General features: G+C 50.4%; 105 protein-coding genes, 2 tRNA genes, 1 other RNA gene and 5 pseudogenes (1 of these 113 running past the window's edge). 57 read left to right on the forward strand and 56 right to left on the reverse strand.

Annotation, left to right across the window (positions count from 1 at the left end; genetic code table 11):
* A partial coding sequence (locus FC814_RS23415; RefSeq protein WP_071528444.1) for an IS1 family transposase occupies positions 1–62 on the forward strand: 62 nt, incomplete at its 5' end.
* A 299-nt stretch (positions 63–361) separates the two neighbouring features.
* Here FC814_RS23415 and FC814_RS01075 read toward each other — a convergent pair.
* The 5 genes and pseudogenes from FC814_RS01075 to FC814_RS01095 form a co-directional block, all read right to left on the reverse strand.
* Positions 362–536: pseudogene (locus tag FC814_RS01075) on the reverse strand (transposase domain-containing protein); the annotation flags it as partial.
* 113 nt (positions 537–649) lie between these two features.
* Positions 650–1,216 carry an inovirus-type Gp2 protein gene (locus tag FC814_RS01080; protein WP_096170019.1) on the reverse strand — a complete coding sequence of 189 codons (567 nt, stop codon included), beginning with the start codon at positions 1,214–1,216 and terminating at the stop codon, positions 650–652.
* 27 nt (positions 1,217–1,243) lie between these two features.
* On the reverse strand, positions 1,244–1,858 hold the full coding sequence (locus FC814_RS01085; protein WP_137325392.1) for an inovirus Gp2 family protein: 615 nt from the start codon (positions 1,856–1,858) through the stop codon (positions 1,244–1,246).
* Positions 1,859–2,235: 377 nt separating this feature from the next.
* Entirely contained in the window at positions 2,236–3,642 is a 1,407-nt protein-coding gene (locus FC814_RS01090; protein ID WP_137325393.1) for a YfjI family protein, read from the reverse strand.
* A gap of 106 nt (positions 3,643–3,748) precedes the next feature.
* Complete coding sequence (locus FC814_RS01095) at positions 3,749–3,976, reverse strand: AlpA family transcriptional regulator (protein ID WP_000270114.1); 228 nt, start codon at positions 3,974–3,976, stop codon at positions 3,749–3,751.
* Positions 3,977–4,705: 729 nt separating this feature from the next.
* Here FC814_RS01095 and FC814_RS01100 point away from each other — a divergent pair.
* Positions 4,706–6,319, forward strand: coding sequence for a hypothetical protein (locus FC814_RS01100; protein ID WP_000248066.1), 1,614 nt, complete (start codon positions 4,706–4,708; stop codon positions 6,317–6,319).
* Between the two features lie 92 nt (positions 6,320–6,411).
* Here the strand turns inward: FC814_RS01100 and FC814_RS01110 are convergent, their stop codons facing one another.
* The 3 genes from FC814_RS01110 to nfeF form a co-directional block, all read right to left on the reverse strand.
* Entirely contained in the window at positions 6,412–7,008 is a 597-nt protein-coding gene (locus FC814_RS01110; RefSeq protein WP_000268406.1) for a hypothetical protein, read from the reverse strand.
* Positions 7,009–7,137: 129 nt separating this feature from the next.
* On the reverse strand, positions 7,138–8,454 hold the full coding sequence (locus tag FC814_RS01115; RefSeq protein ID WP_000290296.1) for a site-specific integrase: 1,317 nt from the start codon (positions 8,452–8,454) through the stop codon (positions 7,138–7,140).
* Positions 8,455–8,746: 292 nt separating this feature from the next.
* Positions 8,747–9,511 carry an NADPH-dependent ferric chelate reductase NfeF gene (gene nfeF, locus FC814_RS01120; protein WP_137325394.1) on the reverse strand — a complete coding sequence of 255 codons (765 nt, stop codon included), beginning with the start codon at positions 9,509–9,511 and terminating at the stop codon, positions 8,747–8,749.
* Positions 9,512–9,787: 276 nt separating this feature from the next.
* On the opposite strand from nfeF, the gene nfeR reads away from it, so the two are divergent.
* Complete coding sequence (gene nfeR, locus FC814_RS01130; protein WP_000018005.1) at positions 9,788–10,411, forward strand: DNA-binding transcriptional regulator NfeR; 624 nt, start codon at positions 9,788–9,790, stop codon at positions 10,409–10,411.
* A 292-nt stretch (positions 10,412–10,703) separates the two neighbouring features.
* Here nfeR and aer read toward each other — a convergent pair whose 3' ends face one another.
* Positions 10,704–12,224, reverse strand: coding sequence for an aerotaxis sensor receptor Aer (gene aer, locus FC814_RS01135; RefSeq protein WP_137325395.1), 1,521 nt, complete (start codon positions 12,222–12,224; stop codon positions 10,704–10,706).
* 418 nt (positions 12,225–12,642) lie between these two features.
* Here aer and ygjG point away from each other — a divergent pair, with 418 nt between their 5' ends.
* Positions 12,643–14,022, forward strand: coding sequence for a putrescine aminotransferase (gene ygjG, locus FC814_RS01140; protein WP_001309772.1), 1,380 nt, complete (start codon positions 12,643–12,645; stop codon positions 14,020–14,022).
* A 41-nt stretch (positions 14,023–14,063) separates the two neighbouring features.
* On the opposite strand, the gene FC814_RS01145 is transcribed toward ygjG, so the two are convergent.
* Positions 14,064–14,396: a tRNA-binding protein gene (locus FC814_RS01145; RefSeq protein WP_097314613.1), complete on the reverse strand. Its 333-nt coding sequence runs from the start codon at positions 14,394–14,396 to the stop codon at positions 14,064–14,066.
* 217 nt (positions 14,397–14,613) lie between these two features.
* On the opposite strand from FC814_RS01145, the gene ebgR reads away from it, so the two are divergent.
* From ebgR to fadH, 7 genes are all read left to right on the forward strand, one after another.
* Entirely contained in the window at positions 14,614–15,597 is a 984-nt protein-coding gene (gene ebgR, locus FC814_RS01150) for a transcriptional regulator EbgR (RefSeq protein WP_137325396.1), read from the forward strand.
* A gap of 183 nt (positions 15,598–15,780) precedes the next feature.
* A complete protein-coding gene (ebgA, locus tag FC814_RS01155; RefSeq protein WP_137325397.1) occupies positions 15,781–18,873 on the forward strand; it encodes a beta-galactosidase subunit alpha in 3,093 nt (1,030 codons plus the stop codon).
* Positions 18,870–19,319, forward strand: coding sequence for a beta-galactosidase subunit beta (locus FC814_RS01160; RefSeq protein ID WP_001219943.1), 450 nt, complete (start codon positions 18,870–18,872; stop codon positions 19,317–19,319). The genes ebgA and FC814_RS01160 overlap by 4 nt, the downstream gene beginning before the upstream one ends.
* Positions 19,320–19,381: 62 nt before the next feature.
* Complete coding sequence (locus tag FC814_RS01165; RefSeq protein ID WP_001285446.1) at positions 19,382–20,815, forward strand: amino acid permease; 1,434 nt, start codon at positions 19,382–19,384, stop codon at positions 20,813–20,815.
* Between the two features lie 133 nt (positions 20,816–20,948).
* The gene (gene ygjJ / locus FC814_RS01170; RefSeq protein WP_137325398.1) at positions 20,949–22,019 is read left to right on the forward strand and encodes a protein YgjJ; all 1,071 of its coding nucleotides are present in this window, start codon (positions 20,949–20,951) and stop codon (positions 22,017–22,019) included.
* A gap of 16 nt (positions 22,020–22,035) precedes the next feature.
* A complete protein-coding gene (gene ygjK / locus FC814_RS01175) occupies positions 22,036–24,384 on the forward strand; it encodes an alpha-glucosidase (RefSeq protein WP_137325399.1) in 2,349 nt (782 codons plus the stop codon).
* A gap of 228 nt (positions 24,385–24,612) precedes the next feature.
* A complete protein-coding gene (gene fadH, locus FC814_RS01180; RefSeq protein WP_137325400.1) occupies positions 24,613–26,631 on the forward strand; it encodes an NADPH-dependent 2,4-dienoyl-CoA reductase in 2,019 nt (672 codons plus the stop codon).
* 52 nt (positions 26,632–26,683) lie between these two features.
* On the opposite strand, the gene higA is transcribed toward fadH, so the two are convergent.
* From higA to rlmG, 3 genes are all read right to left on the reverse strand, one after another.
* Entirely contained in the window at positions 26,684–27,100 is a 417-nt protein-coding gene (gene higA / locus FC814_RS01185) for a type II toxin-antitoxin system antitoxin HigA (RefSeq protein WP_000560254.1), read from the reverse strand.
* Positions 27,097–27,411: a type II toxin-antitoxin system toxin HigB gene (gene higB / locus FC814_RS01190; protein WP_000550188.1), complete on the reverse strand. Its 315-nt coding sequence runs from the start codon at positions 27,409–27,411 to the stop codon at positions 27,097–27,099. Before higB ends, higA begins: the two co-directional genes overlap by 4 nt.
* 217 nt (positions 27,412–27,628) lie before the next feature.
* The gene (gene rlmG, locus FC814_RS01195) at positions 27,629–28,765 is read right to left on the reverse strand and encodes a 23S rRNA (guanine(1835)-N(2))-methyltransferase RlmG (RefSeq protein WP_137325401.1); all 1,137 of its coding nucleotides are present in this window, start codon (positions 28,763–28,765) and stop codon (positions 27,629–27,631) included.
* An 84-nt stretch (positions 28,766–28,849) separates the two neighbouring features.
* Between rlmG and FC814_RS01200 the strand changes: the two genes are divergently transcribed.
* The 5 genes and pseudogenes from FC814_RS01200 (at position 28,850) to sstT (ending at position 34,087) form a co-directional block, all read left to right on the forward strand.
* Positions 28,850–29,353, forward strand: coding sequence for a M48 family metallopeptidase (locus FC814_RS01200; RefSeq protein ID WP_065227709.1), 504 nt, complete (start codon positions 28,850–28,852; stop codon positions 29,351–29,353).
* 77 nt (positions 29,354–29,430) lie between these two features.
* Positions 29,431–30,123, forward strand: a pseudogene (locus FC814_RS01205) (vancomycin high temperature exclusion protein).
* Between the two features lie 78 nt (positions 30,124–30,201).
* Complete coding sequence (locus FC814_RS01210; protein ID WP_137325402.1) at positions 30,202–31,188, forward strand: Gfo/Idh/MocA family protein; 987 nt, start codon at positions 30,202–30,204, stop codon at positions 31,186–31,188.
* A 283-nt stretch (positions 31,189–31,471) separates the two neighbouring features.
* Entirely contained in the window at positions 31,472–32,437 is a 966-nt protein-coding gene (gene alx, locus FC814_RS01215) for a TerC family membrane protein Alx (RefSeq protein ID WP_001098822.1), read from the forward strand.
* Positions 32,438–32,842: 405 nt separating this feature from the next.
* Complete coding sequence (gene sstT / locus FC814_RS01220; RefSeq protein ID WP_000211391.1) at positions 32,843–34,087, forward strand: serine/threonine transporter SstT; 1,245 nt, start codon at positions 32,843–32,845, stop codon at positions 34,085–34,087.
* Between the two features lie 3 nt (positions 34,088–34,090).
* On the opposite strand, the gene FC814_RS01225 is transcribed toward sstT, so the two are convergent.
* From FC814_RS01225 to uxaC, 3 genes are all read right to left on the reverse strand, one after another.
* The gene (locus tag FC814_RS01225) at positions 34,091–34,642 is read right to left on the reverse strand and encodes a YgjV family protein (RefSeq protein ID WP_000128138.1); all 552 of its coding nucleotides are present in this window, start codon (positions 34,640–34,642) and stop codon (positions 34,091–34,093) included.
* Between the two features lie 82 nt (positions 34,643–34,724).
* Positions 34,725–36,212: an altronate dehydratase gene (gene uxaA, locus FC814_RS01230; RefSeq protein WP_001199359.1), complete on the reverse strand. Its 1,488-nt coding sequence runs from the start codon at positions 36,210–36,212 to the stop codon at positions 34,725–34,727.
* Between the two features lie 14 nt (positions 36,213–36,226).
* A complete protein-coding gene (gene uxaC, locus FC814_RS01235; protein ID WP_000187442.1) occupies positions 36,227–37,639 on the reverse strand; it encodes a glucuronate isomerase in 1,413 nt (470 codons plus the stop codon).
* Positions 37,640–38,117: 478 nt separating this feature from the next.
* Here uxaC and exuT point away from each other — a divergent pair, with 478 nt between their 5' ends.
* Positions 38,118–39,416 carry a hexuronate transporter ExuT gene (exuT, locus tag FC814_RS01240; RefSeq protein ID WP_024165155.1) on the forward strand — a complete coding sequence of 433 codons (1,299 nt, stop codon included), beginning with the start codon at positions 38,118–38,120 and terminating at the stop codon, positions 39,414–39,416.
* An 82-nt stretch (positions 39,417–39,498) separates the two neighbouring features.
* Here the strand turns inward: exuT and FC814_RS01245 are convergent, their stop codons facing one another.
* From FC814_RS01245 to FC814_RS01260, 4 genes are all read right to left on the reverse strand, one after another.
* On the reverse strand, positions 39,499–40,584 hold the full coding sequence (locus FC814_RS01245; protein WP_085461217.1) for a CfaE/CblD family pilus tip adhesin: 1,086 nt from the start codon (positions 40,582–40,584) through the stop codon (positions 39,499–39,501).
* Positions 40,581–43,265 (reverse strand): TcfC E-set like domain-containing protein, encoded by a 2,685-nt coding sequence (locus FC814_RS01250; protein WP_137325403.1) that lies wholly within the window; start codon positions 43,263–43,265, stop codon positions 40,581–40,583. The genes FC814_RS01245 and FC814_RS01250 overlap by 4 nt, the downstream gene beginning before the upstream one ends.
* A gap of 90 nt (positions 43,266–43,355) precedes the next feature.
* Complete coding sequence (locus FC814_RS01255) at positions 43,356–43,856, reverse strand: CS1 type fimbrial major subunit (RefSeq protein WP_000708860.1); 501 nt, start codon at positions 43,854–43,856, stop codon at positions 43,356–43,358.
* Positions 43,857–43,885: 29 nt separating this feature from the next.
* Complete coding sequence (locus FC814_RS01260; RefSeq protein ID WP_000225830.1) at positions 43,886–44,602, reverse strand: fimbria/pilus periplasmic chaperone; 717 nt, start codon at positions 44,600–44,602, stop codon at positions 43,886–43,888.
* A 295-nt stretch (positions 44,603–44,897) separates the two neighbouring features.
* On the opposite strand from FC814_RS01260, the gene exuR reads away from it, so the two are divergent.
* The 10 genes from exuR to FC814_RS01310 all read left to right on the forward strand — a co-directional run bounded on the left by exuR (position 44,898) and on the right by FC814_RS01310 (position 50,985).
* Positions 44,898–45,674 (forward strand): transcriptional regulator ExuR, encoded by a 777-nt coding sequence (gene exuR, locus FC814_RS01265; protein ID WP_000406033.1) that lies wholly within the window; start codon positions 44,898–44,900, stop codon positions 45,672–45,674.
* Between the two features lie 343 nt (positions 45,675–46,017).
* A complete protein-coding gene (gene yqjA, locus FC814_RS01270; protein WP_000422149.1) occupies positions 46,018–46,680 on the forward strand; it encodes a DedA family general envelope maintenance protein YqjA in 663 nt (220 codons plus the stop codon).
* Positions 46,681–46,683: 3 nt separating this feature from the next.
* Positions 46,684–47,067, forward strand: coding sequence for an EnvZ/OmpR regulon moderator MzrA (mzrA, locus tag FC814_RS01275; protein ID WP_001166774.1), 384 nt, complete (start codon positions 46,684–46,686; stop codon positions 47,065–47,067).
* Positions 47,068–47,213: 146 nt separating this feature from the next.
* The gene (gene yqjC, locus FC814_RS01280) at positions 47,214–47,582 is read left to right on the forward strand and encodes a DUF1090 family protein YqjC (RefSeq protein ID WP_010346332.1); all 369 of its coding nucleotides are present in this window, start codon (positions 47,214–47,216) and stop codon (positions 47,580–47,582) included.
* 37 nt (positions 47,583–47,619) lie between these two features.
* Positions 47,620–47,925: a YqjD family protein gene (locus FC814_RS01285; protein ID WP_000031409.1), complete on the forward strand. Its 306-nt coding sequence runs from the start codon at positions 47,620–47,622 to the stop codon at positions 47,923–47,925.
* A 2-nt stretch (positions 47,926–47,927) separates the two neighbouring features.
* Positions 47,928–48,332, forward strand: a complete 405-nt coding sequence (locus tag FC814_RS01290; RefSeq protein ID WP_000785727.1) for a phage holin family protein — start codon at positions 47,928–47,930, stop codon at positions 48,330–48,332.
* On the forward strand, positions 48,322–48,621 hold the full coding sequence (locus FC814_RS01295; protein WP_000015589.1) for a YqjK-like family protein: 300 nt from the start codon (positions 48,322–48,324) through the stop codon (positions 48,619–48,621). Before FC814_RS01290 ends, FC814_RS01295 begins: the two co-directional genes overlap by 11 nt.
* Before the next feature lie 185 nt (positions 48,622–48,806).
* Positions 48,807–49,199 (forward strand): DoxX family protein, encoded by a 393-nt coding sequence (locus FC814_RS01300; protein ID WP_000732221.1) that lies wholly within the window; start codon positions 48,807–48,809, stop codon positions 49,197–49,199.
* A gap of 138 nt (positions 49,200–49,337) precedes the next feature.
* Positions 49,338–50,324 (forward strand): glutathionyl-hydroquinone reductase YqjG, encoded by a 987-nt coding sequence (gene yqjG / locus FC814_RS01305; protein WP_000531183.1) that lies wholly within the window; start codon positions 49,338–49,340, stop codon positions 50,322–50,324.
* A 292-nt stretch (positions 50,325–50,616) separates the two neighbouring features.
* Positions 50,617–50,985, forward strand: a complete 369-nt coding sequence (locus tag FC814_RS01310; protein WP_000384146.1) for a DUF805 domain-containing protein — start codon at positions 50,617–50,619, stop codon at positions 50,983–50,985.
* A 33-nt stretch (positions 50,986–51,018) separates the two neighbouring features.
* On the opposite strand, the gene yhaJ is transcribed toward FC814_RS01310, so the two are convergent.
* Entirely contained in the window at positions 51,019–51,915 is an 897-nt protein-coding gene (gene yhaJ / locus FC814_RS01315) for a DNA-binding transcriptional regulator YhaJ (RefSeq protein ID WP_001041002.1), read from the reverse strand.
* Between the two features lie 104 nt (positions 51,916–52,019).
* Between yhaJ and FC814_RS01320 the strand changes: the two genes are divergently transcribed.
* Positions 52,020–52,721 carry a pirin family protein gene (locus FC814_RS01320; RefSeq protein WP_000633570.1) on the forward strand — a complete coding sequence of 234 codons (702 nt, stop codon included), beginning with the start codon at positions 52,020–52,022 and terminating at the stop codon, positions 52,719–52,721.
* Between the two features lie 22 nt (positions 52,722–52,743).
* Positions 52,744–52,908, forward strand: a complete 165-nt coding sequence (gene yhaL / locus FC814_RS01325) for a protein YhaL (RefSeq protein ID WP_010346326.1) — start codon at positions 52,744–52,746, stop codon at positions 52,906–52,908.
* Positions 52,909–53,048: 140 nt separating this feature from the next.
* Here yhaL and cyuA read toward each other — a convergent pair whose 3' ends face one another.
* From cyuA to tdcA, 9 genes are all read right to left on the reverse strand, one after another.
* On the reverse strand, positions 53,049–54,359 hold the full coding sequence (gene cyuA, locus FC814_RS01330) for a cysteine desulfidase (RefSeq protein ID WP_000460496.1): 1,311 nt from the start codon (positions 54,357–54,359) through the stop codon (positions 53,049–53,051).
* A 27-nt stretch (positions 54,360–54,386) separates the two neighbouring features.
* Positions 54,387–55,718: an amino acid permease gene (locus FC814_RS01335; RefSeq protein ID WP_000401618.1), complete on the reverse strand. Its 1,332-nt coding sequence runs from the start codon at positions 55,716–55,718 to the stop codon at positions 54,387–54,389.
* A gap of 277 nt (positions 55,719–55,995) precedes the next feature.
* Positions 55,996–57,360, reverse strand: a complete 1,365-nt coding sequence (gene tdcG / locus FC814_RS01340; RefSeq protein WP_000622149.1) for an L-serine ammonia-lyase — start codon at positions 57,358–57,360, stop codon at positions 55,996–55,998.
* A gap of 68 nt (positions 57,361–57,428) precedes the next feature.
* Positions 57,429–57,818, reverse strand: a complete 390-nt coding sequence (locus FC814_RS01345) for an enamine/imine deaminase (RefSeq protein ID WP_000719986.1) — start codon at positions 57,816–57,818, stop codon at positions 57,429–57,431.
* A gap of 13 nt (positions 57,819–57,831) precedes the next feature.
* Positions 57,832–60,126, reverse strand: a complete 2,295-nt coding sequence (gene tdcE / locus FC814_RS01350) for a 2-ketobutyrate formate-lyase/pyruvate formate-lyase (protein WP_137325404.1) — start codon at positions 60,124–60,126, stop codon at positions 57,832–57,834.
* A 33-nt stretch (positions 60,127–60,159) separates the two neighbouring features.
* On the reverse strand, positions 60,160–61,368 hold the full coding sequence (gene tdcD / locus FC814_RS01355) for a propionate kinase (protein ID WP_024212441.1): 1,209 nt from the start codon (positions 61,366–61,368) through the stop codon (positions 60,160–60,162).
* A 25-nt stretch (positions 61,369–61,393) separates the two neighbouring features.
* A complete protein-coding gene (gene tdcC, locus FC814_RS01360; protein ID WP_000107715.1) occupies positions 61,394–62,725 on the reverse strand; it encodes a threonine/serine transporter TdcC in 1,332 nt (443 codons plus the stop codon).
* Positions 62,726–62,746: 21 nt separating this feature from the next.
* Entirely contained in the window at positions 62,747–63,736 is a 990-nt protein-coding gene (gene tdcB / locus FC814_RS01365) for a bifunctional threonine ammonia-lyase/L-serine ammonia-lyase TdcB (RefSeq protein WP_032226359.1), read from the reverse strand.
* A gap of 99 nt (positions 63,737–63,835) precedes the next feature.
* Positions 63,836–64,774: a transcriptional regulator TdcA gene (tdcA, locus tag FC814_RS01370; protein ID WP_000104199.1), complete on the reverse strand. Its 939-nt coding sequence runs from the start codon at positions 64,772–64,774 to the stop codon at positions 63,836–63,838.
* 313 nt (positions 64,775–65,087) lie between these two features.
* On the opposite strand from tdcA, the gene tdcR reads away from it, so the two are divergent.
* Entirely contained in the window at positions 65,088–65,306 is a 219-nt protein-coding gene (gene tdcR / locus FC814_RS01375) for a transcriptional activator TdcR (protein ID WP_038808901.1), read from the forward strand.
* Positions 65,307–65,528: 222 nt separating this feature from the next.
* Here tdcR and rnpB read toward each other — a convergent pair.
* From rnpB to garL, 4 genes are all read right to left on the reverse strand, one after another.
* Positions 65,529–65,905, reverse strand: an RNA gene (rnpB, locus tag FC814_RS01380) — RNase P RNA component class A.
* Between the two features lie 32 nt (positions 65,906–65,937).
* Complete coding sequence (gene garK / locus FC814_RS01385) at positions 65,938–67,083, reverse strand: glycerate 2-kinase (protein ID WP_137325405.1); 1,146 nt, start codon at positions 67,081–67,083, stop codon at positions 65,938–65,940.
* A gap of 96 nt (positions 67,084–67,179) precedes the next feature.
* On the reverse strand, positions 67,180–68,070 hold the full coding sequence (garR, locus tag FC814_RS01390; protein WP_024165151.1) for a 2-hydroxy-3-oxopropionate reductase: 891 nt from the start codon (positions 68,068–68,070) through the stop codon (positions 67,180–67,182).
* A 29-nt stretch (positions 68,071–68,099) separates the two neighbouring features.
* Entirely contained in the window at positions 68,100–68,870 is a 771-nt protein-coding gene (gene garL / locus FC814_RS01395; RefSeq protein ID WP_032226361.1) for a 2-dehydro-3-deoxyglucarate aldolase, read from the reverse strand.
* 544 nt (positions 68,871–69,414) lie between these two features.
* Between garL and garD the strand changes: the two genes are divergently transcribed.
* From garD to yhaV, 3 genes are all read left to right on the forward strand, one after another.
* Positions 69,415–70,986, forward strand: coding sequence for a galactarate dehydratase (gene garD, locus FC814_RS01400; RefSeq protein WP_137325406.1), 1,572 nt, complete (start codon positions 69,415–69,417; stop codon positions 70,984–70,986).
* A gap of 148 nt (positions 70,987–71,134) precedes the next feature.
* Entirely contained in the window at positions 71,135–71,470 is a 336-nt protein-coding gene (gene prlF / locus FC814_RS01405) for a type II toxin-antitoxin system antitoxin PrlF (protein WP_016159726.1), read from the forward strand.
* The gene (gene yhaV / locus FC814_RS01410) at positions 71,470–71,934 is read left to right on the forward strand and encodes a type II toxin-antitoxin system ribonuclease toxin YhaV (protein ID WP_032221941.1); all 465 of its coding nucleotides are present in this window, start codon (positions 71,470–71,472) and stop codon (positions 71,932–71,934) included. Before prlF ends, yhaV begins: the two co-directional genes overlap by 1 nt.
* A gap of 54 nt (positions 71,935–71,988) precedes the next feature.
* Here the strand turns inward: yhaV and agaR are convergent, their stop codons facing one another.
* The gene (agaR, locus tag FC814_RS01415) at positions 71,989–72,798 is read right to left on the reverse strand and encodes an aga operon transcriptional regulator AgaR (RefSeq protein WP_105280836.1); all 810 of its coding nucleotides are present in this window, start codon (positions 72,796–72,798) and stop codon (positions 71,989–71,991) included.
* 249 nt (positions 72,799–73,047) lie between these two features.
* On the opposite strand from agaR, the gene kbaZ reads away from it, so the two are divergent.
* The 12 genes and pseudogenes from kbaZ (at position 73,048) to FC814_RS01475 (ending at position 82,585) form a co-directional block, all read left to right on the forward strand.
* Positions 73,048–74,328, forward strand: coding sequence for a tagatose-bisphosphate aldolase subunit KbaZ (gene kbaZ, locus FC814_RS01420; protein WP_000876164.1), 1,281 nt, complete (start codon positions 73,048–73,050; stop codon positions 74,326–74,328).
* Positions 74,329–74,349: 21 nt separating this feature from the next.
* On the forward strand, positions 74,350–74,823 hold the full coding sequence (gene agaV / locus FC814_RS01425; protein WP_001132990.1) for a PTS N-acetylgalactosamine transporter subunit IIB: 474 nt from the start codon (positions 74,350–74,352) through the stop codon (positions 74,821–74,823).
* 10 nt (positions 74,824–74,833) lie between these two features.
* Positions 74,834–75,613, forward strand: coding sequence for a PTS N-acetylgalactosamine transporter subunit IIC (gene agaW / locus FC814_RS01430; protein ID WP_085461224.1), 780 nt, complete (start codon positions 74,834–74,836; stop codon positions 75,611–75,613).
* On the forward strand, positions 75,603–76,481 hold the full coding sequence (gene agaE / locus FC814_RS01435) for a PTS N-acetylgalactosamine transporter subunit IID (RefSeq protein ID WP_024212648.1): 879 nt from the start codon (positions 75,603–75,605) through the stop codon (positions 76,479–76,481). Before agaW ends, agaE begins: the two co-directional genes overlap by 11 nt.
* A 17-nt stretch (positions 76,482–76,498) precedes the next feature.
* The gene (gene agaF / locus FC814_RS01440; protein WP_105280839.1) at positions 76,499–76,933 is read left to right on the forward strand and encodes a PTS galactosamine/N-acetylgalactosamine transporter subunit IIA; all 435 of its coding nucleotides are present in this window, start codon (positions 76,499–76,501) and stop codon (positions 76,931–76,933) included.
* Positions 76,934–77,355: 422 nt separating this feature from the next.
* Positions 77,356–78,504: an AgaS family sugar isomerase gene (locus FC814_RS01445; RefSeq protein WP_001114846.1), complete on the forward strand. Its 1,149-nt coding sequence runs from the start codon at positions 77,356–77,358 to the stop codon at positions 78,502–78,504.
* A 12-nt stretch (positions 78,505–78,516) separates the two neighbouring features.
* On the forward strand, positions 78,517–79,377 hold the full coding sequence (gene kbaY / locus FC814_RS01450) for a tagatose-bisphosphate aldolase subunit KbaY (RefSeq protein WP_000022777.1): 861 nt from the start codon (positions 78,517–78,519) through the stop codon (positions 79,375–79,377).
* Between the two features lie 166 nt (positions 79,378–79,543).
* Positions 79,544–80,020 carry a PTS galactosamine transporter subunit IIB gene (gene agaB, locus FC814_RS01455; protein ID WP_000098035.1) on the forward strand — a complete coding sequence of 159 codons (477 nt, stop codon included), beginning with the start codon at positions 79,544–79,546 and terminating at the stop codon, positions 80,018–80,020.
* Positions 80,021–80,058: 38 nt separating this feature from the next.
* Positions 80,059–80,862 carry a PTS galactosamine transporter subunit IIC gene (agaC, locus tag FC814_RS01460; protein WP_000544483.1) on the forward strand — a complete coding sequence of 268 codons (804 nt, stop codon included), beginning with the start codon at positions 80,059–80,061 and terminating at the stop codon, positions 80,860–80,862.
* Complete coding sequence (agaD, locus tag FC814_RS01465) at positions 80,852–81,643, forward strand: PTS galactosamine transporter subunit IID (RefSeq protein ID WP_137325407.1); 792 nt, start codon at positions 80,852–80,854, stop codon at positions 81,641–81,643. The genes agaC and agaD overlap by 11 nt, the downstream gene beginning before the upstream one ends.
* Before the next feature lie 61 nt (positions 81,644–81,704).
* Positions 81,705–81,803, forward strand: a pseudogene (locus FC814_RS23020) (hypothetical protein); the annotation flags it as partial.
* A gap of 68 nt (positions 81,804–81,871) precedes the next feature.
* The gene (locus FC814_RS01475; protein ID WP_001194195.1) at positions 81,872–82,585 is read left to right on the forward strand and encodes a galactosamine-6-phosphate isomerase; all 714 of its coding nucleotides are present in this window, start codon (positions 81,872–81,874) and stop codon (positions 82,583–82,585) included.
* Positions 82,586–82,634: 49 nt separating this feature from the next.
* Here FC814_RS01475 and rsmI read toward each other — a convergent pair whose 3' ends face one another.
* Positions 82,635–83,498 (reverse strand): 16S rRNA (cytidine(1402)-2'-O)-methyltransferase, encoded by an 864-nt coding sequence (gene rsmI, locus FC814_RS01480; RefSeq protein ID WP_137325408.1) that lies wholly within the window; start codon positions 83,496–83,498, stop codon positions 82,635–82,637.
* Positions 83,499–83,562: 64 nt separating this feature from the next.
* Here rsmI and lpoA point away from each other — a divergent pair, with 64 nt between their 5' ends.
* Genes lpoA through dolP form a run of 4 tightly spaced genes read left to right on the forward strand, consistent with a single transcriptional unit; the run spans position 83,563 to position 87,147 of the window.
* Entirely contained in the window at positions 83,563–85,599 is a 2,037-nt protein-coding gene (gene lpoA / locus FC814_RS01485) for a penicillin-binding protein activator LpoA (RefSeq protein ID WP_137325409.1), read from the forward strand.
* Complete coding sequence (locus FC814_RS01490; protein ID WP_000246839.1) at positions 85,557–85,952, forward strand: YraN family protein; 396 nt, start codon at positions 85,557–85,559, stop codon at positions 85,950–85,952. Before lpoA ends, FC814_RS01490 begins: the two co-directional genes overlap by 43 nt.
* A 19-nt stretch (positions 85,953–85,971) precedes the next feature.
* Positions 85,972–86,562: a DnaA initiator-associating protein DiaA gene (diaA, locus tag FC814_RS01495; protein ID WP_001158034.1), complete on the forward strand. Its 591-nt coding sequence runs from the start codon at positions 85,972–85,974 to the stop codon at positions 86,560–86,562.
* Between the two features lie 9 nt (positions 86,563–86,571).
* Positions 86,572–87,147: a division/outer membrane stress-associated lipid-binding lipoprotein gene (gene dolP / locus FC814_RS01500; RefSeq protein ID WP_000646033.1), complete on the forward strand. Its 576-nt coding sequence runs from the start codon at positions 86,572–86,574 to the stop codon at positions 87,145–87,147.
* Between the two features lie 194 nt (positions 87,148–87,341).
* On the opposite strand, the gene FC814_RS01505 is transcribed toward dolP, so the two are convergent.
* Positions 87,342–88,382 carry a permease gene (locus FC814_RS01505; RefSeq protein WP_137325410.1) on the reverse strand — a complete coding sequence of 347 codons (1,041 nt, stop codon included), beginning with the start codon at positions 88,380–88,382 and terminating at the stop codon, positions 87,342–87,344.
* Positions 88,383–88,454: 72 nt separating this feature from the next.
* Positions 88,455–89,090, reverse strand: coding sequence for an NAD(P)H-binding protein (locus FC814_RS01510; protein WP_032226377.1), 636 nt, complete (start codon positions 89,088–89,090; stop codon positions 88,455–88,457).
* 127 nt (positions 89,091–89,217) lie between these two features.
* Here FC814_RS01510 and yhbO point away from each other — a divergent pair, with 127 nt between their 5' ends.
* Positions 89,218–89,736 (forward strand): protein/nucleic acid deglycase, encoded by a 519-nt coding sequence (yhbO, locus tag FC814_RS01515; protein ID WP_137325411.1) that lies wholly within the window; start codon positions 89,218–89,220, stop codon positions 89,734–89,736.
* Here the strand turns inward: yhbO and FC814_RS01520 are convergent.
* Positions 89,716–90,159 (reverse strand): YhbP family protein, encoded by a 444-nt coding sequence (locus FC814_RS01520; protein ID WP_137325412.1) that lies wholly within the window; start codon positions 90,157–90,159, stop codon positions 89,716–89,718. The two genes, yhbO and FC814_RS01520, sit on opposite strands and share 21 nt — an antisense overlap.
* A gap of 50 nt (positions 90,160–90,209) precedes the next feature.
* On the opposite strand from FC814_RS01520, the gene yhbQ reads away from it, so the two are divergent.
* Positions 90,210–90,512, forward strand: coding sequence for a DNA damage response exodeoxyribonuclease YhbQ (yhbQ, locus tag FC814_RS01525; RefSeq protein ID WP_000189371.1), 303 nt, complete (start codon positions 90,210–90,212; stop codon positions 90,510–90,512).
* Here yhbQ and FC814_RS01530 read toward each other — a convergent pair.
* Both FC814_RS01530 and FC814_RS01535 read right to left on the reverse strand, forming a co-directional pair.
* Positions 90,499–91,002 carry a GNAT family N-acetyltransferase gene (locus FC814_RS01530; protein ID WP_000908553.1) on the reverse strand — a complete coding sequence of 168 codons (504 nt, stop codon included), beginning with the start codon at positions 91,000–91,002 and terminating at the stop codon, positions 90,499–90,501. The genes yhbQ and FC814_RS01530 overlap by 14 nt on opposite strands.
* Positions 90,996–91,520: an SCP2 domain-containing protein gene (locus tag FC814_RS01535; protein ID WP_001517154.1), complete on the reverse strand. Its 525-nt coding sequence runs from the start codon at positions 91,518–91,520 to the stop codon at positions 90,996–90,998. The genes FC814_RS01530 and FC814_RS01535 overlap by 7 nt, the downstream gene beginning before the upstream one ends.
* A gap of 208 nt (positions 91,521–91,728) precedes the next feature.
* Between FC814_RS01535 and FC814_RS01540 the strand changes: the two genes are divergently transcribed.
* The 3 genes from FC814_RS01540 (at position 91,729) to FC814_RS01550 (ending at position 94,699) form a co-directional block, all read left to right on the forward strand.
* On the forward strand, positions 91,729–92,724 hold the full coding sequence (locus tag FC814_RS01540; RefSeq protein WP_000421305.1) for a peptidase U32 family protein: 996 nt from the start codon (positions 91,729–91,731) through the stop codon (positions 92,722–92,724).
* A gap of 8 nt (positions 92,725–92,732) precedes the next feature.
* Positions 92,733–93,611 (forward strand): U32 family peptidase, encoded by an 879-nt coding sequence (locus FC814_RS01545; protein ID WP_137325413.1) that lies wholly within the window; start codon positions 92,733–92,735, stop codon positions 93,609–93,611.
* Positions 93,612–93,691: 80 nt separating this feature from the next.
* Positions 93,692–94,699 carry an LLM class flavin-dependent oxidoreductase gene (locus FC814_RS01550; protein ID WP_000130415.1) on the forward strand — a complete coding sequence of 336 codons (1,008 nt, stop codon included), beginning with the start codon at positions 93,692–93,694 and terminating at the stop codon, positions 94,697–94,699.
* Positions 94,700–94,771: 72 nt separating this feature from the next.
* On the opposite strand, the gene mtr is transcribed toward FC814_RS01550, so the two are convergent.
* The 12 genes from mtr to FC814_RS01610 all read right to left on the reverse strand — a co-directional run bounded on the left by mtr (position 94,772) and on the right by FC814_RS01610 (position 108,487).
* Entirely contained in the window at positions 94,772–96,016 is a 1,245-nt protein-coding gene (gene mtr / locus FC814_RS01555; RefSeq protein ID WP_137325414.1) for a tryptophan permease, read from the reverse strand.
* Between the two features lie 153 nt (positions 96,017–96,169).
* Complete coding sequence (gene deaD, locus FC814_RS01560) at positions 96,170–98,059, reverse strand: ATP-dependent RNA helicase DeaD (protein ID WP_001301504.1); 1,890 nt, start codon at positions 98,057–98,059, stop codon at positions 96,170–96,172.
* Positions 98,052–98,132: a protein YrbN gene (yrbN, locus tag FC814_RS01565; protein WP_010723222.1), complete on the reverse strand. Its 81-nt coding sequence runs from the start codon at positions 98,130–98,132 to the stop codon at positions 98,052–98,054. Before yrbN ends, deaD begins: the two co-directional genes overlap by 8 nt.
* A gap of 106 nt (positions 98,133–98,238) precedes the next feature.
* Positions 98,239–99,123, reverse strand: a complete 885-nt coding sequence (gene nlpI / locus FC814_RS01570) for a lipoprotein NlpI (RefSeq protein ID WP_000802080.1) — start codon at positions 99,121–99,123, stop codon at positions 98,239–98,241.
* A gap of 108 nt (positions 99,124–99,231) precedes the next feature.
* Entirely contained in the window at positions 99,232–101,367 is a 2,136-nt protein-coding gene (pnp, locus tag FC814_RS01575; protein ID WP_000933927.1) for a polyribonucleotide nucleotidyltransferase, read from the reverse strand.
* A 246-nt stretch (positions 101,368–101,613) separates the two neighbouring features.
* Positions 101,614–101,883 carry a 30S ribosomal protein S15 gene (gene rpsO, locus FC814_RS01580; protein WP_000059470.1) on the reverse strand — a complete coding sequence of 90 codons (270 nt, stop codon included), beginning with the start codon at positions 101,881–101,883 and terminating at the stop codon, positions 101,614–101,616.
* A 148-nt stretch (positions 101,884–102,031) separates the two neighbouring features.
* Positions 102,032–102,976, reverse strand: coding sequence for a tRNA pseudouridine(55) synthase TruB (gene truB, locus FC814_RS01585; RefSeq protein WP_000089704.1), 945 nt, complete (start codon positions 102,974–102,976; stop codon positions 102,032–102,034).
* Positions 102,976–103,377: a 30S ribosome-binding factor RbfA gene (gene rbfA, locus FC814_RS01590; protein WP_001040205.1), complete on the reverse strand. Its 402-nt coding sequence runs from the start codon at positions 103,375–103,377 to the stop codon at positions 102,976–102,978. The genes truB and rbfA overlap by 1 nt, the downstream gene beginning before the upstream one ends.
* Positions 103,378–103,539: 162 nt before the next feature.
* Positions 103,540–106,212 (reverse strand): translation initiation factor IF-2, encoded by a 2,673-nt coding sequence (infB, locus tag FC814_RS01595; protein WP_000133059.1) that lies wholly within the window; start codon positions 106,210–106,212, stop codon positions 103,540–103,542.
* A 24-nt stretch (positions 106,213–106,236) separates the two neighbouring features.
* Positions 106,237–107,724 carry a transcription termination factor NusA gene (gene nusA, locus FC814_RS01600; protein WP_001031044.1) on the reverse strand — a complete coding sequence of 496 codons (1,488 nt, stop codon included), beginning with the start codon at positions 107,722–107,724 and terminating at the stop codon, positions 106,237–106,239.
* A gap of 27 nt (positions 107,725–107,751) precedes the next feature.
* Positions 107,752–108,204, reverse strand: coding sequence for a ribosome maturation factor RimP (gene rimP / locus FC814_RS01605; RefSeq protein WP_001300397.1), 453 nt, complete (start codon positions 108,202–108,204; stop codon positions 107,752–107,754).
* Positions 108,205–108,410: 206 nt separating this feature from the next.
* A tRNA-Met gene (locus FC814_RS01610) sits at positions 108,411–108,487 on the reverse strand.
* 347 nt (positions 108,488–108,834) lie between these two features.
* On the opposite strand from FC814_RS01610, the gene argG reads away from it, so the two are divergent.
* Complete coding sequence (gene argG / locus FC814_RS01615) at positions 108,835–110,178, forward strand: argininosuccinate synthase (RefSeq protein WP_000207675.1); 1,344 nt, start codon at positions 108,835–108,837, stop codon at positions 110,176–110,178.
* 1,351 nt (positions 110,179–111,529) lie between these two features.
* On the opposite strand, the pseudogene FC814_RS01625 reads toward argG, so the two are convergent.
* Both FC814_RS01625 and FC814_RS01630 read right to left on the reverse strand, forming a co-directional pair.
* Positions 111,530–112,785 (reverse strand): annotated as a pseudogene (locus FC814_RS01625) (IS3 family transposase).
* Between the two features lie 99 nt (positions 112,786–112,884).
* Positions 112,885–112,969 (reverse strand) — tRNA-Leu (locus tag FC814_RS01630).
* A gap of 153 nt (positions 112,970–113,122) precedes the next feature.
* Here FC814_RS01630 and FC814_RS01640 point away from each other — a divergent pair.
* Both FC814_RS01640 and FC814_RS01645 read left to right on the forward strand, forming a co-directional pair.
* Positions 113,123–113,254: pseudogene (locus FC814_RS01640) on the forward strand (alcohol dehydrogenase); the annotation flags it as partial.
* A 116-nt stretch (positions 113,255–113,370) separates the two neighbouring features.
* Positions 113,371–114,873 carry a helicase HerA-like C-terminal domain-containing protein gene (locus FC814_RS01645; RefSeq protein WP_137325416.1) on the forward strand — a complete coding sequence of 501 codons (1,503 nt, stop codon included), beginning with the start codon at positions 113,371–113,373 and terminating at the stop codon, positions 114,871–114,873.
* A gap of 188 nt (positions 114,874–115,061) precedes the next feature.
* Here the strand turns inward: FC814_RS01645 and lptG are convergent, their stop codons facing one another.
* On the reverse strand, positions 115,062–115,343 hold the 3' end of the coding sequence (gene lptG / locus FC814_RS01650) for an LPS export ABC transporter permease LptG (RefSeq protein WP_010346283.1). 801 nt of this gene lie beyond the right edge of the window; the window shows 282 of its 1,083 coding nt (coding positions 802–1,083); its start codon lies off the right edge, out of view; it ends in the stop codon at positions 115,062–115,064.

Raw genomic sequence — 115,343 nt, forward strand, 5'->3', positions numbered from 1 at the left:
AATCGGTGGAGCTGCATGACAAAGTCATCGGGCATTATCTGAACATAAAACACTATCAATAAGTTGGAGTCATTACCGAAATCACAACATTTGAAGAAACTCTGGATAACCTCCTACAACGCCGACGAGCATTGGCCAGAGATATGCTCTGCGCTACTCCCGATTTGAACTGTGCGGATTTTGAGACCATTTTGAAGGGAGCCTAACCGATATGAGCGGCAATACTACCAGTCGCCAAACCTGAAATAACACTTAGCTGTGATGATTCGTTATTACCTATCGATAGCTTCGGAAAACATAAATTAAAAATGCCCAGAGGAGTACTATTATCGTTAGCATTACCCGAACGCCGTATTAACGGTTATTTATTGGTAAGTGCTACGTTCCATGGCAAGAGTTCATCAACACGGTTAGCCGACAGTATATTGAGTATATGGCGTAGATATGCTTGCGGATTGATACCATTCAGACAGCAGGTCCCGCTCAGCCCGTACAGTAGAGCGCCGTTCACTACCGTAATCGCTGCCGAAGAACACATTGATTGCCCCTCAATAATCCTGCCGTCAACGTCAAAATTGCTGGTCGGGCTCGACTTATTTAATTGTGTAAACAGGGCCTCTCAGCGAAGGCCCTTATGCATCACCTGATGTTAAAAGTCACTACATCCAAGATGACGTTCAATGGCACCATGCGATTCAATGTAAGCCTGGGCCGTCTGTTCCAGTACACCAAGCTCAGCGTTGTATGTGTTAGCTGCATCAAATACCAACGACAACACTTCGGGATACACAACCAGATGTGTAACGGAGTTATCTTCATCCAATACTTTTCCCCACGCCTGCTCAATTAGATTTCTGAGAACCACCACCTCACGACTCTTACACCAGACATAGTTATTAAGTAGCAGCACCATAAGATAAGGAGTGGCATCGTTAGCCACAGCTTCCCTACTCCAGAGGTAATATAAAGGGGTGGGCTCGACTGATTTATCTTTACGTCGCTTACACTGCAAATGTTCAGAAATTAGTCTATGCAGTTCACCAGTAAAATCAGCCATCAGAGAAGGAATTGCCTTATTCATACCAGGGCAAGGTATTAATTTAAATTGTAATAATTTAATTTTAGGATGTGTAGCTGCAGCCCGATACAGAGTTGCAAGGACACACTTTTGCCAGAGGGCGTTACAGGAAAGCTTAATGTTTGATTCTGTATACATAATAAATCACCTTACAGTTACAATAGGTCAAAAACCGCTGTAGCCAAAGTTACGCTGGCCTGATGCTTTAGTATCGAGCTTCGTCAAATAATCCAGACGTGCCAATAAGCGCTGGTGCTGCTCAGGGAAATCAGGATCGTTAATATCCAGGATGTAACGTCCATTAGTAGGGAAATGAACTAATCCCTGGTGATCTTCCAGTTCCAACCCTAAGGCACTGTACCAGGCTCCGGTAATTAACCGTCTCAGGGTGTCAGAGCGCTCATAGTCTCCCAAGTGGTAATAGGCGTCTTTGTTAAACAACAGGCAGACGTGATAATGACATTTAAAGGACTGCGTATATTCTTTCGCCCAGATAATACAAACCGACGTTGCGTAGGTGCGTTTGCCTTGTTGTTTTTTACGGTGTTGATCTGCATTAATTTTCGCATTCAGCGAGTTACGGAAACGAGATATCTCTCCGGGACTCAGGTTAGGAAAACAGGTAATGGTATCTCCATTGTCAATCACAGGAGGGTAATGAAGATCCACCCGTATTGCCGTTATTCTGGAATGTTTCTGGAGGAGATTATCCAACAAGTTTCTTATTTTTAACCAATGAGCCTCATGACATTCACCGTAAGGAGTTTCGATAGTGAACATGTTAATATTCCTTTTGGTTTTAGAGATAAATGGAAACTTAAACAGAATACTGAAAGTATTTTTAATATTCGTTTTAATAGTTTACGGAGATATATCACTCTACAGATATTTTATCGATATCCGCATCTCTGATACAATCATTGCTCTGTTATATGTCGCTAATGCAATACAAAACACATGCCATAAATCACACATCAAGTGATATTTATGGTGGCGGTATATAACAGTACACTATATACCCATTACATTATATATCATTACATATATCACATATATTACATATCACATATATTACATATATTACCTATCCAACACAGTTATATTCAGAAAGCTCCCGTTAATAGCGGGAGCTTGTACAAAAATAGCTCTGCAATTATTTATAAACTGAATGCATCAACAGGTTTAATATATAATGTCTTTCCTCTTTTATCGACTAGGATTCTGTTCTGTGAATAAAGTATCTCAAGTATCTCATTCACTCTGGCGTTGTTCCGCAGTCGATTAGGCCCATACTGCAATATAGTGTTCTTTCTGATATAGGGAGCTCCTATACGAGAGCACTGGTTTCTGATCCACCAGTCAAGTTCCTCCACATCTTTGTTAATCTGTGCTGACTCCTCGGGTTTTGCAAACAATCTCAGGTACTCATTAACATGCCATGCTGTTATTTCTATCGCTGCTTCAGTGATATGCAATGAAATATCACCTTCGTCACCATTGAAGTAGTGGAGGATAGCGGCAATCCTTGCCATGTTATCTGCGATTTTGGATGCATAATCTTTATAATTATATAAACACCCGAAAACACTCATTTGCGATTCAGTATGATTATAAAACTCAATCCAGCGCCTTTGAGCTTCAGAAGAAAAATGCAAACACATACGTTCTTTTACACCGATTCTGTCAATACTTTCATTAACAATCTCCATGAGTCGTTGATGAAATACAGGTAAATGTTCAGTAGAAAAGACAGGATTAGTGATTTGTCTGCTCCCTTGTGTGGAATAAGGTTTACAAAACAAACAACGAGCAAAAAAACCGACTCCCTTAGCAAAATCGCCTTTTCGTGCTTTGTAACTTTCAAAGACCGATGGCTGAACCATCAATGAAATTGTCATTCTGGCATCTGTAATTAATTTTTCTGGTTCTGACTTTCTCACTATAGAAAAGTTGGAGCCATCCCAAATTTTGTTCAGAAAAGGTAATTCCTTCAGGGCATAACCATTAAAGACAGTCCCCGCCTCATCAGACATAAGGCCAACGGATCGCCAGGTACTACAAAGCACATCTTTTATCGCAGATGAGGTGACATCATTTAATATCATCTTTATTCTTTCGGGCTTTTCCGGATACATTTCAAGCAGTCGTTTTAACTTTTCATTAGTTTCTGCATGGTCCAGACCACGACAAATTTCTGCACTTATTTTCTTTTCCAGTGCTTTTTTTTCAATATTGAGGAGCTCAACTTCATTATTCCATTTGACAAGAGAGTATTCATACTCATTCAATAATTGCTCATCCAGTTGATATAATGGTGCCATCAGCATCTTATCAACTGTGCTTTTTCGCTCTCCAGATTCAGCCTCTGTTATCAGATAAAGTGATGGTGGTCCCTGCAGGCCATCAAATCTGCAAACATCAATCCTGTTTTGAACAGCATAGGACATAGCGCCAAGACATGAAACACTGATTAATGACAGTGGCGCCTGTGTACGCTGTTGTACTTCATATATTGCGTTTTTGATGAAATCAGGGAAATAATCTACCGGATAATTATCGTTCATATGCATGCATCCCATTTTTAGTTAAAAATTCTCTCTGAGCTGCTATTTCCGCTATTAATAGCGGAAATAGCGACAGAAAGAACCATCGTTTAAAATTAGTATTTAATTAACGTTTAGTAATCCACCACAGAAGGTCACTTAACAACCACCCGCAAGATTTCTTCCCAATGGTTTTACGCGGTGGGTAGTTTCCCTCTCGTTCAAGTTTCCAGGCTTGTGAACGGGAAATTGAGGTGATCTCTTTTCGTTCCTTTTCACGTACCAGTCTGTCACCCTCAGTCCCATAGGCTTTCAAAATTACTGAACGTTGCTCATCTGTTAATGGAACCCACATGACGGCCCTCCTGATATATCAATGATTCTTATCTCAGTTGTGAGCATGAAATGACTGAATTTCCTGGACAATACATAGTGGAGATTCCGTTGTCATATTGCTCACTGAACACCCATGGACAGCAAGGTACATACGAAAACAAATCAAGTCAAGTTAATACAAATAAATCAATTCCTGACTCACAAACCAACTAATAGGTCAACATGTGTTGATTTGGAACAAAACAACCAATAATGCACATTACAAACAATGATTTTAAACCAAGAAGTGCTTTTCATTGTTGACAATGACACAAAATGAATCTAGTATCGACTTCATGTTATGCTCAGATAGACTTCTGACAGTGATAGTAAAGAAGAGAAGGAGGTGGTTAAATTTGTGACCAAGATCACAAAAATAAATTAGTTTTTACTATTCACAATAGGAGGGAAAGAGAGCCAGGCATTTTACCTGTCATTGAAATGACAACAACAGCTTCAACAGATCGGAATATTCAGGAGGAGGAAGAAGAAGGAGATCTGACGGGTGTTATAATTGTTACAACACGCTGGAGGAAAATTATCGTAATAATAGATGCATTCTCAGGTATACCCTGTATCACCCCGAAAACACGGCATGCATCCGTTTTATTAGTAGATGCAGACTCAGTATCAACGTATCCTTTCAGGAGATAACATCGATTTTAACTGCCAGTATCCGGTATGCGGCAAAAGGAAACCTTCTTACATAATGGTAAATCAGACTATGCAACAAAATCAGTACTATCGTATTTTATCCGGAGAATCCCGCCCATTCCCTGGCATATATGAGGCTGTTTCCGAACAACTCCTTTTGCTCATTTTTAAGGCACGTCAGCTATATCAGGATCCAGAATATCGCCCCTGGTTTGAAGAACAGCACAAAGTTCTCTTGGCATTGCGTGATAATACAGAGCTCCAGAAAATTTTTAACAAACAAAGAAAAGAAAATTTTGCTCTTGGCGCATCTACATCGTCTCAACCCACTGCTCTTACTAATGCGCTTAATGTTATGTGCCATTTATACAATGGCTTTGATGAAGGAAATATCAGCCTGAAAAGCTGGGGAGCGATGCAAGAGGTACAGACAACACCAGACTTTTTCAGCCTGGGACCAAGAACCTGGAAAACACCTGAACTGGCAAAGTTTGTAGGAGATGATTTATTTAATATTCTGACTGAATGTAAAGCCTGGAGTTCACCAATTCCAGCAGAAGCCCGGCAGGGGTATTGCCATCAGGATCTGTCTGTTGCGCACTCCTGCACCTCAGAGTTGCTGGCACATCTGAAGCAGTATCATGAAATAGATGAATCAACAATACTTGCCATAACCATTGGTCTGGCGGTCAACGAATTCTACCAGTATAAGCAAAATATTCCAGAATGGCTTTCCTGTTTTGAGAATAAGAACAAATGGCCCTGGGACTGCAGGAAGTCAGATACTGAAGATGTGCACAGACTGAGAGAACGACTATCGATAATCGGATGTACAGAATTCGTAAAAAATATGTTCTCAGTCGCCAGTCAGCATGAAATACAGACAATGTACAATATTTATGTCCATATTTATGCAGCTGAAATCTGCGGTTGGGTAAAAACAAGCATGGCGTATTTTAAACCAACAGATTTCATCCAGTACACATGGAAATTCGCAACAGTTACTCCGGATAAAGATGAAAAAACCGAGAATACGACCGCATGGGAAAGGGATTATTGTCAGATAACCATACAACGAGATGAACTCCTTAGATTGATTCGCACTAATACTCTGCAGGATGCAGCAATTCATCTTTCAGGCTGCCTGCAATATGCATATCTGGAGTCAGTAAAGCATGATATTGACTATCCTGGAATAGCCCCTAATGCTGAAGAAAAGAAAATGAAATACACAGATTCTATTGAATTTTCTGGAATTCGGAATAACATCATAAATGCAGTAAAACGGCTGGAATCATTTGAAAAATGGTATGAAACTAATAAAGTTTTGTTGGTAAGTAATAAAAAAATACGAACAGAGAAGATTGACGTTGTTGTACGACTTGCGGGACTGAAAGCCTATGATTTGCAGGAAGGGGTTCCGGATGGTCTGAAATGGAAAGTTAAAGATGGCATAAATGAACGCATCAAAACCGATACCAGTTTATGCCTGCCTCAGGATATCAGTGATACATCGCTAAACCGTTATCGTCACGCTGTGACGCGCATTGTCAACGACGAAATCGACACATTACTGATGGAACAGAAGAAAAAAAATAAAAGATTCCCCTACAGCAAAGATCGACATGCGATCCAACCTTTATGGAGCAAATGCTTGATAGAGCAGTAGAGTACTGGGGGGATAACCGCGCTGTTATCCCCTGTTTATTCTGCCAACTCTCAGGTCTGTCAGAGTTCCAAAAACACGATGCGGCTGGCAAATTATGCGGCTTTTCCATTAACAGATTCGGCCACAAGAACAACACCGTGTTTATTTCGATCAGGATGTTCACTCCAGATTTCTGATTCAGGAATACTTTCCCCGTCATAGCAGATCCGATCGCCATCAAACGGATAATACCGTGCGGAATCAGTATCTAAAATAAACACTTTCAGATTCGTTGAACGACGCGCTATATGCTGCCAGAGGGCTTTACCTCCTTCATATTGCTCGTTATCACTTAATAGTATAACGCCCGCTTTTGTGGCTACCGTTTCATATACAAACGTCGCAAGGCCAACATCACGTACAGCCCCATCAACAACAATCCCTTCAATCTGAGCGACGTCCTGCTCTTCCCAGAATTTCCGGACAAACACCCCTTCAAGCTGTGAGCGACGCTGAAGCTCCAGAGTGGCAACAACCTTATGGCGAACATCACCATCAATAACAGAAGGTGCAGCTTCGATTACCGCAGCAAACGGAGTCTTTGGATCCCAGATGATCTGGTAAAGCACGCCCTGAATAGTTACTCCATCCAGTATCGAAAAACGACGAGCTACAGTAGCAGGGGAGTAAGACATTGGAATTACAGCCATTTTTGAATCCCCTCTGAGTAATACAGGCACGAAAATTTACCTCAATAATTATAGTAAACAATACAAGAACCAGGTGCATCAACAATACCCATCAATTGTACATAATTCATACAGCGACCAGGAACTCCCTCACCTTCTGCCAAACAGATTGACAACATTATTGCCTGTTTGCTGTTGATAGTTATTAACCCGGTCTTCCCAGATCTCAAGTGCTCTGCGTTTTTCTGGCAAATAATCGTATCGATCATAATGTTTTGAACTGACATCGTTCAACGCATGATTTTGAATACGATCGCGGATTTCCTTACTGATTCCAGCTTCTCCCATTAACGTTTTACAGGTCCGACGTAAGTCACGTGCTGTAAAAATTTTAAAGTCAGGATTACAAGCCCGGAAATACATGATAGCGCGAGCCAGACTGTCCGTACGAACCGGACGCTTACCATTAGTCGAAAGCGGGAAAATGTAAGGGCTCGATTTTTCTTTTGTTAACTCCTGCACACAGGATAATTCCTGTAATGCTGATTCAGTCAACGGTATCAAATGTTCTCGCTTATTTTTAGAGACATCCGCAGTCACCAGCAGCGTTTTTTGCTGAAAATCAACATCACACCACTGACTGGCGATCATTTCGAAGGGACGTTGCCCTCCGGTATAGATACAGAATCGAATCAAATGTTGCATTAATAATCCAACGTTGGTTGCTTCAGCAAAATGTTCCATTAGAAAACGCAACTCTTCGAGTGTCAGCCAGGTGTCACCGACTTTTTCTGCAGATGACTGTTTCGGTATCACTGATACAGGATTGGCCTCCAGCCCAAAACTAATCCCTACACTTGTGTTCATCGGATCGTTATCAGCTTTCAGACCATAGTTAAATGCAGCCATCAGGTAAGAACGGATCCGGTTAGAGTGAACCACAGCACCGCGCTGAATGATCCCGGCCAGGATATGTTTAATCTGTCCGGAAGTCACATCTTTAGCTTTAGTCTCACGGGGGATCACTGTATAGCATTCATTTTCAAGGCGTTTCAGAACATCCTGCCATGTTCTCTTATTATCAATTTTCATTTTGTTAACATAACCATGAATCAATGCTTCAAATGAACCCTGTGATTGATGGAGTTGTATCCGTTGCTGTTCTGCAAGCTGTTGTCGCTCCAGTTCTGTCTGGGGATCCTTTCCTTCAATGAGCCAGGCACCATACTTTTTTGCCAGTTCGTTCGCTGTGGCCAGTTTCATCTCAGGCCATATACCCAATTGAATGAATCTTTCTTTTGTCCCTTTTTCCACGTAATAGCGGAAATAGAAAATTTTGCTGCCAGAAGACTGAACTTTGACGCCAAGTCGTCCAGTGCCACGTTGAGAGCTGTTGCTCCAGACATAGAACGATGTCTTTTTTGCTTTTAATGCTCGGATAGCTGTTTCAGTTAGATTGACGGCCATAGAACCTCTTTTCTAAATCAGTAACAATCAAAATAACTCGTAAATTTGGGTCAGGTAATGGGTCAGGTAACGATCGTACAATGGAGAAAAAACGGAACCAAGCGGAAACAGAAGAAATTACATAATTACTTGATTATAAACAATTAATAAAACAATTACGAACAAACCAAAACAATACAGAATGGACTTGCCTCATGACTCATAATCGCTTGGTCGCTGGTTCAAGTCCAGCAGGGGCCACCAGATACCGCAAAGGCTGACGAGAAATCGTCAGCCTTTTTTCATATATCAATTACTTTGCGTGCCAGTAAGCTGCTGCACGTACCCGCTGTGGGTCATATTGTTCTGCTTCAAAGCGGCGGCTTAAATTCTTAACCACCTTGCCTTCGCCGGTTATCCAGATGAAATAATCATCGGCAGGAATTTCCAGCTGCGCCAGACGCGCGTCCACCGCCTGCTCATCATGCGCCAGCCACTCGATGTTAAAACCGTCAAGGTGCGCGAGATAATCCTGACAGGCGTTATCCCGCACGCTGACCAGTGCGGTAACTTGCGGTTTAACGGCAAGTTTGCTTAACGTTTCCAGGCGTCGGCGCAGTGCGGGCATTCCGGATTCATCACATACATACACCTGATACGCGTAATCTTCCGGCACCACCAGCGAACCACGCGGTCCGGCTACTGTGAGTTTATCGCCCGGTTGCGCCTGCATCGCCCAGCCGCTGGCGACACCGCCGTCATGAATAAAAAAATCGATCGCCAGTTCATGGCGCTGCTCATCATACAGTGGCGTATAGTCGCGCGACGGCGGGCGTGGCCCTTCCGGCCAGACGATACCCTCTTCTGTTACCGTTGGCGGTACAAAGTGAGCGTCAGGTTGAGGAAAGAAGAGTTTGCTGTGATCGTCAAAGCCGCGCGACGTAAAACCGTCCAACGCCTCGCCGCCGAGGACAATACGCTGAAAACCGGCGCTGATGCGCTCAACGCGTAACACGGTCAGTTCACGGAAGCGCAGATCATTGCGAACGCGCTGTGGGTAGCGGGGAGAGTTATTCATTGTTATCGCCTTCGTGATGGTAATCAGATATATCTAAATAAAATTCGCAAATGATAATGATTGTTAATCATGATAAATGCAAGCAATTTGTAGTACTGATATATCTGAAGTATGTGAAGTCATTCAGCACCGTAGCAAGGCTGCCGGATGCGGCGTGAACGCCTTATCCGGCCTACATGTTGAGTACATCTGAGTTTAAAAATCATTTTTGTACTTGCAGCAATGCTCATGTCAGATATAAATTAGATATATCTAATTAAGCAAAAGGAGGCTGATATGAGCCATCATCACGAAGGGTGTTGTAAACATGAAGGCCAGCCACGCCATGAAGGCTGCTGTAAAGGTGAGAAGTCAGAACACGAGCACTGCGGGCACGGTCACCAGCATGAACACGGTCAATGCTGCGGTGGTCGCCACGGTCGCGGCGGCGGTCGTCGGCAGCGTTTCTTTGGTCACGGTGAATTGCGCCTGGTGATTCTGGATATTCTCTCGCGCGATGACAGCCACGGTTATGAGTTGATTAAAGCGATTGAGAATCTGACCCAGGGGAATTACACCCCAAGCCCGGGCGTCATCTACCCGACGCTGGATTTTCTCCAGGAGCAGTCGCTAATTACCATCCGCGAAGAGGAAGGCGGCAAAAAACAGATTGCGCTGACCGAACAGGGCGCGCAGTGGCTGGAAGAAAACCGCGAACAAGTGGAGATGATTGAGGAACGCATCAAAGCGCGTTGCGTTGGTGCGGCGCTGCGCCAGAACCCGCAAATGAAGCGGGCGCTGGATAATTTTAAAGCGGTGCTGGACCTACGTGTCAACCAGAGCGATATCACCGACGCGCAGATAAAAAAGATCATTGCGGTGATCGACCGCGCCGCTTTTGATATTACGCAACTGGATTAATCACTGATTGCCGGATGCGGCGTAAACACCTTATCCGCTTACCCACCCGTAGGCCTGATAAGATGTGCCAGCATCGCATCAGGCATTGTGTACCAACCGCCGGATGCGGCGTGAACGCCTTATCCGCCTACCCCCCGTAGGCCTGATAAGATGCGCCAGCATCGCATCAGGCATTGTGCTCCAACTGCCGGATACAGCGTAAATACCTTATCCGCCTCCCCCTGTAGGCCTGATAAGATGCGCCAGCATCGCATCAGGCATTGTGCTCCAACTGCCGGATGCGGCGTACCGATTAATGCAGCACCGTCACCGCGTCTTCCAGTCGGCTGGCGCGGTGTTTTACCATCGCCGACACCTGCGCGCTCTCCTCCACTAGCTCGGCGTTTTTCTGGGTGATCAGGTTAAGCTCATCTACCGCACGGGTCAGGCTGGAAAGCCCATCAGCCTGTTTCAGCGTTGAATGGCTAATCTGAGCAATTAACTGGGTGACGTTTTTTACCTGCACCACAATATCGTCCATCGTCCGCCCGGCGGCGTGTACCTGTTGCGAACCGGATTGCACCTTATCTGCACTGGCATCAATTAGCTTGCGAATATCGTTGGCAGCATTGGCGCTACGGCTGGCTAAATGACGTACCTCCCCAGCCACCACCGCGAAACCTTTGCCTTGTTCTCCGGCGCGCGCCGCTTCCACCGCCGCATTCAGGGCGAGGATATTGGTCTGAAACGCAATATCGTTAATCAGCGAAGTTATGGTGCCAATGCGCTGGGTACTGTCGGCGATATCGTCCATCGTTTTGATCACCGTGGTCATCGCTTCCCCGCCCTGCACTGCTGCATTACTGGCAGTGATAGAAAGTTTATCGGCAGCCGACGCCGTAGCAGAGTTCTGTTTCACCGACGCCGCCATCTGGTTCATGGTCGCCACCGTTTGCTGAACGTTATCAACTGTCTGCTGGGTATGTTCGTTCAGTTCATCAGTGCCTTTCGCCAGCGTCTCGCTGCCGTTTCTGACACTGGACACCTGGCTTGAGACATCATTAATTAGCCAACGGCACATCAGGCCAAGTTGCCCTACCGCGCGTAATGTCAGCCCCAGCTCATCGCTGCGATTCAAATGCTCAACACTATTACGTTCTCCGGTCGCCACCTTCAGTGCCTGACGGGCAACATTTTCTATCGGGCGTACAATCTGCCATTCAAAACAGGCACTTGCCAACAACATCACTAGCGCACAGAGGAAATACGTCACCACCGGGGCAGCAACAAACCAGAGCATTGCCGCCAGCACGATAAACATCAGCGCCATCACTCCACGCGCCCGCCAGCGAAGCGGCAATGAAGGCTGTTTTCCCAGCCAGCCTTTACGCACCACCAGACCTTTATGAATACGCTTATTTGTACGTCCGGCATTCAGCGCCTTGTACAGCGGCTCTACCGCTGCGATCTCGTCATCCGTCGCCCGTGTACGAATCGACATATAACCACTGATTTTGCCCTCACGCACCATCGGCACCACATTCGCCCGCACCCAATAATGATCGCCATTTTTGTGCCGATTTTTCACAATACCACTCCAGGGTTCCCCCTGCTTCAGGGTGTACCACATATCAGCAAAGGCCGCTTTCGGCATATCCGGATGGCGCACCATGTTATGCGGCTGTCCCTGTAACTCTTGCAAGGTATAGCCGCTAACCTGCACAAAAGTGTCATTAGCATGTGTGATATAGCTTTGTAGATTGGTAGTAGACATCAGAGTGGTATCGTCAGCCAGCGGGATATTTTGCTGGGTGACATACGAATGAGAAGACATAATCGCGTCCTGTGCAAGTTATATTGTTGTTAACTTCTTGTCAGAAGTTATGTCGGCTCCGGTGAGGTTATCTTTAGTGGTTTAATTTGATTTAGATCGCAATTTTCGATTAAAGCACAAAACCTAATTCCTTGATTTAAAATACTTTCACTTGGGTACTATCCCGGCACGTTTATTATATTGCCCAATAATCAGGCAATTATTGCCCTGACATAGTGCATTTCCTCCTGGATAGCAGGAGGTGCGCCCGATAAAAATCGTGCAAAATAACGGCAAGTGTTAACAAATAGCATTAAATATTGCATGAATGATAACCGCATTTATGTTTATCCCGATTTTCGCGATCGCAGCCGGAGTGGCGCAATCCCTGCAATACTTAAATCGGTATCATGTGATACGCGAGCCTCCGGAGCATATTTTGAACAGGTTACCTTCGAGCGCATCGGCTTTAGCGTGCAGCGCCCACGCCCTGAATCTCATTGAAAAGCGAACGCTGGATCATGAGGAGATGAAAGCACTTAACCGCGAGGTGATTGAATACTTCAAAGAGCATGTCAATCCGGGGTTTTTAGAGTATCGCAAATCTGTTACCGCCGGCGGGGATTACGGAGCCGTAGAGTGGCAAGCGGGAGGTTTAAATACGCTTGTCGACACCCAAGGACAGGAGTTTATCGACTGCCTGGGAGGTTTTGGCATTTTCAACGTGGGGCACCGTAATCCAGTTGTGGTTTCCGCCGTACAGAATCAACTTGCGAAACAGCCGCTGCACAGCCAGGAGTTGCTAGACCCATTACGGGCGATGCTGGCGAAAACCCTTGCCGCGCTAACGCCCGGTAAACTGAAATACAGCTTCTTCTGTAATAGCGGCACTGAGTCCGTTGAAGCGGCGCTGAAGCTGGCGAAGGCTTATCAGTCACCGCGCGGCAAGTTTACTTTTATTGCCACCAGCGGCGCGTTCCACGGTAAATCGCTTGGCGCGCTGTCAGCCACGGCAAAATCGACCTTCCGCAAACCGTTTATGCCGCTGCTACCGGGCTTCCGTCATGTGCCGTTTGGCAATATCGAAGCCATGCGCACGGCTCTTAGCGAGTGCAAAAAAACCGGTGATGATGTGGCTGCGGTGATCCTTGAGCCGATTCAGGGCGAAGGTGGCGTCATTCTGCCGCCGCCGGGCTACCTCACCGCCGTGCGTAAGCTGTGCGATGAGTTCGGCGCACTGATGATCCTCGATGAAGTACAAACGGGCATGGGGCGCACGGGCAAGATGTTCGCCTGTGAGCATGAGAACGTTCAGCCGGATATTCTGTGTCTGGCAAAAGCCCTCGGCGGCGGCGTGATGCCGATTGGCGCAACCATCGCCACTGAAGAGGTGTTCTCAGTCCTGTTCGACAACCCATTCCTGCATACCACCACCTTTGGCGGCAACCCGCTGGCCTGTGCGGCGGCGCTGGCGACCATCAATGTGTTGCTGGAGCAGAACTTACCGGCTCAGGCTGAACAAAAAGGCGATATGTTGCTGGACGGTTTTCGCCAACTGGCGCGGGAATATCCCGATCTGGTGCAGGAAGCGCGAGGTAAAGGGATGTTGATGGCGATTGAGTTTGTTGATAACGAAATCGGCTACAACTTTGCCAGCGAGATGTTCCGCCAGCGTGTGCTGGTCGCCGGCACGCTCAACAACGCCAAAACGATCCGCATTGAACCGCCACTGACGCTGACCATTGAACAGTGTGAACTGGTGATCAAAGCGGCGCGTAAGGCACTGGCGGCCATGCGAGTAAGTGTCGAAGAAGCGTAATATCAAATCGGATGGCGATGCAACGTCGCCATCCGATCTCTTTATACGATTCGCACGCCCGCAGGCATCATCCGTTCCGGCGTTAACAGTACGCTTTCACTGCCGTCATCGGTTTCCGCACACAACAGCATGCATTCCGACGTTTCACCGCGCATTTTCGCTTTTTGCAGATTGCACAACACCACCACCGTTTTCCCCATCAGCTCTTCTTCGCTGTAGTACGGCACCAGGCTGGTCACGGTTTGCAGCGTTTTTTCCCCCACATCAACCTGTACAATGTACAGCTTGTCGGCGTTTTCATGGCGTTTCACTTCCACAATTTTCCCGACGCGCATTTCCAGTCGCGCAAAATCAACGTAAGCAACGGTTTCCATTGTTTCCCCCCTCAAGTAAAATTTTACTAAACTATAGCAAAAGTTTTTCTCAATCCTGTAGGCTAAAAATGGAGAATGCAGGCGTGATCACATTCGTAAGCCGCTGTGTTACCGTTACAGCGTCAAAGAAACGCGCTTTATTTACTGAAAACAGGTGACCCGATAAGCACTTCCTCTACAATGGAGACGCACATCAGGGAAAGTAAAAAAGGTAAACATGGCAACACTAAAAGACATCGCAATCGAAGCTGGCGTATCCCTGGCGACAGTATCCAGGGTCTTAAATGACGATCCGACGTTGAATGTGAAAGAAGAGACGAAACATCGCATTCTCGAGATCGCCGAAAAGCTGGAGTACAAGACCAGTAGCGCCCGTAAACTACAGACAGGCGCAGTCAACCAACACCATATTCTGGCTATCTACAGCTACCAACAGGAGCTGGAGATCAACGATCCTTATTATCTGGCGATCCGCCACGGCATTGAAACCCAGTGCGAAAAGCTGGCGATCGAACTGACCAACTGTTATGAGCACAACGGCTTACCGGACATTAAAAACGTCACCGGCATTTTGATTGTCGGCAAACCCACGCCCGCACTGCGCGCCGCCGCCAGCGCATTGACCGACAATATCTGTTTTATCGACTTTCACGAACCCGGCAGCGGTTACGATGCTGTGGATATCGATCTGGCACGCATCAGTAAAGAAATCATCGACTTCTATATCGATCAGGGCGTTAATCGTATTGGTTTTATTGGCGGTGAAGACTTGCCTGGCAAGGCGGATATTCGTGAAGTCGCCTTTGTGGAATATGGCCGACTGAAACAAGTGGTACGCGAAGAGGATATCTGGCGCGGCGGTTTTTCCAGTTCGTCGGGCTATGAACTGGCAAAACAGATGCTGGCGCGGGAAGACTATCCGAAGGCACTGTTTGTCGCTTCTGATTCCATTGCTATCGGCGTACTGCGGGCAATTCATGAACGAGGCCTGAACATCCCACAGGATATTTCGCTTATCAGCGTGAACGACATCCCCACCGCGCGATTTACCTTTCCGCCGCTCTCCACCGTGCGCATCCATTCCGAGATGATGGGAGGTCAGGGCGTTAACCTGTTGTATGAAAAGGCTCGCGATGGTCGCGCGCTGCCGCTGTTAGTCTTCGTTCCCAGCAAATTAAAACTGCGCGGCACGACCCGCTAAATCTCCTTACACACTGTCCGGCAATCGTTTTTGCCGGGCAGTGCTGCCGTTTATTTTCGTGATCCAGTTAAAGTAAATGCATTTACCTGCTACTTTTTAGTAAAAATTTTACTAAACTCCCCAGCAATTACACAAACTACCATCACCATGAATGGTTCCGATTTCTCTCTACCGGGAGGCCCTATGAATCGCTGGGAAAACATTCAACTCACCCACGAAAACCGACTTGCGCCGCGTGCGTACTTTTTTTCATATGATTCTGTTGCGCAGGCACGCACCTTTGCCCGCGAAACCAGCAGCCTGTTTCTGCCCTTAAGCGGTCAGTGGAATTTCCATTTCTTTGATCATCCGCTGCAAGTGCCAGAAGCCTTCACTTCCGAGTTAATGGCTGACTGGGGAGACATTACCGTCCCCGCCATGTGGCAAATGGAAGGCCACGGCAAACTGCAATATACCGACGAAGGTTTTCCGTTCCCCATCGATGTGCCTTTTGTCCCCAGCGATAACCCAACCGGTGCCTATCAACGTATTTTCACCCTCAGCGACGGCTGGCAGGGCAAGCAGACGCTGATTAAATTTGACGGCGTCGAAACCTATTTTGAAGTCTACGTTAACGGTCAGTATGTGGGTTTCAGCAAGGGCAGTCGCCTGACCGCAGAGTTTGACATCAGCGCGATGGTTAAAACCGGCGATAACCTGTTGTGTGTGCGCGTCATGCAGTGGGCGGACTCCACCTACGTGGAAGACCAGGATATGTGGTGGTCGGCGGGGATCTTCCGCGATGTTTATCTGATCGGTAAACAACTAACGCATATTAACGATTTCACCGTGCGCACCGACTTTGACGAAGCCTATTGCGATGCCACGCTCTCCTGCGAAGTGGTGCTGGAAAACCTCGCCGCCTCCCCTGTCGTAACGACGCTGGAATATACCCTGTTCGACGGCGAACGCGTGGTGCACAGCAGCGCCATTCCTCATCTGGCAATTGAAAAACTGACCAGCGCCAGCTTTGCTTTTACTGTCGAACAGCCGCAGCAATGGTCGGCAGAATCTCCTTATCTTTACCATCTGGTCATGACGCTGAAAGACGCCGACGGCAATATTCTGGAAGTGGTGCCGCAACGCGTCGGCTTCCGTGATATCAAAGTGCGCGACGGTCTGTTCTGGATCAATAACCGTTATGTGATGCTGCACGGCGTCAACCGTCACGATAACGATCATCGCAAAGGCCGCGCCGTTGGGATGGATCGCGTCGAGAAAGATCTCCAGTTGATGAAGCAGCACAACATCAACTCCGTGCGTACCGCTCACTACCCGAACGATCCGCGTTTCTACGAACTGTGTGATATCTATGGCCTGTTTGTGATGGCGGAAACCGACGTCGAATCGCACGGCTTTGCTAACGTCGGCGATATCAGCCGCATTACTGACGATCCGCAGTGGGAAAAGGTCTACGTCGAGCGCATCGTTCGCCATATTCACGCGCAGAAAAACCATCCATCGATCATCATCTGGTCGCTGGGCAACGAGTCCGGCTATGGCTGTAATATCCGCGCGATGTACCACGCGGCGAAGGCGCTCGATGACACGCGTCTGGTGCACTACGAAGAAGACCGCGATGCTGAAGTGGTCGATATTATTTCCACCATGTACACCCGCGTGCCGCTGATGAATGAGTTTGGTGAATATCCGCATCCGAAGCCGCGTATCATCTGCGAATACGCTCATGCGATGGGGAACGGACCGGGCGGGCTGACGGAGTACCAGAACGTCTTCTATAAGCACGATTGCATTCAGGGACATTATGTCTGGGAATGGTGCGACCACGGGATCCAGGCGCAGGATGACAACGGCAATGTCTGGTATAAATTCGGCGGCGACTACGGCGACTATCCCAACAACTATAACTTCTGTCTTGATGGTTTGATCTACTCCGATCAGACGCCGGGACCAGGTCTGAAAGAGTACAAACAGGTTATTGCGCCGGTAAAAATCCACGCGCTGGATCTGACTCGCGGCGAGCTAAAAGTCGAAAATAAACTGTGGTTTACCACGCTTGATGACTACATCCTGCACGCAGAGGTGCGCGCCGAAGGTGAAACTCTCGCAACGCAGCAGATTAAGCTGCGCGACGTTGCACCAAACAGCGAAGCGCCATTGCACATTACGCTGCCACAACTGGACGCCCGCGAAGCGTTCCTCAACATTACGGTGACCAAGGATTCCCGCACCCGCTACAGCGAAGCCGGACACACTATCGCCACTTATCAGTTCCCGCTGAAGGAAAACACCGCGCAGCCGGTGCCTTTCGCGCCGAATAATGCTCGTCCGCTGACGCTGGAAGACGATCGTTTGAGTTGCACAGTTCGCGGCTACAACTTCGCGATCACCTTCTCAAAAATGAGTGGCAAACCGACATCCTGGCAGGTGAATGGCGAGTCGCTGCTGACCCGCGAGCCAAAGATCAACTTCTTCAAGCCGATGATCGACAACCACAAGCAGGAGTACGAAGGGCTGTGGCAGCCGAATCATTTGCAGATCATGCAGGAACATCTGCGCGACTTTGCCGTTGAGCAAAGTGATGGCGAAGTGTTGATCATCAGCCGAACGGTTATTGCCCCGCCGGTGTTTGACTTCGGGATGCGCTGCACCTACATCTGGCGTATCGCTGCCGATGGACAGGTTAACGTGGCGCTTTCCGGCGAGCGTTACGGTGACTATCCGCACATCATTCCGTGCATCGGTTTCACCATGGGGATTAACGGCGAATACGACCAGGTGGCGTATTACGGTCGTGGACCGGGCGAAAACTACGCCGACAGCCAGCAGGCTAACATCATTGATATCTGGCGCAGTAACGTCGATGCCATGTTCGAGAACTATCCCTTCCCGCAGAACAACGGCAACCGTCAGCATGTCCGCTGGGCGGCACTGACTAACCGCCACGGCAACGGTCTGCTGGTGGTTCCGCAGCGCCCAATTAACTTCAGCGCCTGGCACTACACCCAGGAAAACATCCACGCAGCCCAACACTGCAACGAACTTCAGCGCAGTGATGATATCACCCTGAATCTTGACCACCAGCTGCTCGGTCTCGGCTCCAACTCCTGGGGCAGCGAGGTGCTGGACTCCTGGCGCGTCTGGTTCCGTGACTTCAGCTACGGCTTTACGTTGCTGCCGGTTTCTGGCGGAGAAGCTACCGCGCAAAGCCTGGCGTCGTATGAGTTCGGCGCAGGGTTCTTTTCCACGAATTTGCACAGCGAGAATAAGCAATGAGGATCATCGATAACTTAGAACAGTTCCGCCAGATTTACGCCTCTGGCAAGAAGTGGCAACGCTGCGTTGAAGCGATTGAAAATATCGACAACATTCAGCCCGGCGTCGCCCACTCCATCGGTGACTCATTGACCTACCGTGTGGAAAATGACTCCGCGACCGATGCGTTATTTACCGGGCATCGTCGTTATTTTGAAGTGCATTACTACCTGCAAGGGCAGCAAAAGATTGAATATGCGCCGAAAGAGACATTACAGGTAGTGGAATATTATCGCGATGAAACTGACCGTGAATATTTAAAAGGCTGCGGAGAAACCGTCGAGGTTCACGAAGGGCAAATCGTTATTTGCGATATCCATGAAGCGTATCGGTTTATCTGCAATAACGCGGTCAAAAAAGTGGTTCTCAAAGTCACCATCGAAGATGGTTATTTCCATAACAAATAACAACTACGGCGGCAAAAGGAGTTTGCCGCCACCGCTACCCTACTCATTTTCGGAGATGTGTTATGTCTGATACCAAACGTAATACAATCGGCAAATTCGGCTTGCTCTCGCTGACTTTTGCCGCCGTTTACAGCTTTAACAACGTTATCAATAATAATATTGAGCTTGGACTGGCCTCGGCACCGATGTTTTTCCTCGCAACGATTTTTTATTTTATTCCCTTCTGTCTGATCATCGCAGAATTTGTCTCGTTAAATAAAAACTCGGAAGCCGGTGTCTACGCGTGGGTAAAAAGCTCGCTGGGCGGACGTTGGGCATTTATTACTGCCTATACCTACTGGTTCGTAAACCTGTTCTTTTTCACCTCGCTGTTGCCGCGCGTTATTGCTTACGCTTCATATGCCTTCCTCGGCTACGAATATATTATGACGCCAGTTGCCACCACCATTATCAGTATGGTGCTGTTCGCCTTCTCCACCTGGGTTTCTACCAACGGGGCGAAAATGCTGGGGCCAATCACCTCCGTCACTTCAACGCTGATGCTGCTGTTAACGCTCTCCTACATTTTACTGGCAGGTACGGCACTGGTTGGCGGCGTACAGCCTGCCGATCCGATCACCGTTGACGCGATGATCCCGAACTTCAACTGGGCGTTCCTCGGCGTTACCACCTGGATCTTTATGGCCGCAGGCGGCGCGGAGTCCGTCGCGGTGTACGTTAACGACGTCAAAGGCGGTTCGAAATCGTTCGTTAAAGTGATCATCCTCGCCGGGATTTTCATTGGCGTACTGTATTCCGTCTCCTCGGTGCTGATTAACGTCTTCGTCAGCAGCAAAGAGTTGAAATTTACCGGCGGATCGGTGCAGGTATTCCACGGCATGGCGGCGTATTTTGGTCTGCCGGAAGCGTTGATGAATCGCTTTGTTGGCCTTGTTTCCTTTACTGCGATGTTCGGTTCCCTGCTGATGTGGACCGCAACGCCGGTGAAAATTTTCTTCTCCGAAATCCCGGAAGGCATCTTTGGTAAGAAAACCGTTGAACTGAACGAAAACGGCGTTCCGGCGCGTGCAGCGTGGATCCAGTTCCTGATCGTCATCCCGCTGATGATTATCCCGATGCTCGGTTCCAATACCGTGCAGGATCTGATGAATACCATTATTAATATGACTGCCGCAGCATCCATGCTTCCGCCGTTATTCATCATGCTGGCTTACCTGAATTTACGCGCCAAATTAGATCACCTGCCACGCGATTTCCGTATGGGTTCCCGCCGCACCGGTATTATCGTTGTTTCAATGCTGATTGCGATATTTGCCGTAGGGTTTGTCGCTTCGACATTCCCGACTGGCGCGAATATTCTGACCATCATTTTTTATAACGTCGGCGGTATTGTTATCTTCCTCGGCTTTGCGTGGTGGAAATACAGTAAATATATAAAGGGATTAACGGCTGAAGAGCGCCATATTGAAGCGACGCCAGCCAGCAATGTTGATTAAGCAGAATAATAAAAAATGAGCAGGCATTTTCCCTCTTTCTGGATGGGGAGAGGGAAAATAGTTTCTGCCTTTATATTTTTATAATTACAACGATAAAAGGCTGTACTTTTTCTTTAGCTCATGGATTAACACAATGAAATTAATTACTGCACCATGCAGAGCATTACTTGTTCTGCCGTTTTGCTACGCCTTTTCTGCGGCCGCTGATGAAGCACGTCCGGCAGAACATGACGACACAAAAACACCCGCCATTACCTCGACGTCTTCTCCTTCATTTCGTTTTTATGGTGAATTAGGGGTTGGTGGATATATGGATTTAGAGGGTGAGAATAAACATAAATATAGTGACGGCACCTATATTGAAGGTGGCCTGGAGATGAAGTACGGCTCCTGGTTCGGCCTGATTTACGGCGAAGGTTGGACCGTGCAGGCCGACCACGACGGCAATGCCTGGGTGCCTGACCATAGCTGGGGCGGTTTTGAAGGTGGGATTAACCGTTTTTATGGCGGTTATCGTACCAACGATGGCACCGAAATCATGCTCAGTCTGCGCCAGGATTCCTCGCTGGATGACCTGCAATGGTGGGGCGACTTCACCCCCGATCTGGGCTACGTCATTCCCAATACCCGCGACATTATGACCGCGCTGAAGGTGCAGAACTTAACCGGCAACTTCCGCTATAGCGTCACCGCCACACCTGCCGGACATCATGACGAAAGCAAAGCCTGGCTGCATTTTGGCAAATACGATCGCTACGACGACAAATACACCTATCCGGCAATGATGAACGGTTACATCCAGTATGACCTTGCCGAAGGCATCACCTGGATGAACGGTCTGGAAATCACCGACGGCACTGGACAACTCTATCTCACGGGCCTGCTTACCCCTAACTTTGCCGCTCGCGCCTGGCACCATACCGGACGCGCCGACGGGCTGGACGTACCGGGAAGTGAAAGCGGGATGATGGTGAGCGCCATGTATGAAGCGTTAAAAGGCGTTTATCTCTCCACCGCTTACACCTACGCCAAACATCGCCCTGACCACGCTGACGATGAAACCACCTCTTTCATGCAGTTTGGTATCTGGTACGAATACGGCGGCGGACGTTTCGCAACGGCTTTTGATAGCCGCTTCTACATGAAAAATGCCTCTCACGATCCCAGCGACCAAATCTTCCTGATGCAATATTTCTACTGGTAATAAGGACTGTAATTTCATGAAAATCAAAACTATTTTAACGCCAGTAACCTGCGCTCTGCTGATAAGTTTTTCCGCCCATGCCGCTAACGCCGACAATTATAAAAACGTGATTAACCGTACCGGCGCGCCGCAGTACATGAAGGATTACGATTACGACGATCACCAGCGTTTTAATCCGTTTTTCGATCTCGGAGCCTGGCATGGTCATCTGTTGCCAGACGGCCCGAACACCATGGGCGGTTTTCCGGGCGTTGCGCTGCTGACGGAAGAGTACATCAACTTTATGGCCAGCAATTTCGACCGCCTGACCGTCTGGCAGGACGGCAAGAAAGTCAACTTCACGCTGGAGGCATACAGTATCCCCGGCGCGCTGGTGCAAAAACTGACAGCAAAAGATGTGCAGGTCGAAATGACTCTGCGCTTCGCCACGCCGCGCACGTCACTACTGGAAACCAAAATCACCAGCGATAAACCGCTGGATCTGGTGTGGGATGGCGAACTACTGGAAAAACTGGAAGCAAAAGAAGGGAAACCGCTTTCCGATAAAACCATTGCTGGCGAGTACCCTGACTATCAGCGCAAAATCAGCGCCACCCGTGATGGCCTGAAAGTCACCTTTGGCAAAGTGCGCGCCACCTGGGATCTGCTGACCTCCGGCGAATCGGAATATCAGGTGCATAAATCCCTGCCTGTGCAGACTGAAATCAGCGGCAATCGCTTTACCAGTAAGGCTCATATCAACGGTTCGACGACGCTCTATACCACCTATTCCCATCTGCTGACCGCCCAGGAAGTTAGCAAAGAGCAGATGCAGATCCGCGATATTCTGGCGCGTCCGGCGTTTTATCTCACCGCCTCGCAGCAACGCTGGGAAGAGTATCTGAAGAAAGGGTTAACCAACCCGGATGCGACGCCGGAACAGACGCGCGTCGCGGTGAAAGCAATCGAAACGCTTAACGGTAACTGGCGCTCGCCTGGCGGTGCGGTGAAATATAACACCGTTACGCCGTCGGTAACCGGGCGCTGGTTCTCCGGCAATCAGACCTGGCCGTGGGATACCTGGAAGCAGGCGTTTGCGATGGCGCATTTCAATCCGGATATCGCCAAAGAGAATATCCGAGCGGTCTTCTCCTGGCAGATCCAGCCTGGCGACACCGTGCGTCCGCAGGATGTGGGCTTTGTCCCCGACCTGATTGCGTGGAACCTTAGCCCCGAGCGTGGCGGTGATGGCGGCAACTGGAACGAACGTAACACCAAACCCAGCCTTGCCGCCTGGTCGGTGATGGAAGTGTACAACGTCACCCAGGATAAAGCCTGGCTGGCAGAGATATACCCAAAACTGGTGGCCTATCACGACTGGTGGTTACGTAACCGCGATCATAACGGCAACGGCGTGCCGGAATATGGCGCGACCCGCGATAAAGCCCACAACACCGAGAGCGGTGAGATGCTGTTTACGGTGAAAAAAGGCGACAAAGAAGAGACGCAGTCTGGCCTGAACAACTACGCCCGCGTGGTGGAGAAAGGCCAGTATGACAGTCTGGAAATTCCGGCACAGGTCGCTGCGTCGTGGGAATCAGGGCGTGATGACGCCGCCGTCTTTGGGTTTATCGACAAAGAACAGCTGGATAAATATGTCGCTAACGGCGGCAAACGTAGCGACTGGACGGTGAAATTCGCCGAAAACCGCAGTCAGGACGGAACGTTGCTGGGCTACTCGCTATTGCAGGAGTCGGTGGATCAGGCCAGCTATATGTACAGCGATAACCATTATCTGGCGGAGATGGCAACCATCCTCGGTAAGCCGGAAGAGGCCAAACGCTATCGTCAGTTGGCACAGCAGCTCGCGGACTACATCAACACCTGTATGTTCGACCCGACTACACAGTTCTACTATGACGTGCGCATTGAAGATAAACCGCTGGCAAACGGCTGCGCGGGCAAACCGATAGTCGAGCGCGGTAAAGGGCCGGAAGGCTGGTCGCCGCTGTTTAACGGTGCGGCAACGCAGGCCAATGCCGACGCGGTGGTGAAGGTGATGCTCGATCCTAAAGAGTTCAACACCTTTGTACCGCTGGGAACGGCAGCGTTAACCAACCCGGCCTTTGGCGCTGATATCTACTGGCGTGGGCGCGTATGGGTAGATCAATTCTGGTTTGGTCTGAAAGGGATGGAGCGTTACGGTTATCGCGATGATGCCCTGAAACTGGCGGATACGTTCTTCCAGCACGCCAAAGGATTAACCGCCGATGGTCCGATTCAGGAGAATTACAACCCGCTCACTGGCGCGCAGCAAGGCGCACCAAATTTCTCCTGGAGTGCCGCGCATTTGTATATGTTGTATAACGATTTTTTCCGTAAGTAGTAATTTTCAACGGCTGGCGGATGCGGCGTAAACGCCTTATCCGCCCTACATGTGCAATCCCCCAGGTCGGATAAGACGCGGCAAGCGTCGCATCCGGCATTACCCCCGGGCGCATTCTTTTTGAATCCCATCACAAACCCCGCATTCCCCTTTTCCCTTTTCCCCGGCGACGGCTAAATTAGAACTCATCCGACCACATAACAATTATTTTACATACTGGACAATTTTATGAGCTACCTGTCGCTGTTCGCCCCGCTGGATTTAGGTTTTACCACGTTAAAAAACCGCGTGTTGATGGGCTCAATGCACACCGGGCTGGAGGAATACCCGGACGGCGCTGAACGGCTGGCGGCGTTTTATGCTGAACGCGCCCGTCACGGCGTGGCGCTGATTGTCAGCGGCGGCATTGCACCAGATTTCACAGGCGTTGGCATGGAAGGCGGCGCAATGCTCAATGACGTCAGCCAGATCCCGCACCATCGCACCATTACTGAAGCGGTGCATCAGGAAGGCGGCAAAATTGCCCTACAAATTTTGCATACCGGGCGCTACAGCTACCAGCCGCATCTGGTGGCACCTTCCGCATTGCAGGCTCCCATCAACCGTTTCGTTCCTCATGAACTCACCCATGAAGAGATTCTGCAACTGATCGACAATTTCGCCCGCTGCGCGCAACTGGCGCGGGAGGCCGGATACGATGGCGTCGAGGTAATGGGTTCCGAAGGATATTTGATCAACGAATTTCTTACCCTGCGCACCAACCAACGTAGCGACCAGTGGGGCGGCGATTACCCTAACCGGATGCGGTTTGCCGTTGAAGTGGTGCGAGCAGTGCGCGAACGCGTCGGCAACGACTTCATTATTATCTACCGTCTGTCGATGCTAGACCTGGTCGAAGACGGCGGTACTTTTGCCGAAACGGTACAACTGGCGCAGGCCATCGAAGCGGCTGGCGCGACCATTATCAACACCGGCATTGGCTGGCATGAAGCGCGCATTCCGACCATCGCCACGCCCGTGCCGCGCGGTGCCTTTAGCTGGGTCACGCGCCAACTGAAAGGCCACGTCTCGCTGCCGCTGGTGACCACCAACCGGATTAACGATCCGCAGGTTGCCGACGACATTCTCTCGCGCGGTGATGCCGATATGGTATCGATGGCGCGACCGTTTCTTGCTGATGCGGAGCTGCTGTCAAAAGCGCAATCAGGGCGAGCCGATGAGATCAACACCTGCATTGGCTGCAATCAGGCCTGTCTCGATCAGATCTTCGTTGGCAAAGTCACCTCGTGCCTGGTGAATCCTCGCGCCTGCCATGAAACCAAAATGCCGATCCTTCCTGCCGTGCAGAAAAAAAATCTGGCGGTGGTCGGTGCCGGTCCGGCGGGGCTGGCGTTTGCCATTAACGCGGCGGCGCGTGGTCATCAGGTAACGTTGTTTGATGCGCACAGTGAGATCGGCGGTCAGTTTAATATCGCCAAACAGATCCCCGGCAAAGAGGAGTTTTACGAAACGCTACGTTACTACCGGCGGATGATCGAAGTAACAGGCGTGACGCTGAAACTCAATCACACCGTGACGGCGGATCAGTTACAGTCGTTCGATGAAACGATCCTCGCCAGTGGGATCGTGCCGCGCGTTCCGCCTATCGACGGGATCGATCATCCGAAGGTATTGAGTTATCTCGATGTACTGCGCGACAAAGCGCCGGTGGGCAACAAAGTTGCCATCATCGGTTGTGGCGGGATTGGCTTTGACACGGCGATGTATTTAAGTCAGCCGGGCGAATCCACCAGCCAGAATATCGCCGAGTTCTGTAATGAGTGGGGGATCGACAGCAGCCTACAACAGGCTGGTGGCTTAAGTTCGCAAGGGATGCTGATCCCCCGTAGCCCACGGCAGATTGTGATGCTCCAACGCAAAGCCAGCAAACCAGGTCAGGGGCTGGGTAAAACCACAGGCTGGATCCATCGCACCACCCTGCTCTCGCGAGGCGTGAAAATGATCCCAGGCGTAAGTTATCAGAAGATCGACGATGACGGGCTGCATGTGGTGATCAACGGCGAAACGCAGGTATTAGCCGTGGACAATGTGGTGATCTGCGCAGGGCAAGAGCCAAACCGCGCGCTGGCGCAACCGCTGATTGATAGCGGGAAAACCGTGCATTTGATTGGCGGCTGCGACGTGGCTATGGAGCTGGACGCACGCCGAGCGATTGCCCAGGGAACACGGCTTGCACTGGAGATTTAAATCGTTATTTGACGTGCCGGATGCTGCGTTCATGCCGCATCCGGCAGTTGCATTAATCAATAAACAAGGCGGGAGAAATACCGAATCGCGCTGCCAGTTTTTTAGCGTGTTCCAGCGTTAATTTCCTCTTCCCGTTCAAAACGCGTGACACCATCGACTTGCTACCAATTTCCGGCAGATCGGAAAGGGTTAAACCGTATTGATCCATCAGGGTACGAATCACAGCAACACCACCTGGCATGGCTTGAGCCATGGCATTAAATTCAGCAAATTCGGGCGCTGATTCTTCCCACGCGGTTATTTTGGCACACACCAGATCCAGCAAGGGATTTTCAGGATCGTTAAGCAGCAGATGATCGACCAGTTCCAGCGCCTGGGCGTATTGTTCTTCGTTCTGGATACCCGCCAGAAAAGGTGCCACAGCAGTTAGCTTTTCTCCCGCCTGCAAGATGTCGGCAATCGCAATCATTTTTTCCCCTTAGTACGATGAATGGCGGTAAAGAAATCGTATTCTTTGTGCGTCATAACTTCGCGTATGTAGCACTTTTGCGATTCAAAAAAGACCATTGCGACAACACGTAATTCATTGCCCCCGACATTGAAAACATAATGCTTATCCAGATATTTGAAGTTATCCAGAGATGGGAACACTGCTTTTAATGACTCAGGTTTTTTGAAATATCCCTTAGCAATCGTGTTCCCCAAAGCCACCAGCTCCGTTTTGTGTTGCGGGTATTTTTCCGCAGCATCTTTCAGTGCTTTTTGAGTGATCAGGTGCATTCTTCATCATGTCCGTTGACAAATTGGCAATATGATAACATTCGTTGACAGATTGGCAACGAATGAATTTATCTGTATGACGGAAGAATAAACGTTGAGAAATGCCAAACAAGAGAATGCAGGGGGCGGTGACAGGGATTTTTTGTTTTATGGAAGCGAGATTCCAGAAATGAGCAGCATTGCCGGATGCGCCGCATCCGGCAGGTAGTTGCCAATCTTACCGACGACGCCCCAGCTTCACCGCTTTCAGCACCACAAATTTATTATTCGTAGCAATAGTGGTGCAGTTGCCGAAAATTTTCTTCAGTTTATGGAAGTAATCCAGATGGCGGTTGGCAACGATATACAGCTCACCGTTGATTTTCAGGCAGCGGCGGGCGTGGTGGAACATCTCCCAGGCGACGTTATCGGTCAGCGCATGTTGCTGATGAAACGGCGGGTTGCAGAGCACAGCATTAAAGCGGAAAGGCTCCACGCCGGAGAGCGCGTTGTTGATCATAAACTCGCAGCGATCCAACGCCTCTGGCATGTTGGTTTCTACATTCAAACGGCTGGAAGCAACCGCCATCGGTGATTCATCGACAAACACCACTTTCGCCTGCGGGTTTTTATCGAGCAATGTCAGGCCAATAACGCCGTTACCACAGCCGAGATCGACAATCTCACCTTCGAGGTTCTCCGGCAGATGCTGCATAAAGAAGCGCGCGCCAATATCCAGCCCGGTGCGGGAGAAGACATTCGCGTGATTGTGGATAGTCCAGTCAGTGCCTTCCAGCTTCCAGCTAACGGTCTGCGGCGCATCGGCCAGCGGCGGTTCATTGAAAGTACAATTAATCAGGCGCGCTTTTTTCCATGCCAGCGTGGTGGTGGTCGGGCCGAGCACTTTTTCGAACAGTTCCAGCGTGGAAGTGTGGATATCGCGGGCTTTAGCACCGGCAATAATACGCGTATCCGACGTGACCACTTTGCGCAGCGCACGCAGTTGCTGTTCCAGCAATGCCAGCGTTTTCGGCACTTTGATCAGCACCACACCCGGCTGCGGCGGGTAGTCGGCAGTGCTGTCGAGAAACTTCACACTCGACTCATCAATCCCGTTGAGACGTAAATTCTCGCGCGTTGCCAGTTCGCTGATATACGAGTCGCCAATGCTGTACGGCTTATGTTCTGCCAGCGCACAGCTTAACGCGCCAAAGGCATCATTCAGGATCAACACCGGGCCGCAGATTTCTGTGTCGTCCAACTGTTGCAGCAGATATTCATCCGCCGCTTCCCACGCCTGTAGCGGGTTAACGTCATCTGTCGCCGGAAAACGTTGTAGTGTCAGTGAACGGAAACCGTTGTCTAAGTGGCTCATCGGCCCTCCTGAATGATAAAATTTCGACGTTGCCCCTGAAAAGGGTGCGTGAGTATACCCTTTTTCTCTTTTTCGTGGGCGGTTATGAGCAATCTTACTTATCTTCAGGGTTATCCCGAGCAGCTACTTTCCCAAGTGCGCACGCTGATTAATGAACAACGTCTGGGCGATGTGCTGGCAAAACGCTACCCGGGAACGCACGACTACGCCACCGATAAAGCCCTCTGGCAATATACCCAGGATCTGAAAAATCAGTTTCTGCGCAATGCCCCGCCGATCAATAAAGTGATGTATGACAACAAGATCCATGTGCTAAAAAACGCGCTCGGGTTACATACCGCTGTTTCTCGTGTGCAGGGCGGCAAGCTGAAAGCGAAAGCAGAGATCCGCGTCGCTACCGTGTTTCGCAACGCGCCGGAACCGTTTTTACGTATGATCGTCGTCCATGAACTGGCGCATCTGAAAGAGAAAGAGCATAACAAAGCGTTCTATCAATTGTGTTGCCATATGGAACCGCAGTACCACCAGCTTGAGTTTGACACCCGGCTGTGGCTAACGCAGTTGTCGCTTGAGCAGGACAAAATCTGAAAATGATGCCAGGCGTTATATTTTCAACCATTAACGCCTAAAATCGACGCCCCCTCTTTTCGTTAAGGATAACGACCATGCTGCGCGCATTTGCTCGCCTTCTTCGCCGCGTTTGTTTTTCTCGCCGGACTCTTAAAATTGCCTGTTTATTGTTGCTTGTGGCAGGAGCGACCATTTTTATCGCCGATCGCGCAATGGTCACCGCCAGCAAGCAGCTGACCTGGAGCGATATCAACGCCGTTCCGGCGCGTAACGTGGGTTTATTGCTGGGGGCGAGACCGGGTAATCGCTACTTTACCCGACGCATTGATACCGCAGCAGCGTTGTACCATGCCGGAAAAGTGAAATGGCTGCTGGTAAGTGGCGATAACGGACGTAAAAATTACGATGAAGCATCAGGCATGCAGCAGGCTTTGATCGCTAAAGGCGTACCGGCGAAAGTGATCTTCTGCGACTATGCCGGATTCTCAACGCTGGATTCGGTAGTGCGTGCCAAAAAGGTGTTTGGGGAAAACCATATCACCATTATTTCGCAAGAATTTCATAACCAACGCGCCATCTGGCTGGCAAAGCAATACGGCATTGATGCCATCGGGTTTAACGCGCCAGACCTGAATATGAAGCATGGCTTTTATACTCAGCTACGGGAATAACTCGCCAGAGTCAGTGCGGTGATTGACGCGAAAATCCTCCATCGCCAGCCGAAATATCTTGGGTCATCGGTCATGATTGGTCCGTTTAGTGAGCATGGCTGCCCGGCGAAAGAATAATGCGTATCTGCGCACGTCGAAGATGAAAAAGGCGTGCTACATTGACGACAGAATCCCTTTATGGAGTATCCACGCGTTATGATACGTTTCGCTGTGATTGGCACGAACTGGATCACTCGTCAGTTCGTCGAGGCCGCCCATGAGAGCGGTAAATACAAGTTAACCGCCGTTTATTCCCGCAGCCTTGAACAGGCTCAGCACTTCGCCAATGATTTTTCTGTCGAGCATCTGTTTACATCGCTGGAAGCGATGACGGAAAGCGATGCCATTGACGCGGTGTATATTGCCAGCCCGAATGCCCTGCACTTTTCCCAGACACAACTTTTCCTTAGCCATAAAATTCATGTGATTTGCGAGAAGCCGCTGGCGTCGAATCTGGCGGAAGTGGATGCCGCCATTGCCTGCGCACGAGAAAATCAGGTGGTGCTGTTTGAGGCATTTAAAACCGCCAGCCTGCCGAACTTTCATTTGTTGCGCCAGGCGCTGTCGAAAGTCGGCACATTGCGTAAAGTCTTTTTCAACTACTGCCAGTATTCCTCGCGGTATCAGCGTTACCTGGACGGTGAGAATCCCAACACCTTTAATCCGTCATTCTCTAACGGTTCAATTATGGATATCGGCTTTTACTGCCTGGCGTCGGCGGTAGCGTTATTTGGTGAACCGAAAAGCGTGCAGGCAACCGCCAGTTTACTGGCAAGTGGTGTAGATGCCCACGGCGTGGTGGTGATGGATTACGGTGATTTCAGCGTCACCTTGCAGCATTCAAAAGTGAGCGATTCTGTGCTGGCAAGCGAGATTCAAGGCGAAGCGGGATCGCTGGTGATTGAAAAACTTTCTGAATGCCAGAAAGTCTGCTTTGTGCCACGCGGCAGCCAGATGCAGGATCTCACCCAACCGCAGCATATTAATACCATGCTCTACGAAGCAGAGCTGTTCGCTACCCTGGTGGATGAGCATCTGGTGGATCATCCAGGGCTGGCGGTCAGTCGCATCACTGCCAAACTGCTGACCGAGATCCGCCGCCAGACTGGAGTTGTTTTTCCGGCCGATAGCGTAAATCTATAATTGTTACCGTAAAGCAGTGTAAAAGGCATGTAACAGACCATTGACTGGCTGAATGGTCTGTCATACTTTGTTACCCGCAAAGGGGAGTAACTTCATTGCCGGTCGATCGTCATTACGATGTGTGAAAAACCACATCCGGTCACCGGGCAACCCGAAAGGAATACGCAGACGTATTCCTTTTTTGTTGTAAGTGAGACCTTGCCGGAAGGCGAGGTCTATGCATAAAAAGCAGCGGCTGACGTCTTCCGACGTTGGCCGTTTTTTTTATGTGTAAGGAACTTCTATGAATACTGTCGGCACGCCGTTGCTATGGGGCGGATTCGCTGTTGTTGTCGCCATTATGCTGGCTATCGACCTGTTGTTGCAGGGGCGTCGTGGGGCACATGCCATGACCATGAAACAGGCTGCGGCCTGGTCGCTGGTCTGGGTGACGCTGTCGTTACTCTTTAACGCCGCTTTCTGGTGGTATCTGGTGCAGACACAGGGGCGCGAAGTCGCTGACCCGCAGGCGCTGGCCTTCCTCACGGGTTATCTGATTGAGAAATCGCTGGCGGTCGATAACGTCTTCGTCTGGTTAATGTTGTTCAGCTATTTCTCTGTTCCGGCGGCATTACAGCGCCGCGTGCTGGTGTATGGCGTGCTCGGGGCGATTGTTCTGCGTACCGTCATGATCTTCACCGGTAGCTGGCTGATTTCGCAGTTCGACTGGATCCTATATATCTTCGGTGCATTCCTGCTGTTTACCGGCGTGAAGATGGCGCTGGCTCATGAAGATGAATCAGGAATCGGCGACAAGCCGCTGGTGCGCTGGCTGCGCGGTCATTTGCGCATGACCGATACCATCGACAACGAGCATTTCTTTGTGCGTAAGAATGGCTTGTTGTACGCCACACCGCTGATGCTGGTGCTGATTCTGGTGGAATTGAGCGATGTGATTTTCGCCGTGGATAGCATTCCGGCTATCTTCGCTGTTACCACCGATCCGTTTATTGTGCTGACCTCAAACCTGTTTGCGATCCTCGGCCTGCGTGCGATGTATTTCCTGCTGGCAGGCGTAGCAGAACGTTTCTCGATGCTCAAATATGGTCTGGCGGTGATTCTGGTGTTTATCGGTATCAAGATGCTGATTGTCGACTTCTACCATATTCCGATCGCCGTCTCGCTGGGCGTGGTGTTTGGCATTCTGGTGATGACGTTTATTATCAACGCCTGGGTGAATTATCGGCATGATAAGCAGCGGGTAGAATGATTTTTAATCTGCCTGAGCCGTGTACCCTGTCATCAACATGAGCACCGTTTTCTCCCTCTCCCTTCCAGGGAGAGGGTCGGGGTGAGGGTAATTTTTCGCACCAATGCTGGCCTGTTCCCCTCACCCTCACCCTCACCCTCTCCCCAAAAGGGGCGAGGGGACTGACCGGGTACTTTTTTGACGTTGTCATCAGTCTGGAAGCCGCACGTTGGGCTTTATTTTTATGTCAAATAAATGTAACAATTAAGTTGCAAAACATGACCTCCCTTTAAAATCCAGCATTTTTCGCTTCCCGAAGCTGTAACTTTCCTTATACTCGACCTTGCAAACACTTTGTTACATCCTGAAAGATGCGTCGAAAGAACGTACCAGGGATGTACGACAACACAATGAAAGGATCGAAAAATGACTACGCAACATTCACCGGGGCTATTCCGGCGTCTGGCTCATGGCAGCCTGGTAAAACAAATCCTGGTCGGCCTTGTTCTGGGGATTATTCTGGCATGGATCTCAAAACCGGCGGCTGAAGCTGTTGGTCTGTTAGGCACTTTATTTGTTGGCGCCCTGAAAGCCGTAGCACCCATCCTGGTGCTGATGTTGGTGATGGCTTCCATCGCTAACCACCAACACGGGCAGAAAACCAATATCCGCCCTATTCTGTTCCTCTATCTGCTGGGTACTTTCTCCGCCGCACTGGCCGCAGTCGTTTTCAGCTTCGCCTTCCCTTCTACCCTGCATTTGTCCAGTAGCGCAGGCGATATTTCGCCGCCGTCAGGTATTGTGGAAGTGATGCGCGGACTGGTAATGAGCATGGTTTCCAACCCCATCGACGCGCTGTTGAAAGGTAACTACATCGGGATTCTGGTGTGGGCTATTGGCCTCGGTTTCGCGCTGCGTCACGGTAACGAAACCACCAAAAACCTGGTCAATGATATGTCGAATGCCGTCACCTTTATGGTGAAACTGGTGATTCGCTTCGCACCAATCGGTATTTTTGGTCTGGTTTCTTCTACCCTGGCAACTACCGGTTTCTCCACACTGTGGGGCTACGCGCAACTGCTGGTCGTGCTGGTTGGCTGTATGTTGCTGGTGGCGCTGGTGGTTAACCCACTGCTGGTGTGGTGGAAAATTCGTCGTAACCCGTTCCCGCTGGTGCTGCTGTGCCTGCGCGAAAGCGGCGTGTACGCCTTCTTCACCCGCAGCTCTGCGGCGAACATTCCGGTGAATATGGCGCTGTGCGAAAAGCTGAATCTGGATCGCGATACCTATTCCGTTTCTATTCCGCTGGGAGCCACCATCAATATGGCGGGCGCAGCAATCACCATTACGGTGTTGACGCTTGCTGCGGTTAATACGCTGGGTATTCCGGTCGATCTGCCTACGGCGCTGCTGCTGAGCGTGGTTGCTTCCCTATGTGCCTGTGGCGCCTCCGGCGTGGCGGGGGGTTCTCTGCTGCTGATCCCACTGGCCTGTAATATGTTCGGTATTTCGAACGATATCGCCATGCAGGTGGTTGCCGTCGGCTTTATCATCGGCGTATTGCAGGACTCTTGCGAAACCGCACTGAACTCTTCAACTGACGTGCTGTTCACTGCGGCTGTTTGCCAGGCAGAAGACGAGCGTCTGGCAAATAGCGCCCTGCGTAATTAATGTTTAACCCCTTTCGTCAACGGCGGAAGGGGTTTTCTCCACTTTAAACGGATCAATTCCCCTTTTCTGCATCCGCCAGAAACGAATGATATTCAGGCCATTCATTAGCAGAAAACTGCCCTCAATCATCGTGCCGCCAATCGACCCCGCCCAGAAGTTGTGAATCACCCAGCAACACGTTGAAAACCACATCACGCAGCGCATGGTCAGCCCTTTACAGCGGAACAGCGCCCAGGTACTGACAATCGTGCCAATAACCGGCAATAGTTCAACAGGATGATGGAACTTCGCCAGGCCGATTCCGCCAGTCAGCACAATAAATATCGCCATTACCCATAAGCTGCGCGTGCGTAAGGTAATCAACGTACGAATAGCATTAAGGATGGCACTGGCACCGGCAGGATAAGTGCCCAGGAGGAAAAAATGCACGCCAATAACGGCGCTATAGACCGAAAGCTGCTTTTTGAAGCGACGTTCGTCACGGTTAAAAAATGTAGTGATACCAATCAGAAAGGCGATGACACCCACGCCCTGGGCCAGCCAATACGCGGTCATGATAAATCCTTAACAGGTATGGAAAAGCAAACGGCGCTTCACATTATGAAACGCCGTTTTTTATTAACAACTCATTTCGACTTTATAGCGTTACGCCGCTTTTGAAGATCGCCAGTTCGCGGAAGTCGTTACGCTCGTTGCAAGTTTGCTTACCGTTGGCAAACTCAACGATGGTATCGATAAATTCTTCCAGCAACTGCGGCATCGCTTTTCCGTGAATCAACTGACCCGCGTCAAAGTCGATCCAGTGTTTTTTCTTCGCCGCCAGTTCACTGTTGGTGGCAATTTTCACCGTCGGCACAAAACCACCATACGGCGTACCGCGACCGGTACTGAACAGCACCATGTGACAGCCTGCGCCCGCCAGGGCACTGGTCGCTACGGCATCGTTACCCGGCGCGCTCAACAGGTTCAGTCCCGGCGTTTTCAGACGCTCGCCGTAACGCAGCACGTCAACCACTTCGCTGGAACCCGCTTTCTGAGTACAACCAAGTGATTTATCTTCCAGCGTGGTGATACCGCCCGCTTTGTTCCCCGGTGATGGGTTTTCGTAAATGGGCTGGTCATGAGCAATAAAGTACTGTTTGAAATCGTTGACCATGGTGACCAATTTTTCAAACGTTGCTTCGTCGCGGCAATGATCCATCAGCAACTGCTCTGCGCCAAACATCTCCGGCACTTCGGTCAGTACGGTAGTACCGCCGTTAGCAATCACGTAGTCAGAAAAACGCCCCAGCATCGGGTTAGCGGTAATACCAGAAAGACCATCAGAACCGCCGCACTCCAGACCAAACTTCAGTTCGCTGAGTTTGCCTGGCTCGCGTTTATCGTTGCGCATCACGTTATACAGTTGATGCAAATGCTCGATCCCGGCTTCGATCTCATCATCCTGCTGTTGGCAGATCATGAAATGAACGCGTTCAGGATCGATGTCCCCCAGCGTTTCACGGAAGACATCGACCTGATTGTTTTCACAGCCCAGACCAATCACCAGCACTGCGCCCGCGTTCGGGTGGCGCACCATGTTTTGCAGCATAGTGCGGGTATTGATGTGATCGTCACCCAGTTGTGAGCAGCCGTAGGTGTGGCTGAAGAGGAACACGCCGTCAGTACCTTCAGCGTTGTTGGTCTCTTTCAGGAAACGGTTCTGGATCTGCCGCGCGATGCCGTTGACACAGCCCACGGTTGGCAGGATCCACAGCTCATTACGCACCCCGACATCGCCGTTAGCGCGACGATAGATCTGCACTTCACGATCTGCCGCTTGTGCTGGCAGTTCGTGAAAATCAGGTTGATAGCGATACTGATCCAGATCGCTCAGATTCGTGCGCGTATTGTGGGCGTGAACGTGTTCCCCCGCCGCAATATCCGCCAGCGCATAACCAATCGGCAGGCCATATTTGATGACGTTGGCCCCTTTTGCGATATCCGTTAACGCAAATTTATGTCCTCGAGCGACATCCTGGCGCAGCGTAACGGTTTGGTTATCGACACTGACTTCTGTGCCTTCCGCCAAATCTGCTAAAGCAACCGCGACGTTATCCAGTGCATGGATCTTGATGTATTGCATATCAACCCCAGACCTTAGTTCAGTTCAATGGCGAAATAGTCACGCGCATTGTTAAAGCAAATGTTTTTCACCATCTCGCCCAGCAGGTTGATGTCCGCCGGTGCTTCGCCCGCTTCCACCCAGCGACCGATCATCTGGCACAGAATGCGGCGGAAGTATTCGTGACGGGTGTATGACAGGAAGCTACGGCTGTCAGTCAGCATACCGACAAAGCGGCTCAGCAGACCGAGCTGCGCCAGTTGGGTCATCTGACGTTCCATACCGTCTTTCTGGTCGTTAAACCACCAGCCGGAACCGAACTGCATTTTGCCCGGCATACCTTCGCCCTGGAAGTTACCGATCATGGTGCCCAGCACTTCGTTATCGCGCGGGTTCAGGCAGTAGAGAATGGTTTTCGGCAGCAGGTTTTCTTCGTTCTGTTTGCTCAGCAGTTTAGACAGCTCTTCTGCCATCGGACGGTCGTTGATGGAGTCAAAACCAACATCCGGCCCCAGCAGTTTGAACTGACGCAGGTTGTTATTACGCAGAGCGCCGATGTGGTACTGCTGCACCCAACCGCGACGTGCGTATTCGGCACCAAGGAACACCAGCACCGCAGTTTTAAACTGTGCCACTTCGTGCTCACTCAGGGTTTCGCCTGCCAGGCGGCGTGCCAGAATGCTGTCCAGTTCCGCTTCGTTCGCTTCAGCAAACATCACCACATCCAGCGCGTGGTCAGACACTTTACAGCCGTGAGCGGCGAAGTGATCCAGACGTTTGGTCAGGGCGGTTTGCAGGTCTGCAAAGCGGCGAATGTCGGTATCAGAAACTTCACCCAGCTTCGCCATATAGTCGTTAAAGGTCGCCTGTTCGATGTTGAAGGCTTTATCCGGACGCCAGCTCGGAAGCACTTTAATGGTGAAAGAGCCATCTTTGGCGATCTCTGCGTGATGCTCCAGAGAATCGATCGGGTCATCAGTAGTACCGACCATTTTCACGTTCATCTGCTGCATGATGCCGCGCGCGGAGAAGTTATCCTGCGCCAGCAGTTCGTTACATTCGTTCCAGATTTCATCGGCAGTCGACGGAGACAGCAGTTTGCCCGTGATACCGAACGGACGACGCAGTTCGAGGTGCGTCCAGTGGTATAACGGGTTGCCGATAGTGTGCGGAACGGTCGCCGCCCAGGCGTCAAACTTTTCACGGTCAGAGGCATCACCGGTACACAGGCGTTCAGCTACACCATTGGTGCGCATTGCACGCCATTTGTAGTGATCGCCTTTCAGCCAGATGTCATACAAATTCTTAAAGCGATAGTCTTCTGCAATCTGCTGCGGCGGCAAATGGCAGTGGTAGTCGAAAATCGGCTGGTCTTTTGCGTAGTCGTGATACAGACGGCGGGCAAATTCAGTATCTAACAGGAAATCTTCAGTCATAAACGGAGTCATTATCGTCTTCCTCTTAACGAGTGAGCTAGCTTGCTTATGGTGCGATGCTGACAAAGTTATCACACCAATTTCCAGAGCCAGAAGATATTTTCGTGAGTTAGATCAATAAACGTAGTTAAAAAAATTACTCTCAAAGTGGTAAATATCGCTGCAAGCCGCGCCGTTACTGGCCTCGCTATCATCGTGTAATGTCCCTACAAATATTCGCACATTTGTGATGGCTCTCACCTTTTAAAGTTGTATGACAAGTTATCTTTTTGCCGTCGCAAATCATAAGTCGACGGAATGCAAATTGCCGATTCATTCTCTGGATGGATTGGATTGACCGGTACGGAAGCCGAATTAGCACGAAACTTTCATGGCAACGTTCGGGGCGTGCCGGTTTTTTTTCGGTTACCCGGTCGTAAGTAACATCTTCAGCCTCTGGCGGGATGATGGCCGCGATTACTGCGGATATAACAAAACGATGAGGTTTTACATGCGTAAAATTAAAGGGTTACGTTGGTATATGATCGCACTGGTGACGCTCGGCACCGTGCTCGGTTACCTGACGCGTAACACTGTGGCGGCAGCTGCGCCAACTCTGATGGAAGAGTTAAACATCTCCACCCAACAGTATTCCTACATCATCGCAGCTTATTCTGCTGCTTATACGGTCATGCAACCGGTAGCGGGTTATGTACTGGATGTTCTGGGTACAAAAATCGGTTACGCGATGTTTGCCGTGTTGTGGGCTGTGTTCTGTGGCGCTACCGCGCTGGCAGGTAGCTGGGGCGGCCTGGCGATTGCTCGTGGTGCGGTAGGTGCTGCTGAAGCAGCAATGATCCCAGCGGGTCTGAAAGCCAGTTCCGAATGGTTCCCGGCGAAAGAGCGTTCCATCGCAGTAGGTTACTTTAACGTTGGTTCTTCAATTGGTGCGATGATTGCACCGCCGCTGGTGGTATGGGCAATTGTGATGCACAGCTGGCAGATGGCATTTATCATCTCCGGTGCGCTGAGCTTTATCTGGGCGATGGCATGGCTGATTTTCTATAAACACCCGCGCGACCAGAAACATCTGACTGATGAAGAACGCGAATACATTATTAACGGTCAGGAAGCCCAGCACCAGGTTGGCACGGCGAAGAAAATGTCCGTTGGTCAGATCCTGCGTAACCGTCAGTTCTGGGGTATCGCGCTGCCGCGTTTCCTGGCTGAACCGGCGTGGGGGACTTTCAACGCGTGGATCCCACTGTTCATGTTTAAAGTTTACGGCTTTAACCTGAAAGAGATCGCGATGTTCGCCTGGATGCCGATGCTGTTTGCTGACCTCGGTTGTATCCTCGGTGGTTACCTGCCGCCGCTGTTCCAGCGTTGGTTTGGCGTGAACCTGATCGTCTCCCGTAAGATGGTAGTCACGCTGGGTGCGGTGCTGATGATTGGCCCAGGTATGATCGGTCTGTTCACCAATCCATATGTGGCGATTATGCTGCTGTGTATCGGTGGTTTTGCTCACCAGGCACTGTCTGGCGCACTGATTACGCTCTCTTCTGACGTGTTCGGTCGTAACGAAGTGGCAACGGCAAACGGTCTGACCGGGATGTCCGCATGGCTGGCAAGTACGCTGTTTGCCTTGGTTGTTGGTGCTCTGGCTGACACCATCGGCTTCAGCCCGCTGTTCGCAGTGCTGGCAGTGTTCGACCTGTTAGGCGCGCTGGTTATCTGGACGGTATTGCAGAACAAACCGGCGATTGAGGTGGCGCAGGAAACACATAACGATCCCGCCCCGCAACATTAACGCTTAGCGTGAGTTTTAATGTCGAAGCCGCCTGTTCAGGCGGCTTCGTTGTTTATATAGAACGTTTGTCCGGCCTGGAGGGTTAATTGATAGTTGGCAAGGACGGAGTAAAGACCACCGACAGTTTACCCATGTAGTACCCGGCCTGCTTATCCATCACGCTGAACTTCTCTACCGCCAGGGTTAATGGCGTCGGCACACACATAACAGCGTAACGAATACCAGGCAGTACAACCGGACGAACGCGCTTCAGGTTAATACTGTTCCAGACCATATTTTCATTATTGCGCACGTCAATTTGCCCGCCCGTTTCCGGGTTATACATTTTTACGCGGTAATCAATACGTTCTGAGGCATCTGTCGATGTTCCTCCCTGACGATAAATCGAGAAGTCGCCATCTCTTCGCCCGGCAGCCGGGCGACCTTCATCTTTAAGCTGGATTTCATAACTGATGGCGTTGCCGTTAAAACCATCGTACAGGCACATATCCAGCGTGGTCAGATCCTGAGCATAGTTACTGCCATTGACGCTCCCCGTCGGGTGTAGATCCAACTGTACCCGTGGCGTGGCGTGGGCAAACTCCGGAAAGAAGATATCGATATGGTTGGGATCGAGCGTATTAAGCGTGATATCCGCAAAATAATCTGCTCCAGGGTAGGTAAAATGCATTTTAACGGAACCTTCCCAGACGCCACCAATCGGTAATTTTTTCATTTCTGCTTGCTCAAGATAGAGCGTTAACAGTTTTACATTGGCATTATAAGCACCGCTATTAGCTATACATCGACGAGTAGTTGTACTATCTAAAGGGAATTGCGCCGACCAGCCATCACAGTCCCCTCCTGGATTGCGGACCACAAAATTCGTATATCCTTTAAGGTTAACTGGCCAACGCATACCACTGCGCTTTTCTGTCATATAAATTTTCACGTTTGAATAATTACCAGATGGTGTACAAATCTGCTGTCGATCAGGAAAATTGCACTGATAACTTGACCATGCGGTGTCGTAGTTTATAGCAGGGGGTTCTTCCTTGTTCCAGATGTAATAATCTGCCCTGCCGACTGCCAAATCATAAGTAATTTCAGCCGTAACGTTGGGCGATGCCTGAACACCTGCAACCGAGCCCAAAAAGCAAAATAGTATGGCAATCAATCGCTTTCTCATGGTGCAACCTCCCTTTGCGCCGTTTGTACGCTCTCACGTAATTTAGGCTGTTTTAACTGCGCCTGAACCTGAATCGACTCTGGCAATTGCGAATAACTCACGACGCTACAAGTCACATCGCCGCTGTAACGAATGCTGGCGCGTTTCTTCACAACAGTCAGCGGACATTTAAGGAATTCGTGTCCGGAAAGCAGATACAGTTCTTTATCATTGCCGCTAATTTCCAACGTAAATCCGCCATCTTCAGCCACCAATAACATGGTGCTGTTCAGACCAATCAGCGGGAATTTCTCTACTGATGCTGGTAATAACAAGCGACCAATATAGTTGTAGTTAAAGCTGGCAGTGACTTCGCGATAACGTAACTTACCGGGCAGCAACATTAATTCCCGGTTTCCCGCGCCATTGATAATATTGGTTGTTCCCTGCTGGTTGCCCTGGTTGCTGTCCCTGACGTCAACAAAGCCCGACTGGAATCCAGCATAGGGGAACAACACACTGTCACTTTGACCAAGTTGCAGAGTTCTGCTGCCCGCAACCCGAGCTTCGAATTGCAGATCCTGGCTCTCTTCATCCTGTTCAGTAAATCCTTTTACATCGACTAATACAGCGCCGAGCAGATCATCTGTTCCACTGGCTCCCAGATTAATTCCGTAACGACTCACCGCCAGTGTGGAACTGTAAGACCCTGTAAAGGCAGAAAGATGATCATGGTTCTTGCGATCGTAACTGTCTGATACGGTTCCGTTGAGATTACCGTACTGCCCTTCCCAACGACCATTAACCGCACTGTTTATGGTATCGGTGTTCAGGCCACCGACGGTTACGCCAAGTTCTTTATGGCTGAATGAATCGTTATAAAAGGTATGCGATAACTGCCATGAAGTTTGGTCGCCATCCTGATCGCTATAGCGATAGTCAGTCGAAACATTGGTTGAGTGACTGTTATTATTGCTGTCCATCGTTGGTGTATCAGATAACGAAAACGATAAGTACAATCCGTTGTCGTCGTTATCTCCGCCGTTGTCGTTACGATGGAAAACCCCGACAGAAGTGCTCAAAATCCAGTCACGCATTACAAAAGCGCGAGACGCGCTAAGCTGTACGGTTTCAGAAATACTTTGCGCAGAAGTCTGGCGAAGATAGTTATTTTCAAAACTCTGCTGTTTGTCCCAGCGTAAGCTGTCGTCGGTGTTATTTTGCGTGCGGGTATAACCCAGCATCATGTTCCAGCCGATAAGATTCTGTGAAATCGTAGCGGATATGCTTTCATAACAGCTTAAGGCGTTGTAGCTATCTCTGCTGTCGGTTGTACAAGCATCTCCGTCGGAGTTGGTACGATAAAAGCCCAGCGTCGGCCATCCCGAATTACTCCAGTTAACCTGCTGCATATCACCTTTGCCGCCATCGTCATTGCGGAACAGACTGGCACCTACGGCAAGATTCCCCACCCCGCCTAAATCCGCCGTCCAGTTATTACCTAACTCGAAAGCATTCACATCATCGGCATTCGCCAGCCCTGCGTAGAGCTCATATTGTGGATGTAACGGCAGGCGAAAACCCAGTTGATAAGCTGAACTTTCGTCATCGGCAGCCTGGGAGGTGGTTTTACCGGCCTGTAAGAACCACTGCGCATTTCCGTCCGTCAGCCCCCCTGTTTTGGTAAAAGGGACAAGTTCAGTGCGGGTGAGTTGGTTGTTCTCATAAACTTTTAACGCCACGCTGTAGCTGCCTGGCGGAAAGGAACCAGTATCAATAAATTGCGAACCACTATTGAGATAAAACGATCCCAGAAGTTGTTCATTACGATAAGCGTCAACACGAGAATTGCGCGAAAGCAGGACCATTACTGGCGTTCCTTGCTGACTCTGCGCCTGGTTTAAATAACTGAGTGTTGACCCGATACGCATTCCATCGATTGCACCGAGTGGCAGAAAGTTAAAAGTAAAATTCCCGCCTTGTGCATTAAATAGCGTGCGGTTGTCCATTCGCCCCGCCTGCACATAATAACGACGTAAAAAATCATAACGATAATAGAGATCGCTGACATCAGCATTATTATCGCTGACATCTTCTGCCTCATAGCCATTGAAATTCCAGTGCCCGCCAATATAACTATTCTCTGTGACACCCAGCGCACCATTGCCCTGAATGGAGAACGATTGGTAATCATCCTGCACCAGCACGTTAATATCCTGCTGATGAATAAATGCATTAATCGCGTTTCTGTCTGGATTTAAATATAGCGATTTTGAATTTAACGAGGAACTCCATTGGGGATTCAGAAAGAGGGTGGCGGAACTCTCTTCATCATTAAAAATAATGTCAACAGAATCGGTATTGAGAAAGCCACATCCTGAATCGGTCTGCGCAAAACCACAAGCCAGTTCACCATGACGCGCCAGTGGTTGTGCCAGTCTCGCTTTTACGGCTTGAGTGATTTTTTGGTCTTTGGTATCCAGCTCCAGCTTATTATATAAACTTGCTGAATCCAGAAATGTTACCGCATCAAGATTAACCATTGCATAATATTTACCGAGACTTTTCCCGGCATAATAGACTTCAATATACTCCTGCTGTCCCTGCGCAATAACCTCAAACCCAGCGGGAATTTTAGTTAATGCTGCCTTTGCCGGGCTGAGACTCGCCAGGATCAAAAGAGCCAGTAATTTTTTATCCATGGCAACCCTGTAATCCATAACAACGACTAAAATAGTTAAAATAAGGGAGGACAAGCCCCCCTTTATTACGTATTAATTCTGTTATCCGGATTAGATATCCTGGGACAGATAGATGCTTACCACGCCACGGTAAATACCGGTTTCCAGTACACCTTTGGTGGTCTGAGCAAACATCAGGTTTTTAGCCAAAGAACCGTTGGTTAAAGCATCGGAAGCAAAAATTTTGGTTGCTTCAAAAGTGGTAGCGGCATCGGACTTGATTTCAGTACCACCCCAGGTCACAGTCAGCGGAACAGTTTTGCTGCCGTCCAGGTTATGAACCAGTTGCGCAGGGGAAACCAACTGCATTTTAATGTCTTTAGTCACATCGTTAGACCAAATTTTAGTCATCAACTGATAAGATTGCAGACCCTGACCCGGCAGATATTGCATTTCAACTGCTTTCGGCAGTGCGCTGTTATCGGTTTGCGTCATATCCAGAGCGGCATCAACGTTAGCTGTTACAGTAATATCTTTTTGTACTGCTAACGCGGAGCCTGCTACAGAGAATAACGCTGCTACCAGAAGAGATTTTGCAAATGCCTTTTTCATTACTATTCCTTCGTTTATGACAATGATAATTAATGGATCGCCAGCTCAAACTCGCCATTATCCTTAGTGATCCAGTTATTATATTTGACAACGATCTTGTCGTAGCCAGATATGCTTTCAAGATTTATTTCCTGACCAGGGAAGATATTTTTATTTACGGTCTGCATCTTACAATTATCTTTGCTATTATTTTTGCAATAAGCGATCGTTAAAAGTTTTAAACGTTGATTCCCTGCATTAAATAATTTTTTGGCAGGATTTACTTCTAACTTAGCAATAGGTTGTTGGGGTGGAACACTAACAACAATCCCCCAAATCAAGTTAACTGTTAACTGCATAGAGAGATCTTTTTTATCTGTGGCAACGTCATCAATACTGGGAACTGCTTCAAATTTAACGCGGTAATTTTTCTCTTTTTGCTCTGGTTCCATTGCGACAAAGCGCACGGTTTTGCTGCTACCGGCTGGTAAGGCGAATTTGGGTGGCATAACGACCAGATGATTTGCATCACCGGATTTAATCTCAACTTCATTTTCCTGAGGCGTCGATGGATTATCGATACGGAATACTGTCGCCTTGATATACTGAACTTCATTACTTTTAGATATTACACGAACGTTGCCTTCACCCTGACTATTAATAGAAACAGCCATAGGATAAACAGTCATATTTGACTGTGCAAAAAAAGGAGCGAACACGAATAAAAGCGGCGTAAGCCGTGATAAGAGTTTAATTTTCGCCACCATATAGAATTAATCTTACAAAATTGTTTCAAAAAAGTTAGTGCATTAGAAATGTAGATTTATTGTAAGTCAATATAAAAAAGCATTTTTAGTTAATATTAATTTAAAAAGCGAAAAATTAAGTTACTGAAACATAGTAATTTTCACAATATCGACGCTTAATTTTTAGGAATTTATAAATATTCACAATGTTAATTAAATACATTATTTCAATCACCATATCTATATATGAACAATGGCATACCCATAAATAAAGTGGTATGATAACTTTGTCCGCATTCCATTCCGGGAGACGCATATGGAAATCTCTGAACCACGCCGTTTGTACCAACAACTTGCTGCTGACCTGAAAGAGCGCATTGAGCAGGGCGTCTATCTGGTGGGTGATAAACTGCCCGCCGAACGTTTTATTGCCGATGAAAAAAACGTCAGCCGAACGGTAGTTCGTGAAGCCATCATCATGCTGGAAGTTGAAGGCTATGTGGAGGTGCGTAAAGGTTCAGGTATTCACGTGGTTTCCAACCAGCCGCGCCATCAGCAGGCGGCTGACGATAATATGGAATTTGCCAATTACGGCCCGTTTGAACTGCTACAGGCTCGCCAGCTTATCGAGAGCAATATTGCCGAGTTTGCCGCAACCCAGGTGACCAAGCAGGACATCATGAAATTGATGGCCATCCAGGAGCAGGCTCGCGGCGAACAATGCTTCCGCGATTCCGAGTGGGATTTGCAGTTCCATATTCAGGTTGCCCTGGCGACGCAGAACTCAGCCCTGGCAGCCATCGTTGAGAAGATGTGGACCCAGCGTAGCCATAACCCGTACTGGAAAAAACTCCACGAACACATTGATTCCCGTACCGTCGATAACTGGTGTGATGACCACGATCAGATCCTTAAGGCGTTAATTCGCAAAGATCCCCATGCCGCTAAGCTGGCAATGTGGCAGCATCTGGAAAACACCAAGATAATGTTATTTAACGAAACCAGCGACGATTTCGAGTTCAACGCCGACCGTTACCTGTTCGCAGAAAACCCGGTTGTGCATCTGGATACGGCCGCCAGCGGCAGCAAATGAAATTCCCATCGGGCAGGCGCTACAACGCGCCTGTACGCTTTGTCAGTAAGCAAAAAGTATAAAGTGTCAGCCTGTGTAAATCCTCTCGCCACCCTCCCCTGCAATCAGCAAAATCAGACTCCACGGACATGTAATTTTGATAACGAACAACGTTGACCTTTGTTACAATTAGATTCAATTTGAATTTATGCTATTAAATGTTTTCTTATCTCACGTTTTAACAGGGAATAGTTCAGGCCGTGTTGGTGCTCCGACCCGCAATCCATACAAAAACAGCAATAATCTGGCGGGAGTGCATCATTTAAAACCGGCGTGGCGTTAACCGATTCACCAGGAATAATGAATGGAACTTTTGACCCAATTACTGCAGGCCCTGTGGGCGCAGGATTTTGAAACGCTGGCCAATCCGTCGATGATTGGCATGTTGTATTTTGTCTTGTTTGTAATTTTGTTCCTTGAAAACGGCTTGCTTCCGGCAGCCTTTTTACCGGGCGACAGCTTACTGGTGTTGGTCGGCGTATTGATTGCTAAAGGCGCGATGGGTTATCCACAAACGATTTTGCTATTGACCGTAGCCGCCAGCCTTGGCTGCTGGGTCAGTTACATACAGGGGCGATGGCTGGGCAATACCCGCACTGTACAAAACTGGCTTTCCCATTTACCCGCGCACTATCACCAACGCGCACACCATCTTTTTCACAAACACGGTTTATCGGCGCTATTAATTGGTCGCTTTATTGCGTTTGTCAGAACACTGCTGCCGACCATTGCCGGGTTATCAGGGCTGAATAACGCACGCTTTCAGTTCTTCAACTGGATGAGCGGTTTGTTGTGGGTGTTGATCCTGACAACCCTGGGTTACATGCTCGGCAAAACGCCGGTATTTTTGAAGTACGAGGATCAGCTAATGTCATGCCTGATGCTGCTCCCGGTGGTACTGCTGGTATTTGGCCTGGCAGGTTCTCTGGTCGTGTTATGGAAAAAGAAATATGGAAATCGGGGGTAAAGGATGCAAATACCTCGCATGTCGCTTCGCCAGCTAGTCTGGTTCGGCGCTGCTTTATTGCTGGTCGGCACGCTGTTGCTGGCCTGGTCTGCGGTTCGTCAGCAAGATTCAACGCTGGCGATCCGTGCCGTTCATCAAGGCATGACGATGCCAGACGGTTTTTCCATCTGGCATCACCTTGACGCTCACGGCATTCCTTTCAAAAGCATTACCCCCAAGAACGACACTCTGTTAATTACGTTTGACTCCAGCGACCAGAGTGCCGCCGCAAAAGCAGTCCTCGACAGAACATTGCCCCATGGCTACATCATTGCGCAGCAGGACGATAACAGTCAGGCCATGCAGTGGCTGACCCGGCTGCGGGATAATTCTCATCGCTTCGGATAACTTCCTGTTATCCGAAACATATCACTCACTTTGGTGATTTCACCGTTACTGTCTATGATTAATGAGGCGGTGGTTAACACTACCGCTTCGTTGTCTGGACAATCGTTCCTTTGTAATAGGTTCGAGTCACAATGGAAGGTTCAAGAATGAAATACCGCATTGCTTTAGCTGTTTCTCTTTTTGCTCTTAGTGCCGGTAGTTATGCCACTACCCTGTGTCAGGAAAAGGAGCAAAATATCCTTAAGGAGATCAGCTATGCCGAAAAACACCAAAACCAGAATCGTATTGACGGTCTGAATAAAGCCCTGAGTGAAGTCCGGGCCAACTGTTCAGATAGCCAGCTTCGCGCCGATCATCAGAAAAAAATCGCTAAGCAGAAAGATGAGGTGGCGGAACGCAAGCAAGATTTAGCTGAGGCGAAGCAAAAAGGCGATGCGGACAAGATTGCCAAACGCGAACGGAAACTGGCAGAAGCGCAGGAAGAGCTGAAAAAGCTGGAAGCGCGCGACTACTAATTCACAATAGTCATTACTTACTCACCTGGAGAAAACTATGTCGAAAGAACACACTACGGAACATTTGCGTGCAGAGTTGAAATCCCTGTCTGATACGCTGGAAGAAGTACTAAGCGCCTCAGGAGATAAGTCGAAAGAAGAGTTGAGTAAGATTCGTAGTAAAGCAGAGCAGGCGCTAAAACAGAGCCGCTATCGCCTGGGTGAAACTGGCGAGGCAATTGCCAAACAGACTCGTGAAGCGGCGGCGCGTGCCGATGAGTACGTGCGTGAAAATCCGTGGACGGGTGTGGGCATTGGCGCTGCAATCGGTGTAGTGCTCGGCGTTCTGCTGTCGCGTCGTTAATTATGGCGGACACTCATCACGCGCAAGGGCCCGGTAAAAGCGTTCTGGGCATCGGGCAGCGAATAGTCACCATCATGGTCGAAATGGTGGAGACACGTCTGCGGCTGGCGGTGGTGGAGCTGGAAGAGGAAAAAGCCAATCTCTTTCAACTGTTACTGATGCTGGGCCTGACGATGCTTTTCGCTGCATTTGGTCTTATGAGCCTGATGGTGCTGATTATCTGGGCGGTTGATCCGCAATATCGCCTGAATGCGATGATTGCCACCACCGTGGTGTTGCTGCTACTGGCACTGATTGGCGGTATCTGGACGTTACGCAAGTCACGGAAATCGACACTGTTGCGCCACACGCGCCATGAACTGGCGAACGATCGGCAACTGCTCGAGGAGGAGTCCCGTGAGCGGTAAAGTCGAACGTGAACGCCGCAAGGCACAACTACTTAGCCAGATCCAGCAACAACGGCTGGATCTTTCCGCCAGTCGTCGAGACTGGCTGGAAGCAACAGGCGCTTACGATCGTCGCTGGAATATACTGTTGAGTCTGCGCTCCTGGGCGCTGGTTGGCAGTAGCGTGATGGCTATCTGGACAATTCGCCATCCGAATATGCTGGTTCGCTGGGCCAGGCGCGGTTTTGGCGTATGGAGTGCCTGGCGTCTGGTTAAAACCACCCTCAAACAGCAACAGCTGCGCGGTTAACGTCTTTCTGGCCGGAGCCATTCCGGCCTTATCCCTCAAAATTTTTGAAAAAATTTGACAGTTTTCCTTGCTAACAATCACCATTCACTACGTTTATGCTTCTCTCCATCGACAGCAACGACGCTAATACCGCGTCAATGCACAAAAAAACAATCAGCAGCCTGAGCGGCGCAGTGGAGAGTAAGATGAAAAAATTAGAAGATATTGGTGTACTGGTAGCGCGTATTTTAATGCCGATTCTGTTTATTACGGCAGGCTGGGGAAAAATTACAGGCTACGCGGGTACGCAACAATATATGGAAGCAATGGGCGTCCCCGGCTTTATGCTGCCGCTGGTGATTTTGCTTGAGTTTGGCGGTGGTCTGGCAATTCTGTTTGGTTTCCTGACTCGTACCACGGCGCTGTTTACCGCTGGCTTTACACTGCTGACTGCGTTTTTATTTCACAGCAATTTTGCAGAGGGCATGAACTCGCTGATGTTTATGAAAAACCTGACCATTTCTGGCGGATTCCTGCTGCTGGCAATTACGGGGCCGGGCGCATTCAGCATCGACCGCCTGCTGAATAAAAAGTGGTAAGCAGAGACTATACTTAACGATATTTGTTGGTCGGATAAGATGCGTAAGCATCGCATCCGACAATCAAAAATGTGCACTTTGCCAGCAATCTGAAACGAGGAGAAACACTCCTCGTTTTTGCTATTGGAGGAGAGAAAAATGGGTCAACTGATTGACGGCGTCTGGCATGACACCTGGTACGACACCAAATCCACCGGCGGTAAATTTCAACGTTCAGCTTCCGCATTTCGTAACTGGCTCACCGCTGACGGCGCACCAGGACCTACCGGCAAAGGCGGTTTTGCCGCAGAAAAAGATCGCTACCATCTCTATGTTTCACTCGCCTGCCCGTGGGCACACCGCACGCTGATTATGCGTAAACTCAAAGGTCTGGAACCGTTTATCTCCGTTTCCGTGGTGAATCCGCTGATGCTGGAAAACGGCTGGACCTTCGATGACAGTTTTCCGGGTGCAACCGGTGATACGCTCTATCAACATGAGTTTCTGTATCAGCTTTATCTCCACGCCGATCCACACTATAGCGGACGTGTCACTGTTCCCGTGCTATGGGACAAAAAGAACCACACCATTGTCAGCAACGAATCGGCGGAAATCATCCGCATGTTCAATACCGCGTTTGATGCACTGGGCGCGAAAGCGGGAGATTATTATCCTCCTGCGCTGCAAACTAAAATTGACGAACTTAACGGCTGGATTTACGACACCGTCAACAATGGCGTGTATAAAGCCGGTTTTGCTACCAGCCAGGAAGCCTACGACGAGGCGGTGGTGAAAGTGTTTGAATCGCTGGCGCGACTGGAGCAGATCTTAGGTCAGCATCGCTATCTGACCGGTAACCAGTTAACCGAAGCTGATATTCGCCTGTGGACCACGCTGGTGCGTTTTGATCCGGTGTATGTCACCCACTTCAAATGTGATAAGCACCGCATCAGCGATTACCTGAATCTGTACGGCTTCCTGCGCGATATCTACCAGATGCCGGGGATTGCCGAAACTGTCAATTTTGATCACATCCGTAATCACTACTTCCGCAGCCATAAGACCATCAACCCTACGGGGATTATTTCGATTGGTCCGTGGCAGGATCTTGATGAACCGCACGGGCGGGACGTTCGCTTCGGCTAGACAAAGGCACCCTTCGTGGTGCCTCTGATTGCTGGCTAAGTGCGTGTTGTTCATGTCGGATGCGGCTTGAACGGCTTATTTGACCTAAAAATATTGTACATTCAATATATTGCAGAGAACTCACAGGCCAGATAAGCGTAGCGCATCTGGCGATTTTGCGCTTGCCATCAGTCTGAAGTTCCGTTCATTGCACCTCATTAATTCACCGTGGTGATATTTACTGCCATTTCATTCATGTCTATTCTTAATTTGCTGCTTTAAAAACAAGTGATTGAGCAAAATTGAGGCAAAAATGGACTGGTATCTGAAAGTACTAAAAAATTATGTCGGATTTCGGGGTCGTGCGCGGCGCAAAGAGTACTGGATGTTTATTCTGGTCAACATCATCTTTACGTTCGTGCTGGGACTACTGGATAAAATGTTAGGCTGGCAACGCGCCGGTGGCGAAGGCATCCTGACGACAATCTATGGCATTCTGGTGTTTTTACCGTGGTGGGCAGTTCAGTTCCGCCGCCTGCACGACACCGACCGCTCGGCGTGGTGGGTACTGCTGTTCTTAATCCCGTTTATCGGCTGGCTGATTATCATCGTCTTTAACTGCCAGGCGGGTACACCGGGTGAAAACCGCTTTGGGCCAGACCCGAAACTGGAACAGGAATAATAATTAAGCACCTTGTGAAAGGTGCTTAATCGTTTATTTTCCGGCGAACAACTTTGGAATTTCCCGCAAACACCAGGATTTCGCTTCCCCCATACTGTCACGACGCCAGGCCATAATGATATCGATCTCGCTGGTCGATTCCGGGCTAACGACACGTAGCCGTCCTTCAGCAATATCTTTTTCCACCATCGGATACGGCATAGTTGCGACACCCAGCCCCGCCAGTAACGCCTGGCGTTTATCTTCAATGGTGCTGACCGTTAAGCGCGGCTGTTTGTCCAGCAACTGCACCGTCAATACCGGACGCTCACGAGCGGTATCCGCAACCGCAATTCCGCGATATTTCACGCGCGTCACCTCAGAAAGCGGTTCCGGCTCCTGGTGAATCGGGTGATCCGGCGCGGCAACGTAGACGTTCATTAAGGTATAGAGCTTGCGCGAGTTGATCTCCGACGAGGAACGAAAATGCATATCCGGCGCGATAACTATATCCGCTCGCCCCTGCTCCAGCCGCTCCCACGCGCCCGCCAGCACTTCGGTGATAATTGCCAGTTGGGTATTGGCCTTCACCGCCAGTTTGTCGATCAAAGGGAAAAAGGCAGCCGTCGGCACCAGCGCCTCGGTCACAATGGTGAGATGCGTTTCCCAACCGCGCGCGAGGGCTTCCGCATCAGTAGTCAGTTTATCTGCCGCTTCCAGCAGAACGCGTCCTCGCTCCAGCAACATACGCCCGACATTGGTGAATTTGGTGCGATGGCCAGAGCGGTCAAACAGTACCACATCCAGCTCTTCTTCCAGTTTTTGCATGGTGTAGCTAAGCGCAGAAGGCACGCGTCCCAGCTCATCTGCTGCTGCCGCAAAACTGCCACGGCGATCGATCGCGTCCATAACACGCAGTGCTTCCAGCGTTAATGCCCTTTCTTTGGCCATGTCGTTCTCATTCAGGAAATTTGAACATACCGGGCAGAATATCTGGCTAACAATGTAGCGTCCAGCCCCTTACCATAAAAGGAAGTAAAGAGAGGTCAATAATTATGATTACTACCCGAACTGCCAGGCAGTGTGGACAAGCAGACTACGGATGGTTACAGGCCCGGTATACTTTTTCCTTTGGACACTACTTCGACCCTAAATTGTTAGGCTACGCCTCCCTGCGCGTGCTCAATCAGGAAGTGCTGGCTCCAGGAGCCGCCTTTCAGCCACGAACCTATCCAAAAGTCGATATTTTGAATGTGATTCTGGATGGAGAAGCAGAATACCGCGACAGTGAAGGCAATCATGTTCAGGCCAGCGCCGGTGAAGCCTTATTGCTTTCTACTCAGCCGGGCGTGAGTTATAGCGAACATAACATTAGCAAAGACAAACCGTTAACGCGGATGCAGCTTTGGCTGGATGCCTGCCCGCAGCGAGAGAATCCGCTGATTCAAAAACTGGCGCTTAATATGGGCAAGCAGCAATTAATCGCCTCGCCCGATGGCACAGAGGGTAGCCTGCAACTGCGCCAGCAAGTGTGGTTGCATCATATTGTGCTCGCTAAGGGCGAAAGTGCGAACTTTCAACTTCACGGCCCGCGCGCCTATTTACAATCGATTCACGGCCAATTTCATGCGATTACGCATCATGAAGAGAAAGCGGCACTGACCTGCGGTGATGGTGCATTTATTCGTGACGAGGCTAACATTACGCTGGTTGCTGATTCCCCGCTGCGCGCTTTACTGATAGATTTACCTGTCTAGTTGTTTTTACAGGGAGAAGATGATGAGTAAAAAATCGGCGAAGAAACGCCAGTCAGTGAAGCCCGTTGTGGCGAAAGAAACGACTCGCGCAACTAAAAACTTTGGCTATGAAGAGATGTTGAGCGAGCTGGAAGCGATAGTAGCCGACGCCGAAACGCGGTTAGCCGAGGATGAAGCCGCCGCATAAAGACAGGTTGCCGGATGCGGCGTAAACGCCTTATCCGGCCTACAAAACCCAGCAACATCAATAAATTGCGCACCCCGTAGGCCGGATAAGATGCGCCAGCATCGCATCCGGCTTCAGGCACGATACCCAAGACTCGCCGCTTATCTGGCCTTGCTCGCCATAATCTCGATAATCTGCCGATCCGTTTGCTGCATCGAATGGCTTGCCAGCGCACACAGATTGGCAATCGACTGCTCAACATCATGCGCCACAATCCCTTCATTGCCGGTCACGGCGGTATCATCCAGCGCCATTAACACCGCTTTCCACGCTGCCGAAGCACTGGTCGAAACCTTCATCGCACAACTGTTCGACGCACCATCGCAAATCATGCCGCTGACATCGCCGATCATACTGCTGATAGCCATAGAGATCGTTTCATAACGCCCATCCACCAGCCACGCCATCCCGGCGGCAGCCCCCATTGCTGCCGTCGTCGCCGCGCACAGCGCGGATAAACGCGGCAACTGGTTATGGATGTAAATCGCGCTCAAATGCGAAAGCATCAGCGCGCGTGCCAGCCGTTCATCATCCACCCCGAAGTGTTCCGCGACCACCACTACGGGCATTGTCGCGGTGATCCCCTGGTTACCAGAACCGGAGTTACTCATCGCCGGAAGCGTTGCGCCGCCCATACGCGCATCAGATGCCGCGCTGGTACGAATCACAATCGACGAGGAGAGATCCTTCGCCAACAAACCGCGCGCACACTGTTTTTCCAGCGTTGCGCCAATATGCAACCCCCAGTTGCCACTCAAACCTTCCTGCGATAATGCACAGTTTAACTTCGCAGAATCGAGAATAAAGCGGATCGCCTCAAACGGGACTTCATTGACGAACTTCAGGATCTCGGCGAGCGTCGTTCTGGAGAGCACCGCCAGCGGCGACTCTTGCTCCCCCTCTGTCACACATGCCTGCTGGGCAAATACCACGCCATTGTGCGTCTCAATATGCACAATGTTGGTATGTCCACCGACGATGGTGACACACGCCCACTTCTCACCGTTCCAGACTTTGGCGCGTGAGAAGAGGATCTCGTCGCAAGGTTCCTGGATCTTAACCGAGACTTTCCCCGCCGCCAGCAATGCTTTGGCATCGGCAATCGCCTGCGCAGTTGCGTCTTTCAGCACTTCCAGCCCGGCTTTGGCATTTCCACCCAGAGCCCCCAGCGCCGCCGCAATCGGCAGCCCCACCATTCCCGTACCGGGAACGGTGACGCCCAGACCGTTCTTCATCAGATTTGGCGAAACCCAGGCTTCTACACGTTCAACCGGACCTTCCAGTTCTGCCGCAGCAACCGCCGCTGCCAGCGCCAGTGAAATAGGTTCAGTACATCCCAGCGCCGGTTTTACTTCCTCCTGAACGGCGAGGATGTAACGCTGCCATAACGGATTTAAAGTCGAATCAAACATAATAAAAACCTTAAAATTTCAGGTAAATCAAGAAAATGCCAGGAACGGAGAAACGCAAAGCAACAAACCGGTGACGATAATCAGGTACAGAGACATCCCTTTGTATTTGTGCAATGCCGGTACTTTGTAAACCAGCCACGCCGGGATCAGGCACCCTACCATGCCGAAAATCGGGCTACAGATAGAGGTGAAGCTCAACACCGGCGCGTTCAGTACGATGGCGCTCCAGGCCAGTAAAATGGCGAAAATCATGATGCCGCGCTGAACGAGAGTTTCGTTAATCTTCTCGGCAGGTATTTTGCGGCGCAGGATGTTCATTACGATCCCTTGCGTTGCTTCACGGAAGCCTAAATAGACGCCAAAAAACGCGGTCATTACGGCAAAGATATTGAGAATGACACTAACCACTTTTACCCACGCTGCACCGTCACCGCTAATAAACTGTGCGGCAATCGCCAGCGCGGAAATATTCTGCTCGTAGGCTTTTACCGCTTCGTCATGTCCCATCGCCAGCGTGAACGACACGGCGTAGAAAAAGACGGTAACAAACAGAATGCCGAACGCGATGTTCATTGCCCGCAACGCTTTATGCCGCGCTACTTCAATCGATTTTTCCCGCGAGCGATAGGAAATCACCATCGGGCTTAATGTCTGGATAAACAGAATCGACGTCAGGGTAAACGGCAGCGTAATAATGGCGTTTTTCACCAGTAGCCCCAGCGGCGGCAGCGAACCCACGTTATACAGATGCCACATTCCCACCATCGACACGCCCAGCGCCGCGACCACCAATAGCTTGGTCAGAACCATGCCAGTCGAAATCTTGAATAACAGTTTCTCGCCGCGTGAGGAGATGGCTACCAGAATGCAAATCAGTACCAGTCCATAAAACGGATTGTCTGATAGCACGCTTTCCGTCACGCCAAAAGTATGTAAATAGGAGGCGCTATCGTTGGTGATGGCGGTGGAATAGACGAACATCCAGATCACCAACATCACGAAATAAAGTGCACCTAACAGGATGCCCCAGTTTTTACCTAAATAACCGCTGATGACGCTGGGGTAATCTTTACACTCCGGTGATTCTGCCAGCGTATTAATAAACAATCGCTGAAACAGATACATTGCCGGGTAGCCAATCACTGATGAGAGCAAAAATACCCACAATCCCATCAATCCGACCTGCACCGGGAGAAAAACAATCCCCGCGCCAATCGCCATCCCGATACTCATAATCACCCAGCCGGTGTCGGTACTGTCGAATTTGATTGCTTCACGCCATTCACTTTCACTCATTCCAGCACGACCCGCCGGGGTCGAAGCGTCTGCAATAACGCCTTTATTCGTTGCAATTTCCATAATTTCTCGCTCAATATTTTGTAGGGCTTTTTATTTTTTTCGAGCCGCATCAAGGCGATACGCGGTCTACGTTTTTTTGCAGGCGAGTTATTAGAATGAAGAAATGATACGCGTGAGGTTAGAGAAAATCTTCACAATCAAGACTTTGAAATAGCAGTTATGGATAATAATTTTCTATAAAATAAACAGAAAAGAAACAATTATTCTCTATTTGCGGCAGATCACAATAAAAAAGGGTGCACATTTTGTGCACCCAAAGATAAATGCGGATGAAATATCAGCCGCAGACCACTTTTATCGCCAGTCCTCCGCGTGAAGTTTCGCGGTATTTATCGTTCATATCTTTGCCGGTTTCATACATCGTCTCGATCACTTTATCGAGCGAAACACGCGGTGCAGAGGTACGCCGCATTGCCATCCGCGCGGCGTTTACCGCTTTCACAGCGTTGATAGCGTTACGTTCAATACACGGAATTTGCACTTGTCCGGCAACCGGATCGCAGGTCAGCCCAAGGTTATGCTCCATAGCGATTTCCGCCGCATTGCATACCTGCGCCGGGCTGCCGCCCAGCAGTTCGGTTAACCCTGCCGCCGCCATCGAACAGGCCACGCCAATTTCGCCCTGACACCCCACTTCCGCACCAGAGATGGAGGCATTCATTTTATACAGCGCGCCAATAGCGCCAGCCGCCAGTAGAAAACGGGCGATGGATCGCTCATTGAGCGGACGGCGGAATTTATCGTAATAGGCCAGCACTGCCGGAATAATACCGCAAGCGCCGTTAGTTGGTGCTGTCACTACACGTCCGCCAGCGGCGTTTTCTTCGCTGACCGCCAGAGCAAACATATTGATCCAGTCGATGACGTTCATTGGATCGTTAGAGATATTGTCACTAGAGACCAGCAAACGGCGCAGCGCCACCGCCCGGCGTGGGACATTGAGCGGGCCAGGCAATACGCCTTCGGTATTCATGCCGCGTTCAATACCGTCGTGCATCACCTGCCAGATACGAGCAAACCCTGCATCAATTTCCGCTTTGCTGCGCAGCGCCAGCTCGTTATGCATCATCAGGCCAGAAATAGACAGGCCGTTGTAATCACACATTTTCAGCAGTTCGCCTGCCGAGTGGAAGTCATAAGGTACGGGTGTTTCGACATCGTGCGACAGGCCGAAGTGTTCTTCTTCAACGATAAACCCGCCGCCGACAGAGTAATAGGTTTTGCTTAATAGCTCTTCCTGCCCGTTCCAGGCAGTAATCCGCATCCCGTTCTCATGACGAGACAACATTTCGGGATGGAAGATAATGTTCTTTGCTACAGGAAAATCAACAATATGCGCACCAGAAGCCACCGGCAGTCGCCCACTGCGCGTCACAAGTTCAATAAATGCAGGGATCTCATCAATAACAACATCCTGCGGGCTGTTTCCTGCCAGTCCCATAATGATGGCGATATCCGTGGCATGGCCTTTGCCCGTCAGTGACAACGACCCGTAAAGATCGACCACAATATGACTTGTTGCAGTTAATAAGCCACTACTCACCAGTCGGTCGATAAAACTTTTTCCAGCATTCATTGGCCCCACGGTATGCGAACTGGAGGGGCCAATACCAATTTTGAAAATATCGAATGCACTAATCATAACCACACTCTCGGATTGCCATTCTGTGAAGAGGGCGGGACGACTCTGCAATCGCCCCGCTCCGGGCTTTACACGCTACGTACTGCGATAGCTTCAATTTCCAGCTTCACATCTTTCGGCAAACGCGCGACCTGCACGCAGCTACGGGTCGGGTAAGTCGCCTGATGCTCATCGAAGAACTGCTTATAGACTTCATTGATGGTGGCAAAGTCGTTCAGATCGGTGATGAATACCGTCATCTTGATGATATCGCCCACGGTGAGGCCAGCAGCAACCACGATCGCTTTGACGTTTTCAAGGCTTAAACGCGCCTGATCTTTCACATCAGCCGGGATCTCGCCAGTCTGCGGGCAAACCGGAATTTGCCCGGAGGTGAAGACCATGCTGCCTAAATCAACACCCTGAACATAAGGGCCGATTGCGCCTGGGGCACGTTGCGTTTCGATAATCTTTTTCATACATCCTCCGGCGTCAGAGCGCCTGGGTAAAGGTACGTGAAATCACATCCTGTTGCTGTTCGCGAGTCAGCGCGTTAAAGCGCACAGCGTAGCCAGAGACACGGATTGTCAGGTTCGGGTATTTTTCCGGGTGCTCAATGGCATCCAACAACATTTCCCGATTCATAACGTTAACGTTGAGATGTTGACCGCCTTCGATGTCCGCTTCGTGATGGAAATATCCATCCAGCAGACCAACAAGGTTGGTTTTGCGTACCGGATCTTCTTTACCCAGCGCCGCTGGGACGATCGAGAAGGTGTACGAAATACCGTCTTTGGCGTAAGTGAACGGCAGTTTCGCCACGGAAGTCAGCGAGGCTACCGCGCCTTTGCGGTCACGACCGTGCATCGGGTTAGCGCCCGGCGCAAACGGCGTACCCGCGCGGCGACCGTCCGGTGTGTTACCGGTTTTCTGTCCGTACACCACGTTAGAAGTGATAGTCAGGATCGACTGGGTCGGCACGGCGTTGCGATAGGTTGGCAGTGCTTTAATTTTCTTCATAAAGCGTTCAACCAGGTCACAAGCAATACTGTCTACACGCTCGTCGTTGTTGCCGTACTGTGGATATTCGCCGTCGATTTCAAAGTCCACCGCCAGACCGTTTTCGTCACGGATGGGTTTCACTCGGGCATATTTAATAGCGGAAAGTGAATCCGTCGCCACCGACAGACCCGCGATGCCGCAAGCCATGGTGCGATAGACATCACGATCGTGCAGCGCCATCAGCGAGGCTTCATAGCTGTACTTGTCGTGCATGTAGTGGATGATGTTCAGCGCGCTGATGTACTGCACCGCCAGCCAGTCCATGAAATGGTCGAGGCTGTCCATGACTTTGTTGTAATCCAGCACGTCGTCCATCAATGGTGCCGTTTTCGGGCCGACCTGAATCTTCAGCTTCTCGTCCATCCCGCCGTTGATTGCGTACAGCAGTGTTTTCGCCAGGTTAGCGCGTGCACCGAAGAACTGCATCTGCTTACCAATCACCATTGGGCTGACGCAGCAGGCAATCGCGTAATCGTCGCTGTTGAAGTCAGTACGCATCAGATCGTCGTTTTCATACTGCAAAGAAGAGGTGACGATAGATACTTGCGCCGCATATTTTTTGAAGGCAATCGGCAATGCTTCCGACCACAGAATAGTCAGGTTTGGTTCCGGCGCTGGTCCCATGGTGTGTAGGGTATGCAGATAGCGGAAGGAGTTTTTAGTCACCAGAGTGCGGCCATCCAGCCCCATCCCGCCGATCACTTCCGTCGCCCAGATGGGGTCGCCGGAGAACAACGAATCAAATTCCGGTGTACGCAGGAAGCGCACCATGCGGATCTTCATGATGAAGTGGTCGATCAGTTCCTGCGCCTGCTGCTCATTAAGCACACCGGCTTTAAAATCGCGCTCGATGTAGATATCGAGGAACGATGCGGTACGACCCAGAGACATTGCGCCGCCGTTTTGCGATTTCACCGCCGCCAGGTAAGCGAAGTAGAGCCACTGCACCGCTTCCTGCGCATTCTGCGCCGGACGGGAGATGTCGAAGCCGTATTTCGCTGCCATTTCCTGAATCTGCAACAGCGCATGACGATGTTCTGCCAGCTCTTCACGCAGACGGATGGTGGCTTCAAGATCCTCACCTTTTTCCAGACGAGACTGGAGATCGGCAAATTGCAGTTCGCGTTCACGTACCAGATAACTGATGCCGTACAGCGCCACGCGGCGATAGTCACCAATAATGCGCCCACGACCATAACCGTCCGGCAAACCGGTCAGAACGCCAGATTTACGGCAGCGCAGCATATCCGGTGAGTAAACATCAAATACGCCCTGATTATGGGTTTTACGCAGATCGGTAAAGATGTATTCAAATTCGCTGTCCATTTCACGGCCATATGCGTGGAATGAACTTTTAATCATATTAATGCCGCCAAACGGATGCAGCGCGCGCTTTAACGGCGCATCGGTTTGCAGACCAACAATTTTTTCCAGCGGCTGATTAATATAACCAGCATCATGGGCGGTAATGGTAGTGGCAATATTAGTATCGAAATCAACCGGCGCGTGGGTCGCATTTTCGATACGAATGCCTTCCATTACTTTTTCCCACAATGCCGTGGTCGCTGGCGTTGCTTCAGCAAGGAAAGATTCATCACCTTCATAAGGCGTATAGTTGTGTTGAATAAAATCGCGGACATTAATTTCGTTTTTCCAGTCCGTACCTTTAAAGCCAAACCATGTGTCGGCGTACAGCTTATCGCTGGTATCAATATCTACCTTCATGAAAAATAATCTCTCTACAAGACTTCAACTAAATTATGCAAATTCTGCGGGAGCGTTAACTTTGCCTAAATGAATTGCATCTAAGGCAATCATTTTTTCTTCATTAGTCGGAATAACGGCGCAAATTACGCGCGCATTTTCACTGGAAATAATACGTTCACCGTAGGAATTAGATTGATTATTCATTTCCACATCAATCTCAACGCCTAATACGGCTAAATGTTCCATGACCAGACGACGAATTAAAATTGAGTTTTCGCCTATTCCGCCGGTAAATATAATGCCATCCAGACGATGTAATGAGGCAGCGTGTCCGGCAATATGACGGGCAATTCGATGAACAAAAGTTTTAATTGCCAGTTGTGCGCGCTCGTGTCCTTCATGCCAGGCTTTTTCCAGTACGCGCAGGTCGGAAGAAAGACCGGAAATACCTAATAATCCCGACTCTTTATTCACTATGCGTTCCAGGTCACCCAGGCTCTGATTGGTTTGACTGGCAACCCAGGACATCGCGCCGAAGTCGACATCACCACTGCGCGTCCCCATCATCAAGCCTTCCAGCGGCGTCATTCCCATTGAAGTATCTACGCTCTGACCGTTACGAACCGCGCAGATTGACGCGCCATTGCCAAGATGCGCCACAACCAGCCCGGAGTCATCTTCCACAAGGTCCAGCAGCGAATGGGCGCGCTGGGAAACATAGCGGTGCGAGGTTCCGTGGAAACCATAACGGCGCACACCTAACTCTTCATAATATTTCCACGGCAGGCCGTATAAATAAGCCTCTGGAGCCATCGTCTGGTGGAAACTGGTATCAAATACCGCCACCTGAGTTACGCCAGGAAATAATTGCTGCGCCGATTCAATGCCACTTAAATTGGCGTAATTATGCAGCGGCGCCAGTGGAGAAACGCGGCGGATATTATCAATGACCTCATCGGTAATAATAGCGGACTCGGTAAAAATACTGCCGCCGTGGGCGATGCGGTGGCCAATTAAGGCCACACTGTCATTTAAATTCCGTTTTTCCAGTTCAAATGCGATTGCCTTCAATGCACCTTCGTAGCTGTGGTGAGCCAGCGGTGCTGGCTCTCCCCCATTTACGGATAAGAATGCATTTTCCGAGTTAATACCATCGGCAATACCTGACATTAATACTTCACAGTCACAGGTATCGAGCACGGAAAACTTAATCGAAGACGAACCACAGTTAATAACCAAAACAACCGGAAATTCATTCATCTCTTTTCTCATCCTGAGTTATGGATTAAAACAGTTTGTATACGATGTTCAGGATGGTCAGCAGACCAATCACAGTAACAAACACGTTATCCAGACGACCACGGTATTTCGCCAGAGACGGCGCCTTACGGATGGCGTACATCGGCAACAGGCACAGCAGGGATGCGATAATCGGTGCGCCCATGGCTTCAATCAGATCCAGGATGTTCGGGTTGGCGTAGGCAACAACCCAGGTTGAACCCATGATGAAGATCATGCTGAGAGTATTCAGTTTACCCAGCGACACTTTGGTTTTGTCGCCTTTATAACCGAACTTCAGAATCAGACCGTTCAGACCTTCCAGCGTCCCCAGATAGTGACCGAAGAAAGATTTGAAGATAGCAACCAGCGCGATGATGGACGCCGCATATTCCAGAATAATAGCGAACGTCGTTTTGGTGCCGGTCATGGATGCAAAGTGGTTAGCCAGGTAAGAAAGCACCGGAATATTCTGCGCTTTTGCTTCCGCCATGTTCGCCGGAGACAGCGTAAACAGGCAGCTGAAGGCAAAGAACATGACCACTGCAACCATCAGCATACTGGCGCGAGAGATGATTTGTGAACATTTCTGCTCAGTGAAGTCGCGACCAAAGTCTTTCTCATACTCTTCACGCTTAGAAACGACGAAAGAAGAGACGATTGGTGAGAAGTTAAAGGAGAAAACCATGATGGAAATCCCCAGCCAGACGGTGATCAGGATACCGTCATGACCTGTTAACGACAGCGCACCAAGGTCAACTTGATCGATAACCGCAGAGTTCCAGTAAGGGATCAGCGACAGAGAAATCAGCACCAGGCTGGCGATAAAAGGCCATACCAGGTAGCTCATCACTTTAACCATCAGATCTTTACCAAACCAAATGACGAACGCCATCAGCAGCAGCAGGAACAGCGCCACGAAGCCACGATTCAGCGGCGCAAAACCGAGCTGGTTTTCCCAGAAGGTCATAAAGGTGTTGGTAATGGTAACGCCATAAATCCACAACAGTGGGCAAATCGCGAAGAAATACAGGAACGTGATGACCACACCGCCGGTTTTACCAAAATGCTCTTCTACCGTTTCCGTAATGTTGCCGGAAGGGTTAGAGCCAGAGAGACACAGACGCGCCAGCGCCCGGTGGCAATAAAACGCAATCGGGTATGCCAATACCAACATCAGAAGAATCGGGATCAGTCCGCCAAAACCTGCGCGGATAGGGAAGAACAGCACCCCGGCGCCGATTGCCGTACCAAACAAGCCTAACGTCCATGTGGTATCTGATTTACGCCAGGACGATTGTTTTGTCTGGCTGGATACAATGCTATCTGAAGTACTCATATCCTATCCTCAACGAATTAATTAAGCGTCAACGAAACCGGTGATTTGAGAGACGCGAGAAAGATCGATATTACCGCCAGAAATAATACTGACGGTTTTTCTGTTTTGAATATATTGGTCTAATTTACCGCTTAATAATGCAGCACATGCCAAAGCGCCTGCACCTTCGGTAACGACTTTATTACGCTGAATTAAGGCAATCATACTGTTTCTGATTTCGTCTTCACTAACCAGCACGATGTCATCGACTAATTCACGAACGATTTCGTAAGTTAAATTACCCGGGCGGGCGACATCACAACCATCCGCCAGGGTGCCGGTAGTTCGGTGCGTGGTTATTTCTCCGGAGTGGAAAGAAGCCGCCATGCCGTGAACGTTTTCTGACTGCACACCAATAACACGAATGGTCGGGTTAATAGATTTAATTGCCACCGCAATACCGGCAATTAAACCGCCACCGCCAATTGGCACAATGACGTTATCGACATCATAAAGATCTTCCATAATTTCCAGCCCAATGGTTCCCTGACCGGCAATCACTTTCGGATCATCATAAGGTGGAATAAAGATGCGACCTTCCGTTTCGACAATTTCGCTCACTTTGGCGATGGTGTCGTTGAAGTTATCGCCGTGCAGTACCACTTCAGCAGAGTAGTCACACGTTGCCGCAACTTTGGATTTTGGCGCGCCTTTCGGCATTACAACTTTACCATCAATCCCCAACATCGCACAGGAGAGCGAAACCCCTTGCGCGTGGTTCCCTGCTGAACAGGCCACTACACCTTTACGTCTCTCAGCATCAGTTAAGGAGCTTAATTTATTAAATGCGCCACGAATTTTAAATGACCCGGTACGCTGCATGTTTTCAAACTTAAGGAATATTTCACCTTTGCAACGTTCGCTAAAATAGTTAGATCGAGGCATGCCTGTTTTATAAATTCGCCCAGCCAGACGTTGTTTTGCTTCAATAATGTCATCAATAGCAACCGGCAGATCGTATGTAATATGCATTATAAAACCTCTTAGCCTGAATTAAATATGTAGGTAACCGTAACCAGCACCTGCAAAAAGGCAGGTGGATTATTTATGTTTAAATAAAAAAACAAATAACTAACAAGATTCTATTAATTGCTTTCGTCTACACCCATTATAAGATGAATATTCTTTGGCTAATTCCACCAAAACCGATGCTGCTTTTTTAATACGATAATTTTTCGACCATACTGCGGCATATTGCGCTACCGGTAATGTTTCCTCAACCGGAATGGTAATAAATTGATTAGAACCAAAAGGTGAAGTCATATCGCAGGGAATCACGGTTAAGAAATCAGCATTGAGAACAAGATTATAAATTGTCACGACTGAGTCGGTTTTAACAATGTTTTCAATACTGATGCCATTTCTTTGTAACGTGGTGAGTAGTTCGCTGTAGTATCCCATATTCGTTTGCGGCAACACCCACTGTTCGTTTTTCAAAGACTCCAGCGTGGTGGTGCCGGTGGATGTTCGGGACTTACTGGCAACCAGTACGAACTCTGACTCGAACAGCGGCTCGACATGCAAATCCTGAAGCTTCATTTCTGCACTTAACGTACCTATCGCAAAATCCAGACGCCCGTCGCGGATAGCCGGTAAGAACGAGGACAATTGCGCTTCATACATTGAGACCTGCGCTTTCGGGAACACCTCTTTGAATTTGTTGATCATCCCGGACATAAAGGTAAAGCCGATCAGCGATGGAAAACCAAATGAAACCTCCACGACTGCATCAGAGGACATACCGCTAATCTCATTAACCATATTTTTCATTTCGCGGGTAATGGATTCGGAGCGTGAGAGCAACAATTGACCCGCTGGCGTCAGCGTTACACCGGTATTTTTCCGCACCACTAATTCCACGCCAAAATAATCTTCGATATCGTTAATGATTTTACTGACCGCTGGTTGAGTTAACCCTAATTCTTTTGCAGCCGAGCCAATAGAGCCACTTCTAATGACTTCCTGAAAGACTACCAGGTGTTGCGTTTTAGGAAGAAGAATAGTGCTCATAACAACCCGCGTTAATTACCTCATTGACGGTATGAAGTGTATCAAAATGCAATGAATAGGATATGTGCGACCACTCACAAATTAACTTTCATTAGTTTTCCAGGCATATCCTTAAAGGCATATAATCATTTAATATCAATGGGTTAGATAAATAAAATCAACACAAAGGCTGACTTTTATCAAAAAAACAAGGGGGGATAACCATATTTTATGGCGATAACGACACACTTAATTTTTGTTATTAAAAAATGCTCTTAGACGATATTTCAAGCAATTATCGTGTATTTCGCAGACGACTTTTAAGTTAAATTTAATTAGCAAGTTATCAAATTTTATTATAAATAAATCATTTCCACAGATAAATAATGCGGTACATCACATTTTTTTGCGCTATTTGTTGGAGATAGAACATTTATTTTATCAATATTTTAAAATCTCGAATACAGATATTGATCATCTCGAACAATTGATTAACGTCATTCATTGTCTCTTTTGCAGAACGTCATTTTGTGAATGCAATCGTTTTCCATGATTTATTCTTGCATTCCAGTTGCGGAACAGCATTTTGTGTTGAGGATCACAAAACTAATAATTGCCATTCGAAGTAAGCTATCAGAAGAGAGCACAGGGTGACTAAAAAGAGTGTTTATATTGGGCTTCCTTTTGGGTATAGCGTCGTGGGCAGTCATTCATCTTACTGCCTGCTTCAAAAGCAAAAACCCGCCAGTTTTGCACTGGCGGGTTTCTGTTGAAGAGGTGAAACTGACCGATAAGCCGGGTTCTGTCGTGGACAGTCATTCATCTAGGCCAGCAATCGCTCACTGGCTCAAGCAGCCTACCCGGGTTCAGTACGGGCCGTACCTTATGAACCCCTATTTGGCCTTGCTCCGGGTGGAGTTTACCGTGCCACGGACTGTTACCAGCCGCGCGGTGCGCTCTTACCGCACCCTTTCACCCTTACCTGATCCCACTTGCGTGAGCCATCGGCGGTTTGCTCTCTGTTGCACTGGTCGTGGGTTTCCCCCCCAGGCGTTACCTGGCACCCTGCCCTATGGAGCCCGGACTTTCCTCCCCTCCGCCCGTCTCCCCCGAAGAGGACGACGACGAAGCGGCGACTGTCTGGTCAGCTTCGGCGCGAAGTATAGAGGGTTTGCGCGCCCTTGTCACCCCGCGTTACGCATTCCAATCGCCAGCGTCGCGGCGATATTGCGTGAAGCACGGTAAATATTGTCATAAGCCCCACTGAAAGCTTCATTCAGCGTAACAATACTGTTCAACACGCTGAATACAGCATCGATGCCATGCTGATGCACAACGCCGACATCCTTCGTCAGACTACCCGCAATACCAATTACCGGTTTATTGTATTTCTTCGCGACGTTCGCTACGCCAATCGGCACTTTACCGTGAATGCTCTGGCTATCAATGCGGCCTTCTCCGGTGATCACCAACGAGCAATCATAAATATGTTCTTCCAGATTGAGCGCCGTCGTCACAATCTCAATGCCGCTCTTTAGCTCTGCGCCAAGAAACGCCATTAGCGCCGCCCCCATACCGCCTGCAGCCCCTGCACCGGGGACGTATTTCACATCAACATGCAGCGATTTTTTGATGACATCAGCATAGTGAGAGAGATTCTTGTCCAGTTCGATAATCGTATCTTCATTAGCCCCTTTTTGCGGGCCAAAGATACGTGAAGCGCCGTTATCGCCCACCAGTGGATTAGTGACATCGCAGGCGACGCGAATAGCGCAATCTTTTAAACGCGGATCGAGGCCGGAGATATCAATATCATTCAGGGTATTAAGACTGCCGCCGCCAAAACCGATTTCATTACCGTTGACATCGCTTAACTTCGCCCCCAGCGCCTGCATCATCCCCGCACCGCCGTCGTTGGTGGCACTACCGCCGATGCCAATAATAATACTGGTCGCGCCACTCTCCAGCGCCTGCAAAATTAACTCTCCCGTGCCGCGAGAAGTCGTCACCAACGGATCACGCTTTTCCGACGGTACTAACGCCAGCCCACTGGCCGCCGCCATTTCAATAAACGCGGTTTTACCATCGCCAGAGATCCCCCAACTGGCATTCACCTTCTCGCCCAGTGGCCCTGTAACCCAGGCGTGACGTTCGGAACCCTGGGTAGCTGCAATCATCGCTTCCACCGTTCCTTCGCCGCCATCAGCAACCGGAACAGAAACGTACTGTGCATCAGGAAAAATTTCCCGAAATCCTTTTTCTATCGCCTGCGCAACCTCGCTGGCAGATAAACTTTCTTTATAAGAGTCTGGGGCGATTACGATTTTCATACCTGTGCCTGTTACCACATGACGCCGGAGGGCGTTTCTCTTATTCGGCCTGGATTCCAGGCCCGGATTGCAATACGCCATCCGGGCGCGACGTCATTAACGAGTAACTTCGACTTTCGCCAGTTTTTCGTAGTAGCACGCCAGGGCGCTATGATCCGCCGTTCCCAAACCATCGGCACGTAGTGCCTGCATCATCTCCATAACCGCAGCAGTTAGCGGCAATTGCGCACCAACGCCGTGGGAGGTATCCAGCGCATTTGCCAGATCCTTAATATGCAGATCAATACGGAAGCCTGGCTTGAAGTTTCTGTCCATGACCATAGGCGCTTTGGCGTCAAGAACGGTACTGCCCGCCAGTCCACCGCGAATTGCCTGATAAACCAGATCCGGGTTAACGCCCGCCTTGGTTGCCAGCGTTAACGCTTCTGACATCGCGGCAATATTCAGCGCCACAATGACCTGGTTTGCCAGTTTGGTGACGTTACCTGCACCGATTTCCCCGGTATGCACCACGGAACCCGCCATCGCTTTCATCAAATCATAGTATTTGTCGAAAATAGCCTTGTCGCCGCCCACCATCACTGACAGCGTACCGTCGATGGCTTTCGGTTCACCGCCGCTCACCGGGGCGTCCAGCATATCAATACCTTTCGCTTTCAGTGCTTCGCTGATTTCACGGCTTGCCAGCGGAGCGATTGAACTCATATCGATCAATACCGTACCTGGCTTCGCGCCTTCAATGATGCCATTTTCACCCAGCGCCACCTCTTTCACATGAGGGGAGTTTGGCAGCATGGTTATGATGACGTCGCACTGTTCAGCGATAGTTTTAGCCGTAGACGCTGTTTCTGCGCCTGCGGCAATCACTTCAGCAATGGCTTCAGGGTTACGGTCAGCAACCACCAGCGAGTAACCTGCTTTCAGGAGGTTTTTACTCATTGGTTTACCCATAATACCCAGGCCAATAAAACCAACTTTCATAGTCATATCAATCATCTCTCTTGTTGCGGTGGTGGTTATTTTTTAAAGGTATCTGCCAGTTTCTGCGTGGCGGAACGGAATACGCCGAGATCGCTGCCAACGGCCACAAACGTAGCGCCCCATTCCAGATAACGACGCGCATCGGCTTCGACAGGGGCGAGGATGCCGCAGGGTTTGCCGTTGGCTCTGGCGCGATTAAAAATATGTTGAATCGCTTTTTGCACATCCGGATGCGACGCATTGCCGAGATGACCTAATGCCGCTGCCAGATCGCTGGGGCCAACGAAGATACCGTCCACGCCTTCGGTTGCGGCGATAGCATCAACGTTATCAACGCCTTGCTGGCTTTCAATTTGCACCAGAATGGTGATGTTCTTATTCGACTGAGCGAAGTAATCCGCCACGGTGCCAAACATATTGGCGCGGTGAGAAACGGAGACGCCGCGAATACCTTCTGGTGGATAACGGGTAGATGCCACCGCCTGCACCGCTTCTTCTTTCGTTTCCACAAAGGGGATCAGGAAGTTATAAAAACCGATATCCAGCAGACGCTTGATGATCACCGGTTCGTTGGTCGGTACACGCACCACTGGCGCGCTGACGCTCCCCTTCAGAGCCATCAACTGAGGAATGAACGTGGAGATATCGTTTGGCGCATGTTCGCCATCCAGCACCAGCCAGTCAAAGCCAGCTAAACCAAGAACTTCTGTGCTAATTGGGTTAGAAAGTGCTGACCAGCAGCCAATCTGTACCTGTTTCGCTGCCAACGCGGCTTTGAACTTATTTGGGAAAATATCGTTATTCATCGCTTATACCTTTGCTTATTTCTGCAATTCCATACGTTTAATGTCGCCAATCAGGCTTCCTGGTGCAGTATTGAAAGAGGGCAATCTCTTCGATGACAATAAAAATAGGCAGTAAGATTAAAAAGGCACATGCGTTCCTTATTCATCAATCCCACTAATCATGTTTATATTCAGTCGATAGCAAAAAGGTCAGTGCTATTTATTAAATATTCTATTAACGAATATTGGCCACTGCACAATAATAAATCCGTTTTCGACAATGAGTATAATCAGCACAGAAACAATAGGCATTGTGCAAATGCTCATTATGTTTGTCTGATATAAATATTATTTTGAGCATATGCCTATCACGCTGCGTGCCAATGCACATATTTACGCTTTGCCTGCCCCGGTTACCCTGCTATCACGATAATTAGTGATGTTGATCACATACTGACTTTTCATCTCCTGACACTCTTATTCCATCTCGCAGATAAAATTATTTCTGTCATCAGAATCAATCAACATAAATTTATTATTACCAGCGACCGGAGAAAACGGGATAATGGCCAACATCGAAATCAGACAAGAAACGCCGACTGCGTTTTATATAAAAGTTCACAACACAGATAATGTGGCAATTATTGTTAATGATAATGGCCTGAAAGCAGGAACGCGTTTTCCGGATGGGCTGGAATTAATTGAACATATTCCCCAGGGGCATAAAGTCGCATTGCTGGACATTCCGGCTAATGGTGAAATTATTCGTTATGGCGAAGTGATTGGTTACGCCGTGCGCGCGATCCCACGCGGAAGTTGGATCGACGAATCAATGGTAGTACTGCCGGAAGCGCCGCCATTACACACGCTGCCACTGGCAACTAAAGTGCCGGAACCCTTACCGGCGCTTGAAGGTTATACCTTTGAAGGCTATCACAATGCCGATGGCAGCGTGGGAACCAAAAACCTGCTCGGCATCACCACCAGCGTCCACTGTGTGGCGGGCGTGGTGGATTACGTGGTGAAAATCATTGAGCGTGACCTGCTGCCGAAATACCCGAACGTCGATGGCGTGGTGGGGCTGAATCATCTGTACGGTTGTGGCGTGGCGATTAACGCTCCGGCGGCGGTGGTGCCTATTCGTACTATTCACAACATTTCGCTTAACCAAAACTTTGGCGGTGAAGTGATGGTGATTGGTCTGGGTTGCGAGAAATTGCAACCTGAGCGCCTGCTGATCGGCACGGATGATGTACCGGCTATTCCAGTGGAAAGTGCCAGTATTGTCAGCTTGCAGGATGAAAAACATGTCGGTTTTCAGTCAATGGTCGAGGATATTTTGCAAGTTGCCGAGCGCCATCTGCAAAAATTAAATCAACGGCAGCGAGAAACCTGTCCAGCTTCAGAACTGGTTGTCGGTATGCAGTGCGTCGGCAGCGATGCGTTTTCTGGTGTAACGGCAAACCCGGCAGTGGGTTATGCATCTGATTTACTGGTGCGCTGCGGCGCAACGGTGATGTTCTCAGAAGTCACGGAAGTGCGTGACGCCATTCATCTGCTGATGCCGCGCGCTGTTAACGAAGAGGTTGGCAAGCGCCTGCTGGAAGAGATGGAGTGGTACGACAACTATCTCAATATGGGGAAAACCGACCGCAGCGCCAACCCTTCGCCGGGTAACAAAAAAGGCGGTCTGGCAAACGTGGTGGAAAAGGCACTCGGCTCCATTGCTAAATCAGGTAAAAGCGCGATTGTAGAAGTGCTGTCACCCGGTCAGCGTCCGACCAAACGCGGATTAATTTACGCCGCGACGCCAGCCAGCGATTTCGTCTGTGGCACCCAACAGGTGGCTTCAGGGATTACCGTGCAAGTATTTACGACCGGTCGCGGCACACCGTACGATTTGATGGCGGTGCCGGTCATTAAAATGGCGACCCGCACCGAACTGGCGAACCGCTGGTTTGATTTGATGGATATTAATGCGGGCACTATCGCCACCGGCGAAGAGACCATTGAAGAGGTGGGCTGGAAGCTGTTCCACTTTATTCTCGATGTCGCCAGCGGGAAGAAGAAAACCTTCTCGGATCAATGGGGACTGCATAACCAACTGGCGGTGTTTAACCCGGCGCCGGTGACCTGATTTCTTTTGGAACGCGCCTCGCAAAACATGGCCTTAGTGCCATGTTTTTATTGTTTCAAGTCCCGTCATCCATTAATAATGCATTTGCATTACCTTAGTTGAAGATTATAATTTGAGCAGAAAAAAGGCTGTAAAAGGACAGTGAACAATGCCCGCTAATGCTCGCTCTAACGCTGTACTGACCACTGAATCAAAGGTCACGATACGCGGACAAACAACTATCCCCGCGCCAGTGCGTGAGGCCTTAAAACTGAAGCCAGGCCTGGACAGCATTCATTACGAAATCCTGCCTGGTGGGCAAGTATTTATGTGCCGTGTGGGAGATGAACAGGAGGATCATACTATGAATGCATTTTTGCGTTTTCTGGATGCAGATATCCAGAACAACCCGCAAAAAACTCGTCCATTCGAAATTCAACAAGGAAAGAGACTTGTCGCTGGCATGGACGTCAACATTGATGATGAGATTGGCGACGACGAATAATGGATTTTCCACAAAGGGTTAATGGTTGGGCGCTATATGCTCATCCCTGCTTTCAGGAAACCTACGACGCTTTAGTTGCCGAAGTTGAGACATTAAAGGGGAAAGATCCTGAAAATTATCAGAAAAAAGCCGCCACAAAGTTATTGGCAGTAGTACATAAAGTTATTGAGGAGCATATCACGGTCAATCCATCATCACCGGCATTCCGTCATGGCAAGTCGTTAGGCTCAGGGAAAAATAAAGACTGGTCACGGGTAAAATTTGGCGCTGGTCGTTATCGTCTCTTCTTTCGTTACAGCGAAAAAGAGAAAGTCATCATTCTGGGATGGATGAACGATGAAAACACGCTGCGCACCTACGGTAAAAAAACAGATGCCTATACCGTATTCAGCAAAATGTTAAAAAGAGGACATCCTCCTGCCGACTGGGAAACCCTCACCAGAGAGACTGAAGAAACCCATTGATGGTGTTCACAATGCCCGCCGAACGCATCCGTTTTGACCAGCGGGCACCATTTCTCACTCCCCGACCAGAATCACCTCAACCCCAGCCTTTCGCAGTCCTTCCAGACTATCCGCAGGAATGCCTTCATCGACAATGATCATATCGATCCGCTGAGTATCGATGATCTTATGTAAACTGGAGCGGTTGAACTTACTGGAATCGGTGACCACGATGATCCGTTCCGCAACTTCGCACATCCGGCGGTTTAAACGAGCTTCATCTTCATTGTGCGTGCTGACGCCGCGCTCCAGATCGATAGCGTCTACGCCGAGAAACAGCATATCGAAGTGGTAATTTTGCAGCGATTGTTCAGCCTGATCGCCGTAAAAAGATTGCGACTGGCGGCGCAGATGCCCTCCGGTCATCAGCAGTTCCACCCCTTCAGCTTCCAGCAAAGCATTGGCCACGTTCATACCGTTGGTCATCGCAATTACGTCGGTGTGCTTGCGCATCAGACGGGCAATCTCAAAGGTGGTGGTCCCGGAGTCGAGGATCACCCGATGACCTGGCTTAATCAACTCAACGGCAGCTTTCGCAACGCTGCGTTTCATCGCCGTGTTCAGCGCGCTTTTATCTTCCACCGAAGGCTCAACTGACGGCGTCGTGCCATCGCAGATCAACGCGCCACCATACGCACGCACGGCGATCCCCTGTTTTTCCAGAAACGCCAGATCATTGCGGATCGTCACGGTAGAAACGCCAAATAATGCTGACAGATCGTTAACCTGCACACTCCCTTGCTGACGCAGGCGCTGAATGATCTGCTCTCGTCGTTCGCTGGTGCCAGTCACTCGTTTCTCACCTGATGCGTCGGTATTACTCATAGAAAATCCTTTCGTAAAGCTTTCGTTTCATTTCGTTTTTATTATTAATACCGTTCTATTAAGCAAATGCAAGCCCACCTTGCCCGTTGACGCAAGCGACTCCTGTTTCAGAAACTTTCATTATGTTTCTTTTGTGAATCAGATCAGAAAACAATTACCTTTCGTTTTATTTTTACCTCACCATGACGCAGTATCAACTGAAACAAAACGAAAGATCAGCAATGGCAGTTATCTGGCCTGGAGAGGAAAGTGAAATATCTGATAGAAATGGTGAGACAGCACAAAGAGGGCAAAACAAATGGGATTTATGCCGTTTGCTCCGCGCATCCGCTGGTACTGGAAGCCGCCATCCACTACGCCTTCGCAAACCAAACGCCGTTACTGATTGAAGCAACCTCCAATCAGGTGGATCAGTTCGGCGGATATACCGGAATGACGCCCGCCGATTTTCGCGGCTTTGTTTGCCAGCTTGCCGACTCGCTGAATTTCCCGCAAGACGCGTTGATTCTCGGCGGTGACCATCTGGGGCCAAACCGCTGGCAGAATCTGCCTGCCGCTCAGGCGATGGCCAATGCCGATGATTTGATTAAAAGCTACGTCGCGGCGGGGTTCAAAAAAATCCATCTTGATTGCAGTATGTCCTGTCAGGGCGATCCGGTTCCCTTAACCGATGATATCGTGGCTGAACGCGCTGCCCGTCTGGCGAAAGTGGCGGAAGAAACCTGCCGCGAACACTTTGGCGAAGCCGATCTGGTGTATGTCATTGGTACTGAAGTGCCGGTGCCTGGCGGCGCTCATGAAACCTTAAGCGAACTGGCGGTCACCACGCCGGATGCCGCCCGCGCCACGCTGGAAGCTCATCGTCACGCTTTTGAAAAGCAGGGTCTGAATGCCATCTGGCCACGCATCATTGCCCTGGTAGTACAACCCGGCGTCGAATTCGATCACACCAACGTTATTGATTATCAGCCAGCCAAAGCGACCGCCTTAAGCCAGATGGTTGAACACTATGAAACGCTGATTTTCGAAGCTCACTCTACCGATTATCAAACGCCGCAATCGCTGCGCCAGTTGGTAATCGACCACTTTGCCATTCTGAAAGTTGGCCCGGCGCTGACCTTCGCCCTGCGTGAAGCCCTGTTTTCTCTGGCGGCGATTGAAGAAGAGCTGGTGCCAGCGAAAGCCTGTTCCGGTCTGCGTCAGATACTGGAAAACGTGATGCTCGATCGCCCGGAATACTGGCAAAGCCACTACCACGGTGACGGCAACGCACGTCGTCTGGCACGCGGTTACAGCTACTCAGATCGCGTGCGCTACTACTGGCCGGACAGCCAGATTGATAACGCTTTCGCCCATCTGATTCGTAACCTGGCGGATGCCCCAATTCCGCTGCCGCTCATCAGCCAGTATCTGCCGCTGCAATACGTCAAAGTTCGCTCCGGCGAGCTACAACCAACGCCGAGGGCGCTCATTATCAACCATATTCAGGACATCCTGGCGCAGTACCACACAGCCTGTGGAGGCCAATAACCAAAACAAGAGGAACACGCTATGCCAAATATTGTTTTAAGCCGGATTGATGAACGCTTGATTCACGGTCAGGTCGGCGTTCAGTGGGTCGGATTTGCGGGGGCAAATCTGGTTCTGGTAGCCAATGATGAGGTTGCTGAAGATCCGGTACAACAAAACCTGATGGAAATGGTACTGGCAGAAGGGATCGCCGTGCGTTTCTGGTCGTTGCAAAAAGTGATCGACAATATCCATCGCGCCGCTGACCGGCAGAAAATCCTGCTGGTTTGCAAAACACCAGCCGATTTCCTGACGCTGGTAAAAGGTGGTGTCCCGGTGAGTCGCATTAACGTTGGCAATATGCATTACACCAATGGCAAGCAGCAAATCACCAAAACGGTTTCTGTAGATGCGGGTGATATCGCGGCGTTTAACGATCTGAAAACCGCCAGAGTGGAATGCTTCGTTCAGGGCGTCCCGACAGAACCTGCTGTGGAGCTCTTTAAATTACTTTGAGGGATTCATTATGGAAATCAGTCTGTTGCAGGCGTTCGTGTTGGGCATTCTAGCCTTTATCGCTGGCCTGGATATGTTTAACGGCTTAACCCATATACATCGCCCGGTGGTTCTTGGACCGTTGGTTGGGCTGGTACTTGGCGATCTACATACCGGTATTTTAACCGGCGGTACGCTGGAACTGGTATGGATGGGGCTGGCTCCGCTGGCAGGCGCACAGCCGCCTAACGTAATTATTGGTACTATCGTCGGTACGGCATTTGCCATTACCACCGGTGTGAAACCCGATGTCGCGGTCGGCGTCGCCGTGCCTTTCGCCGTCGCGGTACAGATGGGGATTACCTTCCTGTTCTCGGTGATGTCTGGCGTGATGTCCCGCTGCGACAGGATGGCGGAAAATGCCGATACACGCGGCATTGAGCGCGTGAACTATCTGGCGCTGCTGGCGCTCGGCATCTTCTATTTTCTCTGCGCTTTCCTGCCGATTTACTTCGGTGCGGAACATGCCAAAACCATCATTGATGTCCTGCCGCAACGCTTAATCGACGGCCTCGGTGTCGCAGGCGGCATCATGCCAGCAATCGGTTTTGCCGTGCTGCTGAAAATCATGATGAAAAACGTCTACATCCCCTACTTCATCCTGGGCTTTGTTGCCGCCGCCTGGCTCAAGTTACCGGTGCTGGCTATTGCTGCTGCCGCGCTGGCGATGGCGCTGATCGACCTGCTGCGTAAATCTCCTGAACCGATTCAACCTGCGGCACAGAAAGAGGAATTTGAAGATGGCATCTAATCAAACGACCCTGCCGAACGTCAGTGAAAACGAAGAAGCACTGCTGACTGGCGTCAATGAAAACGTATATGAAGATCAAAGCATTGGCGCGGAGTTAACGAAAAAAGATATCAATCGCGTCGCATGGCGTTCCATGCTGTTACAGGCTTCTTTCAACTACGAACGTATGCAGGCTTCCGGCTGGTTGTACGGTCTGCTGCCTGCACTGAAAAAGATCCATACCAATAAACGCGACCTGGCGCGCGCCATGAAAGGCCATATGGGCTTTTTCAATACTCACCCGTTTCTGGTGACGTTTGTGATCGGCATTATCCTTGCGATGGAGCGTTCTAAGCAGGACGTTAACAGTATTCAGAGCACCAAAATTGCTGTCGGTGCACCGCTCGGCGGGATTGGCGACGCGATGTTCTGGCTGACGCTGCTGCCAATTTGCGGCGGGATTGGTGCCAGTCTGGCGTTGCAAGGCTCTATTCTCGGCGCCGTGGTATTTATCGTGTTATTCAACGTGGTGCATCTCGGTCTGCGTTTTGGTCTTGCGCATTACGCTTATCGAATGGGCGTGGCGGCGATCCCGCTAATTAAAGCGAATACCAAAAAAGTCGGTCATGCGGCGTCTATCGTCGGGATGACGGTGATCGGCGCGCTGGTAGCAACCTATGTCCGATTAAGCACCACACTGGAAATCACGGCAGGCGACGCAGTGGTTAAGCTACAGACTGACGTTATCGACAAACTGATGCCTGCCTTCTTACCGCTGGTCTATACCCTGACCATGTTCTGGCTGGTACGTCGCGGCTGGAGTCCGCTGCGCCTGATTGCAATCACTGTGGTTCTCGGCATCGTCGGTAAATTCTGTCATTTCCTTTAAATACAATGAGGTATTAGATGTTAAGTATTATTTTGACAGGGCATGGCGGATTTGCCAGCGGCATGGAAAAAGCAATGAAGCAAATCCTCGGTGAGCAATCACAATTTATCGCCATTGATTTTCCGGAAAGCTCAAGCACCGCGCTGCTTACATCGCAGCTTGAAGAAGCCATCGCCCAACTGGATTGTGAAGACGGCATTGTTTTTCTGACGGATTTGCTGGGCGGCACACCGTTTCGCGTAGCTTCAACGCTGGCGATGCAAAAACCGGGCTGTGAAGTGATCACCGGCACCAATTTGCAACTATTACTGGAAATGGTGCTGGAGCGCGAAGGGTTAAGCGGAGAAGAATTCCGTGTGCAGGCGCTGGAGTGCGGACACCGTGGGCTGACCAGTCTGGTGGACGAGTTAGGCCGCTGCCATAAAGAATGTCCGGTCGAGGAAGGAATATGAGGTAAGCGCCCCGCCGCTATTGGTAAAAGAGTGTGAGTGGCGTTTTACACTTTCGTTTCTTTATCTGGCTTTCACTTCCCTCACAAGGCCTTTTTCTTTTGTTTTGACTTTTGCACCGGTGTCGGATGCGACGCTGACGCGTCTTATCCGACCTACGGTTGGTGACAGCCAGGCTGGATAAAGCGTTTACGCCGCATCCGGCAATCGGTGCAAATATCCCCCCATCAAACAATCCCTTTATCTTCCCTTGTCTTTTCTTTCAACGATCACAAATTTCGTTTTATTTCCTTTCTCTTCATTGAACTTTCAGTTTCTTTTCTATAAATTTTAATCAACGAAAGATATCACCAAGTGAAATGAAACGAAAGGTAAGCGAAAGCTATAACGCCCGACGTCAAGTTCATCAAACTAAGGATTGAGTTATGCCAGAAAATTACCCCCCTGCCACCACCGGTACATGGACTGAAGAAGAGATCCGCCATCAGCCTCGCGCGTGGCTTCGTTCGCTCGCCAACATTGACGCGCTACGTTCCGCGCTCAATAACTTTCTTGAACCGTTACTGCGCAAAGAGAACCTGCGGGTAATCCTGACCGGTGCCGGAACCTCGGCATTTATCGGTGACATCATCGCGCCGTGGCTCGCCAGCCATACCGGCAAAAACTTCAGCGCCGTACCGACCACCGATCTGGTTACCAATCCGATGGACTACCTGAATCCAGCGCATCCGCTGCTGCTGATCTCCTTCGGTCGATCCGGCAATAGCCCGGAAAGCGTCGCCGCCGTGGAACTGGCAAATCAATTTGTACCGGAGTGCTATCACCTGCCGATCACCTGCAATGAAGCGGGCGATCTCTATCAAAACGCGCTCAACAGCGATAACGCGTTTGCCCTGCTGATGCCCGCAGAAACGCACGATCGCGGCTTTGCGATGACCAGCAGTATTACCACCATGATGGCCAGCTGCCTCGCGGTTTTCGCGCCTGAGACAATCAACAGCCAGACCTTCCGTGACGTGGCGGATCGTTGCCAGGCGATCCTGACCTCGCTCGGCGATTTCAGCGAAGGCGTGTTTGGTTACGCGCCGTGGAAACGGATCGTTTATCTCGGCAGCGGTGGCTTACAGGGCGCGGCACGTGAGTCGGCGCTGAAAGTGCTGGAACTGACGGCGGGTAAACTGGCGGCTTTTTATGATTCCCCGACCGGATTCCGTCATGGCCCGAAATCGCTGGTCGATGATGAAACGCTGGTCGTGGTGTTTGTCTCCAGCCACCCCTACACCCGTCAGTATGATCTTGATCTGCTGGCAGAACTCCGCCGCGACAACCAGGCAATGCGCGTGATCGCCATCGCCGCTGAAAGCAACGACATTGTTGCCGCCGGCCCGCATATCATCCTGCCGCCATCCCGTCACTTTATCGACGTTGAGCAGGCATTTTGCTTCCTGATGTACGCCCAGACGTTTGCACTGATGCAGTCGCTGCATATGGGCAATACGCCGGATTCCCCATCAGCCAGTGGCACCGTAAACCGCGTGGTGCAAGGCGTAATTATTCATCCGTGGCAGGAATAAGAGGATCGCATTATGAGCATTATCTCTACCAAATATCTGTTACAAGACGCCCAGGCCAATGGCTACGCGGTGCCTGCGTTTAACATCCATAACGCCGAGACGATCCAGGCGATCCTCGAAGTGTGCAGTGAAATGCGATCGCCGGTGATCCTCGCCGGGACGCCAGGGACTTTTAAACATATCGCGCTGGAAGAGATCTACGCCCTGTGTAGCGCCTATTCCACAACCTACAACATGCCGCTTGTGCTGCATCTCGACCACCACGAATCGCTCGATGATATTCGCCGTAAAGTCCACGCTGGCGTGCGCAGCGCGATGATCGATGGCAGTCACTTCCCGTTTGCTGAAAACGTAAAACTGGTGAAATCGGTCGTCGACTTCTGCCACTCGCAGGATTGCAGCGTGGAAGCGGAACTGGGCCGTCTGGGAGGCGTGGAAGATGATATAAGTGTTGACGCCGAAAGCGCGTTCCTCACCGACCCACAAGAAGCCAGACGTTTTGTCGAACTGACTGGCGTCGACAGCCTGGCTGTGGCGATTGGTACGGCGCATGGCCTGTACAGGAAAATACCGAAAATTGATTTTCAGCGGCTGGCGGAAATTCGTGAAATGGTAGACATCCCTCTGGTACTGCATGGCGCCAGCGATGTCCCGGATGAATTTGTTCGCTGGACTATTAAACTGGGTGTGACGAAAGTTAATGTCGCCACGGAATTGAAAATTGCCTTCGCCGGCGCGGTTAAAGCCTGGTTTGCGGAAAACCCGCAGGGTAATGATCCTCGCTATTATATGCGCGTCGGCATGGATGCAATGAAAGACGTTGTAAGGAATAAAATTAATGTCTGTGGTTCGGCGAATCGAATTTCAGCATAACCATTAAATTTATACGATTTATTAATAAGTACTGCTCGACTAATATCGGGTAGTGCCTTAATGGCAAAGGAAATGAGTAAACCTTAATAAATACATCAGTACAATATCGCAACAATAATATATTTAAAAAGATTATATTATTCAAATTTATGGTGAGGATTATACAATGAGCAGTCCAAATATTCTCTTAACCCGTATCGATAACCGTCTGGTTCATGGCCAGGTTGGCGTGACCTGGACATCCACCATCGGTGCAAATCTGCTGGTAGTCGTGGATGATGTTGTCGCTAACGATGATATCCAACAGAAACTGATGGGTATTACTGCGGAAACCTACGGCTTTGGTATCCGTTTCTTTACTGTCGAAAAAACCATTAATGTCATCGGCAAAGCTGCACCACATCAGAAGATTTTTCTGATTTGCCGTACGCCGAAAACGGTACGTAAATTAGTAGAAGGTGGCATTGAGCTGAAAGATGTCAACGTCGGCAATATGCATTTCTCGGAAGGGAAAAAGCAAATAAGTAGTAAAGTTTATGTCGATGACCAGGATCTCACGGACTTACGCTTTATTAAACAACGCGGCGTGAATGTTTTTATTCAGGACGTCCCGGGCGATCAAAAAGAACAAATCCCTGACTAAATCTAACATCGCCTTAATACTGGTTTGAGGTAATAAAAATGCATGAAATAACCCTACTTCAGGGATTATCCCTGGCGGCATTAGTTTTCGTTCTGGGGATTGATTTTTGGCTGGAAGCCTTATTTTTATTCCGCCCGATAATCGTTTGTACCCTTACAGGTGCTATTCTCGGTGATATTCAGACTGGCTTAATTACCGGTGGCTTGACAGAGCTGGCTTTCGCCGGATTAACCCCTGCCGGGGGTGTTCAGCCGCCCAACCCAATTATGGCGGGTCTGATGACCACCGTCATTGCGTGGTCTACGGGCGTCGATGCCAAAACGGCAATTGGTCTTGGCCTGCCGTTTAGTTTGTTAATGCAATACGTCATTCTGTTCTTCTATTCCGCTTTCTCATTATTTATGACCAAAGCCGATAAATGCGCGAAAGAGGCGGATACAGCAGCGTTTTCCCGACTTAACTGGACAACGATGCTGATTGTTGCCTTTTCGTATGCGGTGATTGCTTTCCTCTGTACTTACCTGGCGCAGGGTGCGATGCAGGCGCTGGTAAAAGCAATGCCCGCCTGGTTGACCCACGGCTTTGAAGTGGCTGGCGGCATTCTGCCTGCCGTTGGTTTTGGCCTGCTGCTGCGCGTGATGTTCAAAGCGCAATATATTCCTTACCTGATCGCCGGTTTCCTGTTTGTTTGCTACATCCAGGTCAGCAACCTGTTGCCGGTTGCCGTACTGGGCGCAGGCTTTGCGGTGTATGAGTTTTTCAATGCGAAATCCCGGCAGCAAGCGCAACCGCAGCCCGTTGCCAGTAAAAATGAAGAAGAGGACTACAGCAATGGGATCTGAAATCAGTAAAAAAGATATCACCCGCCTGGGCTTTCGTTCGTCGCTGCTGCAAGCGAGCTTTAACTACGAAAGGATGCAGGCAGGCGGTTTTACCTGGGCAATGTTGCAGATCCTGAAAAAGATTTATAAGGACGACAAACCGGGCTTAAGCGCGGCAATGAAAGATAACCTCGAATTTATTAATACCCACCCAAATCTGGTCGGATTCCTGATGGGGTTATTAATTTCGATGGAAGAGAAAGGGGAAAACCGCGACACCATTAAAGGTCTGAAAGTGGCGCTGTTTGGCCCAATCGCGGGAATTGGCGATGCGATTTTCTGGTTTACCTTGTTGCCGATTATGGCGGGGATTTGCTCATCATTCGCCAGCCAGGGAAACCTGCTGGGGCCGATTCTGTTTTTCGCCGTTTACCTGCTTATCTTTTTCCTGCGCGTCGGTTGGACCCACGTCGGTTATTCGGTCGGCGTGAAGGCGATCGATAAAGTACGAGAGAACTCGCAAATGATCGCCCGTTCGGCAACCATCCTCGGAATCACGGTAATCGGCGGGCTGATTGCCTCGTATGTGCATATTAACGTGGTGACGTCGTTTGCTATCGACAGTAGCCACAGCGTCGCACTGCAACAGGATTTCTTCGATAAAGTCTTCCCGAATATTTTACCGATGGCCTATACCCTGCTGATGTATTACTTCCTGCGGGTGAAAAAAGCGCATCCGGTGCTGTTAATCGGCGTGACGTTTGTGCTCTCAATTGTTTGTTCCGCATTCGGCATTTTGTAAATGGAACGAGGCACTGCGTCTGACGCAGCCTCAGATTGTTGACAAAGTGCGCTTTGTCCATGCCGGATGCGGCGTGAACGCCTTATCCGGCCTACAAAATCATGCAAATTCAATATATTGCAGAAACAATGTAGGACTGATAAGCGTAGCGCATCAGGCAATTTGGCGTTTGTCATCGGTCTCCGTATCACACCTGGTGGTGCCTCTCTACACAAGGAATTTCTCCTCATGCAAACCTTACAGCAAGTTGAAAACTATACGGTGTTAAGTGAACGCGCCAGCGAATATTTATTGGACGTGATCCGTAGCAAACCAAATGCCGTGATTTGCCTGGCGACCGGAGCGACGCCATTACTGACGTATCATTATCTGGTAGAAAAAATCCACCAGCAGCACGTTGATGTCAGCCAACTGACCTTCGTGAAGCTCGACGAATGGGTGGATCTGCCATTAACCGTACCCGGCACCTGCGAAACTTTCCTTCAGCAGCATATCGTGCAGCCGCTGGGGTTACGTGAAGACCAGCTCATCAGCTTTCGCTCCGAAGAGATAAACGAGACAGAGTGCGAGCGGGTAACGAATCTGATTGCGCGCAAAGGCGGTCTCGATTTGTGCGTTCTCGGACTAGGGAAAAACGGTCATCTTGGGCTGAACGAACCAGGAGAAAGCCTGCAACCGGCCTGCCATATCAGCCAACTTGACGCGAAAACCCAGCAACATGAGATGTTAAAAACCGCTGGTCGTCCCGTGACTCGCGGGATCACCTTAGGCTTGAAGGATATTCTCAATGCCCGCGAAGTTTTGTTACTAGTGACTGGCGAAGGAAAGCAGGATGCGACAGAACGTTTTCTCACGGCTAAAGTCTCCACCACTATCCCGGCTTCGTTTTTATGGCTGCATAACCACTTCACATGCGTAATTGATGAGATGTGTCGCCGTTAACTCACCAAGTACAGGCATCGCAGCTCTGTTCCTGCTGCAATGCCTGTAATCACTCCCCTTGCAGCTCCAGCGCATACCTATACAACGCGTTTTTCTTCACGCCGTGAATTTCTGCTGCCAGCGCCGCCGCTTTTTTCAGCGGCAGTTCTGCCTGTAGCAGCGCCAGCGTGCGCAGTGCATCGGCGGGTAAGTCTTCTTCCTGCGCTTTATGTCCTTCGACAATCAGTACCATCTCACCTTTGCGACGGTTTTCATCTTCTTTTACCCACGCCAACAGCTCGCCAACGGGCGCGCCGTGAATGGTTTCCCAGGTTTTGGTCAGTTCTCGCGCCAGCACCACGTAGCGGGACTCCCCCAGCACCGCGACGATATCTTCCAGGCCATCTAACAGACGGTGGGTCGATTCATAAAAAATCAGCGTGCGCGGTTCCGCTTCAATCGCTTTTAGCGCATCACGGCGACCTTTCGATTTGGCGGGCAGAAAGCCTTCATAACAAAAGCGATCGGATGGTAAACCAGCGGCGCTTAATGCAGTGATAGCAGCACACGGTCCCGGTAGCGGCACCACGCGAATCCCCGCTTCACGGCAGGTACGCACCAGATGGTAGCCAGGGTCGTTAATCAGCGGCGTTCCGGCATCAGAAACCAGCGCAATGTTTTGTCCCTCTTGCAGCTTCGCCAGCAGCGTTTCGGCTTTCTGTTGTTCGTTATGGTCGTGCAAGGCGAACAGTCGGGCGTTTATCCCAAAATGTTGCAGCAGCAAACCGGTATGACGCGTATCCTCGGCGGCAATCAGATCAACGGCCTGTAATACCTCCAGCGCACGCTGGGTGATATCCGCCAGATTGCCGATTGGCGTCGGTACAATGTAGAGCTGACCTTGAGAATTATCCGCCGATTGGTGTTGTTTCATTGTGTCGTCCGTATTGCCGATTTAATATTGAGAATTGCGTAAAAAAAATATCACTGGATACATTATGGTACCCTCAACATTTTCTCGTTTGAAAGCCGCGCGTTGTCTGCCTGTTGTTCTGGCAGCCCTGATTTTCGCCGGTTGTGGCACCCATACACCCGATCAGTCCACTGCCTATATGCAGGGCACGGCGCAGGCCGATTCTGCCTTTTATCTTCAGCAGATGCAGCAAAGCTCTGATGATACCAGGATCAACTGGCAATTACTCGCCATTCGTGCACTGGTGAAAGAAGGTAAAACCGGGCAGGCGGTTGAACTGTTTAACCAGCTGCCGCAAGAACTGAACGATATCCAGCGTCGCGAAAAATCTCTGCTGGCGGTAGAAATTAAGCTGACACAAAAAGATTTTGCTGGCGCGCAGACCTTGCTGGCTAAAATTACTCCGGCAGATTTAGAGCAGAACCAGCAGGCGCGTTACTGGCAGGCAAAAATCGATGCCAGTCAGGGACGTCCTTCCATTGATTTATTGCGCGCATTAATTGCTCAGGAACCGTTACTCGGTGCGCAAGAAAAACAGCAGAATATCGATGCCACCTGGCAGGCGCTCTCCGCCATGACCCAGCAGCAGGCGAATACGCTGGTGATCAACGCCGACGAAAACATCCTACAAGGCTGGCTGGATCTGCAACGCATCTGGTTTGATAACCGCAATGACCCCGACATGATGAAAGCCGGGATCGCCGACTGGCAGAAACGTTACCCGAACAATCCGGGCGCGAAAATGCTGCCAACGCAGTTGGTAAATGTAAAAGCGTTTAAACCTGCGTCAACCAACAAAATCGCCCTGCTGTTGCCGTTGAATGGTCAGGCCGCAGTGTTTGGCCGCACTATTCAGCAAGGCTTTGAAGCGGCGAAAAATATCGGCACTCAGCCAGTAGCGGCTCAGGTAGCAGCCGCGCCTGCCGCTGACGTAGCAGAACAACCCCAGCCGCAAACCGTAGACGGCGTTGCCAGCCCGGCACAAGCGTCTGTTAGCGATCTGACAGGTGAAGAAACCGCCGCACAGCCGGTGCCTGTAAGCGCCCCTCCGGCAAGCACCGCAGCGGTAAGCTCTCCGGCGAATCCATCCGCAGAACTGAAAATCTACGATACCTCATCACAACCACTTAGCCAGATCCTCAACCAGGTTCAGCAGGATGGCGCGAGTATTGTAGTCGGTCCACTGCTAAAAAATAACGTTGAAGAGTTGCTGAAGAGCAACACCCCGCTGAACGTGCTGGCACTCAATCAGCCGGAAAATATCGAAAACCGCGCCAATATCTGTTACTTCGCGCTATCGCCAGAAGATGAAGCGCGCGATGCAGCGCGTCATATTCGTGATCAGGGTAAACAAGCACCGCTGGTACTGATCCCACGCAGTTCATTGGGCGATCGCGTAGCTAATGCGTTTGCGCAAGAGTGGCAGAAACTCGGCGGCGGCACCGTTTTGCAACAAAAATTTGGTTCCACCAGCGAATTACACGCGGGTGTTAACGGCCGTTCAGGTATCGCTTTAACAGGTAGCCCGATTACACCCAGAGCGACAACCGACTCCGGCATGACGACCAACAATCCAACCCTGCAAACCACGCCGACCGGAGACCAGTTCATCGATAATGGCGGTCGTGTCGATGCGGTGTACATTGTGGCAACGCCAGCCGAAATCGCCTTCATCAAACCGATGATCGCCATGCGTAACGGCAGTCACAGCGGTGCAACGTTGTACGCCAGCTCCCGCAGCGCAGGAGGCTCTGCTGGCCCGGATTTCCGACTGGAGATGGAAGGCTTGCAGTACAGCGAAATCCCGATGCTGGCAGGCGGTAATCTGCCGTTAATGCAGCAGGCGCTCAGTGCGGTAAATAATGATTATTCGTTGGCGCGCATGTATGCGATGGGCGTCGATGCCTGGTCACTGGCGAATCATTTCTCGCAAATGCGCCAGGTTCAGGGTTTTGAAATCAACGGTAATACCGGAAGTCTGACGGCTAACCCGGATTGCGTGATTAACAGGAAGTTATCATGGCTACGGTACCAACAAGGTCAGGTAGTCCCCGCCAGTTAACCACTAAACAGACCGGCGATGCGTGGGAAGCACAAGCGCGTCGCTGGCTGGAAGGCAAAGGACTGCGCTTCGTCGCCGCTAACGTGAACGAGCGTGGCGGCGAGATTGATCTGATAATGCATGAAGGCCAGACCACCGTTTTTGTCGAGGTGCGTTACCGCCGTTCTGCACTTTATGGCGGCGCGGCAGCCAGTGTGACCCGCAGCAAACAACACAAATTATTACAGACTGCCCGCTTGTGGCTCGCGCGTCATAATGGGAGTTTTGATACTGTGGATTGCCGGTTCGATGTGGTAGCCTTCACCGGGAATGAGGTTGAGTGGATTAAGGACGCCTTTAATGACCACTCATAATTAAGGTTTAAGGATTAGCGTGCAAGAAAGAATCAAAGCTTGCTTCACTGAAAGCATTCAAACTCAAATTGCAGCGGCAGAGGCGCTTCCGGATGCCATCTCCCGTGCAGCCATGACGCTGGTTCAGTCTCTGCTCAATGGCAACAAAATCCTCTGTTGTGGTAATGGAACTTCCGCTGCCAATGCACAGCATTTTGCTGCCAGCATGATCAACCGTTTCGAAACGGAACGACCCAGCCTACCTGCCATTGCACTAAATACTGATAATGTTGTCTTAACGGCGATTGCCAACGATCGCTTACATGATGAAGTGTATGCAAAACAGGTGCGGGCGCTGGGACATGCGGGAGATGTGTTATTAGCCATTTCTACCCGTGGCAACAGCCGCGATATCGTAAAAGCAGTTGAAGCCGCCGTGACACGTGATATGACCATTGTGGCATTGACCGGCTATGACGGCGGCGAACTTGCCGGTTTGTTAGGGCCACAGGACGTGGAGATCCGCATTCCTTCGCATCGTAGTGCTCGCATTCAGGAAATGCATATGCTGACGGTAAATTGCCTGTGCGATCTGATCGATAACACGCTTTTCCCTCACCAGGATGATTAAGGAGAATACATGAAGGCATTATCGCCAATCGCAGTCCTTATTTCCGCGCTGCTGTTGCAAGGTTGTGTTGCCGCTGCCGTAGTAGGTACTGCCGCTGTGGGTACTAAAGCGGCGACCGATCCCCGCAGTGTCGGCACCCAGGTGGACGATGGTACTCTGGAAGTGCGCGTGAACAGCGCATTGTCAAAAGACGAACAGATTAAGAAAGAAGCACGCATTAATGTAACGGCCTATCAGGGCAAAGTGCTGCTGGTTGGGCAGTCTCCAAATGCTGAACTTTCGGCTCGCGCCAAACAGATTGCTATGGGCGTAGACGGTGCCAACGAAGTGTATAACGAGATTCGTCAGGGGCAGCCGATTGGTCTGGGCGAAGCGTCTAACGATACGTGGATTACCACCAAAGTGCGTTCGCAACTGTTAACCAGCGACCTGGTGAAATCGTCCAACGTGAAAGTGACCACCGAAAACGGCGAAGTGTTCCTGATGGGGCTGGTGACTGAACGTGAAGCGAAAGCGGCGGCAGATATTGCCAGCCGGGTAAGCGGCGTGAAGCGGGTGACCACGGCGTTTACGTTTATTAAATAACAATGTTTTGTAATGCCTGATGCGACACTTGCGGCGTCTTATCAGGCCTACAACAACACAAACCGTAGGTCGGATAAGGCGTTTACGCCGCATCCGACTGCCGTTGCCTGATGCGACGCTTGCCGCGTCTTATCAGGCCTACAACGACGCAAACCGTAGGTCGGATAAGGCGTTTACGCCGCATCCGACATGTTTCAGGCCAACAGCGCCAGCCCGCCAACAATCACACCAGACACCGCCACCATCGCCCCGGTCAGCCATAAGGCTTTCGCCGGAAACGCTTTACGCAACATAATCAGTGACGGCAAACTCACCGCCGGGAGCGTCATCAACAATGCCAGCGCCGGAGCGGTTCCCATACCTGCCAGCATCATCGTTTGCACAATCGGAATTTCTGCCGCCGTGGGAATGACAAACAAGCATCCTGCTACCGCCATCGCCACCACCCACATCAGGCTGTTATCTACAGCACCATCGGCATGAGGGAATAACCAGACGCGAGCGGCACCCAACGCCAGTACTGCAAGGATATAAACCGGGATCGTACTCCAGAACAGCGTCCACAGCGCCCTGCCCCAGCGGCTAAAAAATCCGCCCTGCGCTTCCGGCATGTCAATTTCGACCGGTGCCTGCGTTTGCGGTGTCTCACGCACCCATTTTTGCACCAGTGTCGCAATCAACAACACCATCACCAGCCCCGCAACCAGACGAATCGCCACAAAGCCCCAGCCGAGAACAAACCCCATAAACACCAGCGTCGCCGGGTTTAACAACGGATTCCCCATCCAGAATGCCAGCGCACCGCCCATCGACACTTGCTGGCGACGCATTCCCGCCGCGACCGGAGCCGCACAGCAGGTACACATCATGCCCGGCAGCGAAAACAGCGTTCCCAGCAGCGTGCCGCGAAAGCGGGATTGCCCCAGCGTGCGTAGCAGCCAGTCACGTGGAATCAGCACCTGAATCAACGACCCAAGCATCACCCCCAGCACCGCCGCTTTCCATACCGCGAGGAAATAGATCATCGCGTAATCCCACGCTGCCTGCCACGGATTGGCATCCGCCTGCGCGAGTATTGATTTACCGATACTGTGGGTTTCGGCGGCGGTAAACGCTTTGCCGTAGTAGGGTTGCCATTTCACATACCAAAGTCCGGCAATGACAACGAGAAAGAAAAACGCGGGTTTCCACCACTGAATGGGCGTTGCCGCCTGAGATGAAGACTGACCAGTCATAGCATTCCCCAGGAATAAGTTATGATAATTGAGCGCGTGAATATTACGCTCACTATCAATCCTTGGGAATAATTATTCAGCTCTTTTGCGTAGTTCTGAAGAGCTTAAAATAGTCACCCCTTCATGTTCAGGCCGCATGGCTTCTGCCAGCATGACCCGCGCCACATCCCGTGCATCAATGGATTTCCAGTTGCCAGGCAGCAAACGAAACAGCGGCGCAAAAAGCGTTTCGTTCATCCGCTGTTTGCTACGATCGCCCAGCAACATCGACGGACGCGCAATGGTCAGTTTCGGCCAGTTCTGGGCAATTAGCGCTTCTTCCATCTCCCCTTTGACGCGGTTATAGAAAAACGGCGAATGCGCGTTTGCGCCCATCGCACTAACCACCAGCATATGCTGTGCACCCAGCCGCCGTCCGGTTAACGCGGTGTCCACGACCAGCGTGTAATCGGCATGAATAAACGCTTCTTTGCTACCCGCCTCCCGCCGCGTGGTGCCAAGACAACAAAACACAATATCTATCGGATCGGTGACCTGCGCCAGCGCGTCGGTCAGTTGTGGATCATGGGGATTGAATACGCCTGGCATATCGCCCAACGGGCGTCGCGTCGGCGCAGTAATGGCGTTTACTTTCGGTTCGTTAATCAACATCCGCAGTAGATGACCGCCCACCAGCCCCGTTGCGCCTGTAATCAGTACCTGACTCATCTTCGCTCCTTTACAGAATTGTCCGCCTTGCACTCCCCGGTACATGCACCAGGCTTAATAGTCTACGAGGTAATTATCCCCGATTGTGGGAAATTCGCCTCATTCAATGCAACAACGCGGAGGAAGCATGAGTAAAAAGATTGCAGTTTTAATCACTGATGAATTTGAGGATTCAGAATTTACTTCACCCGCAGATGCATTTCGTAAAGCCGGACACGAAGTTGTCACCATTGAAAAGCAAGCGGGTAAAACGGTGAAAGGAAAAAAAGGGGAAGCCAGCATGACTATCGATAAATCCATCGATGAAGTGACGCCAGCAGAGTTTGATGCCCTGCTGCTTCCTGGTGGTCATTCACCGGATTATCTGCGTGGTGATAATCGTTTTGTCACCTTCACGCGAGATTTTGTGAATAGCGGTAAACCGGTCTTCGCTATCTGCCACGGCCCGCAACTGCTGATTAGCGCCGATGTGATTCGCGGTCGTAAGCTGACCGCCGTTAAACCGATTATTATTGATGTTAAAAACGCAGGCGCGGAATTTTACGATCAGGAAGTGGTGGTCGATAAAGATCAGCTGGTTACCAGCCGGACGCCGGACGATCTGCCAGCGTTTAACCGCGAGGCGTTACGCCTGCTCGGTGCCTGAGTCACGTAACCAAATTATTTTTTTACCAAAGCCCAGCGTGTTGTCGGTGAATTTGATTTCATCGAGCCGGATTTCCCAAACCGGTGCCAACAGCATTCTGGCAACCGGAAAGCGGCGATTGTACGCCTGACGCGCAAGGTCGCTTTCCTCACCTTCCAGTTTGCGGATCTCACCTTTAAATTGCACGCCACGAATTAACGCTACTGTTTTCGGCTGACCGTTTACCGTTCCGGCAACAGCCGCCTGCGATCCGCTCATCTGCGCGTGACGCGTTTTTTCTTCCGTCAAAATGTAGAAGGCGACTTTCTGTGCATCAAAAAGATAAAAGGCATTGGCGCACCACAGTTCCCCTTCCTGCTGCACACACCAGGTGACAACATGTTGTTTTGCCAGCCAACGGCTGATGGCGGTGAGTGTTTCCATTGCTGTTCTCTTTTATACTGTTGGCCTGACCTTAACATGTGACACAAACGATGACACCCTGGTATCTCTATTTGATTCGTACCGCCGATAATAAGCTTTATACCGGGATTACCACGGATGTCGAACGTCGCTATCAGCAACACCAGAGCGGTAAAGGGGCGAAAGCACTGCGTGGGAAAGGTGAACTGACGCTGGCGTTTTCCGCACCAGTTGGCGACCGTTCGCTGGCGCTACGGGCGGAATATCGCGTTAAGCAACTAACCAAACGGCAGAAAGAGCGTCTGGTAGCGGAAGGCGCAGGGTTTGCAGAGCTGTTGAGCAGTCTGCAAACCCCGGAGATTAAAAGCGATTGAAATGATCGTGGTATTCAACCAGACCAGTTACGCCATTCAGCGCGTCATCCGCTAAACGATGTACCTGGAAGGCGCTTTCAGTGCCCGGCCAGCGGCAACGCAGATCGTGATGTGCAGCCAGCTCAAAGCCGAAACGACTGTACAGCGCCGGATCGCCCAGCGTCACCACTGCGGCATAGCCGAACTCATTAAGCGAATCGAGTCCTTCATAAACCAGTTGGCGTGCCAGCCCCTGCCCACGGTATTTTTCATCAACCGCCAACGGTGCCATGCCGACCCATTGCAGATCTTCTCCCTGCACATCAACCGGACTAAATGCCACATAGCCAATGACCTGACCTTCGTCATCTGTCGCCACCAGCCCCAGCGTCAGAAAGCCATCTTCACGCAGATCGTGAACCAGCTTCGCTTCCGCATCGCTTTCGAATGAACGACGCAGCAGGGCATCAATACCCGGCGCATCAATGGGAATTTCTACTCGAATTAGCATGGTTCACCTACCGATGTCTGTTTGGTTTCAGGCGTGGTTTTCATTCCCGCCTCAACAAAATCCGCCAGTTGCAGCAGCATCATGCGTAAGGCTTTCGGCATTTGCTCCAGTTCAATGGCGTCCATCAGGTTTTTCACATACAGCCCCAGCTCCGTATCGCCTTCAATCACCAGTCGACGCTGGAAGAAGAGCGTATCCGGATCCTGTTTACGCGCCGCAATCATCAGCAGATCGCTGGCGTCGGCACTAAAACTCACATCAGCTTGCGCGTTCTGGCTGACAACCAGTTTGCCATTCACCACCGAGGTAAACCATTGCAGGTCAATATCACGCACATGAATACTTAACCAGCGGCCTTCAAGAAACTCAAGCTCGCCGTCGTCCAGCGCCTGACGGAATTGCCAGCTTAAGACCTGCTCAAGAACCTGGCGTTTTAGCGCAAATGGCGTCAGTTTTACCGGTACACTCAACAGAGATGGCCCCAAATGCACAATACGGGAACGCAGTTTATCCAACACGAGTTTTACTCCCTGTTTCAACAATCGTCCTATTTTGCCATATCAGGAAAATAACATAGCGGTATAAATCAACAATTCCATATGAAATTGCTGCTACCACCAATACAACTTTAACTGCCTTAAATCAAAAATTGTCGCAGCAAGGTTAACTAAAATCCCAGTTCGTTAACATTTTTGCGCTTTGATAGCGCAACCTTCAGGAAAAATTATGGAGCTGCTCTGCCCTGCCGGAAATCTCCCGGCGCTTAAGGCGGCCATCGAAAACGGCGCAGATGCTGTTTATATCGGGCTAAAAGATGATACCAATGCCCGCCACTTCGCCGGCCTTAACTTTACCGAGAAAAAATTGCAGGAAGCGGTGAGTTTTGTCCATCAACATCGCCGCAAACTTCACATCGCGATTAACACTTTTGCGCATCCGGACGGTTACGCCCGTTGGCAGCGCGCCGTGGATATGGCGGCGCAGCTGGGTGCCGACGCGCTGATCCTCGCCGACCTCGCCATGCTGGAGTACGCCGCCGAGCGTTACCCGCATATTGAACGTCACGTATCGGTGCAGGCTTCGGCGACCAATGAAGAGGCGATTAACTTTTATCATCGCCATTTTGACGTTGCACGCGTGGTGCTGCCGCGCGTGTTGTCGATTCATCAGGTGAAACAACTGGCGCGGGTCACGCCTGTACCACTGGAAGTGTTCGCTTTCGGCAGCCTGTGCATTATGTCGGAAGGCCGTTGCTATCTGTCGTCATATCTGACGGGTGAATCGCCCAACACCGTCGGTGCGTGTTCTCCGGCTCGCTTCGTGCGCTGGCAACAAACGCCGCAGGGGCTGGAATCCCGTCTTAACGAAGTGCTGATCGACCGTTATCAGGACGGCGAAAACGCGGGTTATCCAACGCTGTGTAAAGGGCGTTATCTGGTGGACGGCGAACGCTATCACGCGCTGGAAGAACCAACCAGCCTCAATACCCTGGAACTACTGCCAGAGTTAATGGCGGCAAATATTGCTTCGGTGAAAATTGAAGGCCGCCAGCGTAGCCCGGCGTATGTCAGCCAGGTGGCGAAAGTCTGGCGTCAGGCTATCGACCGTTGTAAAGCCGATCCACAAAACTTCGTACCGCAAAGCGCGTGGATGGAGACGCTCGGGTCGATGTCCGAAGGCACGCAAACCACCCTTGGCGCGTATCACCGTAAATGGCAGTGAGAAAAGCAATGAAATATTCCTTAGGGCCGGTGCTGTGGTACTGGCCAAAAGAGACGCTGGAAGAATTTTATCAGCAGGCCGCCACCAGCAGCGCCGATGTGATTTATCTCGGTGAAGCCGTGTGCAGCAAGCGTCGGGCAACCAAAGTTGGCGACTGGCTGGAGATGGCAAAATCGCTCGCCGGGAGTGGCAAGCAGATTGTGCTCTCCACGCTGGCGCTGGTGCAGGCATCCTCCGAACTGGGCGAACTGAAACGCTATGTTGAGAATGGTGAGTTCCTGATTGAAGCCAGCGATCTCGGCGTGGTGAATATGTGCGCTGAACGTAAACTGCCGTTCGTCGCCGGGCACGCGCTAAACTGCTACAACGCGGTGACGCTGAAAATATTGCTCAAACAGGGCATGATGCGCTGGTGTATGCCAGTGGAGCTTTCCCACGACTGGCTGGTGAATCTGCTCAATCAGTGCGATGAGCTGGGCATTCGCAACCAGTTTGAAGTGGAAGTCCTGAGCTACGGTCATCTGCCTCTGGCGTACTCTGCCCGCTGCTTTACCGCGCGTTCGGAAGACCGCCCGAAAGATGAGTGCGAAACCTGCTGCATTAAGTATCCGAACGGGCGCAACGTGCTGTCGCAAGAGAATCAGCAAGTGTTTGTGCTCAACGGCATTCAGACCATGAGCGGCTATGTTTACAACCTCGGTAACGAGCTGGCATCCATGCAGGGGCTGGTTGATGTGGTTCGTCTGTCGCCGCAGGGTGCTGACACTTTCGCTATGCTCGACGCCTTCCGCGCCAATGAAAATGGCGCTGCTCCACTGCCGTTGACGGCAAACAGCGATTGTAACGGCTACTGGCGACGGCTGGCTGGGCTGGAGCTGCAAGCGTAAGTAAATAGCTCACTTTGTTAACAACTTTAACTACTCTTTAATGCAGTATTAAAGATTAATCGGTAACAAAGTGAGCTGTTATGACTGATAAAACTATTCCTTTTTCGCTACTCGATCTGGCTCCCATCCCCGAAGGTTCTTCAGCACGAGAAGCGTTCTCCCACTCTCTCGACCTCGCCCGTCTGGCTGAAAAGCGCGGCTATCATCGCTACTGGCTGGCGGAACACCACAATATGACCGGCATTGCCAGTGCTGCCACATCGGTGTTAATTGGCTATCTGGCGGCGAACACCACGACACTGCATCTGGGTTCCGGCGGCGTGATGTTACCTAACCACTCACCGTTGGTGATTGCCGAACAGTTTGGCACGCTCAATACGCTCTATCCGGGGCGAATCGATTTGGGGCTGGGTCGTGCTCCGGGCAGCGATCAACGGACAATGATGGCACTGCGTCGCCATATGAGCGGCGATATTGATAATTTCCCCCGTGATGTTGCAGAGCTGGTGGACTGGTTTGACGCCCGCGATCCAAACCCGCATGTGCGTCCGGTGCCGGGCTATGGTGAGAAAATTCCCGTGTGGTTGTTAGGTTCCAGCCTCTACAGCGCACAACTGGCGGCGCAGCTTGGTCTGCCGTTTGCGTTTGCCTCACACTTCGCGCCGGATATGCTGTTCCAGGCGTTGCATCTTTATCGCAGCAACTTCAAACCGTCGGCACGGCTGGAGAAACCATACGCGATGGTGTGCATCAATATTATCGCCGCCGACAGCAACCGCGATGCCGAATTTCTGTTTACCTCAATGCAGCAAGCCTTTGTGAAGCTGCGCCGTGGCGAAACCGGGCAACTGCCGCCACCGATTCAAAATATGGATCAGTTCTGGTCACCGTCCGAGCAGTATGGCGTGCAGCAGGCGCTGAGTATGTCGTTGGTAGGTGATAAAGCGAAAGTGCGTCATGGCTTGCAGTCGATCCTGCGCGAAACCGACGCCGATGAGATTATGGTTAACGGGCAGATTTTCGACCACCAGGCGCGCCTGCATTCGTTTGAGCTGGCGATGGATGTGAAGGAGGAGTTGTTGGGGTAAGTGCATTTTCCGCGCCGGGCAGTCCCCTCTCCCTGTGGGAGAGGGTTAGGGTGAGGGCATCAGACCTCACCCTTACTGATACACCGGCAGCAAATTAAAGCTCGATAAAATATGGATCAGAGTGTTGCCAATGCCAAACACCAGAATCAGGACAATCATCGGCTTGCCGCCCCAGACGCGGAATTTCGGGCTACCGAAGCGTTTACGCGATGCGCGAGCCAGCAGCGCCGGAACAATTGCCGCCCAGATGGTAGCCGCTAAGCCAGCATAACCAATGGCATACAGGAATCCGTTCGGGAACAGCAGGCCACCCACAACAGGCGGTGCAAAGGTCAACAGAGCCGTTTTAAAGCGACCCAGAGCCGAGTCGTCGAAACCAAACAGATCTGCCAGATAATCGAACAGACCAAGCGTTACGCCGAGGAATGAACTCGCTACCGCAAAGTTAGAGAACACCACCAGTAGCAGATCCAGACTACGGCTGTTCAGCACGCCACTTAATGCCTGTACCAGCACATCTATATTGCCGCCCTTCTCTGCGATGCCGATAAACTCCGGACGTGGGATGTTACCCATCGTCGCCAGCAACCAGATGGTATACAGCGCCAGCGCCATCAGCGTACCGTACACCAGGCATTTGACGATGGTTTTCGGATCTTTACCGTAATATTTCATCAGGCTCGGCACGTTACCGTGATAACCAAACGACGCCAGGCAGAACGGCAGGGTCATCAACAGATACGGTGCATAAGACGCATTGCTTTCGGCGACGTTGAACAATGTCGCAGGCTGTACATGCCCCAGCAGGCTGCCGAAAGTGAGGAAAAACGTAATGACTTTCGCCCCCAGCACAATCGCCGTCATGCGGCTGACAGCTTTAGTGCTCAACCACACCACGAACGCCACCAACAGTGCAAAACCAAATCCCGCCGCCCGTGCAGGCACATTTAGCGACATCTCTGCGAAGGTGTGATGCAGAATCGAACCGCTGGCAGAAATATAAGCGTAAGTCAGGATATAGAGCACAAAGGCAATGGAAATGCCGTTGACCACGTTCCAGCCTTTGCCCAGCAAATCTTTGGTGATGGTGTCAAAGCTCGAACCGATTCGATAATTGAGGTTAGCTTCCAGAATCATCAAACCGGAATGCAGCATACAAAACCAGGTGAAGATTAGCGCCGCCATTGACCAGAAGAACCACGCACCGGACATGACCACAGGCAGAGAAAACATTCCTGCGCCAATAATGGTGCCGCCGATAATCACCACGCCGCCAAGCAGCGACGGTGACGTTTGGGTGGTGGTTAGTGTTGCCATAAGGGCTTCTCTCCAGTGAAAAATAGTGCGACTGCGTTGTTATGCGTTGCACTGTACCAGTACGCGAGTACAAAAGACAGAAAAAAAGCCCCGATTGTTAAAATCGGGGCTGTATATATTATTTTACAGATTGTTTTCGCTGTTCAGCGATGATTACGCATCACCACCGAAACGACGACGACCGGTAGAGTCATCACGACGCGGTGCGCGGCCTTCACGACGTTCGCCGCTAAAACGACGACCATCACCACGACCACCTTCACGGCGTTCACCGCTGAAGTTACGACCGCCTTCACGACGTTCGCCACTGAAACCACGACCACCGCCACGACGCTCTCCGCCAGTATGCGGCTGTGCATCGCCCAGCAACTGCATGTTCATCGGTTTGTTGAGAATGCGAGTACGCGTAAAGTGTTGCAGTACTTCACCCGGCATACCTTTCGGCAGTTCGATGGTGGAGTGAGAAGCAAACAGCTTGATGTTACCGATGTAACGGCTGCTGATGTCGCCTTCGTTAGCAATTGCGCCAACAATATGACGAACTTCAACACCATCATCGCGGCCCACTTCAATGCGGTACAGCTGCATGTCGCCAACATCACGACGTTCACGACGCGGACGATCTTCACGGTCGCCACGCGGGCCACGGTCGTTACGATCGCGCGGACCACGGTCGTCACGGTCACGGAATTCACGTTTCGGACGCATCGGCGCATCTGGCGGAACAATCAGAGTACGTTCACCCTGTGCCATTTTCAGCAGTGCGGCTGCCAGAGTTTCGAGATCCAGTTCTTCACCTTCTGCAGTCGGCTGAATTTTGCTCAGCAGTGCACGGTATTGATCCAGATCGCTGCTTTCCAGCTGCTGCTGTACTTTAGCGGCAAATTTTTCCAGACGGCGTTTGCCCAGCAGTTCTGCGTTCGGCAGTTCTACTTCTGGAATGGTCAGCTTCATAGTACGTTCAATGTTGCGCAGCAGACGACGCTCGCGGTTCTCAACGAACAGCAGCGCGCGGCCAGCACGACCCGCACGACCGGTACGACCGATACGGTGAACGTAAGACTCAGAATCCATCGGGATATCGTAGTTAACCACCAGGCTGATACGCTCAACGTCCAGGCCACGAGCCGCAACGTCGGTCGCAATCAGGATATCCAGACGACCATCTTTCAGGCGTTCCAGAGTCTGCTCACGCAGCGCCTGGTTCATGTCACCGTTCAGCGCGGCGCTGTTGTAGCCGTTACGCTCAAGGGCTTCAGCCACTTCCAGAGTCGCATTTTTGGTACGAACGAAGATAATCGCCGCATCAAAATCTTCCGCTTCCAGGAAACGTACCAGTGCTTCGTTTTTACGCATACCCCAGACAGTCCAGTAGCTCTGGCTGATGTCAGGACGGGTAGTCACGCTGGACTGAATACGCACTTCCTGCGGCTCTTTCATAAAGCGGCGGGTAATGCGACGAATCGCTTCCGGCATAGTGGCGGAGAACAGAGCGGTCTGATGACCTTCCGGGATCTGCGCCATAATGGTTTCAACGTCTTCAATGAAGCCCATGCGCAGCATTTCGTCAGCTTCATCCAGAACCAGACCGCTCAGTTTAGAGAGATCCAGAGTGCCACGTTTCAGGTGGTCCAGCAGACGGCCCGGAGTACCGACAACGATCTGCGGCCCCTGACGCAGGGCGCGTAATTGCACGTCATAACGCTGGCCGCCGTACAGGGCAACCACGTTTACGCCGCGCATGTGTTTAGAGAAATCCGTCATTGCTTCAGCAACCTGTACCGCCAGTTCGCGGGTCGGTGCCAGCACCAGAATCTGTGGTGCTTTCAGCTCAGGATCAAGATTCTGCAACAGAGGTAAAGAGAATGCTGCAGTTTTTCCGCTCCCCGTCTGGGCCATACCCAGAACGTCGCGGCCATTCAGCAGATGTGGAATACACTCTGCCTGAATTGGAGATGGTTTTTCGTAACCCAGATCGTTAAGGGCTTCAAGGATAGGAGCCTTCAGGCCCAGATCTGCAAAAGTGGTTTCGAATTCAGCCATGTAGTACGTGTGCCTCAAAATTAATGGCGGCCAGTCTACATAACTCATCATGAAATTGATCAGCAATTTTCATTGAAAAGTGTGAACCGGCTCAAAGTAGGTGTATTAACGAACAACAACGCCCTCACCCGTTAAGGTGATGGCAATCAAATAAGATTACGGGCTGATGTGTACGTCAGCTATTGCTGGTCCGATTCTGCCAGGTCATCTTGGTCCTGGCCCAGGAGCGATAATTCCAACAATGCGTATCGGTGCTCAACAAAGTTATGAACGTTGTTGGCAACCGCCAGTTTGAACAGTGCCGTGGCGCTGTCCAAATCCCCCAGACTTAGGTAGTACTTACCTAAATAGAAGTTGGTTTCACTGAGATGCTCAGCGAGCGAGGTGTTATCCGTTGCGTCCGCCTTGAGCCTTTCCATTAACGTTTGTTCGCTAATGTTGCCCAGGTAGAACTCGACAATGTTCCATCCCCACTGCTCCTTGTCCGATTTTTCGAAGTGCTGTTTCAACACTTCTTTAGCCTGCTTCTCATCGAGCTTCTGCTCGGCGAGATAAAGCCACAGACTACGGAAAGGATCATTGGGATCGTCTTGATAAAACGCCAGCAGATCATCTTGCGCTAACTTGTCACGACCGCCGTAATATAATGCGATCCCGCGATTCAAGTGCGCGTAGTTGTAAGTTGGATCAAGCTCAAGTACAGAATCAAACGCTTCATAGGCAGCATCAAAATTGCCTGCCTGCGTTAAATATATGCCTAAGTAATTGAATACTTCAGGCATATCCGGTCGGATTGCCAGCGCCTGCGAAAAATCGTTACGCGCTAATGCCCTCAGACCGAGACTATCATACAACACTCCGCGCTCATATAAAAGCTGTGCGCGCTCGTCATCGGTTAAAGCCCGACTGGCAAGGATCTGTTCCATACGTGCCAGAATCACTTCCTGCTGTAAAGTCGGTTGCAATGGCACTGCGAGGACTTCACTTTTACGCCAGGAAGTATTACTGCATCCTGCAAGCGTAAGTGCTGTCGCAACGAAACACCAGCGCAAAAAAGGCTTCATTTCCCACTCCCGAAGACCACGGTTGAATGAACGTCCTGTTCCCGGTTGCTAACAAGGCGTCCTGCCCGGTTAAAAGCCCCCCGCCGCAGCGGAGGGCAAATGGCAACCTTACTCGCCCTGTTCAGCAGCCGGAGCTTCCGGTGCTGCAGCAGGTTGAGACTGCTCAGTCGCTTCTTTAATGCTCAGACGGATACGGCCCTGGCGATCAACTTCCAGAACTTTCACCGGCACTTCCTGACCCATCTGCAGGTAATCGGTCACTTTCTCAACGCGTTTGTCAGCGATCTGAGAGATGTGTACCAGACCTTCTTTACCGCCACCGATGGCAACAAAGGCGCCAAAGTCAACGATACGGGTCACTTTACCATTGTAGACGCGGCCCACTTCGATTTCTGCAGTGATCTCTTCGATACGACGAATAGCATGTTTCGCTTTCTCGCCGTCGGTCGCTGCGATCTTCACAGTACCGTCATCTTCGATTTCGATGGTTGTGCCGGTTTCTTCGGTCAGGGCACGGATAACAGAACCGCCTTTACCGATAACGTCTTTGATCTTGTCCGGGTTGATCTTGATGGTATGGATACGCGGAGCGAACTCAGAGATATCGCCACGTGGCGCGTTGATCGCCTGTTCCATTACGCCAAGGATATGCAGACGCGCACCTTTAGCCTGGTTCAGCGCAACCTGCATGATCTCTTTGGTGATACCTTCAATTTTGATATCCATCTGCAATGCAGAGATACCGTCGCGGGAACCCGCAACTTTGAAGTCCATATCGCCCAGATGGTCTTCGTCACCCAGAATGTCAGACAGTACAACGTAGTTGTCGCCTTCTTTCACCAGACCCATTGCGATACCCGCAACGGCGGCTTTGATCGGCACACCTGCGTCCATCAGCGCCAGAGAAGCGCCGCACACGGAAGCCATAGAAGAGGAACCGTTGGATTCGGTGATTTCAGACACAACACGTACGGTGTACGGGAATTTGTCCATATCCGGCATTACAGCCAGCACGCCACGCTTCGCCAGACGACCGTGACCAATTTCACGACGCTTCGGAGAACCGACCATGCCAGTTTCGCCTACGGAGTACGGAGGGAAGTTGTAGTGGAACAGGAAGGTATCGGTACGCTCGCCCATCAGTTCATCAAGAACCTGCGCGTCACGTGCAGTACCCAGCGTTGCGGTAACCAGCGCCTGAGTTTCACCACGGGTGAACAGCGCAGAACCGTGAGTACGCGGCAGCACGCCAGTACGGACATCCAGACCACGGATCATATCTTTTTCACGACCGTCGATACGCGGTTCGCCTGCCAGTACGCGGCTACGAACAACATTTTTCTCGATAGCGTGCAGAATTTCACCCAGTTCGTTTTCGTCCAGGGTTTCGTCTTCAGCAAGCAGCGTCGCGATGGTTTCAGATTTGATCACGTCAACCTGCGCATAACGCTCTTGTTTGTCGGTGATGCGGTAAGCATCGCTCAGACGAGCTTCAGCCAGTGCAGCAACGCGTGCGTTCAGCTCTTCGTTTACCGGCTCCGGCTGCCAGTCCCAACGCGGTTTACCGGCTTCTTTCACCAGTTCATTGATGTTCTGAATAACAACCTGCTGTTGTTCATGACCGAACACCACTGCGCCCAGCATCTGGTCTTCGCTCAGCAGTTCAGCTTCAGATTCAACCATCAGTACAGCTGCTTCAGTACCCGCAACAACCAGATCCAGTTTGCTCTCTTTCAGCTCGTCCTGGGTCGGGTTCAATACGTACTGATCATTGATGTAACCCACACGGGCAGCACCAATCGGACCATTGAACGGAATACCAGACAGAGACAGTGCTGCAGAAGCACCAATCATCGCGACGATATCCGGGTTAACCTGCGGGTTAACAGAAACCACGGTGGCGATAACCTGAACTTCGTTGACGAAGCCTTCCGGGAACAGCGGGCGAATCGGGCGGTCAATCAGACGCGCGATCAGGGTTTCGCCTTCGCTTGGGCGGCCTTCACGACGGAAGAAGCTACCCGGGATACGACCAGCAGCGTAGGTGCGCTCCTGATAGTTAACGGTCAGTGGGAAGAAATCCTGACCTGGTTTGGCTTTTTTCTGACCAACAACGGTAACGAATACCGCAGTGTCATCCATGCTAACCATAACAGCGGCAGTGGCTTGACGCGCCATCATGCCAGTTTCCAGAGTTACGGTGTGTTGACCGTACTGGAATTTACGAACGATCGGATTAAGCAATGTAATATCCTTTCTCTTTCTTAGACAGCACCTTAACGGCGCTGGTGTTAATACCCGATCTTCTGCGCATCCTCGCGACTAATGACAACCCTAACCCAGCCTGATGTGGGTAAAGCCTCTCATTAGCCGCGCGAACCTCTGCAACGGAAGATCATTCATAGCAACAATACATTAGTTTCCAGTGAATTGCTGCCGTTAGCTTGAAAAAAGGGGCCACTCAGGCCCCTTTTCTGAAACTCGCAAGAATTAGCGACGCAGACCCAGACGCTCAATGAGCTGGGTGTAACGTGCTACGTCTTTACGTTTCAGGTAGTCGAGCAGTTTACGACGCTGAGAAACCATGCGCAGCAGACCACGACGGCTGTGGTGATCTTTTTTGTGCTCTGCAAAGTGACCCTGCAGGTGGTTGATCTGTGCAGTCAGCAGTGCTACCTGAACTTCGGTAGAACCGGTGTCGTTTTCACCACGACCAAACTCAGAAACGATTTTAGCTGTTGCTTCAGTACTTAGAGACATTTTAAAACTCCAAAGTATATAGAATGAAAGGACGCCGATCTCTAATTCAGCGATCCCAGTGTACGTTACGCAAAGTGTTAAACAATTTACGCGACGTTAAGCGGCAGTATTCTACTCGTAGCGACCTGTTATCGCAAGACGGTTAACATTACGCCGGGTATTCAACCACCAGGCGACGAGGCGCGACACGGCCTTCATCGTCAATTTCGCCCATACCGATAAACTTGCCGTTCTCACCTTCTGTAACACGAACCAGTCCTTCCAGCGGCGCACCAGATGTACGAACCGGGTTACCATTTTTGAAGTAAACAGAAGATGTTAACGGAAGATTCACTACCGGGTAGTCCGAAGCTGGACTGTCCATTGGCATCAATAATGGATCAAGCAATTGTGCCGCCGGAATCTCTTGCTGTTCAGCTTGCTCAACCAATTCACGCAGATGTTCCAGAGTCACCATCCGTTCGACTGGATATTTACTTACCGCCAGACGGCGCAGGTAAATAACATGCGCGCCACAGCCGAGTTTTTCACCCAGGTCGTCAATGATAGTGCGGATATAGGTGCCTTTTGAGCAATGAATTTCCAGCTCCAGCTCATTGCCTTCATGACGAATAAACAGCAATTCATAAACGGTAATCGGACGCGCTTCGCGTGGGACTTCAATGCCCTGACGCGCGTACTCATACAGTTTTTTGCCCTGATATTTCAGCGCCGAATACATCGAAGGGATCTGTTCGATATCGCCACGGAACGTATCCAGTGCTGCCGCCAGTTGCTCTGCACTAAAGGTTACCGGACGCTCCTCAACGATTTGTCCGTCAGCGTCGGAAGTATCGGTACGCTGCCCAAGACGCGCAATCACTCGATAACGTTTGTCGGAGTCCAGCAGATACTGGGAAAACTTCGTCGCTTCCCCAAGGCAAATCGGTAACATGCCGGTCGCCAGCGGATCCAGCGCACCGGTATGCCCGGCACGGTTGGCGTTATAAATCCGTTTCACTTTTTGCAGCGCATCGTTGCTGGACATACCCTGCGGTTTATCCAGCAACAAAACGCCGTTAATGTCGCGACCGCGACGACGAGGACGACTCATTAGTCCTCCTTGCTGTCGTCCGGGTTAACACGACGTTCTTCGTCATGTTTGACCACGCTGGTCACCAGGTTTGACATTCGCATCCCTTCAACCAATGAGTTGTCGTAGAAGAAGGTCAGTTCCGGCACGATACGCAGACGCATCGCTTTGCCCAGCAGGCTGCGGATGAAACCAGAGGCTTCCTGCAACGCTTTGATGCCTGCTTTAACCGCGTCTTCATCTTTGTCGTTAAGGAACGTCACATATACTTTCGCATACGCCAGGTCACGAGACATTTCGACACCGGAAACGGTGGTCATCATGCCCAGACGAGGATCTTTAATTTCGCGTTGCAGGATGAGAGCGATCTCTTTTTGCATTTCCTGCGCTACGCGCTGCGGGCGACCAAATTCTTTCGCCATAATAAATTCTCCTGACAAAAAAGGGGCCATAAGCCCCTTTTTAAAATTAATTTCAGGTGGAAGGGCTGTTCACGTAGGCCTGATAAGACGCGCCAGCGTCACATCAGGCAACGGCTGCCGGAAGTGACGCAAACGCCTTATCCCGCATGGAACCCTAAAACCTTAAGCGATGGTACGTTGGATCTCGATGATTTCGAATACTTCGATCACATCGCCAGTGCGGACGTCGTTGTAGTTCTTAACGCCGATACCACATTCCATACCGTTACGGACTTCGTTAACGTCATCTTTGAAGCGGCGCAGGGACTCCAGCTCGCCTTCGTAGATAACCACGTTGTCGCGCAGAACGCGGATCGGGTTGTGACGTTTAACCACACCTTCGGTAACCATACAGCCTGCGATGGCGCCGAATTTCGGTGATTTGAACACGTCACGCACTTCTGCCAGACCGATGATCTGCTGTTTCAGTTCCGGAGACAGCATACCGCTCATCGCCGCTTTAACTTCATCGATCAGGTTATAGATGACGGAGTAGTAACGCAGATCCAGGCTTTCCGCTTCAATCACTTTACGCGCAGAGGCATCAGCACGAACGTTGAAGCCAACCAGAATCGCGTTGGATGCAGCCGCCAGGGTGGCGTCGGTTTCGGTGATACCACCTACGCCAGAACCGATGATCTTCACTTTAACTTCGTCAGTAGACAGTTTCAGCAAGGAATCGGAAATCGCTTCCACAGAACCCTGAACGTCAGCCTTCAGTACGATGTTCACTTCATGAACTTCGCCTTCGGTCATGTTGGCGAACATGTTCTCGAGTTTAGATTTCTGCTGACGCGCCAGTTTAACTTCACGGAATTTGCCCTGACGGTACAGTGCAACTTCACGAGCTTTCTTCTCGTCACGAACAACGGTAACTTCGTCACCCGCAGCCGGAACACCGGACAGGCCAAGGATTTCCACCGGAATGGACGGGCCTGCTTCCAGCACTTCCTGACCGAGTTCGTTACGCATTGCACGAACACGACCGTATTCGAAGCCACACAGAACGATGTCGCCCTTGTGCAGAGTACCTTCACGTACCAGTACAGTTGCAACCGGACCACGGCCTTTATCGAGGAAGGATTCGATAACCGCACCGCTCGCCATCCCGTTACGCACGGCTTTCAGTTCCAGGACTTCAGCCTGCAGCAGGATCGCATCCAGCAGTTCGTCGATACCTGTACCTGCTTTTGCAGATACGTGTACGAACTGGCTTTCACCGCCCCACTCTTCCGGCAGAATGCCGTACTGGGACAGTTCGTTCTTAACGCGATCCGGATCGGCTTCTGGCTTATCGATTTTGTTCACAGCAACCACAACCGGCACACCCGCCGCTTTCGCGTGCTGGATTGCTTCAATGGTCTGCGGCATTACGCCGTCATCTGCAGCGACAACCAGAACTACGATATCCGTTGCCTGCGCACCACGTGCACGCATTGAAGTAAACGCGGCGTGCCCCGGGGTGTCCAGGAAGGTGATCATGCCGTTTTCAGTTTCAACGTGGTATGCACCGATGTGCTGGGTAATGCCACCTGCTTCGCCAGAGGCCACTTTCGTTGAACGAATGTAGTCCAGCAGGGAGGTTTTACCGTGGTCAACGTGACCCATGATGGTCACGACCGGCGCGCGCGGTTCAGCCGCAGCGCCAGTATCACGGTCGCTCATTACCGCTTCTTCCAGTTCGTTTTCACGACGCAGGATAACTTTGTGACCCATCTCTTCGGCAACCAGCTGTGCGGTTTCCTGGTCGATGACCTGGTTGATGGTTGCCATTGCGCCCAGTTTCATCATCGCTTTGATGACCTGAGAGCCTTTAACCGCCATCTTGTTAGCCAGTTCGCCAACGGTGATGGTTTCACCGATCACCACGTCACGGTTAACGGCCTGAGCTGGCTTCTGGAAGCCCTGCTGCAGTGAAGAACCTTTGCGTTTTCCGCCTTTACCGCCACGTACTGCTGCGCGCGCTTCTTCGCGATCGGCCTTAGATTCAGAGTGTTTGTTGCCTTTTTTCGGACGCGCTGCTTTCGCGTTACGACCACGGCCACGGCCGCCTTCGACTTCACGATCGCTTTCGTCTTCTGCCTGGCGAGCATGTTGAGAGGTTGTAACGTGATAATCGCTGGAATCTTCGGTCGGTTCCGCGCTATCAGTCCATTTGTTTTCTTCCGCCATACGACGTGCTTCTTCAGCAACGCGACGTGCTTCTTCTTCGAGTTTACGACGCGCTTCTTCTTCAGCTTTACGCTTGAGCTCTGCAGCTTCCTGCTCACGGCGGGCTTTTTCAGCCTGGGCGTTTTTAGTCATATCGTCTTGTTGATTGCTCACTTTGTCTTTTTCCGCAGCTTCACGTTTCGCTTGTTCAGCGGCTTCACGTTTAGCTTGTTCTGCGGCCTCACGTTCAGCTTTTTGTTGCGCCTCGCGTTTGGCCAATTCTTCTGCCTCACGACGGGCTTGCTCTTCCGCTTCACGCTGCGCTTGCTCTTCCGCTGCAAGGCGTTCAGCCTCTTGCGGATCGCGTTTCACAAAGGTGCGTTTCTTGCGGACTTCGATTTGTACCGATTTGCTTTTTCCACCGGTACCAGGAATGTTAAGGGTGCTACGTGTTTTACGTTGCAGCGTTAATTTGTCCGGCCCTGAATTTTTCTGATTCAGGTGGTCAATTAAAGTCTGTTTCTCTTGTGCAGTCACAGAGTCGTCAGCAGACTTCCGGATACCTGCATCAGCAAATTGCTGTACCAGGCGTTCCACGGAGGTCTGTCGCTCTGCGGCCAGCGTTTTAATCGTTACATCTGTCATGCTGTTCCTTCCTGCTACAGTTTATTACGCTTCGTCACCGAACCAGCAAATATTACGGGCAGCCATAATCAGTGCTCCGGCTTTTTCGTCGGTCAACCCTTCGATATCAGCCAGATCATCAATGCCCTGTTCGGCGAGATCTTCCAGCGTACAAACGCCACGGGCGGCCAGTTTGAATGCCAAATCACGATCCATCCCTTCAAGGTTCAGCAGATCGTCAGCCGGTTTGTTATCACCGAGGCTTTCTTCCTGGGCCTGTGCAATGGTGGCCAGTGCATTTTTAGCACGCTCGCGCAGTGCTTCAACAGTCGGCTCATCAAGGCCTTCAATTTCCAACAGCTCTTTCATCGGCACATAGGCCAGTTCTTCCAGCGTCGAGAAGCCTTCTTCTACCAGGACAGTGGCAAAGTCTTCGTCAATGTCGAGATAACGGGTGAAGGTATCGATCGCTGCGTGTGCTTCCGCCTGATGTTTAGCCTGCAGGTCGTCAACGGTCATTACGTTGAGTTCCCAACCACTCAGCTGCGAAGCCAGACGCACGTTCTGACCGTTACGGCCAATTGCTTGCGCCAGATTACCAGCTTCAACGGCGATATCCATGGTGTGTTTATCTTCATCCACCACGATAGAAGCAACGTCTGCCGGTGCCATTGCATTAATAACGAACTGCGCCGGGTTATCATCCCACAGGACGATATCGATACGCTCGCCGCCAAGCTCGGTGGAAACTGCCTGAACACGGGCACCACGCATACCGACACAAGCACCTACTGGATCGATACGTTTATCGTTGGTTTTCACCGCGATTTTCGCACGAGAGCCAGGATCGCGAGCGGCAGCTTTAATTTCAATCACTTCTTCGCCGATTTCCGGCACTTCAATGCGGAACAGTTCGATCAGCATTTCCGGTTTGGAACGGGTGACGAAAAGCTGCGCGCCACGCGCTTCCGGGCGAACGGAATAAAGCACGCCACGAACGCGGTCGCCAGGGCGGAAGTTTTCACGCGGCAGCATGTCTTCACGCAGGATGACAGCTTCAGCATTGTTACCCAGATCCAGAGAGATGTTATCGCGGTTTACTTTTTTCACCACGCCGGTGATGATTTCACCTTCGTGTTCACGGAACTGATCAACAACCATCGCGCGTTCGGCTTCACGAACTTTTTGCACGATAACCTGTTTTGCCGTCTGGGTCGTAATGCGGTCAAAGGTGACAGACTCAATCTGATCTTCAACGTAATCGCCCAGGTTCAGGCTTTCATCTTCAAAACGCGCAGCTTCAAGGGTGATTTCTTTGGTCGGCTGTGTGACTTCATCAACAATCAGCCAGCGACGGAAGGTGTCAAAATCACCGCTTTTGCGATCGATCTGTACGCGGACGTCGATCTCTTGTTCATATTTTTTCTTGGTTGCTGTAGCCAACGCGCTTTCCAACGCTTCGAAAATTTTCTCGCGAGGCAGCGCCTTTTCATTGGAGACGGCTTCAACTACAGCCAAAATTTCTTTGTTCATCGCGGGGTTTTCACCTCATCCAGACTATTAAAAGTGGGGAACCAGGTTCGCCTTCTGGATATTACTCAGCGCGAACACTTCATCTTTACCTTCGACGGTAACTGTGATCATTTCACCGTCTACCGCTTTGATAACGCCCTGCCATTTACGACGGTTTTGTACCGCCATGCGGAGAACCAGAGTCACCTCTTCTCCGACGAAACGGGCGTAGTGTTCAGCCGTGAACAGTGGGCGATCGAGACCCGGTGAGGAGACTTCCAGGTTATAAGCAACGGTGATGGGATCTTCAACATCCAACACGGCACTTACCTGGTGGCTCACATCAGCACAATCATCAACATTGATGCCATCTTCACTATCAATATAGATGCGCAGTGTGGATGTGCGACCGCGAATAAACTCGATGCCAACCAGTTCAAAACCCAGGGCCTCAACTGGCGCAGTAATCATCTCTGTTAATTTTTGCTCTAATGTGGACAAGCCCACCCCCAAGACATAAAAAAAGGGCCTAAAGCCCAGTTATTCTGTAGTCAGATAACAAAAAACCCCGATAAATCGGGGCTTTATATAACTGAACCCTATAACCGCAAATGCGGTCTGGAGCACTTTCCAGAAGGATTTTTTCAAATCCCACTACGAAGGCCGAAGTCTTCACAGTATATTTGAAAAAGAACTCTAAGGGAAAGTGGTTGCGGGGGCCGGATTTGAACCGACGACCTTCGGGTTATGAGCCCGACGAGCTACCAGGCTGCTCCACCCCGCGCCTGAAACGTGGCAAATTCTACTCGTTTTGAGTAAAAAATGCAAATACTGCTGGGATTTGGTGTACCGAGACGGGACGTAAAATCTGCGGTCATTATAGTGATCTACGCCACATTTTGTCAACATTTATTGCTACTCACGTGAATGGATATCCTGTTCACTTTCATTGATTGAATAATTTCTACCTCACCTTACTTCTTTTAAGCGCATTATTTTACAAAAAACGCACTAAACTCTTCCGGTCTCCGATAAAAGATGATTAAATGAAAACTCATTTATTTTGCATAAAAATTCAGTGAGAGCGGAAATCCAGGCTCATCATCAGTTAATCAAGCAGGGTGTTATTTTATGACGACGATTCTCAAGCATCTCCCGGTAGGTCAACGTATTGGCATCGCTTTTTCTGGCGGTCTGGACACCAGTGCCGCACTGCTGTGGATGCGACAAAAGGGAGCTGTTCCTTATGCATATACTGCAAACTTGGGTCAGCCAGACGAAGAGGATTATGATGCGATCCCTCGTCGTGCCATGGAATACGGCGCGGAGAACGCTCGTCTAATCGACTGCCGCAAACAACTGGTGGCCGAAGGCATTGCTGCTATTCAGTGTGGTGCTTTCCATAACACCACTGGCGGCCTGACCTATTTCAACACCACGCCGCTGGGCCGTGCCGTGACTGGCACTATGCTGGTTGCTGCGATGAAAGAAGATGGCGTTAACATCTGGGGTGATGGCAGCACCTATAAAGGAAACGATATCGAACGTTTCTATCGTTACGGCCTGTTGACCAACGCAGAACTGCAAATTTACAAACCGTGGCTTGATACTGACTTTATTGATGAGTTAGGCGGTCGTCATGAAATGTCTGAATTTATGATTGCCTGCGGTTTCGACTACAAAATGTCGGTCGAGAAAGCCTACTCCACCGACTCCAACATGCTTGGTGCCACGCACGAAGCGAAAGATCTGGAATATCTCAATTCCAGCGTCAAAATCGTCAACCCGATTATGGGCGTGAAATTCTGGGATGAGAGTGTGAAGATCCCGGCAGAAGAAGTCACGGTACGTTTTGAACAGGGTCATCCGGTGGCGCTGAACGGCAAAACCTTTAGCGATGATGTGGAAATGATGCTGGAAGCCAACCGCATCGGCGGTCGTCACGGCCTGGGCATGAGCGACCAAATCGAAAACCGTATCATCGAAGCGAAAAGCCGTGGTATCTACGAAGCTCCGGGGATGGCGCTGCTGCATATCGCTTATGAACGTCTACTGACCGGTATTCACAATGAAGACACCATCGAGCAGTATCACGCGCATGGTCGTCAGTTAGGCCGTTTGCTGTACCAGGGACGTTGGTTCGATTCCCAGGCATTGATGCTACGTGACTCTCTGCAACGCTGGGTTGCCAGCCAGATTACAGGTGAAGTTACTCTGGAGCTGCGTCGCGGGAATGATTACTCCATCCTCAATACCGTCTCTGACAACCTGACTTACAAACCAGAACGTCTGACGATGGAAAAAGGTGACTCGGTGTTCTCGCCAGATGATCGTATCGGTCAACTGACCATGCGTAACCTGGATATCACCGATACTCGCGAGAAACTTTTCGGTTATGCCAAAACGGGTCTGCTCTCATCTTCTGCCGCTTCAGGCGTACCGCAGGTTGAGAATCTGGAAAACAAAGGCCAGTAATTCGACGTTAACCCTGCCCATCAAGGGCGGGGTTATCTGGATTTCCTCTGTAAAATCTTTTCTGACAGTCAAATAAGCAAAGATGTCATGATTTGCATTAACAATGTGTGAATCTCCTTTATAGTGTGCAATTACCGCGCCCAATGTTTTTGGCTGATCCAGTGTCGTCATCCCCATCCACGCGTTAATCGAGTAATGATTATTATCGGGGTAAAATATAGCGTTTTCTGTTACGAGATTCACACCATATCCAAGTGCTGAGTTATGCCAGATAAATATAGGAACATGCTAAGTCCGTTGCTTTTCTGGTAATAGCTAAGTTCATGCGGGAGAAATCCATAAACCGAATCGCGAGTTAACGTTCGCAATGTTTTTTTACTTGTTAAGGGATTGGTATTTTTCACATGCAAATTTAGTCGAGGTAAAAAACTTGACTATTTAATTTGCAAAAAAATAAGGGTTATTAGATGAAAGGCCGGACTCGAATTTCATACCTAATAGACTGATATAAACGCAGTTTCTAAATTGTTATACTCACACTTGTAGCCACAGTTGAAATCCGGACAAAAAACAGACACAAGTTGTGAGTATAAGCCATGCCAGTAGAATACCGATATGGCTATCAAAGCAAGTTTCAGGTAAAAACGCTTTCTTCAGAGATATTAATTAGCTTCCACTAAGAACAAAGACAGATGTGGCCGCGAAATGAGCGTTAACACTAAACTTAGCCTTGCTATACTAGTTCCCATGGCAAATCCCTGCGTCTATTTACTGGTTTCAGAATACCCTCGTTTCTCAATTGTTGAGCGGCCCAACGAATGTCATATTGCCACGTATACAATATATCCCCCGAATCCCTCAGCTCAGCCTCGTAGCGGTCCCATACGTACTTTGAAACTTCACGTGGCCAAGCACTACCACCCAGTTCCCGAAGACACTCGATGATCCATTGTTTCATGCTTTCCCTGGTTACCATCATACCTCCTGACCTTTCCCCCGTTAATCAATACAAATTAATACTAACATTGGCAACTTCTGGTACAAGAAGAACTGGGCCAAAACGCTATTGCCTGTTATGAACAAGAAGCAGAGGTTAGCAATTAAATAGCCATGATTATTGCTAGTATTAATATACAGGGCGCTGGTCATAACGTCCATTTGTCAGCTTGTTATGGACCCATAGGGAGCCCAGTCGCGTAAGGGACTTCAAGTATTGAAGATGGGTTATATGAGGACAGGCTTTGGTGTAAATAAACCGTTTTAGTTCCAGGCATTTTTTGAGATCACGACCAAATTGGCATCTGTTGAAAGGAAAATAACGGAAAGCCTTGTATGGCGTGGATTTCAGTGACTAGTCCTGATATAAGTTGACACTTTTCTGTCTGTAAAACGCCTGATGAACGTCATCGGGCGTTTTGTATTTCAGGGCCAGATGTGGCCGCTCACAGTTATAAATTGTCACGGACTCTTTTACCATTTCCCGGGCCTGCATCAGGTCTGCAGGACGTGAGAGTAAAAACTCATTTTTCAGGATACCGTTTATTCGCTCAGCCAGTGCATTCTGGTAGCAGTCATAACCATCGGTCATTGAACAGGTTATTCCGTTTCTCTCATGGACTGACTGATAAAGAGCTGAACAGTATTGCAACCCTCTGTCAGAGTGATGTACCAGAGGATCTGTCGTTTTTCTTCGCCTCAGAGCCTGTCTGAACGCTTTTACCACATTTTCTGTCTGCAGATTTTCCCCGACATGGTAACCCATGATTTTTCTGGAGCAGGCATCAGTGACCAGACTCAGATAAGCCATGCCGCTGAGCAGGGGAAGGTAAGTAATGTCGGCAACCCAGACCTGCTCTGGCTCAAGGGCGGTAACCTGCTCCGGGCCGGGTTTCAGCAGATTGGGATGCCGGTAAAAGCGGTGACGGCTGTTGGTGGTTTTGTGATATGCCCGTTTTACTGGCACCAGGAGCCGGTATTCATCCAGTAGGTTAAACAGGCGGTCTCGTCCGATATTCAGCCTTTTATCGGCCTGAGTGTTCAGCAGATAGTGCAGTTTACGCGCACCGATTCGAGGCTGACGACATCTGATACGGGCAACAAAATCAAGAACCTGAGCATGATGTTCCTGCCGTTTTCTGCACCTTGCGTTGTCCTGATACCATGCCTGTCTGCTGTGCCCCAGGAACTGACATGCACGCGTAACAGTTATTTTTGGGGCCGAACTTTGCGCGAGGACTTGCCGGGCCGCTTTTTTACGATACTCACCCCATAATCATTTTTCAGGACATTGATAACCGACTAAAAAAACTCAGCTTTCTGGTTCGCCAGCTCAAGCTGCTCTTCAAGTTATCTGGTTCTTTGCTCGGGTGTGAGCGGGATAGTTGTCTGAGTCACAGGCAGTTTCCTCTTCACCAGATCAGGAAGTCCGGGACTCCAGTCAAGCTGGCCATATTTACGCAACCAGACAAGAACGGTGGAGCGCCCCTGAATGCCATACCGCTGCTGGGCCTGTTTATAGGTCATCTCGCCTTTTTCAACCTGCTCAACAACAGCTATTTTAAAGGATAGAGGATAATCACGTTGGGTGCGTTTGAGCTCAGTCATCAACACGTTCTCCGGATTTAAGTCTGGAACGTGTCAACGCTATTCAGGACGGGTCATAGACACAAAAAAAGCCGCTATTGAGCGACTTGATTTGCATACTTTTGGTGCCGAAGGCCGGACTCGAACCGGCACGTATTTCTACGGTTGATTTTGAATCAACTGCGTCTACCGATTTCGCCACTTCGGCACTGAAGAGGTATGCGGAAAACGTTGTGGATTATACCTGTCACGCGTCACCATGCAAGCGCCAGCTTACGCCTGCCTCGCTAAGTGCTGAAAATTTCAGCATTGTCTTCCACGATGTGTAACCTCTATCACACTCCAGGAACCCCACCCGACCATGCTCTACACTTCCCGCAGCAAAGTCGCACCAACAACCGAACGGTTCCCGATGTCGAAAATTAACGATGCCATCCAGCATGTACGTGACGGTAAGGCGCGCTACCGCGTGGTTCTGAAAGCTGTCTTCTGATCCCTTTACCAGGTCGATTCTGCCCGGCCTTTAAGACATCTCGCAATCGGCTGAATTTAGTGGTGAAAACTTTTCAACCGTGCCTATACTCCAGGCAGGGAACTGGAGGAAATCTCATGAGCGAACCACTTTTAATTGCACGCACGTCGGACACGGAACTGTTTTTATTACCCGCTATGGCTAACCGTCACGGGCTGATTACTGGCGCAACGGGGACGGGTAAAACTGTCACGCTGCAAAAACTAGCGGAATCACTGTCAGAAATCGGTGTACCTGTGTTTATGGCCGATGTGAAAGGCGATTTGACCGGGGTTGCACAGGAAGGTACGACCTCGGAAAAACTGCTCGCTCGGTTAAAAAGTATCGGTGTCAACGACTGGCAACCGCATTCGAATCCAGCGGTGGTGTGGGATATTTTTGGTGAGAAAGGCCATCCAGTAAGGGCAACGGTCTCCGATCTGGGGCCGCTGTTGCTTGCACGACTGTTAAATCTTAACGACGTGCAAACTGGCGTGCTGGATATCATCTTCCGCATTGCTGACGATCAGGGACTGTTGTTGCTCGACTTTAAAGATCTTCGGGCCATTACCCAGTACATCGGAGATAACGCCAAATCATTCCAGAATCAGTATGGCAATATCAGTAGCGCATCTGTTGGTGCAATCCAACGCGGATTACTGTCGCTGGAGCAGCAAGGAGCGACGCATTTCTTTGGTGAACCGATGCTGGATATCAAAGACTGGATGCGTACTGATGCTAACGGTAAAGGCGTCATCAATATACTTAGCGCCGAAAAGCTCTACCAGATGCCAAAACTGTACGCTGCCAGTCTGCTGTGGATGCTTTCTGAATTGTATGAGCAACTGCCGGAAGCAGGGGATCTGGATAAACCGAAACTCGTCTTTTTCTTCGATGAGGCGCATCTGCTGTTTAACGATGCACCGCAAGTGCTGCTGGATAAAATTGAGCAGGTCATACGGCTTATCCGCTCGAAAGGCGTGGGCGTCTGGTTTGTCTCGCAAAACCCTTCGGATATACCCGACAACGTACTCGGGCAGTTGGGGAATCGCGTTCAACACGCTCTGCGCGCCTTTACGCCGAAAGACCAGAAAGCGGTGAAGACGGCAGCGCAAACCATGCGACCCAATCCAGCGTTTGATACAGAAAAGGCGATCCAGGAGCTGGGAACCGGCGAAGCGTTGATCTCATTTCTTGATGCGAAAGGTAGTCCTTCTGTAGTGGAGCGTGCAATGGTGATTGCACCTTGTTCACGGATGGGACCGGTGACAGAAGATGAGCGTAACGGCCTGATTAATCACTCCCCGGTGTATGGCAAGTATGAAGATGACGTGGATCGGGAATCTGCCTATGAGATGCTGCAAAAAGGAGTGCAAACCAGTACCGAACAGCAAAATAATCCACCAGCCAAAGGAAAAGAGATGGCTGTGGATGACGGTATTCTCGGTGGGTTAAAGGACATTTTGTTTGGCACTACCGGACCGCGTGGCGGAAAGAAAGATGGCGTAGTACAGACTATGGCGAAAAGTGCCGCCCGCCAGGTCACGAATCAAATTATACGCGGTGTGCTGGGGAGTTTACTTGGGGGAAGAAGAAGGTAAGTCAGGTGCGATTTGTCTTTGCCTGATGCGACGCTATCGCGTCTTATCAGGCCTACGCCACTGCAATATATTGAATTTGCATGATTTTGTAGGCCGAACAAGGCATTCACGCCGCATCCGGCATGAACAAAGCGCACTTTGCCAACAATGTAAAAGGGAGCTTTCGCTCCCTTTCTTCACTCATCTGGTTACGATTTTCTCATTAACAGCCACAGGCTGATTAAGAAGAAACTTGCACTTGGCAACAGTGCGCCGATGATCGGCGGGATGCCGTAAACCAACGTCAGCGGGCCGAAGATCTGATCCAGTACATAGAACACAAAACCGAAGCTGATACCGGTAACCACGCGCACGCCCATCGGCACGCTACGCAGTGGACCGAAGATGAACGACAGTGCCATCAGCATCATCACCGCCACGGATAGCGGCTGGAAGATTTTGCTCCACATGTTGAGCTGATAACGTCCGGC

This window comes from Escherichia sp. MR (assembly GCF_005280595.1).
GTDB lineage: Bacteria > Pseudomonadota > Gammaproteobacteria > Enterobacterales > Enterobacteriaceae > Escherichia > Escherichia ruysiae.

Coding starts and splice junctions, on each gene's coding strand:
- yrbN (WP_010723222.1), bottom strand. CDS start 98,132: ATGAAAATTGCTGATCAATTTCATGATGAGTTATGTAGACTGGCCGCC.
- FC814_RS01550 (WP_000130415.1), top strand. CDS start 93,692: ATGACTGATAAAACTATTCCTTTTTCGCTACTCGATCTGGCTCCCATC.
- exuR (WP_000406033.1), top strand. CDS start 44,898: ATGGAAATCTCTGAACCACGCCGTTTGTACCAACAACTTGCTGCTGAC.
- FC814_RS01320 (WP_000633570.1), top strand. CDS start 52,020: ATGATTACTACCCGAACTGCCAGGCAGTGTGGACAAGCAGACTACGGA.
- FC814_RS01080 (WP_096170019.1), bottom strand. CDS start 1,216: ATGTATACAGAATCAAACATTAAGCTTTCCTGTAACGCCCTCTGGCAA.
- aer (WP_137325395.1), bottom strand. CDS start 12,224: ATGTCTTCTCATTCGTATGTCACCCAGCAAAATATCCCGCTGGCTGAC.
- higA (WP_000560254.1), bottom strand. CDS start 27,100: ATGATTGCGATTGCCGACATCTTGCAGGCGGGAGAAAAGCTAACTGCT.
- FC814_RS01090 (WP_137325393.1), bottom strand. CDS start 3,642: ATGAACGATAATTATCCGGTAGATTATTTCCCTGATTTCATCAAAAAC.
- cyuA (WP_000460496.1), bottom strand. CDS start 54,359: ATGTTTGATTCGACTTTAAATCCGTTATGGCAGCGTTACATCCTCGCC.
- tdcB (WP_032226359.1), bottom strand. CDS start 63,736: ATGCATATTACATACGATCTGCCGGTTGCTATTGATGACATTATTGAA.
- FC814_RS01510 (WP_032226377.1), bottom strand. CDS start 89,090: ATGAGTCAGGTACTGATTACAGGCGCAACGGGGCTGGTGGGCGGTCAT.
- truB (WP_000089704.1), bottom strand. CDS start 102,976: ATGAGTCGTCCTCGTCGTCGCGGTCGCGACATTAACGGCGTTTTGTTG.
- FC814_RS01250 (WP_137325403.1), bottom strand. CDS start 43,265: ATGGATAAAAAATTACTGGCTCTTTTGATCCTGGCGAGTCTCAGCCCG.
- ygjJ (WP_137325398.1), top strand. CDS start 20,949: ATGAAATTAATTACTGCACCATGCAGAGCATTACTTGTTCTGCCGTTT.
- yhbO (WP_137325411.1), top strand. CDS start 89,218: ATGAGTAAAAAGATTGCAGTTTTAATCACTGATGAATTTGAGGATTCA.
- garD (WP_137325406.1), top strand. CDS start 69,415: ATGGCCAACATCGAAATCAGACAAGAAACGCCGACTGCGTTTTATATA.
- yhaV (WP_032221941.1), top strand. CDS start 71,470: ATGGATTTTCCACAAAGGGTTAATGGTTGGGCGCTATATGCTCATCCC.
- ebgA (WP_137325397.1), top strand. CDS start 15,781: ATGAATCGCTGGGAAAACATTCAACTCACCCACGAAAACCGACTTGCG.
- agaR (WP_105280836.1), bottom strand. CDS start 72,798: ATGAGTAATACCGACGCATCAGGTGAGAAACGAGTGACTGGCACCAGC.
- agaC (WP_000544483.1), top strand. CDS start 80,059: ATGCATGAAATAACCCTACTTCAGGGATTATCCCTGGCGGCATTAGTT.
- FC814_RS01300 (WP_000732221.1), top strand. CDS start 48,807: ATGAAAAAATTAGAAGATATTGGTGTACTGGTAGCGCGTATTTTAATG.
- agaW (WP_085461224.1), top strand. CDS start 74,834: ATGGAAATCAGTCTGTTGCAGGCGTTCGTGTTGGGCATTCTAGCCTTT.
- agaF (WP_105280839.1), top strand. CDS start 76,499: ATGTTAAGTATTATTTTGACAGGGCATGGCGGATTTGCCAGCGGCATG.
- garL (WP_032226361.1), bottom strand. CDS start 68,870: ATGAATAACGATATTTTCCCAAATAAGTTCAAAGCCGCGTTGGCAGCG.
- FC814_RS01545 (WP_137325413.1), top strand. CDS start 92,733: ATGAAATATTCCTTAGGGCCGGTGCTGTGGTACTGGCCAAAAGAGACG.
- yqjA (WP_000422149.1), top strand. CDS start 46,018: ATGGAACTTTTGACCCAATTACTGCAGGCCCTGTGGGCGCAGGATTTT.
- FC814_RS01540 (WP_000421305.1), top strand. CDS start 91,729: ATGGAGCTGCTCTGCCCTGCCGGAAATCTCCCGGCGCTTAAGGCGGCC.
- yhaJ (WP_001041002.1), bottom strand. CDS start 51,915: ATGGCCAAAGAAAGGGCATTAACGCTGGAAGCACTGCGTGTTATGGAC.
- FC814_RS01530 (WP_000908553.1), bottom strand. CDS start 91,002: ATGCTAATTCGAGTAGAAATTCCCATTGATGCGCCGGGTATTGATGCC.
- tdcE (WP_137325404.1), bottom strand. CDS start 60,126: ATGAAGGTAGATATTGATACCAGCGATAAGCTGTACGCCGACACATGG.
- garK (WP_137325405.1), bottom strand. CDS start 67,083: ATGAAAATCGTAATCGCCCCAGACTCTTATAAAGAAAGTTTATCTGCC.
- FC814_RS01260 (WP_000225830.1), bottom strand. CDS start 44,602: ATGGTGGCGAAAATTAAACTCTTATCACGGCTTACGCCGCTTTTATTC.
- FC814_RS01245 (WP_085461217.1), bottom strand. CDS start 40,584: ATGAGAAAGCGATTGATTGCCATACTATTTTGCTTTTTGGGCTCGGTT.
- tdcD (WP_024212441.1), bottom strand. CDS start 61,368: ATGAATGAATTTCCGGTTGTTTTGGTTATTAACTGTGGTTCGTCTTCG.
- lpoA (WP_137325409.1), top strand. CDS start 83,563: ATGGTACCCTCAACATTTTCTCGTTTGAAAGCCGCGCGTTGTCTGCCT.
- FC814_RS01145 (WP_097314613.1), bottom strand. CDS start 14,396: ATGGAAACCGTTGCTTACGTTGATTTTGCGCGACTGGAAATGCGCGTC.
- FC814_RS01310 (WP_000384146.1), top strand. CDS start 50,617: ATGGACTGGTATCTGAAAGTACTAAAAAATTATGTCGGATTTCGGGGT.
- deaD (WP_001301504.1), bottom strand. CDS start 98,059: ATGGCTGAATTCGAAACCACTTTTGCAGATCTGGGCCTGAAGGCTCCT.
- FC814_RS01335 (WP_000401618.1), bottom strand. CDS start 55,718: ATGGAAATTGCAACGAATAAAGGCGTTATTGCAGACGCTTCGACCCCG.
- FC814_RS01255 (WP_000708860.1), bottom strand. CDS start 43,856: ATGAAAAAGGCATTTGCAAAATCTCTTCTGGTAGCAGCGTTATTCTCT.
- FC814_RS01345 (WP_000719986.1), bottom strand. CDS start 57,818: ATGAAAAAGATTATCGAAACGCAACGTGCCCCAGGCGCAATCGGCCCT.
- yhbQ (WP_000189371.1), top strand. CDS start 90,210: ATGACACCCTGGTATCTCTATTTGATTCGTACCGCCGATAATAAGCTT.
- FC814_RS01290 (WP_000785727.1), top strand. CDS start 47,928: ATGGCGGACACTCATCACGCGCAAGGGCCCGGTAAAAGCGTTCTGGGC.
- higB (WP_000550188.1), bottom strand. CDS start 27,411: ATGCACCTGATCACTCAAAAAGCACTGAAAGATGCTGCGGAAAAATAC.
- agaB (WP_000098035.1), top strand. CDS start 79,544: ATGAGCAGTCCAAATATTCTCTTAACCCGTATCGATAACCGTCTGGTT.
- uxaC (WP_000187442.1), bottom strand. CDS start 37,639: ATGACTCCGTTTATGACTGAAGATTTCCTGTTAGATACTGAATTTGCC.
- tdcA (WP_000104199.1), bottom strand. CDS start 64,774: ATGAGCACTATTCTTCTTCCTAAAACGCAACACCTGGTAGTCTTTCAG.
- FC814_RS01490 (WP_000246839.1), top strand. CDS start 85,557: ATGGCTACGGTACCAACAAGGTCAGGTAGTCCCCGCCAGTTAACCACT.
- rsmI (WP_137325408.1), bottom strand. CDS start 83,498: ATGAAACAACACCAATCGGCGGATAATTCTCAAGGTCAGCTCTACATT.
- nfeR (WP_000018005.1), top strand. CDS start 9,788: ATGAGCCATCATCACGAAGGGTGTTGTAAACATGAAGGCCAGCCACGC.
- sstT (WP_000211391.1), top strand. CDS start 32,843: ATGACTACGCAACATTCACCGGGGCTATTCCGGCGTCTGGCTCATGGC.
- agaV (WP_001132990.1), top strand. CDS start 74,350: ATGCCAAATATTGTTTTAAGCCGGATTGATGAACGCTTGATTCACGGT.
- mzrA (WP_001166774.1), top strand. CDS start 46,684: ATGCAAATACCTCGCATGTCGCTTCGCCAGCTAGTCTGGTTCGGCGCT.
- FC814_RS01645 (WP_137325416.1), top strand. CDS start 113,371: ATGAGCGAACCACTTTTAATTGCACGCACGTCGGACACGGAACTGTTT.
- infB (WP_000133059.1), bottom strand. CDS start 106,212: ATGACAGATGTAACGATTAAAACGCTGGCCGCAGAGCGACAGACCTCC.
- rpsO (WP_000059470.1), bottom strand. CDS start 101,883: ATGTCTCTAAGTACTGAAGCAACAGCTAAAATCGTTTCTGAGTTTGGT.
- dolP (WP_000646033.1), top strand. CDS start 86,572: ATGAAGGCATTATCGCCAATCGCAGTCCTTATTTCCGCGCTGCTGTTG.
- agaD (WP_137325407.1), top strand. CDS start 80,852: ATGGGATCTGAAATCAGTAAAAAAGATATCACCCGCCTGGGCTTTCGT.
- FC814_RS01095 (WP_000270114.1), bottom strand. CDS start 3,976: ATGTGGGTTCCATTAACAGATGAGCAACGTTCAGTAATTTTGAAAGCC.
- FC814_RS01100 (WP_000248066.1), top strand. CDS start 4,706: ATGGTAAATCAGACTATGCAACAAAATCAGTACTATCGTATTTTATCC.
- alx (WP_001098822.1), top strand. CDS start 31,472: ATGAATACTGTCGGCACGCCGTTGCTATGGGGCGGATTCGCTGTTGTT.
- ebgR (WP_137325396.1), top strand. CDS start 14,614: ATGGCAACACTAAAAGACATCGCAATCGAAGCTGGCGTATCCCTGGCG.
- yqjC (WP_010346332.1), top strand. CDS start 47,214: ATGAAATACCGCATTGCTTTAGCTGTTTCTCTTTTTGCTCTTAGTGCC.
- garR (WP_024165151.1), bottom strand. CDS start 68,070: ATGACTATGAAAGTTGGTTTTATTGGCCTGGGTATTATGGGTAAACCA.
- argG (WP_000207675.1), top strand. CDS start 108,835: ATGACGACGATTCTCAAGCATCTCCCGGTAGGTCAACGTATTGGCATC.
- exuT (WP_024165155.1), top strand. CDS start 38,118: ATGCGTAAAATTAAAGGGTTACGTTGGTATATGATCGCACTGGTGACG.
- mtr (WP_137325414.1), bottom strand. CDS start 96,016: ATGGCAACACTAACCACCACCCAAACGTCACCGTCGCTGCTTGGCGGC.
- FC814_RS01085 (WP_137325392.1), bottom strand. CDS start 1,858: ATGTTCACTATCGAAACTCCTTACGGTGAATGTCATGAGGCTCATTGG.
- rlmG (WP_137325401.1), bottom strand. CDS start 28,765: ATGAGCCACTTAGACAACGGTTTCCGTTCACTGACACTACAACGTTTT.
- tdcC (WP_000107715.1), bottom strand. CDS start 62,725: ATGAGTACTTCAGATAGCATTGTATCCAGCCAGACAAAACAATCGTCC.
- FC814_RS01160 (WP_001219943.1), top strand. CDS start 18,870: ATGAGGATCATCGATAACTTAGAACAGTTCCGCCAGATTTACGCCTCT.
- nusA (WP_001031044.1), bottom strand. CDS start 107,724: ATGAACAAAGAAATTTTGGCTGTAGTTGAAGCCGTCTCCAATGAAAAG.
- prlF (WP_016159726.1), top strand. CDS start 71,135: ATGCCCGCTAATGCTCGCTCTAACGCTGTACTGACCACTGAATCAAAG.
- kbaY (WP_000022777.1), top strand. CDS start 78,517: ATGAGCATTATCTCTACCAAATATCTGTTACAAGACGCCCAGGCCAAT.
- agaE (WP_024212648.1), top strand. CDS start 75,603: ATGGCATCTAATCAAACGACCCTGCCGAACGTCAGTGAAAACGAAGAA.
- FC814_RS01110 (WP_000268406.1), bottom strand. CDS start 7,008: ATGGCTGTAATTCCAATGTCTTACTCCCCTGCTACTGTAGCTCGTCGT.
- rbfA (WP_001040205.1), bottom strand. CDS start 103,377: ATGGCGAAAGAATTTGGTCGCCCGCAGCGCGTAGCGCAGGAAATGCAA.
- FC814_RS01225 (WP_000128138.1), bottom strand. CDS start 34,642: ATGACCGCGTATTGGCTGGCCCAGGGCGTGGGTGTCATCGCCTTTCTG.
- nlpI (WP_000802080.1), bottom strand. CDS start 99,123: ATGAAGCCTTTTTTGCGCTGGTGTTTCGTTGCGACAGCACTTACGCTT.
- FC814_RS01210 (WP_137325402.1), top strand. CDS start 30,202: ATGATACGTTTCGCTGTGATTGGCACGAACTGGATCACTCGTCAGTTC.
- FC814_RS01475 (WP_001194195.1), top strand. CDS start 81,872: ATGCAAACCTTACAGCAAGTTGAAAACTATACGGTGTTAAGTGAACGC.
- FC814_RS01520 (WP_137325412.1), bottom strand. CDS start 90,159: ATGGAAACACTCACCGCCATCAGCCGTTGGCTGGCAAAACAACATGTT.
- nfeF (WP_137325394.1), bottom strand. CDS start 9,511: ATGAATAACTCTCCCCGCTACCCACAGCGCGTTCGCAATGATCTGCGC.
- ygjK (WP_137325399.1), top strand. CDS start 22,036: ATGAAAATCAAAACTATTTTAACGCCAGTAACCTGCGCTCTGCTGATA.
- tdcG (WP_000622149.1), bottom strand. CDS start 57,360: ATGATTAGTGCATTCGATATTTTCAAAATTGGTATTGGCCCCTCCAGT.
- fadH (WP_137325400.1), top strand. CDS start 24,613: ATGAGCTACCTGTCGCTGTTCGCCCCGCTGGATTTAGGTTTTACCACG.
- FC814_RS01285 (WP_000031409.1), top strand. CDS start 47,620: ATGTCGAAAGAACACACTACGGAACATTTGCGTGCAGAGTTGAAATCC.
- FC814_RS01115 (WP_000290296.1), bottom strand. CDS start 8,454: ATGGCCGTCAATCTAACTGAAACAGCTATCCGAGCATTAAAAGCAAAA.
- FC814_RS01505 (WP_137325410.1), bottom strand. CDS start 88,382: ATGACTGGTCAGTCTTCATCTCAGGCGGCAACGCCCATTCAGTGGTGG.
- FC814_RS01165 (WP_001285446.1), top strand. CDS start 19,382: ATGTCTGATACCAAACGTAATACAATCGGCAAATTCGGCTTGCTCTCG.
- yhaL (WP_010346326.1), top strand. CDS start 52,744: ATGAGTAAAAAATCGGCGAAGAAACGCCAGTCAGTGAAGCCCGTTGTG.
- FC814_RS01200 (WP_065227709.1), top strand. CDS start 28,850: ATGAGCAATCTTACTTATCTTCAGGGTTATCCCGAGCAGCTACTTTCC.
- yqjG (WP_000531183.1), top strand. CDS start 49,338: ATGGGTCAACTGATTGACGGCGTCTGGCATGACACCTGGTACGACACC.
- FC814_RS01445 (WP_001114846.1), top strand. CDS start 77,356: ATGCCAGAAAATTACCCCCCTGCCACCACCGGTACATGGACTGAAGAA.
- uxaA (WP_001199359.1), bottom strand. CDS start 36,212: ATGCAATACATCAAGATCCATGCACTGGATAACGTCGCGGTTGCTTTA.